Source organism: Mesorhizobium sp. B4-1-4 (genome assembly GCF_006439395.2).
Lineage (GTDB): Bacteria > Pseudomonadota > Alphaproteobacteria > Rhizobiales > Rhizobiaceae > Mesorhizobium.
The window spans coordinates 1,703,656-1,814,855 of record NZ_CP083950.1 but is presented as its reverse complement, the minus strand read 5'-3'; the positions used below and the strand labels follow the sequence as shown (position 1 = coordinate 1,814,855).

Genomic DNA, 111,200 nt, shown 5'->3' with positions numbered 1-111,200 from the left:
GGCGCCTACCGCGACACGGTGTTGATGAATGCCGGCGCCGGACTGGTGATCGCCGGCAAGGCGACGACGCTTGGCGACGGCATCGCGATGGCCGCGCAGGCCATCGACAGCGGCCGGGCGCTGCAGGTGCTCGACCATTTGGTCGAAATTTCGAACGGGTGAACCGTGTCTGACATTCTGCGCAAGATCGAGGCCTACAAGCGCGACGAGATCGCCGCCGCCAAGGCGCGCCTGCCGCTGACCGAGATCAAGGCGCGGGCGAAGGACACGGATGCGCCACGCGGCTTCCTTGCGGCTCTCGAGGCGAAGCGCGGATCGAGCGGTTTCGCGCTGATCGCCGAAATCAAGAAAGCGAGCCCCTCCAAAGGGCTGATCCGTGCCGATTTCGATCCACCGGCATTGGCAAAGGCTTATGAGAAGGGCGGTGCCGCCTGTCTTTCGGTGTTGACCGATGCGCCGTCCTTCCAGGGCGCGCCGGAATTCCTCACCAGGGCAAGAGCAGCAGTCGCCCTGCCCGCACTGCGCAAGGATTTCCTGTTCGATCCCTATCAGGTCTTTGAGGCCCGCGCCTGGGGCGCTGATGCCATCCTGATCATCATGGCCAGCGTCGACGATGCCCTGGCGAGCGAGCTTGAAGCGACGGCGTTCGAACTCGGCATGGATGCGCTGATCGAGGTGCATGACGAGGCGGAGACGGAGCGCGCGGTAAAGCTGTCTTCGCGGCTGATCGGTATCAACAACCGCAATCTCAGAACATTCGAGACCAGCCTTGAAACCTCGGAGCGGCTGGCCGCGATGGTGCCTGCCGATCGCCTGCTGGTCAGCGAAAGCGGGATCTTCACCCATGATGATTGCCTCAGGATGCAGAAGAGTGGCATCGGCACCTTCCTCGTCGGTGAGAGCCTGATGCGCCAACAGGACGTCGCCATGGCGACGCGCCTGCTGTTGACGGGCAAGGCGTCGGCCGAGGCCGTCTGACGATGGCACCTGCCCTCACCCATCTCGGCGCGCATGGCGAGGCCAACATGGTCGATGTCGGCGACAAGGACGAGACGACGCGCACGGCGATCGCCGAGGGTTTCGTCTCGATGCAGCCCGAAACGCTGAAGACCATCCTCGCTGGCGACGCCAAGAAAGGCGATGTGCTCGGCACCGCGCGCATCGCCGGCATCATGGCGGCGAAAAAGACACATGAGCTGATCCCGCTCTGCCATCCGCTGCTGTTGACCAAGGTTTCCGTGGACATTGAGCCGGACCACGCGCTGCCAGGCCTCAAAGTCACCGCATTGGCGCGCGTCACCGGCAAGACCGGCGTCGAGATGGAAGCATTGACCGCCGCATCTGTGGCCTGCCTGACCATTTATGACATGGCCAAGGCGGTGGACCGTGCAATGGTCATCTCCGGCATCCGGCTGGTCGAAAAGACCGGCGGCAAGTCGGGCGACTACAAGGTAGGTGCCTGATGGCGCTGCTTCCGGTGGTGGAGGCGCTGGAACGCCTGCTGGACGGCGCTGTGCCGCTGGCCGGTGAAAGCGTGCCTCTGATCGAAGCGGCTGATCGCGTGCTGGCGGAACCGGTCGTGGCGCTGCGCACCCAGCCGCCCTTCAACGCTTCAGCGATGGACGGCTATGCCGTCCGTGCCGAAGATGTAGCCTCCGTACCGTCGAAACTCTCGGTAATCGGGATGGCGCCGGCCGGACGTGGCTTCGACGGCACGGTCGGCAAGGCGCAGGCGGTGCGCATCTTCACAGGGGCGCCGCTGCCTGACGGCGCCGACACCATCGTCATTCAGGAGAATGTCCGCGATATTGGCGGTGGCGATATCGAAGTGATCGAACCCACCGCCGAGTGGCGCAACATCCGCCGCATCGGCCTCGACTTTTCCAGGGGCGACGTCCTGCTGGAGAAGGGACGGATGCTGGATCCGGCAGCCCTTTCCCTGGCAGCATCGGCCAATCATCCCCGAGTGAGCGTGGTGAAACGGCCGCTGGTCGCCATCATCGCCACCGGGGACGAGTTGTTGCCGCCCGGCAGCGAACCCGGGCCGGACCAGATCATCTCGTCCAACGCCTATGGCGTCGCCGCCACCGCTCAGTCTGTCGGCGCCCGCGCGCTCGATTTTGGCATTGCCGCCGACCGCCAGGACGCAATCGCCGCGCTGGTCAGGAAAGCGGTCGGGGCCGGCGCGGATGTCATCGTCACTCTCGGCGGCGCCTCGGTTGGCGACCACGACCTGATCCATGACGTGTTGACGGGCGAAGGCATGACGCTCGGCTTCTGGAAGATCGCCATGCGTCCCGGCAAGCCGCTGATGTTCGGGCGTCTCGGCGGGATAAGATGCGTCGGCCTTCCCGGCAACCCCGTGGCAAGCCTGGTCTGCTCGCAATTGTTCCTGAAGCCGCTGCTGGCAAGGCTTGGCGGCCGTGACTATCGTCAGGACATACGCCAGGCGCGGCTGGGCGCCGCAATGGCGGCCAATGATCTGCGCCAGGATTACGTTCGGGCGGTGGTCAGGGAGGACGATGGCGGGCTGGTGGCGACGCCGTTCAGCATCCAGGACTCCTCGATGCTGAGGATGCTGGCTGACGCCAATGGGCTGATCGTGCGATCCCCGTTTACCCCTGCGTCAGCTGCCGGACAATCTTGCAGCGTGCTGATGCTGCGCTGAAGAGCCGCCATATAGATATCTGATAACAAGATGGAAAATGATCTCGGTTATTGCGAGGTCAAGGCGCGCGTCAGCGGATGCGCCGGATCCGCGAGGCCGTCGACAATGTCGTAATGATGCCGGTCGGGTTCGACCGCGGCGCTTGTGGTGGCGCCGAGCCCAGTCCAGATGTTGGCTAGCAACGCGTTCTGGCGCAGGAATTCGGAACGCTCGCCGCCGCCGGCCCAACAGGTGATGCGAACACCATCCATGGGACGCAGCAGTGCCGGGCTCTCGGCCAGGGCTTCGGCCTCGTCGATTGCCAAAGCCGCGTTCATGCCGGTGCGCATCAGCGGACGCAAATCATGAAGCCCCGAGACCGAAACCACATGGCGGACGCGCTTTGCCACATCGGCGGCCAGAGGCGTGGTCGTGGTCACCATGCGGCTGGCGAGATGCCCGCCGGCCGAATGTCCGGACAGCATCAGAGGCCCCTCGACCATCGCCGCCGCTTTGCCGATTGCCGCACCGATTTCGCCGACGATGCCGGCGATGCGTATGTCCGGGCACAGCGTATAGGATGGCATCGCCACGGCGAAGCCGCTGCTGACCGCGCCCTTGGCGAGGTGCGACCAGGTGCTCTTGTCGGACTCCAGCCAGTAACCGCCATGGATGAACACGACGAGCCCCTTGGGAGCGGCCTCGGGAAGGAAAAGATCGAACCGATTGCGCGGTCGGTCGCCATAGGCGATGTCGAACCTTGCGCGGCCTTGCGCCGACATCGCGTCACGAAACGCTTGCGCGGGTTCCGCCCAGGCGGCCGGCCAGCGATCGCTGCCGGCAATGTTCGCGCCGTTGGCGTAGGCATTGTCCCAATCGGCAATGCGATGGTCGAGCATTCGTGTCCTCCCCAAGATCGGCATCTTTCAGCAGCTAAAAACCGGCAGGGTGTTCCCGACCCAGCACTGGACAGGATGTGCGGCGCGATTATTGACGTAGATCGTGGACGCCGAGTTCCCGCCACATCCATTGGAAGCTGTAGGTAGCCATGGGATCCGTTGGATCCGGCCGCTTTGCCGTCTGGTTTTCGAGGTATTTGAGCCACTCGGCCACCTTTTGGCGGCCCATCGGTGTTTTGGCGGCCTGGCGTGGGGTCTTATTGCCAAGCATACTGACCGGCTGATCGAGGGTTTCACGATATTGGCGGTCCATGAACTCGTGGACGACTTCTTCGGCCATTTCCGAAGGAATGCTCGATGAAGCCTTCTTGCGACCGTGGGTCCGTCGCTCGGCGATCATCTGGTCGACGGTGACGATGGAGGAATTGGTTGAAAGATGCAGGAAGCGTCCCTTCAACTCGACATTGCCCAGAACACGCAAACCAGTGTCCATGGTGGTACCAAGAGAAGGCGAGCCGCCTTGCTTCTTTTTCCCTCGGCCAGTCGGCTCGTCTTCTAGCCAGTTCCAGAATTTCGGGTTTTCCTGTGCCATTCCCTGAATGGCATTCAACCGCGCGGCGATGTCTTTCTGGGTTGCGCCGGGTGCCAGTGGAAACTGGACATCGTGAAACATGATGTCGTCGCCATCCGAGTTTTGAACCGAAGGCCTGTTCATGGCCCGATCGAGCGTGTCGAACAGCCACGACAAGGTGAATATGGCGGCGACCTCCTGTAGATCTTCGCTCCTGATCGCGGGGAGTTTCTTCGCGCCCTTTTCCCGAAGGTGCGCTGCAGTCCGTCGAGCAGCATTTCCGTGGCCCGCGGTGTGAAGGACAAAAGTCCACCGGCTAAGATGTTCTTGCCCATAACAGGCACGATGCGGGCGGCGATCCTGTCCCACTGTTTTAGCGCTTTGGTAGCCGTGCCTTCACTGACGACGATTGGATCGCCGCCGCGAATTAGGTCGCGCGCCACAAGCGATTTTCCCGGCACGATGTCGCTCACCTCGTAAAGACTCATGATCGAGGTCCGCAACGCCTTCATGTAGGTCTTTGTCCGAGCGCCCTCCTTCCAGCCGCGGCGCTTGAGATACTCGTCGACGATGTTGCCCCCTTCAACATCGAAGTCCTGCGTCAGAAAATCCTCAAAGGCGCAGCCCCACAGTATCATAGCCCAGTCGTCGCCGATGACTTCGGCAAGATCTTCAAACTCCGCATCGCCGACCTCCAGCACCGGGCCGAAGTGTTCGTCGAACACTTCTTCGAAGCAGCCGCGCCACTCGTCGCGGTCGAGGAATTTCATCAGCCCATTAAGGTCGTGGGGCATGGTGGCTCTCCAGGCTCTGTTCGGCGACGATATGGACCGTCGGCTCACTGACATCGCAAAGCCCAGTGATTTATGCGCCGCCCTCGCGACCCGGCAAGACACTTTTCTTGATTTTCCCATCGTTTCTTAGGCCTCACGTCAATGCGAGACAAAACATTTTAGGCTTGAAACAAATTCCGACTGGTGCGATCCTGCCGGACGAACAGCCGACAATGGGAGGTCTGCTGTGCTGTCCAAACCTACAGATGTCCACCTTCAGGTGGCGTCGCCGAACAGGTGTAGCTGGCTGCACGAAGCCCTCTCGCGAAAGACGGGAACTTCATATCCACCACCTCGCCAGGTGCCCGCGCGCACCGGCCAGGCAGCAAACAGGATAGCGGCGAGATGCTTGGGCCTTCAGCGCATATCGATACGTTCACACGTGATCATCTGCCGCCGCCGGATCAATGGCCGGACTTCCTGCTCGACGGCTTCGACTATCCCGAACATCTCAACGCCGGCGTCGAATTGACCGACAGGCTGGTCGAAAGAGGTCTCGGTGACCACACCGCGCTGATCGGCAATGGTCGCCGCCGCACCTACAAGGAATTGTCCGACTGGACGAACAGACTCGCCCATGCGCTGGTCGAGAATTACGGCGTCAAGCCAGGCAACCGGGTGCTGATCCGCTCCGCCAACAACCCCGCAATGGTCGCCTGCTGGCTGGCCGCCACCAAGGTCGGCGCCGTGGTCGTCAACACCATGCCGATGCTGCGCGCCGGCGAACTCACCAAGATCGTCGACAAGGCGGAGATCACCATCGCGCTTTGCGATACCAGGCTGATGGACGAGATGACCGCCTGCGCCAAGGACAGCACGTTCTTGAAACAGGTCATCGGCTTCGACGGCACCGCCAACCATGATGCCGAACTCGATCGCGCTGCCCTCGACAAGCCTGTCACCTTCACTGCTGTCAATACCGGCCGCGACGACGTCGCGCTGCTTGGCTTCACCTCGGGCACCACGGGCGTGCCAAAGGCGACGATGCATTTCCACCGCGACCTTCTGATCATCGCCGACGCCTATGCCCGCGAGGTCCTGCAGGTAACGCCGGACGACATCTTCGTCGGCTCGCCGCCCCTCGCTTTCACCTTTGGCCTTGGCGGGCTCGCCATCTTTCCCCTGCGCTTCGGTGCCGCGGCGACGCTGCTGGAACAGGCGACGCCGCCCAACATGATCCACATCATCGAGACCTACAAAGCGACCATTTCCTTCACCGCGCCGACCGCCTACCGCGCAATGCTGAAGGCGATGGATGAAGGCGCCGACCTGTCATCGCTGCGCGTCGCCGTTTCGGCCGGCGAGACATTGCCGGCCCCGGTCTTCGAAGAGTGGACGAAAAAAACCGGCAAGCCGATCCTCGACGGCATCGGTGCCACCGAAATGCTGCACATCTTCATCTCCAATCGCTTTGACGACATGAAGCCCGCGTCGACAGGCAAGCCGGTGGTCGGCTACGAAGCGCGCATTGTCGACGACGAGATGCGAGACGTGCCGCGTGGCGAACCCGGGCGGTTGGCGGTGCGTGGACCGACCGGCTGCCGCTACATGGCCGATGACAGGCAGAAGGACTACGTTCGCGACGGCTGGAACCTGACCGGCGACACCTTCACGCAGGACGAGGACGGCTTCTTCCACTTCGCCGCGCGCTCCGACGATATGATCGTCAGCGCCGGCTACAACATCGCCGGGCCCGAGGTCGAGGCGGCGCTGCTGGCGCATCCCGATGTCGCCGAATGTGCAGTGATCGGCGCCGAGGATCCAGAACGCGGCCAGATCGTCGAGGCGCATGTCGTGCTGGTGCAAGGCGTTGCGCCCGATGCATTGACCATCAAGCGCCTGCAGGACCACGTCAAGGCAACCATCGCCCCCTACAAATATCCGCGCTCGGTGAAATTCATCGCCGCCCTGCCCAAGACCCAGACCGGCAAGATCCAGCGCTTCCGGTTGCGCATGGAGAAAATCAATTGAGCGAGCCCTACGATCCGGCGTCCGAAGGCGCACAGATGTCGTTCAAGGAGCGCATGTCCTACAGCGACTATCTGCATCTGGAAAAAGTCCTCGACGCGCAGGCACCGCTGTCGTCAGCGCATGACGAGATGCTGTTCATCATCCAGCACCAGACCTCGGAACTCTGGATGAAGCTCGCTTTGCATGAGATCGGCGCCGCCATCCGTTCCATCCGTGCCGACCGGCTTGAGCCGAGCTTCAAGATGCTGTCGCGCGTCGCGCGCATTTTCGAGCAGTTGAACAATGCCTGGGACGTGCTGCGCACGATGACGCCCAGCGAATACACCGAGTTCCGCGATGCGCTCGGCCAATCCTCGGGCTTCCAGTCCTGGCAATACCGCGCCATCGAGTTCATGGCCGGCAACCGCAACCTCGCAATGCTCGGCCCGCACAAACACCGCCCGGACCTCAGCCAAAAGCTGGAGGCGATCCTGGCCGAGCCATCACTCTACGACGAAGCGCTGCTGCTTCTGGCGCGCAACGGGTTCGACATTGGTGCCGATGCCAGGCGCACGAATTGGCGTGAAACCCGCACCGAGAACGAAGAAGTCCTCGTCGCCTGGCAGACCGTCTACCGCGATCCGCAGCGCTACTGGATGTTCTATGAACTGGCCGAGAAACTGGTCGACTTCGAAGACTATTTCCGTCGCTGGCGCTTCAACCACGTCACCACAGTCGAACGTATCATCGGCATGAAGCGCGGCACCGGCGGCACGTCAGGCGCCTCCTATCTTAAGAAAATGCTCGAGGTCGTCCTGTTTCCGGAACTCTGGACCGTCCGCACCCGGCTCTGACGAGCGCCTTTGCTTCGTAAATGTCGTCGCCCGCTGAACGCTTTCGGGCAACAGCCACTCAAGTCACGGCTGTCTTGACGGCGAAACGCGCTTCCTGCCAGGCGCCGGTGCGCAGGATGTCTTCCAGCACCTCCACCGCCTGCCAAACGTCCCTGTAGCCGACATAGAGCGGCGTGAAGCCGAAGCGGATCGTCGACGGCGCGCGGAAATCGCCAATCACGCCGCGCTCGATCAAGGCCCGCATTACCTGATAGCCTTGCGGGTGGATGAACGACACCTGGCTGCCGCGCGCGTTGCCGTCTCGCGGGCTTTCGAGCTCAAGGCCGTAGGCGCCGCACCTGGTCTCGACGAGCTCAATGAACAGGTCGGTCAGCGCGATGCTCTTTTTGCGCACCACCGCCATGTCGACGTCGTCCCAAAGATCCAGTGCCCCCTTCAGCGCCCGCATCGAAAGCACAGGCTGCGTACCACACAAGAACCGGCGGATGCCGGTGCCGACCTCATACCCTTGTTCGAAGGCGAAAGGCCTTGCATGCCCCCACCAGCCGCTCAGCGGCTGCCGGACATCGCCGTGATGACGTTTTGCGGCGTAGATGAAGGCCGGCGCGCCCGGACCGCCATTGAGATATTTATAGGTACAGCCGATGGCGAAATCAGCGTTCGCGCTGTCGAGTTCGACCGGTAAGGCCCCGGCTGTGTGGCAGAGATCCCAGACGATCAGCGCGCCAGCCTGATGGGCCTTGCGCGTCAGCGCGGCCATGTCACGCAACTGCCCGGATTTGTAATTGACGTGGTTGACCAGGATGACGGCGACGCGTTCGTCGATCAGGTCCTCGATATCAGGCGCGTCGACCCCTTCGAGCCGCAGCACCGTACCCGGCCGTGTCGATGCGACACCTTCGGCCATATAGAGGTCGGTTGGGAAACTGTCGCCTTCGGCGACGATGACCGACCGGTCCGGCCGCATGCCAAGCGCGGCATGCAGCACCTTGTAGATGTTGATCGAGGTCGTATCGCAGACCACCGTCTGGCCGGCCGCGGCGCCGATCAGGCGTCCGAGCTGGTCGCCAAGGGCGACCGGCATTTCGAACCAGCCGGCGGTGTTCCAGGCACGGATCAGATCCTGCGCCCATTCCTGGGTCGCGGCCTTCTGCAGCTCGTTGAAGACGGCGGGGGCCGCCGCGCCGAGCGAATTGCCGTCGAGATAGATAACCCCGTCCGGCAAAATGAACCGGTCGCGCATGGCACGCAGCGGATCCGCCGCATCCATGGCTTCGACTGCTGCGAGATCGAGCATTGCACGCATGATTTCAGACATTCCCTGGTTTGTTCACGCTCTAATTTATTCACGAATGGCTTCGCGAGCCGGCGCGGATCCCCGGCTGCGCTTGAGGCTGGGCAAGGCCAGCATGGCGAGCACGAACAAGCCGGTGGCAAGCTTCAGGTCAGGCGGCGGCATGCCGGCGGCGAGGCAGAACGACACCAACTGGTAGTAGATGATCGCGCCGGCGAAAGGCGCCAGCAGCTGACGCCAGACCGTCTGCTTGCCGATAACCGCCTCGCCGATCATCAGCGCGGCAAGCCCGTTGATGAGAATCCCCAGTCCCATATTGACGTCGGCAAATCCCTGCGACTGCACCATCAGCGCGCCGCTTGACGCCGAAAACGCGCTCGCCAGCCCGACACCGCCTATGGTCGCCGCCCAGACATTGATGCCTTGAGCCTCGGCCATGTCCGGGTTGGCGCCCACCGCACGCACCGCGGTCCCCTTCTCGGTCCTGAAGAACATGTAGAGCGCCAGGAAGACGAGGAGCGCGAGAAGGCCGGCAACAACGATCTTGCTGACCGGAAAACCAGGCCGCGCGAACGGCACCCAGTCGAACACAGTGGGTGAGCCGAAGACGGAGAGATTGGACTTGCCCATGATGCGCAGGTTGATGCTGTAGAGCATCGTCATCATCAGAATACCCGCAAGAAGCGTATGGATGCGGAAGCGCAGATGGATGAAGGCGGTGCAGCAGCCTGCCGCGAGGCCCGCCACGAAGGCGACCACGATGGCCGTCAGCGGCGATGCGCCGGCAGCCAGCAGCACGCCGCAGACACAGCCGCCCAGAGGAAAGGCGCCTTCGCTGGTGAGATCGGGAAAATTCAGCATGCGAAACGGGATCATGATCCCGAGCACGACAAAGGCCAGGATCAGGCTTTGCGCCAGGGTGACCGGAATGATCGCGACGAAGCTGGTCAGAACGTCCTGAATAAAGCCCATGGTGGTCAGCTCGCCAGCAACATGCGGTCGGTCTTGACGGAAAAATGACCGATCAGATCGACAACCGTCGCCCTTGCCTTCTCCTCGCCGGTGACCTCCAGCAGGACCCGGCCCGCGTCGAGCATGATCACCCGGCTGCCATGGTCGACGGCATGTTGCATATTGTGGGTCACCATCAGCGTGGCCAGTTTTAGCGCATTGACGGCGCGCACCGTCGCCTGCATGACGATATCGGCCGTGCGCGGGTCGAGCGCTGCCGTATGCTCGTCGAGCAGCAGCAGGTCCGGCGATCCGCCAACCGCCATGATCAGCGACAGCGACTGCCTCTGCCCGCCCGAAAGCAGGTCGACTCGTGTGTCCAGGCGGTTTTCAAGGCCGAGACCCAGTATGGACAAGCGCTCCTTGTAGGACGCAAGCCGGGTGGCGTTCAGCCCTTGCCGCAAGCCGCGTTTGTGGCCGCGAAGGTCAGCCAACAACATGTTCTCCGCCACGGTCATGCTGGCGGCTGTGCCGCGCATCGGATCCTGGAAGACGCGCGCCAATTTTGCCGCGCGCTTGTGCACCGGCATGTTTGTCACATCGGTGCCGTTGATCAGGATCCTGCCGGAATCGAGGATGAGAGCTCCGGAAATGGCGTTGAGCATACTGCTCTTGCCGGCCCCATTGGAGCCGATGACGATACCGAACTCGCCCGTGGCCAACGACAGGTTGAGACCGTCCAGCGCGACCTTCTCGTCGGCCTGGCCCTTGTAGAACACTTTGCGCGCGGATCGGATCTCGAGCATCGTTCCTCCCACAACTGAAGGGTGACGGCGCCGACGCCGTCACCGCTGCAGCCCAACGTCAGTCGACGATGCACCCGCAATCGGCCATCGAAGCGGGTATCTCGATGCCGAACGCGGCCATCGCCTTGCGGGAGATCGTTGCCATGTGGTCCTTGTAAGCCGGACGCGACGGCGCGATCGTCTTCGGATCCTTGCCCTTAAGGATTTCGGCGGCGATGTTGCCGGCATTGACGCCGACCTGCGTGTAGTTGACCGCGAAGCTTGCCGGTACGGTGCCGTTGCGGACCGCGCTGTCATCGGAGTTGACGACCGGGATACCGGCCTGGCGAGCGGCTGCGGAGACAGCGGCAATCGCCGGCTGGATCAGGTTCGAAGCCGGGCCGTAGATCACGTCGGCCTTGCCGGCAAGCGAAGCGATGCGTTGCTGGATGTCATTGACGTTGTCGATGCCGACCTCCACGACCTCGAAGCCGGCCGTGGGTGCCGCCGCCTTGATCTTTTCGATCAGGGCGACGTCATTGGCCTCGCCTGGATTGTAGGGCACGCCAAAGCGCTTGGCGTTCGGCAGCAGCTTCTTGGTGAAGGCCATCACCGCGGCGACATCCTGCAGATCGCTGGCGCCGGTCATGCCTTCGTCTCCGGAGTCCCATGACGGCACCAGCTTGGCCGCGACCGGATCGGTGACCGCGGCAAAGACGATCGGAATGCCGGACCCTGCGAGCGCCTTCTTGGCGATCTGCGAGACTGGCGTGGTGATGGTGTAAATCAGCTTGGGCTGCTCCGCCTGCAGCTTGGCGATCATCTGCGGCACAAGCGATGCGTCGAAATTGGTATGGCTCTCGGTGTAGACGACGTCCTTGCCCTCGACAAAGCCATTGTCCGTCAGCGCCTTCTTGAAACCGGCTATGGCGGCATTCAACTGAGGATGCTCTCCGAAATTGGCTATGCCGATACGAATCTGATCGGCCGCGGCGCTGCCGGCGCTGACCATCAAGGCGCCTGCCAGGGCCAATCCTGACAGCCATTTCGACTTCAACATCATTTCCTCCCAGATTTGATTAGCGCCGCTTAAAGACGGCACATCAGGCGATCATGGTCAGTCCGCCGGTCCATGTCAAACATTATATATAATTCTTGCCATGCACCGCCATGATATATAATTTTCCAAGCCTGACGATGGACGGACTGCGATGCAGGATCAGAATAGTTCCACAAAGACGGAGGCGGCCTATCAGCTGCTGCGGCGCGATATTCTGACGACGCGCCTCATGCCGGGTGCGCCGCTCAAGTTGAGTGCGCTGCGCGGCACATATGGCGTCGGCTGGACGCCGCTGCGTGAAGCATTGTCTCGGCTTGAAGCCGAGCGCCTTGTCACTGCCATCAGCAATCGCGGCTTTGCCGTCGCTCCCGTGTCGCGGGCCGAACTCGAGGACCTGGCGCGCGCGCGGATGGTTGTCGAGATGCCCCTGTTCCTGGAATCGATGGAAAAAGGCGACAGGCAATGGGAAGATGCCGTTGTCACCGCTCATTACCGGCTCTCTCGCTGCAAGACCGCGGTTGACGACCCCTCGGATGCGGCCGTCGATCAGTGGGACGAAAGCCACGAGGCCTTTCACGCGGCGCTGCTGAGTGCTGCGACGTCCAACTGGCTGCTGCGATTCCGCTCGACGATCGCGGATCAGCTGCGGCGACATCATCGTTTTCTCGGCCTGGCGCCGACTTTGCGGGCAGCGGCCGGCCTCAAGCATGGCTATGGAGAGGCCATGGACGCACTGCGCGAGGCGATCGCGATCGAGCATCACACCGCGATCATGGAGGCGGCGCTCGATCGTGATGTCGAGCGGGCAAAGGCATTGATGACGGCGCATATCGGCTACACGCTGCACGTCTATTTCACAGCGAAGACAGCAGCGCCAACAACTACACCGCACGCGCCGGCAGCCTGAAAGCGGTTTCCGGATGATTTCGGCGCTTCCGCGCAGTCCGACGCTTACACACGGATCCATCCCCAAGCGAGCTGGCGAACGTTGGCGTTTTGGTTTCGTTTCGTTCCGCTGGGATGACACTGGGCGACTCCATAAATCGCCCCGTGCGCCTTTCAAACGATGAAGCCAAACCTCAACAAGGGGTGGGCCACAGGCCATTAACCAAAACGATTTCAATGCGTGTGTCCGGGGCAGAAATCGTCGGTAAGCGTCGGTTGCCGTTTGTTGCCGGCGGCAAAAATTTCGAACCCCTTAACAAATTCACTAAACTTTAAACGGTTGCGGAACACAACTGGAACAGATAGTGTTTGTTCTGGGTTTGTTTTTCGATTCCGATTCAGACCCTTCGTTCAATGCCTTGGGGGCCGCCATGCTGACGCGCAAGCAACATGAACTGCTGATGTTCATTCATGAACGGCTCAAGGAAAGCGGCATCCCGCCCTCCTTCGACGAGATGAAAGAGGCTCTTGATCTTGCCTCCAAGTCGGGGATCCACCGCCTGATCACGGCGCTGGAGGAACGTGGCTTTATTCGGAGACTGCCCAATCGGGCGCGCGCACTGGAAGTGCTCAGGTTGCCGGATTCGATCGCGCCGGGCCTCAATGCGGCAAAGAAATTTTCGCCAAGTGTCATCCAGGGCAGCCTCGGTCAGGGCAACCTTGGTCGTCAGATCAAGCCGGCGCCGTCGCGCTTGCCCGCGGCCGGCAATGACGACGATGCGATTCCCGCGGTCTCGATCCCGGTGATGGGCCGTATCGCCGCCGGTGTGCCGATCGATGCCATCCAGCACCAGACGCATTCGATCTCGGTGCCGCCTGACATGATCATGGGGGGCGAGCACTATGCGCTGGAGGTCAAGGGGGACTCGATGATCGAGGCCGGGATCTTCGATGGCGACACGGTCATCATCCGCAACGCCGATACAGCGAGCCCGGGCGAGATCGTCGTGGCGCTGGTCGACGAAGAGGAAGCGACCCTGAAACGGTTCCGCCGCAAGGGAGCTTCGATTGCCCTTGAAGCCGCCAACCCGGCCTACGAGACCCGCATTTTCGGGCCGGACAGGGTCAAGGTGCAAGGCAAACTCGTCGGGCTGATCAGGCGCTACTGAGCAGGCACTGGCGCGCTTGTATTGTCAGGCTTTTTATAGGGCGGCAGGCCCCTCGCCTCGCGCGAGAATTTGCGCTGTTCATGCCAGGGACGGTATGGCCTGTCGACGGCGAAGCTGACGATTGGTGGGCCAGTCGCCGATTGGCGGTCGAAGAAGACCGCAGCACTCCCTTTGCGAGCGAGTTGCCGTTTGGTGACGACGAGAACCAGCGGGTTATGGCAGGCGTCATAGCCGGTCGCGTCGTTGACGACGATCACGTCGGCGAAACCGCAGGCCTTCCAGGTATCCTTGCGGTCTTCGACATGCGCGACGATCGCTCCGGACGGGTGCCTGGCGAGGCAGACGCCGTCGGTGCAGTAGAACGGTGCTCCCGGCGGCAGGTTTACGGCATCGGCGATGGTGAACTGCCCGTCTGTCTTGTTGAACACCTCTGGCACGACGATGCTTTCGGATACCAATGCACGTTTCCAGTTGTCGACGGTGAATTCGTTCGGGCGTGCCCGGCTGACCGCGAGTTCGCCACCGCCGATCGGCACCGCGACCAGTCGGGCATCTTCCGAGATCAGCACATCGGGCGTGCGCGTATCCGACACAGTCAACAGGCCGGCAAGTGCGAATGGGAGTGCGGCGAGCCGCAGCCATGTCGTCGCCATCGTCGCGATGACCAGGGCGACCGTCACCAGCAGCACGGATTGCTGGGAAATCAGCCCGACCGCATCGACAGGAGAGCGTTCCGATATCCACGCCGATATGGCGATCATTGCCGTCAGGCCCTTGCCCATCAGGTAAAGGGATGGCACATCCAAGCCGAACGGCATGAGCAACGCGCTGGCGACGGCCAGGAACATCACGACCGAAACGATCGGCATGACGGCCAGATTGGCGAACAAGCTGAGCGGCGATACACGCTGGAAATGCCAAATGGCAAACGGCGCCGTAGCGCTGCCGGCGATGATGGAGGTCATAGCCAATCCACCCGTCGTCAGCAGGAATTTTTGCGTCAGAAGCCCTGGCAGGGATAGCTTCGGCGATGGCGGCCTCGTTTTTCGCGCACGATAATCCGCCCAACCGGCATAGGCGCCAACCAGGGCGGCGGTCGCGGCGAACGACATCTGGAAGCTCGGTCCGACCACCTCATGCGGCGAGACCAGTATGACGGCGATCGCCGAGATCGCCAGGTTGCGCATGGTCAGTGCCGCGCGATCGAACAGAACCGCGATCAGCATCACCGCCAGCATGATGAAGCTGCGTTCGGCGGCAACGACGATGCCCGAAATGACGAGATAGGCAGCGATCGAGAAGAGCGCTGCGGCGGCCGCGTATTTCTTCACCGGCCTTCGTGCGGAAAAATCTGGAAACAGCGCGAAGGCGCCGCGCAGCAGACCCATGACGGTGCCCGCGACCAGCGCCATATGCAGTCCGGAAATGGAGATGATGTGATAGATGCCGGTGCGCCGCATCGCCTCGTTGATTTCGTCGGGAATGCCGGCGCGCACGCCGACGATCAGTGCCGCGGCGATCTCGCCTTCGGCGCCGCCGACGATGCCCGTGATGCGGCCGGCGATGGATTGGCGGGCATTTTCCACCGCAGCGGACAGGCGAGCCAAAAGAGGCATGTCGTCCTCGGCTGTGACAATCCTGGGATTGCCGAGAAAAAACCCGCTGCCGCCGATGCCGGCGAAGTAGCTGTCGAAGGAGAAATCATAGCTGTCCGGCCGCACCGGACCGGTCGGCGGCAAGAGTTTGGCATAGCCTGATATCAACGAGCCGGCGGCCAATTCCCGCGGTATCTTGCGTGCCGAAAGCCGGACCCTTTCCGGCGCATAGCGCAGTTTCGGCCGGGCGGTGGACGTCACGTCAATGGTCAGCCGGATGCGGCCGGTCTCCATCCGGTCGAGCGAGACGACGCGGCCCGTCACCTCAGTCGAAATCTCAGAGCCCAGCATGCGTGTTCCGGCTCGCCATGTTTCGACCTTCGCCGCGAGCAGGCCCAGCGCGCACAGCAGCATCGCCGTGAAACACAGATGGGTTTTTGGCCAGGAACGCGAGGCAAGCGCACAGAGCGCCGTCAGCACGACGACCGCTACAGGCTTGGCAAAATCAGGCTCCGCCGCCAGCGAATAGTAGCCGATCACTCCGGCGGCCAGACAGACCGGCACCAGCAGAAAGGCGATGCCCCGGTCAAGTTCCAGTTCCGCCGCCTTGGCCACGCCATGGCGCAGGCGAGGCAATGATGTCAGGCCGAATTGCCGGCGTACGCGCGCAATCCTGCCTGCGGCAGGCGGTGGACTTGGCGCAGGGATATCCGCCTGCGGCTGCCGGGTGCCGGGCGCCGGCACAAGGGATGTCGGCGATGGCAACGGGATAGCCGGACGCGTTGCAAACAATGACCGTTCGCTGACGCCGGCAACAGCGTCCTCGCCCCGATCCGAGCCCCGGCCTCGTCCAGCCATCGGGTCTGCCCCTTGCACCCCTGACGCCCTATGGTACATGAACCCGCGACGCGCGAAAGTCCGCGCAACCCAACCCCGCTTCAGATGGTTTCCAAGAATTTCATGTCCGACAAGGTCGTCACCCGTTTTGCCCCCTCGCCCACCGGCTATCTGCACATCGGCGGCGCCCGCACGGCGCTGTTCAACTGGCTCTATGCCAAGCACACCGGCGGTACGATGCTGCTGCGCATCGAGGACACCGATCGCGAGCGTTCGACCGATGCGGCGACGGCCGCCATCCTGGACGGACTCTCCTGGCTCGGTCTTGGCTGGGACGGCGACGCTGTCTCCCAATTCGAGCGCGCGCCGCGGCATCGCGAGGTGGCCGAGGAACTCGTGCGCCTGGGCAAGGCCTACTACAGCTACGAGACGCCTGCCGAACTGGAGGCGATGCGCGAGGCAGCGCGTGCCAAGGGCCTGCCGCCACGCTACAACGGCCAGTGGCGTGATCGTGATCCGTCCGAGGCGCCTCCCGGGGTCAAGGGCGCAATCCGCATCAAGGCGCCAACCGAGGGCGAGACGGTGGTGCACGACCGTGTCCAGGGCGAGGTGCGATTCCCCAACAAGGATCTCGACGATTTCATCATTCTGCGTTCGGACGGCAACCCGACCTACATGCACGCCGTCGTCGTCGACGACCATGACATGGGCGTAACGCATATCATTCGGGGCGACGATCACCTGACCAATGCGGCCCGCCAGACGGTGATCTACAAGGCCATGGGCTGGGACGTGCCATCGATGTCGCACATCCCGCTGATCCACGGCGCCGACGGTGCCAAGCTGTCGAAGCGCCATGGCGCGCTCGGCGTCGAGGCCTATCGCGCCATGGGCTACCTGCCGGAAGCGCTGCTCAACTACCTGGCGCGCCTCGGCTGGAGCCACGGCGACGACGAGATCATGTCGATCAAGGATATGATCTCCTGGTTCGACATCGGCGACGTCAACAAGGGCGCCGCCCGTTTCGATTTCGCCAAGCTGGAGGCGCTGAACGGCGTCCATATGCGCCGCATGAGCGACGCGGAACTGTTCGACATCTTCATCGCCACCCTGCCCTATCTCCAGGGCGGCCCGGCGATGGCCGCGCGCCTCAACGAGCATAACAAGGCGCAATTGTTGGCGGCCCTTCCGGGTCTGAAGGAGCGCGCCAAGACGCTGGTAGAACTCGTCGATGGCGCCGCTTACCTGTTTGCGGAGCGGCCGCTGCCGGTCGACGAGAAGGCGGCGCTGCTGCTCAATGGCGATTCCCGCAAGATCCTGCGCGGCGCTCACGAAGCCTTGAATGCGCTTTCGGGCGACTGGACGGCCGCCGCCGCAGAGGCCGCGATCCGCGACTATGCGCTGGCCGGGGGCCATAAGCTGGGCGCCGTGGCGCAGCCCTTGCGCGCCGCCCTGACCGGCAAAAGCACCTCGCCAGGTGTGTTCGACGTGCTTGCCGTGCTAGGGCGCGAGGAAAGCCTGGGTCGCATATCGGATCAAATCGATTAGGAGCAAACTGGCCCAAAAAGATTGGCATTGAAAGGCGGGTTTCGCAGTGCAACATTAGGCCTTGGCCCAATCTGGCACGCACCTCCTAAAATGCGGTGGCGAATACGCGCATTGCAGTGATTTCGACGTGTCGCTTCGCAGAAATTTGCCTTTGCCGGCATGATGAAACGAGAAGGAGTTTGCAATGACCGAAGCTGCGACAAAATTGGAATTTGGCGGCAAGACCCAGGAGGCCACGGCCAAGCTGGAACTCGGCGGCAAGACTCATGAGTTCAAGGTGCGAAGTGGCTCCGTCGGCCCCGACGTCATCGACATTGCCACGCTTTACAGCACCACCGGCGCCTTCACCTACGATCCCGGCTTCACCTCGACCGCGAGTTGCGAATCGGAGATCACCTTCATCGACGGCGATGCGGGCATTCTCCTGCATCGCGGCTACCCGATCGACCAGTTGGCGGAACATGGCGACTTCCTGGAAGTCTGCTACCTGCTGCTCTACGGCGAACTGCCCACCAAGGCGCAGAAGGACGATTTCGATTACCGCGTGACGCGCCACACAATGGTGCACGAGCAGATGTCGCGCTTCTTCACCGGCTTCCGTCGCGACGCGCACCCAATGGCGGTGATGTGCGGCGTGGTCGGCGCGCTGTCGGCCTTCTACCACGACTCCACCGACATCTCCGACCCATACCAGCGCATGGTCGCTTCCATGCGGCTGATCGCCAAGATGCCGACGATCGCTGCCATGGCCTACAAGTATCACATCGGCCAGCCCTTCATTTATCCGAAGAACGATCTCGGTTTCGCGGCAAACTTCCTGCATATGTGCTTCGCAGTGCCTTGCGAGGAGTACAAGATCAACCCGGTGCTGGCGCGCGCCATGGAGCGCATCTTCATCCTGCACGCCGATCACGAGCAGAACGCCTCGACCTCGACGGTTCGCCTCGCCGGCTCTTCGGGCGCCAACCCGTTTGCATGCATCGCCGCCGGCATTGCTTGCCTGTGGGGCCCGGCGCATGGCGGCGCCAATGAGGCGGCGCTCAACATGCTGGGCGAGATCGGCCATGTCGATCACATCCCGGAATTCATCGCACGCGCCAAGGACAAGAACGACCCGTTCCGGCTGATGGGCTTCGGCCATCGCGTCTACAAGAACTACGATCCGCGCGCCAAGATCATGCAGAAGACGGCGCACGAGGTTCTGGGCGAGCTCGGTATCAAGGACGATCCGCTGCTCGATATCGCCATGGAGCTGGAAAAGATCGCGCTGACCGATCCTTATTTCATCGAGAAGAAGCTCTACCCGAATGTCGACTTCTATTCCGGCATCACGCTAAAGGCACTGGGCTTCCCCACCACCATGTTTACCGTGCTGTTCGCCGTCGCCCGCACTGTCGGCTGGATCGCGCAGTGGAAAGAGATGATCGAGGACCCGCGCCAGAAGATCGGCCGCCCGCGCCAGCTCTACACCGGCGCGCCGGAGCGCGATTACGTGCCGATCGCCAAGCGGTAAAAAGGATAGGGAGTAGTCAGTAGCCAGTAGTGAAGAGGATCATCTACTCACTACTCACTCGCTTCCTCACGCACTCCATCACCACCTGCGCCGCGATCTCACCGGACGGCCTGTCCGTCGCCATGCGCCGTGCGATCTCGGCAAACCCATCTTTCTGCCAGGCGCGGATGCCGGTGTCGGTCAACAACCCTTCCAACTGGCGCGCCAGATTGTTCGGTTTGACGTACTCGTTGTAGAACTCCGGGATCAGCGCGCGATCCGAGATCAGGTTGGGCAGCAGCGCCGACCAGACGGTAACGAGATACGGCGCGACGACGCGCGCGACAGGGTCGAGGCGGTAGCAGGAGACCATCGGCACACCGGACAACGCCAGTTCCAGGGAGACCGTGCCGGACGCGATCAACGCCGCGTCGGCCTTGCCGAAGGCCTGCCATTTACGCTCGGGCTCGAGGATGGTCTCGGGTTTCTCATCCCAGCGCGTGACAGCGGAACGGACGGTGTCCGCGACATGGGGCACCGTCGGCAATATCAGCCGAAGGCGGTGTCCGCGTGCCCGCAGCATCGACACGGTCTCGCCAAACGGCTCCAGCAGTCGCCGCACCTCGCCGCGCCGCGAGCCGGGCAAGACAAGCAGCGTCTTCACGCGGTCCGGCGAAAGGTCGCGCGGCTGCCCCTGAGCCTTCGCCGCCGAGAGCACACCCGCGTCATGGGCGAGACGGTGCCCGACATAGGTGCCGGGCGGGCCGCCAAGCCTGGCGAGTTCCTTCACTTCGAACGGCAGGATGCACAATATGTGATCGACATAGGGCTTCATCGCCACCGCCCTGCCCGGCCGCCACGCCCAGACGCTCGGGCAGACATAGTGGACGATCGGGATCGACGGGTTGGCCGCGCGTACCTTCCTGGCAACGCGCAGCGAAAAGTCCGGACTGTCGATGGTGATCAGGCAATCCGGCTTCGCGTCCGCGATCATCCCGGCCATCTGGCCGATCCGCCGCATCAGGCGCGGCAGATCGCGCAGGACGGCACTGAAACCCATCAGCGCGACCTCGCCGGCATCGAAGGGCGAAACCAGCCCTAGCCCCTGCAAATGGCGACCGCCAAGGCCGACGAGTTGCACCTCGCGGCCTGTCAATGCCTTCAGCGAACGCACGATGTCGGCGCCCAGCAGATCGCCGGATTCTTCACCGGCCACGATTGCGATCTTCAGCGCCTTGTCAGCCATGTGGCGGCTCCGTTGCTGGCAGGCCGACGATGAACAGGCCGAGCGCATTGGCGCGCCCCAGCGTCACCGGACCTTCGAGGATCAGCGAACGTCCAGCCTCGACCGCGATGCCGGCAAGCCCGGCCGCATGCGCCGCCTCGACCGTCTGTGGTCCGATCGACGGCAGGTCGGCGCGCAATTCCTGGCCAGGTTTGGCACACTTGACCAGAACCCCACGGGTCTTGCCGGCAAGCCGGCCATGGCCGCGCAGCTCTCGTGTTCTTTCGAGCAGGCCGTGCGTACCTTCGATGCCTTCGAGCGCGATCGCCCTACCACCGATGGCAATAGCCGCCTGGCCGATATCGAGTGCGCCGATGGCCTTGGCTGCCTGCCTCGCCGCTTCGATGTCACGCCAGTCCGATTGCTTCGGTGCCGTGGCGGTCAGCGTGCCTTCGGCGGCGGCGAGTTCGGGAACGACCTGATGCGCGCCGATCACCTTGATGCCCCGCCTTTCCAGACCGCGTGTCACGACCTTCAGCAGGCCGTCATCGCCACGCGCCAGCGCCATGATCACCGAGGGCAAAATCGCCAGCAGGCCAAGGCTCAGGCGAATCCTGGCCAATTGCGGCCTGCGTTTGATTTCGCCGGCCAGAACCAGATGCGTGATTCCATATCGCTTCAGCGTCGGTACCAGGGAGCCGATCTGCTCCAGGGCCAGGCTGTCATGCTCGTATAGACGCAGGTCCCGCTCGCGATCAGCTTCGCCTTCCATCAACAGGAGGAAAGGCGGATACCCTCGTGTGGCCAAGCCTTGCGCGACTTCGACCGGAAGACTGCCGCCGCCGGCGATGATGCCAACCCTGGCATCAGGCGGGAGATCAAGACCGCTTACCGCTGTCTTAGTCTTCATCATCGGCATCGTCGCCATCGCCACCCTTGAGCGATGGCACCGCATAGTGCCGCTTGCCGCGACTGGTGATGAAATCGATGATCTTCATCGCGGTTGGGGACGAAGCGAACTCTGCTTTGGCGAACTCGATGTTTTCGCCAACGGTTCGGGAACGGTCGAAGATCGTCTTGTAAGCTTTCCGCAGCAAATGGATTTCGGACCTTGGCAGGCCGGAACGCTTCAGGCCTATAATGTTGAGGCCGCGCAGGCTGGCGCGGTTGCCGACGGCGATGGCGTATGGAATGACATCGCCCACGATCGCGGAGCAACCGCCCAGAAACGCATTATCGCCAACGCGCACGAACTGATGAACGGCAGTCAGGCCGCCAATGTAGACACTGTTGCCGATCTCGCAGTGGCCGCCCAGCGTCGCCCCATTGGCGAAGGTGGCGTTGCTGCCGACCACGCAATCATGGGCGATATGGGCATAGGCGAGGAAATTGCCATTGTCGCCCACCGTCGTCTCGCCCCGGCTGGTGTCGGTGCCGACATGCATGGTGACGCCCTCGCGGATGGTGCAGTTCGCGCCGATGACCAGTGTGGTGCGTCCGCCCTTGTGCTTGGTGTTCTGCGGTGGCCCACCCAGTATCGCCATCGGGTAGACCTTGGTCGAGGAACCGATGGTGGTCGCGCCCATCACCGAGACATGGCTGACCAATTCGACACCGTCACCGATCACGGCCTCGGCGCTGACGTGGCAAAACGGCCCTATACGCACACCCTGGCCAATCTGGGCGCCTTCCTCCACGACGGAGGAAGGATGGATTGAAGTCATGATTTTCATAAGCATTCGATCGTCAGTCGCCGGTGACCATCATGGCTGAAATCTCGGCCTCGGCCGCCTTGGTGCCCTCGACCATGGCTTCACAGGCGAATTTGAGCAGGTTGCCGCGCTTCTTGATTTTCTTGACGTGGATCTTCAACTGGTCGCCGGGAACGACCGGTTTGCGGAATTTGGCGTTGTCGATGGTCAGGAAATAGACCAGCGATGGCTTCGACGCCCCAAGGCTGCGGATGCAGATGGCGCCGGCCGTCTGCGCCATTGCCTCGACAATCAGCACGCCCGGCATCACCGGCTGCTCGGGGAAATGGCCCTGAAAATGCGGCTCGTTGATGGTGACGTTCTTGATGCCGATGGCGGATTCATCGCCATCGATGTCGACAATGCGGTCGATCATCAGGAATGGATAACGATGCGGCAGAAGCTTCATCAGCCCCATTATGTCGACCGCTTCCAGCGTCGTCGCCGCCACCATGTCAGCCATTGTCCTTGCCCTGCTTGCGTGCCCTGGCCATCGTGCGCAACATGGCTATCTCTCGCATCGCTTCCGCCATCGGCTGCGCCGGATAGCCGCCCCATATCTCGCCGGCAGGAACATTGCTCATAAATCCACTTCTGGCGGCAAGCTTGGCTCCCGTGCCGATGGTCAGGTGATCCGCAAGTCCGACGCCGCCGCCCATGGTGACATTGTCACCCACGACCACGGAACCGGAAATACCTGAAAGCCCTGCGACTATGCAATTGCGACCAATGCGGACGTTATGGGCGATCTGCACGAGATTGTCGATCTTGGTGCCCTGACCGATAATCGTATCCGACATGGCGCCGCGATCGACAGTGGAATTGGAGCCGATCTCGACATCGTCCTGGATGACCACCCGACCGATCTGGGGAACACGTTCCGGCCCCTTGGCGCCGCCGACGAAGCCAAAGCCATCCTGGCCGATCCTGGCCCCGCCATGGATGATGACCCGGTTGCCGATCAGCGCATATTGGATACTCGCGCCCGGGCCAACATAGCCGTTACGTCCGATCTGGCAGGACTGCCCGATGACGGCGTTGGGCGCGATCACGGTGCCGCTGCCGATCGAGACGCCCGGCCCAACGACCGCGCCGGCCTCGATGATCACGCCGGCTTCGACATGCGCGGTTGGATCGACATGGGCATGCGGCGAAACGCCGGTTTCGCCGGTCATCGGCCCTGGCGTGGCGGCCGTGGGGAACAGCAGTCGCCCGACCAGCGCGAATGCCTGCTGCGGTCGCGGGTGGATCAGCACAGCGATGCCGACCGGCGCCTTGTTGGCGAATTCGGCTGGACATAGCACCGCCGCGGCCCGCAGCGATGGCATCAGCGCAGAATTACGCCTGCCGTCCACGAAGACGAGCGCATTCGCTCCGCCCTCGCTGGCTGGTGCCAGTGCTTCGATCGAAACGTCGGATTGGCCGGAATCGACAAGCACCGAGCCGGTCAGATTCGCGACTTCGGCCGCCGTATACCGGCGTGATGGCGCGAAGAACACCGGATCGGTCATTCCAGAAGCTATATCCAGCTAGGTCGGAACATTTCTCCCGGATTCGAAAAATCCGGGAGCATCGTTAGCCGCCGATCAGAAGCGGGTCGATATGCCGAAGTTGAATTCCTGCACATCGTCGGTCGCTTCCTTCTTGACCGGGATCGCATAGTCGATACGGATCGGGCCGAACGGCGAAGCCCACATCAGGCCGACACCCACCGAAGCGCGCAATTTCATACCAGTAGAATCTGGATTGACCAAGCCGGATGCGAGCTTGCTGCCATAAAGCGTCGCCGCGTCCGCAAACACTGCACCACGCAGGCCGAAGCTCTCGGGAATGACCGGAAGCGGGAACTGGGCCTCGGTCGACGCGTTGAAGTAGGTCGTCCCTCCTACATGGTCGCCGCTGGTTCCGGAAGCGACCGGCCCGATGCCGCCATAGGCGAAGCCCCGGATCATGCGATCGGTGCTTTGGAAGTGGTCGAAAATGCGCAGATCGCCGCCGCCGTAACTCTCGACATGACCAGCGCCGCCAGAAATGAGACCAACAAGGTCAAGCTGCTCTGACAATGTCTGGTAGATGCTGCCACGCCCCGTTACTTTCACGAACTTGGCATCGCCGCCAAGGCCCGCGACCTCCACCGTCGTGTTGGCGTAGATACCCTCATGCGGGTTCTTCATGTCGTCGATGGTGTTGTAGACCAGCCCCAGGCTGACCGACGACTTGATCCAGGGGCTTTGCTCAATGCCATCCAGAACGGCCTGGGAAATGTTACAGGTGCCGCTGGGATCTCCTGGACTGGTGGGACCGCAACTGTCATCCACCGAATATTTCTCTTGCGAGATGTTGTAGGCCAGCTGGGTCGTAATGCTGTTGGTGATCGGCAGGCCGAAGCGCACGGTCGCACCCGTGGTGTCGCTGTCGTAATTGCCGTTGTATTGCCGCGTCGACTTGTAGATGTCGAAGCCGGCGGCGATGCGCCGCCCGAGGAAATACGGCTCGGTGAACGAGAGGCTGTAGTCGCGCGAATGCCTGCCGCCACCCGCCGATAGCTTGATGTACTGGCCACGGCCGAGGAAGTTGCGCTCGGTGATCGATCCTTCGACCGACGGGCCGGCCGTGTCACCGCCGGTGGAATAACCGGCGCCAACCGAGAATTCGCCCGTCGATTTCTCGACCACGTCGACCACCAGCACGACCTGGTCGGGCTGCGAGCCGGGCACCGTCGAGATCTCGACTTTGTCAAAATAATTCAGGTCTTCCAGGCGCTTCTTCGCCCGCTGGATGAGTACCTGGTTGAACGCATCGCCTTCGCTGACGTCAAACTCGCGGCGAATGACATAGTCGCGCGTGCGATCGTTGCCGCGGATTTCGATGCGCTCGATATAGGCCTTGGTCCCTTGGTCGATCGTATAAACGACCGAAATCGTATGGTTCTCGAAGTTGCGATCGCCGCGTGGCGTCACCTGCGCGAAGGCATAGCCCGAACCGGCCACCTTCTCGGTAAGCGCTACGATGGTGTCTTCGACGTCCTTGGCGTTGTAGACATCGCCCTTGTGGGTCTCGACCACCGATTCAAGCGCCTTCGAGTCCACTTCCGGGATGGTGCTTTCGACGCTGATATCGCCGAACGTGTAACGCTCGCCTTCCTGGACGGTGATAGTAACCGTGTACTTGTTCGTCGCGCTGTCGAGTTCGCCGACAGCGGACACGACCTGAAAATCGGCATAGCCGTGATTGTAATAGAAGCGGCGCAGCAGTTCCTGGTCGGCGCGCAGCTTGTCCTCGTCATAAACGTCGTCACGCAGGATGAACGAAACCCAGGACGAGCGCTTGGTGTTGATTACGTCCGACAGGCGGCGGCTCGAATAAGCGCTATTGCCGACAAAATTGATCGCCGCGATCTGCGTGCGGTCGCCTTCGGTGATGTGGAACACCACGTTCACGCGGTTGTCGCCGAGCTCCATGACCTGCGTGGTCACGCCGGCATCGTCACGGCCGATGCGCCTGTAGGCGGCCTTGACCGCCTCGACGTCCGAATCCAGCGTCGCCTGCGAGAAGGTGCCGCGCGGCTTCAGTTGGACCGCGGCCTGGAGTGCATTGTCCTTGAGCTTCTTGTTGCCCTGGAACAGCACCTGGTTGACGACCTTGTATTCGGAAACCTTGACCACCAGTGTCGAGCCGACTTGGTTGATCCGCACGTCCGAGAATAGCCCGGTGCCGAACAGCGCCTTGACCGCGGCGTCGATGTCGGAACTCGAGAAGGCCTTGCCCGGCTTGATGGTGATGTAATTGCGAATCGTATCGGCGTCGACACGCTGGTTGCCGCTGACCTCCACCCTGCTGACGACAGCGGCTTCAGCCGCCGATGTGGCAACGAATTGCACTGCGAGCGCGCCTGGCACAACCAAAGCGGCGGACAGTGCCGCCGCTGACGCGGCGTTCAAAAACTTGGATGCTGCCTTCATCGGGCTTAATAACCTTTTCTCGTAGTCCCCACGGCGAGAAAACCGGACGTGCGGTAATTTCCCCTACCGTATTAACCGGATTTTCCCTACACGCAAGGCTTCTGGTTAATTTGTATTTACTTAACCCTGCTGCGTGGCTTTCGCGTCACTCATATCCCCGTGCATGGTAAACGGCGTCTCAACATCGACCATGCCAAAGCCAAATTTCTTCATGATTTCAGCACCCAAACAGATCGTTCCAGAATACGAAACCCATGAAGCACAAGACCAGAAGCAGACCGGCCCGATAGGCCATTTCCATCATCCGTTCCGACACCGGCCGGCGGATGACGGCCTCCACCCCGTAGAACAAGAGATGGCCTCCGTCGAGGGGGGGAATCGGCAAAAGGTTTAGAATGCCTATCCCGACGGACAGCAGCGCGACAAGCTGCACCAGCCACTCGAAACCCAGCTTGGCCGCCCTGCCGGCCATGTCGGCGATCTTGACGGGACCACCCAATTGACACTTGTCCTCGCGTCCGACGGCGAAGCGCTGCAAAAACTGGCCCGTGCGCTCGATGACATGGCCTGTTTCCTCGACTGCCGCCGCAACCGCTCCCACCGGGGTGTAGGTGATGAGACGGGGCTGGCCGAGTTCCTTGTTGTTGACGACGCCGATCACCGCAACCTTGATCTTGTTGCCGAGCGCGTCTTCCTGCTCCATCAACTTCGGGGTCGCGGTCACCGTGACTTCCTTGCCGTCGCGCAGCATGACGAAGGTGATGGTGTCGCCGGCACGGCCCGAGACCAGCCGCTGCACGTCGCCGAAGGTCTCGACCTTGCTGCCATCAACGCTGACGAATCGGTCGCCGGGCATGATGCCGGCCTTCGCCGCCGGACTGTCGGCGGTAACTTCAGCCACCATGGGCTCCGCGACATAACGGCCATAAGCGGCAAACAGCACGGCAAAGACGACGATCGTCAGCAGGAAATTGAACAGAGGCCCGGCCGCCACCGTCGCCGCGCGCTTCCAGATCGCCTGGGTGTGGAAGGCAACCTTGCGCTCCTCGTCGGTCAGTGTTTCGAGTTCTTGCGATGTCGGCTGGCTGGAGGTGGCGCTCATGTCGCCGACAAATTTGACATAGCCGCCAAACGGTATGGCGCAAAGCTTCCAGCGCGTGCCGTGCCTGTCGTTGAAGCCTATGAGTTCGGGACCGAAGCCGATCGAAAAGGCCCTGACGCCAATGCCGCACCAGCGGCCGACAAGGTAGTGGCCCATTTCGTGGACGAACACCACCACGGTGAGCACGAAGAGAAACGGCACGAGCGTGCCGAGGAAGAAACCTTCCGTACTGAAAATCGCGTGAAGAATCCCGTTCAAGTCATGCCCTCAAAATTCTTCCGCCGTTGAGGCGTGACTGTGACATCAATCCAGGCGAATCCAAGGCGTATCCGCACCAGATCGTGAAACGACAAGGTCAAATGGGAAACAGCCCCTGCGCCGGATGATCGGCGCCCGCCGCCATCCAGCCGATGACGTATAGGGCGAGAGCCGCCGCGACAAGCCCGTCGACGCGGTCCATGACGCCGCCATGGCCTGGAATGAGCACGCCCGAATCCTTGCTGCCGTGACGCCGTTTGACCCAGGATTCGAATAGGTCGCCGGCCTGGGCGACAATCGAAAGCACGAGCGCCACCACGCCGAGCAAGGCCAGATTGCCGCCACCGGCAATAGCGGCCAGAATGAGCCCGGCGACAACACCGCCAACCGCGCCGCCAAGCGCGCCGCTGCGCGTCTTGCCGGGTGATATCGACGGCGCCAATTTCGGACCGCCGACGGCGCGCCCGACGAAATAGGCAAAAATGTCGGTCGCCCAGACGACCGCGAACAGGAACAGGATGGCGACAAGACCTGAATGATCGCCATCGCGCAACAAGGCAAGCGACAGGCCGGACACGCTGGCATAGGCAAGGCCGCTCGCCTCCCACTGCCCGGTCTCGCGAACCAGAGCGGCAATGGCTGTCACCGCAATCAGAAACAAGACGAGGGACAGCAGCCAGAATGCGGGAAGGCCGGCAATCAAGGCACCGATGAAAACGACGGTCAGCATCTCGGGCAGGAAGCCGAGCCGCTTGGCCCCAGCGGGCCGCGACATGCGCGTCCACTCGTAAAAGATCATCGCCGACATGACGGCACACAGCAGCCGGAAAGGCAGGCCACCCAGCCAGGTCAGGCCAAGGGCAACGATGGCAAGCACGACCGCTGAAATGACGCGGAGCTGAAGATTGCTCATCCCGCGGCCGGTCGCGATGCGACGTCTTGCGGGTCCAGTCCGCCGAAACGGCGTTCGCGGCCGGCAAATTCGCGCAGGGCTTCTGCCAGGTGTTCGCGGCTGAAGTCCGGCCAGTAGCACGGCAGGAAGACGAGCTCGCTATAGGCAGCCTGCCATAGGAGGAAGTTGGAAAGGCGAAGCTCGCCGCTGGTGCGGATGACCAGTTCGGGATCGGGGATGCCCTGTGTGTCGAGAGAGGCGGCAAAGCTGTCGGCGGTGATCGCCTCGCTGTCCAACTCACCCCGCCCGACGGCTTCGGCGAGCTTGCGCGCCGTGCGCACGATCTCATCGCGACCGCCATAGTTGAAGGCGATGACCAGCGTCAGCGACGTGTTCCGGATTGTCAGCGATTCGGCCTCTTCGAGCAGGCCTCTTATGTCCGGCTGCAGCCCTGCCCTGTCGCCGATGATCCTGACCCGCACGCCGCTCTGGTGCAGTTCGGCCAGATCCCGGCGGATGAACAGTTTCAACAACCCCATCAGGTCACTGACTTCGGACTTGGGCCGCGACCAGTTCTCCGACGAGAAGGCATAGACGGTCAGGAATGAGATGCCGAGAGCCGGTGCCGCGCGCACCGTCTTGCGTAGCGCCTCGACGCCGGCGCGATGACCCGCGAGCCTCGGCATGCCGCGCGCCTTGGCCCAGCGTCCATTTCCATCCATGATGATCGCGACATGCGCGGGCGTTGTCATGATCTCGCTTTCGGGTCAGCCGAAGCCCAACCCTAAACCTGCATGATTTCAGCTTCCTTGTCGGAAAGCAGATGATCGATGGTGCTGATCGTTTCGTCGGTAAGCTTCTGGACCTGATCCGAACGCTTGCGATGATCGTCCTCGCTGATCGCGCCGTCCTTCTCGGCCTTCTTCAGGAAGTCCATGCCGTCGCGGCGCACATGGCGTGCAGCGACGCGGGCGTTCTCGGCATAGCCATGCGAGATCTTGACCAGTTCCTTGCGGCGCTGTTCGTTGAGCTCCGGCAGCGGAATCCTGAGATTGGTGCCGTCGACGATCGGGTTGAAGCCCAGATTGGATTCACGGATGGCGCGGTCGACCGCGCCGACCATCGATTTGTCCCAGATGGACACCGAGATCATACGTGGTTCCGGCACGGTGACGTTGGCCACCTGATTGATCGGCATGGTGGTGCCGTAGGCCTGAACCTGGATAGCATCGAGCAGATTGCTGGAGGCGCGACCGGTCCGCAGCGAAGCCAGATCATGCTTAAACGCGGCGATCGCCCCATCCATGCGCCTCTTGAGGTCGTCGTACTCACCACTCATCTTAGTCTCCTCGACCCGTCTGCCGCGGGTTCACTGCTTCGGGGCAACGCCCCATGTGCGAGCCTGATTCTCGAAAAGCCGGTTTCCCTTTTTAGGGATCAGGCCCGGATCAATCATCCGCGACGACCGTGCAGCGGCCGCCGCCCCTCAGAATATCGCCGAAACCACCTTTTTCGTGGATCGAATAGACGATTATCGGAATGTTGTTTTCGCGCGCAAGTGCAATCGCAGCCGTATCCATGATGGAAAGGCCGCGCTTTATGACTTCAGCGTGACTGATGCGCTCGAAACGCGTCGCATTCGGGTCCTTTTTCGGATCTGCCGAATAGACACCATCGACCTGCGTGCCCTTGAACAGTGCATCGGCACCGATTTCGGCGGCGCGAAGTGCCGCGGCCGAATCAGTGGTGAAGAACGGATTGCCGGTGCCACCGGCGAAGATCACCACCTTGCCCTGATTCATGTAGGCGGTCGCCTGGCGCTGCGAAAAGCTCTCGCACAGCTCGGGCATGGCGATCGCGGACAGCACGACGGCGTCGACACCGATCTTGTTCAGCGACGTGCGCAGCGCCAGCGAGTTGATGACCGTGGCCAGCATGCCCATGTGATCGCCGGTGACGCGATCTCCGCCCTTGGAGGCGACGGCCACACCTCGAAAGATATTGCCGCCGCCGATGACGACACCGACTTCGATGCCCAGCGCGCGGGCCTCCGCGATGTCGGCGGCAATGCGATCCACGACCGAAACGTCGATGCCGAAATGCTGCTCGCCCATCAACGCTTCACCCGAGGCTTTCAGCAAGACACGTCGGTAGAGGGGCTTCACCGTCATCTGGTTCCTCGAAAATCTCGGCGCGGCAGGTTCTGGAGGCGAAAGGCCCTTGCTTCACCCGGCGGTTCTGTCATGGCGGGTTGACCGGATACACGAAGGGCGCAGCGATGTCACGCCGCGCCCTTGTGCAAAATTTCAGGCTTTCCGGATCAGGTGCTGCTGAGGCTGGCGGCCCGGCCCTCGACCACCACGGGCGGCGAATGGCAGAGAGGCTTGTCGCCGGTCACGACGCCTCCGGCGACCCTGACCTGGACTGTGAACCGAAGCAGAAAATGATCGCGCAGGACATGGTCACGGTCCGGCTGGCGCCACCCTTTCACGCCGTGATCGTCTGTCTCCCCGCCTATATCGGGCACCGAAACTGCGGGCCTTTATCGACATCGCGCAAGAAATCGGCCTGACATCCCTGCGGACGCCAGGCCGGAAAACCGCTTTCGGGATATGGCGGTAAGCGGCTTACTTCTTGACCGCCGCCGCGACTTCCGCCGCGAAATCCGTCTCTTCCTTTTCGATGCCTTCGCCGAGCGCGAAGCGCAGATAGGCCGTGATCTTGGCCGGGGCGCCGATTTCCTTCTCGGCATCCTTCAGCGCCTTCTCGACGGTGATGTCGGGATTGAGCACGAAGGCCTGCTTCAGGAGCACGACTTCCTCGTAGAACTTACGCAGGCGGCCTTCGACCATCTTCTCGATGATCGCCTCCGGCTTGCCCGACTGGCGCGCCTGGTCGGAGAAGATCGCCTTTTCACGTTCCACCGCGGCCGGATCGATCTGCTCTGCCGTCAGCGCCATCGGGTTGGTGGCAGCGACATGCATGGCGACCTGACGGCCAAAGGCGTTGGCGGCGTGCTCATTGCCGGTGGTCTCGATCGCGACCAGCACGCCGAGCTTGCCGAGGCCGTCGGCAACCGCGTTGTGCACATAGGTCGCCACCGCGCCATGCGGCACGGTGAGCTTGGCCGAGCGGCGGAAGCCCATGTTCTCACCGATGGTGCCGACCGCGTCCTTGATCGTGTCGGTGACCGACTTGTCCGAACCCGGATATTGGGCGGCCGCGACCGCCTCGGTCGTGCCGTAGGCAAGCGCCACCTTGGCGACGTTGGCGACGATTTCCTGGAAGGCGGCATTGCGGGCAACGAAGTCGGTCTCGGAATTGACCTCGACGACCGCAGCCTCGCGCACCCCATTGTCGACGCCGATCAGGCCTTCGGCAGCGGTACGGCCGGCCTTCTTGTCGGCCTTGGAGATACCCTTCTTGCGCAGCCAGTCGACGGCCTCTTCCATGTTGCCGTTGGTCTCGTTCAACGCCGCCTTGCAGTCCATCATGCCCGCGCCGGTCAAGTCGCGGAGTTCTTTGACCTGTGCAGCCGAAATGCTCATTGTCGCCTCTTTGTTTTAAATGCACCGACGCACCATCGGCATTCGATGGTGCGTCTGTTTAGCGTGCCAAAATATGAGAAAGATGAAGGCCGCAACCGGCCTTCGACTATCAAGCTTTGGGAGCTTCCGACGCCGGAGCCGGATCGAGCGCCGGTTCGACCGGGGCTTCAACCGAAGCGCCGATGTCGACGCCGAGCGCGCCCTGCTGACGGGCGATGCCGTCGATCGCAGCCTTGGCGATCAGATCGCAATAAAGCTGGATGGCGCGGGCCGCGTCGTCATTGCCGGGGATCGGGAAGTCGATCTTGTCCGGGTCGCAGTTCGAATCGATGATCGCGACGACCGGAATGCCGAGGCGCTTGGCCTCGAGAATGGCGATCGCTTCCTTGTTGGTGTCGATCACGAACATCAGGTCGGGCGTCGAGCCCATGTCCTTGATGCCGCCCAGCGCCTTGTCGAGCTTCTCGCGCTCGCGATCGAGGTTCAGGCGTTCCTTCTTGGTCAACCCTTGCGCCTCGCCGGCAAGCATCTCGTCGAGCTTGCGCAGGCGCTGGATCGAGTTCGAGATCGTCTTCCAGTTGGTCAGCATGCCGCCGAGCCAACGCGAATTGACATAGTACTGTGCCGAACGCTGCGCCGCATCGGCGACGATATCAGACGCCTGGCGCTTGGTGCCGACGAACAGCACGCGGCCGCCCTTGGCGACGGTGTCCGAAACCTGCTTAAGCGCCTGGTGCAGCAACGGCACCGTCTGCGACAGGTCGATGATGTGGATGTTGTTGCGGGCGCCATAAATGTAGGGCGCCATCTTCGGGTTCCAGCGATGGGTCTGGTGGCCGAAGTGAATGCCAGCTTCCAAAAGCTGGCGCATGCTGAAATCAGGCAGTGCCATTCTCATTTTCCTTTCCGGTTAGCCTCCACGGACACAGGCATTTTTGGACCTCAGTCCTCGAACGCCACCGGAGGTTTCAGCCGGATTTCTCCCGGGCAGACACCAAAGTCCGTGTGTGGAATGAGCGGGCATATAGAGGGGAAGCGCGACAAACGCAAGCGTTGTGGCGCCTCAGCGCTCAGCGTGCGGCAATCAGCGCTCCGGTACCGATCATGGCGCTGCCGGCGAACCTGTTCATCAGCCGCATGCGCCTGGGCGTCGTGAACCAGCCCGATGCTCGGCCCGCCAGGGCGGCATAGATCCCCATGGTAACGACATTGACGCTGATGACGACGGCCACCACGAGCAGGCCATCGAAAAAGGTCATCGTATCGAGGTTGAGGATCAGCGGCATGATCGAGGCGTGAAAGAGGATCGCCTTTGGATTGCCGAGCGCAATGGACGCGCCGAGCAGGAACGATCGCGACAACCTTGCTTCAGCCACCTGCGGTTTATCCGGCTGCGCGGCTGCGGCACGCCACATCCGGATCCCGAGATAGATCAGATAGGCGGCGCCTGCATATTTCAGCAGAAGAAAGACCCATTCGAAGGTCTGGGCCAGCGCCACCAGCCCGAGCAGTGCGAGGGTGACCAGCACGGCATCGCCGGCGGCGACGCCGACGCCGGCCATGAAGGCGCGACGGAAACCGCGCGACACACCATTGGTGATGACCGCGAACATCGCCGGACCTGGCGTCGCGGCGGCCAGCGTAATCGCGGCGCAATAAGCCAGGAATGCCGTTGGGGTCATGACTTGGCCTTTCCGTTGGCCACACGCACGCGCCGGAAGATTGCGACGATCTGCTCGCGGCTGCATTCGACGGCGCCGAGCCGCACCGCCCGGTCGCGCTCGAAGCCGGTTATGTCATAATGCGGTGCCGATGTCTTGGGCGGGCCCTGGTAGGACGAGCGCTTGATGCCGAGCTCGGCGGCAAAGCGATGCAACTCGTCGGTATCATCAGCCAGGAGGTGGCACCAGAGATGACCGGCCCACTTCCAGATCGCCGCATCGACATAGACCGCCATCAAGCCCGCCGCGGCCAGCTCAATTGCGCTGCTACTTCGACACCGGGCAGGGCTTTGTCTGGTCGAACAGCGACAGGTTGACCAGTTTGCCGGTCATCGAGAAATCGCCATAATCCATGACGAGATCGCGGGTGATGCCGTTTTCGTGCAGCTTGAAGCTGATCCGGTATTCCGGCACCTCTTCGCCGTTCTGGGCGCTGTCGTCGAAATAGGCGATGTCGACCGGCCAGTATTTGTCGGTGGCGAGCTTCGCCAGCGCCGGCGCCTCGGGATCGGCCTTGTCGGCGTCGGTCTTCTTGCCGACGACGACGGTGGTCGTCATCACCTTGTTGGCATCTTCCGAACCGTCGAACAGGTTTGTCTGGTAGAAGTTTTCGCCCTTCTCGGCCTTGCCGATCAGTTCGACCAGATGCTGGGTCGGAAACTGGGTGGTGGCTAGCTCCAGGCTGTTCTTCTCGGGCTTGTCGATAACGACTTTCAACCCCTTGGCATTTTTCGTGGCCATACCCTTGACCTCCTTGTCGAGATTCTGGTCGACAAAGGATTTGGTCACGAACGAAAAAGTCTTGCCTTCGGCGTCCTCGAACGTCGTCGTCTGCTGGTCGGTCAGTCTGGTGTTGTCGTTGGTGACGATCTGGGTGACGAAACGGAATTTAACCGTATAGCCTTCGCAAGCCGAACCGTTGAATTCATAGACCATGCGCCCGGATATGCCTGTAATGCCGGAGCGGTCTGAGGCCTTGTTGAGGGTAAGGTCGTACACGGCGCGGTGCGCCTGCAACGCCGGCACGGCAAAGGCGGGGCCCATCGAGAAGACCGCCGACAAAAAAACGGCGTTGAATGCGAGGCGCGTTGCGCGCATGGGGTACTCCGATCGTCGCGGCTGGTGGCAGGCCGCAGGGAAAGATGGTCCAGCTTAAAAAAAGTCGTGGCGGAAGCGAGGCAAAAATAGCAATTTCGGCCCGGCCAGCGCGGCGCCTTCCAGCAATAGGGAAAAGCAATGAGTGAAACAATCGAAAAGCGGCTAAGCGATCTCGGCGTGACGCTTCCTGTCGCGGCCGCGCCCGCGGCCAACTACGTGCCCTATTGCAGGACCGGCCACCTGCTGTTCACCGCCGGACAGTTGCCGCTCAAGGACGGCAAGCTGCAGGCGACCGGGCTGCTCGGCCGCGACGTCGACACCGCTACCGGCAAGGACGCGGCAAAATACTGCGCGATCAACATTCTGGCCCAGGCCAAGGCCGCCCTCGGTGATCTTGAGAAGATCCGCAGGCTGGTGAAGATCACCGTCTTCGTCGCCTCCGCCGCTGACTTTGTCGAGCAGCATCTGGTTGCCAACGGCGCCTCCGATTTCCTGGTCGCCGCCCTTGGCGAGCGCGGCAAGCATGCCCGCTCCGCTGTCGGCACCGCCTCGCTGCCGCTTAACGCCGCGGTGGAAATCGAAGCAATCTTCGAAGTCGAGTGAGCGAAGGCCTGACATGACCGACCTCTCCTGGCTGATCGCCCGGCCCGTTGCCCATCGCGGCTTTCACGACATGAACAAGACGCGCTGGGAAAACACGCTTTCCGCCTTCGCAGCCGCGGCCGAACGTGGCTATGCCATCGAATGCGACGTGCATCTGTCGTCGGACGGCGTTCCCATCATCATCCATGATGACGACCTGAAAAGGCTGACCGGACAGGATGGCTTCGTCTGGCAACGCAGCGCGGCTGAACTGACCGCGCTCAAGGTTGGGGGCACGGCCGATCACGTGCCGACGCTGCAGGAAGCGCTCGACCTCGTCGATGGTCGCGTGCCCATTGTCGTCGAACTGAAAGGGATTCCCGGTCGGGACGAAGGCCTGGTGGCGCGAGTCGGCAAGATGCTCAAGCGCTACACGGGCAAGGCGGCGATCATGTCGTTCGATCATTGGCTGATCCGCGATTTCCCAAAGCACGCGCCTGGCCTTCCCGCTGGATTGACGGCCTACGGCAGGGACCTCAAGCTGATCGAAGCGCATTTCGCCATGCTGGCGCATGAGCTCTCCTTCACGTCGTATGCCGCCGGCGACCTGCCGAACCCGTTTGTCAGTTTCGTGCGTGAAAAACTCAAAATGCCAGTTATCACCTGGACAGTGCATGATCAGCCCGCGGTCGACCTGACCTTCAAATATGCGGATCAGATGACATTCGAAGGGTTCGAACCCGACCTCGTCGAGATCGCCTGAACGAGGTGACTCAAACGTGACTTGTAGCGGCCCGGATGGAGCTTAAATAAGCCGCATGGATCAGGGCGATGACGGCGACGGGCAAACAGCGAACGCGGAGTTTTCAATCCGCATCGCCGCTGGTATCGGTGCCTTCACTTGCGATGAATGGGATGGCTTTGTCGGCACGTCGCGCAATAATGCAGAAAGCGGCTACAATCCCCTCGTTTCATTTGCTTTTTTGAGCGCGCTTGAGGATTCCGGTTGCGCTGTCAGGCGCACCGGCTGGCAAGGACATCACCTGCGGCTCGAAAATGCACAAGGCAGGCTGCTGGGCGCAGTCCCCTGCTATTTGAAATCGCACAGCCAGGGCGAATATGTGTTCGACCACGGCTGGTCGGATGCCTTCGAGCGGGCCGGCGGCCGCTATTACCCGAAACTGCAGTGCGCCGTGCCATTCACGCCCGTCACCGGCCCTCGCCTGCTGGTCAGCAAGGGCGAGGATCAGGATGCGGTGAAGGCTGGTCTTGCGGCCGGTCTCAAAATGGTGACCGACAAGCTCGGCGTGTCCTCGGCGCATGTCACCTTCGCGCAGGAGAACGACGTCGCGACGCTCGAGGCCGCGGGCTTCCTGCATCGCACCGACCAGCAGTTCCACTTCTTCAACGAAGGCTTTTCGACATATGACGACTTCCTCGCCACGCTGGCTTCGCGCAAGCGCAAGGCAATGAAGAAGGAACGGCGCGAGGCGCTTGCCGACGGTATCTCAATCGACTGGCTGACCGGCAAGGATCTGACCGAAAAGGCCTGGGACGACTTCTTTACCTTCTACATGGACACCGGCAGCCGCAAATGGGGCCGCCCCTATCTGAACCGCCAGTTCTTTTCGCTGATCGGCGAACGCATGGCGGACGACATCCTGCTGGTGATGGCCAGGCGCAACGGGCGCTACATTGCCGGAGCCATCAATTTCATCGGCTCCGACGCGCTCTACGGCCGCAACTGGGGCTGCATCGAGGATCACCCTTTCCTGCATTTCGAAGTCTGTTACCACCAGGCCATCGACTTCGCCATCGAACGCAAGCTGAAGGTGGTCGAGGCGGGCGCGCAAGGGGAGCACAAGCTGGCACGCGGCTACCGGCCGGTGACCATGCATTCGGCCCATTACATTTCGCACCCTGGCTTACGCAACGCGGTCGCCGACTACCTCAGGCGCGAAAGGCGCGAGGTGGAGCGGATGGGCGAATATCTGGAAGAGCATACCCCATTCCGCAAGGATCTCGAGGAATAGCAGGCGTTTCCATCACGCACCTGTCCAATCCGGATGGTCGATCTCGCCTGATCGCCCGTCATCGTCTTGCCGCTCCCGAAGAGCTTCGCTACACGGGACGGCGAGGCACAATCTGGAGCATTCGCCATGGCTGAAACCGCCTATGACACCGACAACATCTTCGCAAAGATCCTGCGTGGCGAAATTCCCTCGTATCGCGTTTACGAAGACGATGCGGTCATGGTCTTCATGGATGTGATGCCGCAAGGACCGGGGCATACGCTGGTGGTGCCAAAGGCACCGTCGCGCAACATCCTCGACGCCGACCCGGCGACCTTCGGCCCATTGTTTGCCGTCGTGCAGAAAGTGGCGGTGGCCGTGAAAAAGGCCTTCAACGCCGACGGCGTCACCCTCATGCAGTTCAACGAGCCGGCCTCCGGACAAACCGTCTACCACCTGCATGTCCATGTGGTTCCGCGCTTCGAGGGCGTGCCGCTCAAACCGCATTCCGGACAGATCGAGAAGCCGGAAGTGCTGGCCGAGAATGCCGGCAAGATCCGTGCCGCACTCGCAAGCTGAGGCGTCTGTTCGCCGGCTTCGCATGATGACTGTGGCGCAAAAAAGCCCCGTCTCCGGGGCTTTTTTCATACTGGAGCAAGAGCTGTCAGCCCTTGCGGGGCAGTTGCGGTACCAGGCTGCGCTTGCCGCCATCCTTGCCCTTGGGCTCCGGCTTCTGCGCCACTACCTTTTTTGCGGCAGGCTTCTTGGCCACCGCCTTGCGCGGCTTCGGCGCGTCTTCCGGCTCTTCCTTCTTAGGCTTCACCGGCGCTTCGTCGGCCAGCGATTCGAGCTTCAGGCCGGTCTCGCCGGTTTCCTTCTTCTCGACGGTGACACGCACCGTGCCGCCCTTCTTCAGCTTGCCGAACAGCACCTCGTCGGCCAACGGCTTCTTGATGTGCTCCTGGATCACGCGGCCGAGCGGCCGTGCCCCCATGCGCTCGTCATAGCCCTTGTCGGCGAGCCAGGCGATCGCATCCGGCGACAGGTCGAAGGTGACGCCACGCTCGGAGAGCTGGGCTTCGAGCTGCATGACGAACTTCTGCACCACCTGATGGATGACCGGCACCGGCAGCGAGCCGAACGGGATGATCGCATCGAGGCGGTTGCGGAACTCCGGCGTGAACAACCGGTTGATCGCCTCGACATCGTCGCCTTCGCGCTTGGTCGAACCGAAGCCGATCGCCGCGCGCTGCGCATCCGACGCACCCGCATTGGTAGTCATGATCAGGATCACGTTGCGGAAGTCGATCTGCTTGCCGTTGTGGTCCGTCAGCTTGCCGTGGTCCATGACCTGCAACAGGATGTTGAACAGGTCCGGATGTGCCTTTTCCACTTCGTCCAGCAGCAGCACGCAATGCGGATGCTGGTCGACACCATCGGTCAACAGACCGCCCTGGTCGAAGCCGACATAGCCGGGAGGCGCGCCGATCAGCCGGGAAACGGTGTGGCGTTCCATGTATTCCGACATGTCAAAGCGGATCAGCTCCACGCCAAGCGAAGCAGCCAACTGCTTGGCGACCTCGGTCTTGCCGACGCCGGTCGGGCCCGAGAACAGGTAGGAGCCGATGGGCTTTTCCGGTTCCCGCAGGCCGGCCCGCGCCAGCTTGATCGCCGAGGTGAGCGCGGTGATAGCGGTATCCTGGCCGTAGACGACGCGCTTCAGCTCGATATCGAGGCCCTGCAGCACCTTCTCGTCGTCGGCCGAAACCGTTTTCGGCGGGATGCGCGCCATGGTCGCGATGGTGGCTTCGATCTCCTTGATGCCGATGGTCTTCTTGCGCTTGGCTTCCGGCACCAGCATCTGCGAGGCCCCGGTCTCGTCGATCACGTCGATCGCCTTGTCCGGCAGCTTGCGGTCGTTGATGTAGCGCGCCGACAGTTCCACCGAGGCCTTGATTGCTTCGCTGGTGTAGCGAACCTTATGGAATTCCTCGAAATAGGGCTTGAGGCCCTTCATGATCTCGATGGCGTCCTCGACGGTCGGCTCGTTGACGTCGATCTTCTGGAAGCGCCGCACCAAAGCGCGGTCCTTCTCGAAGAACTGGCGGAACTCCTTGTAGGTGGTCGAGCCGATGCAACGGATCGCACCCGACGACAGGGCCGGCTTCAACAGGTTCGAAGCGTCCATGGCGCCGCCCGACGTTGCGCCCGCACCGATCACGGTGTGGATTTCGTCGATGAACAGCACCGCGCCCGGATAATCCTCGAGTTCCTTGACGACCTGCTTCAGCCGTTCCTCGAAATCGCCGCGATAGCGCGTGCCGGCCAGCAGCGTGCCCATGTCGAGCGCGAAGATGGTGGCGTTGTGCAGCACTTCGGGGACGTCGCCCTCGACGATGCGCTTGGCCAGCCCCTCGGCGATCGCCGTCTTGCCGACGCCGGGATCGCCGACGTAGAGCGGGTTGTTCTTCGAGCGGCGGCACAGCACCTGGATGGTGCGGTTGATCTCCGACTCGCGCCCGATCAGCGGATCGATCTTGCCGGCCTTGGCCTTGTTGTTGAGATTGACGCAATAAGCCGTCAGCGCATCCTGCTGCTGTTTCTTCTTGCCGCCTTCCTCCTGCGGCTCGGCGCCATTCTGGCCGCCCTGCTCGTCATCGGCGCCACGCGGCGAGCGCGTCTCCGATGCGCCCGGACGCTTGGCGATGCCGTGCGAGATATAGTTGACCGCGTCGTAGCGGGTCATCTGCTGTTCCTGCAGGAAATAGGCGGCATGGCTCTCGCGCTCGGCGAAGATGGCGACGAGCACGTTGGCGCCCGACACCTCCTCGCGGCCCGACGACTGCACATGGATCACAGCGCGCTGGATGACACGCTGGAAGCCGGCCGTCGGCTTGGAATCCTCGTCGTAACCGGTGACGAGGTTGTCGAGCTCGGTGTCGATATAGGTGAGAACGGTATGCTTCAGCTCGTCGAGATCGACGTTGCAGGCGCGCATGACGGCGGCGGCCTCCGTGTCGTCGATCAACGCGAGCAGCAGATGTTCAAGGGTTGCATATTCATGGTGCCGCTCATTGGCGAGCGTCAGCGCCTGGTGAAGCGCCTTTTCCAGGCCTTGGGAGAAAGCCGGCATGTTACCTCACTTCTTCTCCATCACGCATTGCAGCGGATGCTGATTCTGTCGGGCGAAATCCATGACCTGAGACACTTTGGTCTCGGCCACCTCGAATGTATAGACCCCGCACTCGCCCACTCCATGATTGTGAACATGAAGCATGATGCGTGTGGCGGCTTCGCGGTCCTTCTGGAAAAAACGCTCCAGCACGTGAACCACGAACTCCATCGGAGTGTAGTCATCGTTGAGGATGAGGACCCGGTAGAGGCTGGGCTTCTTGGTCTTGGTTTTGGTGCGCGTGATGACCGCCGTCCCGCGGCCGGCCTCATTGCCGTCACCGCCGCCGTTTTGCATCCGCGCCACTTGTTTCGTGGCAGTCAAACCGATCGTCACGTAATCCTGCCTCTTCGAATCCTCATGCGAGTTCAACATGTAGGTGTTCGATGGACGATTTTAAGCCCTTCTGGTTAGCTGACAATATGGCTAGGTGACCAAACTTGGCGGATTTTCGCAATCGTGAAGCGTGACGCGGCCATGAACCGGAAATTGACATGAAAAAACCCGGCCGCGTTTCCGCGACCGGGTTTGTCCCAGGCCCAAAAGGGCCGGAGTTAGACTGTCAGGCGAAAATTACTTCGCCTTGGCAACGATCGATTCGAACGGCTTGTAGGCTTCCTTGGCGAGTTCGGCATAGAGGTCGCCAATCTTGGTGGCCTCGGCAACGAATGCCTCGTAGGACTGCTTGGCGTAGTCGGACTGGATCTCGATCGCCTTGTCCAGCGACTTGGCCGAGAACAGCTTCTCGAAGGCGGCGCTGCCGGCTTCGAAGCTCTTCTTGGTGTATTCACCGGCCTCGGTGGCGATCGCCTGAGCGCCCTTCGACAGCGAAGCGAAGCTCTTCAATCCGGTGTCGGCAAACTCTTTGCCGTATTTGCTGAAATCTTCGTAGGTCTGGGTCATTTCGTGATTCCCTTGACGGTTGCCTGTTCATAGGACGCGCCCTGTCCGGGCGGCGTTTTGTGCAATGCACGTAACATATTGTGCGCTGCACAAAAAGTCAACATTTCGCCCACTGGAGGCACCGCCCGAACGTCAATGGCTAAGATTCGAATAAAGAGAGCTTCAAGCCCGAAGAAAATGGTGAACGCGGCGGTTACCATAAACGGATTGGTAACGCTGCCCCGGTAGCTTGGCCGGAAGTGAGGCAGGATCCCTTTGCCGCCTCCAAAGCAACGAGAATTCAAAGGAACTACCAGTGCGTCAGGCGTTGTCGGGCATCGTTTCCAAATCCACCTCTCCCCTCAAAACGATCATGATCATCGCCATGGCGATGACGTTTGTCGTTGCCGGCCCCGCCTCGTCCTTGGCGGCGAGGTCGTCCGCCATCGTGGTCGACGCCAAGACCGGCAAGGTGCTCTATTCAGCCGATGCCAACGGCCGCCGCTACCCGGCCTCGCTCACCAAGATGATGACGCTTTATCTGACCTTCGAAGCGATGGCGGCGGGCAAGATCGGCAAGAACTCGCCAGTCGTGTTTTCCGCCAAGGCGTCCGCGGAGGCGCCGACGAAGCTCGGAGTGAAGCCTGGCGGTTCGGTGACGGTCGAGACCGCCATCCTGTCGATAGTCACCAAGTCGGCCAACGACTCGGCGACAGCACTCGGCGAAATGTTGGGCGGCAACGAAACCAATTTCGCCCGAATGATGACCGCCAAGGCGCGTCAGCTCGGCATGAACGGCACCGTCTTCCGCAACGCCAACGGCCTGCCCGACCCGGGTCAGTTCACCACGGCGCGCGACATGGCCACGCTCGGCATCGCGCTCCGGGAGCATTTCCCGCAATATTACGGCTATTTCTCGCAGCGATCTTTTCTCTACGGCCGCCAGCGCATCAACGGTCACAACCGTCTGCTTGGACGCATCAAGGGCGTCGACGGCATCAAGACCGGCTATACCCGCGCCTCCGGCTTCAATCTCGTCTCGTCAGTGTCCGACGGCAACCGCCGCCTTGTCGCCGTTGTGATGGGCGGCACCTCGGGCGGCAGCCGTGACAACCAGATGGCGAGCCTGATCCACACCTATATGCCGCGGGCCTCGACCCGCGGCGATGGTGATCTGGTTGCCAAGGCCGACAGCAACCCGGTCAAGGCAATTGCCAAAGTCCTCCTGCCCAAGCACGACGCGCCGACCCCGGACGACAAGCCGGTGGCGGTGGCCAGTGCCGATGACGCCGTTGCCGAGGATGCGATGGTCGCCCAGGATGAAGACAATGCCGACAGCACTGCCGAGGCCGAGACTCCCAAACTCGTCGCCCCGGCAAAGAAGGTGAAGACGGTCATCGTCTCCAGCCCGAAAGTCGCCACGGCACAGGTCGTGGCCGCCTATGCCGAGCCGGCCCCCGCCGTCGATCCGGTCAGCACCGCGTCGGTACCGTCGGGCTGGGCGATCCAGGTCGCCTCTTCGCCGAAACAGTCCGAAGCCCAGGCATTTCTCGACAAGACCACCAAGCAAGCGCCCAAGGTGCTGGCCGATGCTTCCGGCTTCACCGTCGCCTTCGACAAGGATGGCGAGACCTACTACCGCGCCCGTTTCGGCGGTTTCGACTCGAAGGATGCCGCCTGGAAGGCCTGCACCGCTTTGAAGAAGAAGAAGATCGCCTGCTACGCCGTCCAGCAGTAAGGCGGCGAAATATCTCCCGGAAAATTTCTGCGTCGAAGGAGAACTAGTTGTGATTGGAGAGCAAGACGTCCTTGGCTTCGTTAATCCGCGCCGCCAGGAAAGACGTGCCGCCGACATCGGGGTGCAGGCGCTGCATCAGGCGGCGGTGCGCCTTGCGGACATCCGCCGCGGCGGCCCCCGCTTCAAGACCAAGGACCTTGTAGGCCTCCTCCTTAGTCATGGCGCCCGGACCTGGCGCAACACCCAGCCCTTCGCCACCGTTCGTCTCAGTGTTTTTGCGCCAGACGGGAAATCTGCCGTCAAGATACGTCTCTAGCAGCTGGCGGCTCTCCGCATCGCCGGAGAGTTCGCGGTAGAGATGCTGCAATTCCGAAAGACCCATCGCGCCAAGCATCTTGCCGTCGTGGCGGCCGGCCAGAACCAGTCCTTCTAGGCCACCCGTATTGTGGTCGAGCTCCATCTCGAGGGCTGCCGTCCGCACCATCGAGCGTTTCCCAGGCGCCAGATTGGCATTTGGCCGGCTCGCGCGCGTGGCGCCGTACCAGGCGATCGACGCGAACAGGATGATACCGCCGATCCCTTGACGTCCGACCAGGAGCACCGCGCCACCAACCAGTGCCAGCAGGATCGGCCCAACTGTTTTCATCCCGGTTGCGAGCCGGGCCGGATTGGCCTGGAGGAAAGCCGAGGCTATGCCCAGCAGCACCAGCAGCAATGCGACCAGAACGATAATTGCGCCTAACATTTCCCACTGCCCCGCAGGTGCCCTGTCCGCCTGGACAACCGCGTGATGTCCTTCAACACTTTTTCTGCGCCGGAATCATGGCCTTCCCGCAGACAAGAATAGGGCCGCGATACGAACCGGGTCCGCCAACGCCGCAGCCTTCGTCGACTTCGACAGTTTCATCGCGCATGAATTTCAAGATGTGGCGTTGTCGCGCCGCTTGCAAGTCCAGTGCGAAGCAAGATAGAGGGCCAGAAACCAGCCCGCGACAGCAACGGGCAACGCTTCGGCTCGATGAGCTATAGCAAGCCCAGCTCGGCAAGCTCGCGCCGGAGTTTCGGCGGCATCTCGACCAAACCCGCCTTGCCTTTGCCGAGATCGGCCGGTGCGTCCGATGGCTTCAGATAGCGCCACCCCTGGAATGCCCGGCGCGGCTGCCAGTCGGTGCGCACGACTTGCTGGTCGAGAACCAGGTGACAGCGGCCGATGCCCTCATCGTCGGTAAAAGGTCGGATCTCCGTGATCAACTGACGGCATTGGACGCTGCCCTTGATTACCCAATAGAGCGAGCCGCCGTCGGTGATCTCGGCGCCGCGCGTCGGCATCATGCGGGTCGTGTGCCAGTGTTCGGCCGCTTCGCCGGCCCGGCGCCGTTCGTCGAGGCGGAATGCAATCCATTCCTCGAGATCCTCGACGCTGTCGCAGCCGACGCATAGTTTCAGGAGATTGAGAGCCATTCCCGAAGATTTAATCCGGTGCACCAACGCGTCAACGGCCTGAACAAGTTCTCCACAGTGCCAGACGCCTGCTCAGCACTCCACGACATTGACAGCCAGGCCGCCAAGGCTGGTTTCCTTGTACTTCTCGTTCATGTCGAGGCCGGTCTGGCGCATGGTCTCGATCGCTGCGTCGAGTGGCACGAAATGGACGCCGTCGCCCTTGATCGCCAGGGATGCCGCCGTCACCGCCTTGACGGCGCCAAGCGCGTTGCGCTCGATGCACGGCACCTGCACCAGCCCGCCGACCGGATCGCAGGTCATGCCGAGATGGTGTTCAAGAGCGATCTCGGCGGCGTTCTCGACCTGCTCGGGCGTGCCGCCCATGACGGCGCACAGGCCTGCCGCGGCCATTGCCGAGGCGGAGCCCACCTCGCCCTGGCAGCCGACCTCGGCGCCGGAGATCGACGCATTGGATTTGATGATGCCGCCGACAGCGGCAGCCGTCAGCAGGAAGTCGCGGATGCTTGGCTGGTCGGCCTCGGGATGGAAATGCAGCCAATAGCGCAGCACCGCAGGCAGTGTGCCCGCGGCTCCATTGGTGGGGGCGGTGACGACGCGGCCGCCAGCCGCATTCTCTTCGTTCACGGCCATCGCGTAGATCGACAGCCAGTCATTGGCGAGCAAGGGATTCGGCCGATTCTGTTGCCACTGCTCCTGCAGCTTGTCGTGGAGCTGTCTGGCGCGGCGCCGCACCTTCAGCCCGCCCGGCATGACGCCGTCCTGCGACAGCCCGCGGTCAATGCAGCCCTTCATGGCACTCCAGATGGCGTCGAGACCGGCGTCGAGCTCTTCGCGCGACATCTGCGTTTCCTCGTTGACGCGCTTCATGTCGGCAATCGAGAGGCCGCTGTTGGCGGCCATCTTCAGCATCTCGACCGCATTTTTGAAGGGATACGGCACTTTCCTGCCTTCTGCCGGCACCGACCCCTTGGCCCTCATCCGCTGCAACTCTTCTTCCGAGACCACGAAGCCGCCGCCGATCGAATAGTAAATGCGCTTGAGCAGCAGGCGGCCGCCGGCATCGTAGGCATAGAACGCCATGCCGTTGGCGTGCCCGGTAAGCGGCGTCTTGCGGTCGAGCACCAGATCGGTGGCCGGGTCGAAACGGTAGGAGGGATGGCCGGGCGGTGAGATCAGCTTGTCGGCGGTGATCCGGCTGACGATTTCATCGGCCTGGTCGGGGTCGACCGTTTGCGGGGTCTGGCCGGCGAGGCCAAGGATGACAGCGCGGTCGCTGCCATGGCCGATGCCGGTATAGGCGAGCGAGCCATGCAGGCTGGCGCCGATGCGGGCAATTTTGGCGCCGGCGGGCCGCGGCCAGTCATCTCCCGCGACCTCGTCGAGAAACCGCCGCGCGGCCGTCATCGGCCCCATCGTATGCGAACTGGAGGGGCCGATGCCGATCTTGAACAGGTCGAAAACCGAAAGGAACACGCTGTCTCCTGAGTCACGTCGAGGACTACATATAGGAATTGTGTCGGGATGTTTCCGCTCTTTTGGCAATCGCGGCGCAGCATCTGCCGACCTTGTTTGCTCCGGCAGCGACATTGATTGCGGGAGAATCAGGGCGCGGCTATTCTGCACGTCGCGCATCGATGCGATTTTTGCGGTTGCCCAGGGGGATATGATGCTTGTGTTGGATGCCAGGCCGAAACCGGTGCATATCGATCCCACCCGGACAGCGGTCGTCGTCGTGGACATGCAGAACGCCTTTGCCTCGGAGGGCGGCATGTTCGACCTGGCTGGCATCGACATATCGGGCGCGGCCCCGGCCATCGACGCCAACAGGCGCCTGCTCGCGGCCGCCCGCAAATGCGGCGTGACGGTGGTCTACCTCCAGATGTCTTACAAACCCGACCTCAGCGACGCGGGAGACCCTTCCTCGCCGAACTACCAGAAGGAATTGGGCATGGTGCTGATGCGCGAGCGCCCAGAGCTTCGCGGCAGACTGTTGATCGACGGCAGCTGGGATTGGCGGATCGTCGACGCCCTGAAGCCCGAGCCAGGCGACGAGGTCATCCGCAAATCGCGCTACAGCGGTTTTTGCAACACGGGCCTGGAAGCATACCTGCGTGCCCGGAAAATCCGCTATCTCTTGTTCACCGGGGTCGCCACCAACATCTGCGTCGATGCAACCGCGCGCGACGCTTACATGCTGGAGTTCTGGCCTATCCTGGTCGAGGACGCGATCAACCATTCGGGCCCGGATTTCAATCGCCAATCGACATTGTGGAATTTCGAGAACGCCTTGGGATGGGTCACCAGCACCGACAAAGTCATTAAGGCCTTGGAGATGGAAGTCACCGAACCCTTGCTGACCTGAGCCAACCAAAGCAGGTACAAGAAAGCATGGACGATTCCTCCTACCTGTCGACGGCCGACCTCGCGGCGCTCGGCTTTTTCCTCCTGGCCTGGGTGCTCCATACGCTTGCTTCCGACGGCAGGTTGGTCAGCCGCATGTCACTGACGACGGCGATGAATGCGCAGCGCGAAGCCTGGATGCGCACCATGGCCGAGCGCGAGATCCGCATCGTCGACACCGCTATCATGAGCGGCCTGCAGCATGGAACCGCCTTCTTCGCCTCCAGTTCGCTGATCGCGCTCGGCGGCTGCTTTGCCTTGCTCGGCGCCTCCGACCGGGTTCTTGAAGTGCTAAGCAACCTGCCGCTCGGCAGCGCGCCGTCACGCTCGGCCTTTCAGATCAAGGTGCTCGGGCTGGTACTGATCCTGGCTTTTTCCTTCTTCAAATTCGGCTGGGCCTACCGGCTGTTCAACTATTGCTCGATCCTGATAGGCGCCGTGCCGATCCCGCATGGCGAAGCCTCGCGCAACCCGGTCACCGAAACGGCTGTCTGGCGCGCGACGCAGATGAACATGCTGGCCGGCAAGCATTTCAACTCGGGCCTGCGCGGCGTGTTCTTCTCGATCGGCTATCTCGGCTGGTTCGTCGATCCCGTGGTGTTCGTGCTGTCGACGCTTCTGCTGCTGGCCGTGCTCGTGCGGCGCCAGTTCTTCTCGGCGGCGCGGCGCGCCGTCATTGGTCAGCCGCCCGGCGCCGGAAAGGGCTGATCGATACGGCCGGAATGCCAATAGGCGAAAAGCCCGATCCATTCGCGGATCGCCATGGTCGTGTTCTGCAAGGAATCGGCGGCGTTGTCGCGAAACAGGCCGACGCCCTCCTTGCCAGAGGTGCGATAGTCGACCGGCCATGGGATGGTTGGAAAACCGGCTTTGTCGAACAACGCCTTGGCCCGGGGCATGTGGAAGGCGGAGGTCACCAGCAGCCAGGTCTCGCCCGGCTTCGGATCGACCAGTTTGCGGCTGAAGACCGCATTTTCATAAGTGTTGCGGGACTTGTCCTCGAGGACGAGGCGATCGGCCGAGACACCCAGCGGGCCGAGCAGGCGGGGCGCGGTGTCGGCGTCGCCCTCGCCATCAAGGAAAAGCGAACCGTTTCCGCCTGATATAACCACTTTGGCCTGCGGGAAGCGCCGGGCCAGGATCGCGGTCTCGACCATGCGATCGCCGCTGGTGCTCAATTCGTAGCCACCGCGCACGAGGTTGATGGCGCCCTCGAAGCCGCCGCCGAGCACGACGATGCCGTCCACCTTCTCCGGTAGCGGCGGCCGTGGAAAGCGTTCCTCCAGCGGATTGAGCATCATGGCGCCAAGCGAGGTCCAGGCCGACAGGGCGAGGATCAGGAAGGCGAGCACGCTGCTGGTGCCGGTAAGCCGCCGGTGGCCGAAAAGCGCTGCCAGCAAGCCTGCCAGCAGTAGCAAGATGGCAAGGTTGAGCGGCTGAATGAAGAACCAGAATATCTTGGAAAGATAGAAGAACATCGCTCACCCCATCACAGCGCCGCGCGTGCTTGGACGCGCAAAGGACGCTGTAAAACTTTGATTCTGCGCATGATCCTTTCCGAAATCGATTCCGGTATTCGGGGCCATGCGCTAGTCGAGCGATACCCTTACCACCACTTCTCCGGCTGGAATGTGCCGGCCGCCTGTTCGATGACAGCCGCCGTCTGGAACAGCGTTTCTTCCTCGAACGGCCTGCCGATCAGCTGCAGGCCGAGCGGCAGCCCCTTGGGGTCGAGACCGGCGGGCACGGCGATGCCCGGCAGGCCGGCCATGTTCACGGTGACCGTGAAAATGTCGTTGAGATACATCTTGACCGGATCGGATGCCATGTCCTCGTCGGCGATGCCGAAGGCGGCGGACGGTGTCGCAGGCGTCAGGATGACATCGACACCGGCGGCGAAGACGTTTTCGAAGTCGCGCTTGATCAGGTTGCGCACCTTCTGCGCCTGCAGATAGTAAGCGTCGTAATAGCCGGCCGAGAGCACATAAGTGCCGATCATGATGCGGCGCTTGACCTCGCGGCCGAAGCCCGCGGCGCGGGTCTTCTCATACATTTCGACGATGTCCTTGCCCGGCACGCGCAGCCCATAGCGGACGCCGTCATAGCGCGCCAGGTTGGACGACGCCTCGGCGGGCGCCACGATATAGTAAGCCGGCAGCGCGTATTTGGTATGGGGCAGGGAGATATCCACGATCTCGGCGCCGGCCTCTTTAAGCCAGGCAATGCCCTTCTGCCACAGCGCCTCGATCTCTTCGGGCATGCCGTCGACGCGATACTCCTTGGGAATGCCGACCTTCATGCCCCTGATCGGCTTGCCGATCGCCGCCTCGTAGTCCGGCACCGGCCGGTCGACGGAAGTGGTGTCCTTTGGATCGACGGAGGCCATCGACTTGAGCAGGATCGCGGCGTCGCGCACGTCACGGGCGATCGGGCCGGCCTGGTCGAGCGAAGAAGCGAAGGCGACGATGCCCCAGCGCGAGCAGCGGCCATAGGTCGGCTTGATGCCGACCGTACCGGTGAAGGCGGCCGGCTGGCGGATCGAGCCGCCGGTGTCCGTCGCCGTGGCGCCTGCACACAGGAAGGCAGAGACGGCGGTCGCCGAACCGCCGGAAGAACCGCCCGGCACCAGCTGCGCATTGTCCAGGCTGCGCTGGGTTTTCGTGCCACCGGCCGATACGAAACCGCCATCGCCCTGATGCGTCGTCGGCATCACCACCGTGTCGAGGCGCGAACGCCGCCACGGATTGATGACCGGGCCATAATAGGAGGTCTCGTTGGACGAGCCCATGGCGAACTCATCCATGTTGAGCTTGCCGAGCATCACCGCGCCGTCGGCCCAAAGATTTGCTGTGACGGTCGATTCGTAGCGCGGCTTGAAGCCGTCGAGCACGTGGCTGCAGGCCTGGGTGTGGACACCCTCGGTGCCGAACAGGTCCTTGATCCCCAACGGAATGCCTTCCAGCGCACCGCCCTCGCCCTTGACCAGCCTTGCGTCGGACGACTTGGCCATGTCGCGCGCCTTGTCGCCGGTGACCGCGACATAGGCATTGAGCGCCGGATTGGCGCGGTCGATCGCGGAGAGATAAGCCTCGGTGATCTCGGTCGCGGTGATTTCCTTGTCGCGCAGCTTGGCGCGGGCCTGCGAAATCGTCAGTCGGGTCAGGTCGTCGCTCATCAAAGGCTCTTTTCGTAAAACACCGACCACTCGGAATCGGGATAATCCAGCACCGGGCCGCAGCGCGAAAACCCGGCACGCTCGTACACGGTCCATGCGGCGGGATGACGGTCGCCCGTCTCCAGCACCAGCCGCTTCAGCCCTTCATCGCGGGCCAGCGCCTCGACCCGCTCGACGATCCTGGCGCCGATCTTCTGGCCGCGATGCGAAGGCCGCGTGTACATGCGCTTGACCTCGCCGATGGCATCGCCATGGCGTTTCAGCGCACCGCAACCAATGGCGACGCCCCTATCGCGGGCGATGAAAACGGTCGTGTCCTGGCCTGCCATCTGCTCGACTGTCAGGTGGTAGCAATGCTCCGGCGGCGTCAATTCGAGCAAGGTCTCGTTGAGTTCCCTGACCAGGCCGCGCACGTCGTCCTGCAACGGCGTCTCGATGGCGATCTCGATTGCCATCGGCGCGTTACTCCACGACCTTCGGCACGAGGAAGAAGTTTTCTTCGGCCGCCGGTGCGTTGGCGACGATGTCGGCCGCCTTGTTGCCGTCGGTGACGACATCCCTGCGCTTCTTCATCTCCATCGGGGTCACCGAGGTCATCGGTTCGACACCGGAAACATCGACCTCGTTCAGCTGCTCGACGAAGCCCAGTATGGCGTTCAATTCGCCGGTCATGCGTTCGGCATCTTCCTCGCTCACCGCGATGCGGGCGAGATGCGCGACGCGCTTCACTGTCTTGAGATCAACGGACATGTATTTTGCCTCGGGGAAAACCAGTCCGGGCTATAGCGGCGCGGCACGCGGTGCGCAACATGCATCATGAGAAGCGTGGGCCGGCGTACTCCGAAGCCGTTTAGCTCTGCCGGTACCCGGTATCGTGATGGACCGAGATGGTCAGCCGCGCATCAGGGAGCGGCTGCAAGGATAGCCGGCAGCGGAGGATGGCAATACAGAAAAAGCCTCCGCTGACGATCTCCAACTGCCATTATGCACCGACTGTTTCTAAATCGTAATCGTCTCGCCGATCTTCGGCAAAGCGACCTTGACGCCGGATCCTTCCAGGCCGGTCTCGAATTTCTCGGCGGTCGGATCGATCATCGGAAAGGTGCCGAAGTGGCAAGGGACGACCGTCTCGAACTTGAAGAAGCGGCGGCAGGCAAGCGCCGCCACCGCGCCGCCCATGGTGAAACGGTCGCCGACCGGCACGATGCCGATCTTCGGCTCATGCAACTCGTTAATCAGCGCCATGTCGGAAAAGATGTCGGTATCGCCCATATGATACAGCGTGCCGTCTTCCGGGAAATGCAGAACCAGCCCGCCGGGATTGCCGAGATAGACATTCTTGCCGCCCTCTTCGCCAAACGAGGACGAGTGCAGCGCCTGGACGAAAGTGGTGGTGAAGCCGCCGCAATCGACCGTGCCGCCGATGTTGCCGGGATTGATCTTCTTGTCGCTGACGCCCTTCCCGACGAGATACATGCAGATCTCGAAATTGGCGACCAACTGGGCGCCGCTCTTGCCGAGAACTTCCAGCGCGCCGCTGATGTGGTCGCTGTGCCCGTGCGTCAAAAGGACATGCGTGATCCCCTCCGCCGGCCCTTCCCAGCCGCCGGTCCAGGACGGATTGCCGATCAGATAGGGGTCGATGAGGATCTTGGCGTCGCCGGTTTCGATGCAAAAGGCCGAGTGGCCGTACCAGGTCAGTTTCATGGATGCATTCCTCGATTTTTGCCGGCCCACAGGATAGAACGCCAATAGCCCCGAGATCAAAGGGTATAGTGTGCCTTGCATCCGCAAGAGCGCGCGCGGCTGAAAAAGACAAGGGAAACCGTTGGCTATCATCACGATTGAGCAATTGCCGGCATGGCTCGCCGATGGCAGGACGCTGGCAGGGCTCGATCTCGGCGACAAGACGATCGGCGTCGCGGTTTCCGACCGGGGTTTCTCCTTCGCTCACCCACGTCCGGTCATTAACCGGAGGAAATTCTCGCTCGATGCCGCGGCCTTGCTGGCTTTGCTGAAGAAGGAGAACGTCGGCGCGGTGGCGATCGGACTGCCGATCAACATGGATGGGTCCGAAGGCCCGCGCGCACAGAAATCGCGCGCCTTCGTGCGCAACATGGCGCAATTGAGCGACCTGCCATTCGTGTTCTGGGATGAGCGACTGTCGACGGTCGCGGCCGAAAGGACGCTGATCGAAATGGATTTCTCGCGCGCCAAACGCGCCGGCAAGATCGATTCGGCCGCGGCGGCCTTTATTCTGCAGGGAGTTCTGGACCGGCTCCAGTCACTCGATGCAGCCGCTCGAACGGAGCCTGACCCGCCGTCCGCCCCTTGATCCAGCCCCAGATTTCGCGGCGGCGGCGGAACGCCCACAGCGCCATCAGCAGAAGCCCGTCGAAGATGCACGTCTTCGCCACCATTCCGGGGATGATCGACGGGTCGATGCCCAGCATCTGGCCGTAGAGCTGGAAGAAGAAGTCGTGCGTCTGCCGGGTGAACATGACGTAGCCGAAATTGATGTCGTTGGCCGACAGATAGAACCAACCCCAGAAAATCGCCATCGGGCCCGCCCACATCGCGAAGATGTAGCGCATCAGCGGCCTCCCTTCGGCCCGGCCCGGCCCGATATCAGGGACAGCAGCGAATTGTGGGCCGCCGCCTTCGCCATGCCATGCGCCGTGGCACGGAAATCGGCATCATCCGACGCCGCTGCCGAGCGCCGTTCGGCGAGCATGGCGACGTAGGACGCCAGGAGTGCGGCCAGTTGCACGGCCACCATCATGAAAAGACCGTTGATGCCTTGTGCTGCGCCGCCGATCAGGATCATCGACAACACGCCGGAAGCCGAGATGAAGGCTATGCGAACAACGCTGTCCGCGCCCGGGCTGGCCGTGTCGTTGATCAGCGTATCGACAAAGGCCCAGAAGAACAGCACCGACACGACTAGCAATGCGATCGCCAGCGGCGCGACCACGACGACGTTCTCCAGATCGACGAAACGAGCGCTCCCAATGGTCACGCCGAGCACGCCTAGAGCCGCCGCCACACCACGGTTTCCGTCGATGCAGATCAGTGCCAACAGGGCGAAAACGATCGCCCAGTGCACGGACAAGAAAGAGGTCAATACATGTCGCATCGTGATTCCTGCTTCGACAGGAATGACAGTGGGCTTTGCGCTTCGCCGCCGCAATGGAAACCATTTGTTAAGGTTAACGGCAGCGGCCTCGGATCAGGATGCCGACGGCACCATCGAAAGATGGATGGCACCGTCCTTGGACGGCGTCCGGTTCAGGTCAACGGCGGATAGAGCGTATCTATGATCATGCGGGCGTCGTGGCGCGAATCGAGCATGCCATAGGTGTTGCGCCATTGGCCGGCCAGGCGGGTCTCGACGAAGGCATCGGCAATCCGCCCTGCCCCCAGCCGGCGCAACTCCGCCGCCGCGGCCGACAGCGCCAGTTGTTCCGTCAGCAGTCGGGCCGAGCCCTCGTCGGTTGCGGCGACCTGCATCGCCGCCTTCAGCACACCGATCGTGCCACGCCCACCGGCGCCGAGGTCACGGTCGATGCCGGCCAGCACCTCCTCGAACAGGCCAGGCGCGCGGCCGAGCACGCGCAGCACGTCGAGCGCCATGACATTGCCCGAGCCTTCCCAGATCGCGTTCACCGGAGCCTCGCGGTAGTAGCGGGCGAGCGGCGCTTCCTCGACATAGCCATTGCCGCCGAGGCACTCCATCGCCTCGTAGAGCAACGGTGGCGCGATCTTGCACACCCAGTATTTGACGACCGGCGTCATGGCGCGGGCAAACGCCGCCTCGCCGCGATCGCTCGCCGCCTCGTCGAAGGAACGCGCCAGCCTGAACGACAGTGCCGTGGCGGCAGCGACATCCAACGCCATGTCAGCCAGCACGCGCTGCATCAACGGCTGTTCGATCAGATTGGCGCCGAACACCTGGCGATGGCGGACATGATGAACCGCCTCGGCCAGCCCCGCCCGCATGATCGCCGAAGACGCCACCGCGCAGTCGAGCCGCGTCAGCGTCACCATGTCCATGATCGTCTTCACGCCGGCGCCGGGTTCGCCGACCATCTCGCCGATGGCGTTGACGAACTCGATCTCGGAAGACGCGTTGGAGCGGTTGCCGAGCTTGTCCTTCAGACGCTGGAAGCGGAAGCCATTGCCCGATCCGTCGCCGAGGACGCGCGGCGCGAGGAAGCATGACAGCCCCTCCGGCGCCTGCGCCAGCACCAGGAAGGCGTCCGACATAGGCGCCGACATGAACCATTTGTGCCCGGTGAGGCGGTAGAAGCCGCTGCCGACGCGCTCGGCCCTGGTCACATTGGCGCGCACATCCGTGCCGCCCTGCTTCTCGGTCATGCCCATGCCAAGCGTCAGCCCGGTCTTCTCGACCGGCGGCTTCTGGCTTTGGTCGTATTTGCGCGTGGTCACGCGCGGCGCCCATTCCCGAAACAATTTTGGGCTGGCCATCAACGCCGCCAGCGAGGCGCTGGTCATGGTGATGGGGCAGAGGTGCCCGGTCTCGAGTTCCGCGGTCAGGTAGAAACGGGCGGCCCTCACCTGATGGCGGCGGCCGATCTCGGCGTCGCCATTTTCCCAGACCGAAGAATGCAACCCGTTCGCCACCGAGCGGCGCATCAAGGCGTGGTAGGCCGGATGGAATTCGACCAGGTCGATGCGCCGTCCCTGGCGATCATGCGTCCTGAGTTTCGGCGTCTCGACATTGGCCAGGCGCGCCAGTTCCTGCGCTTCCTGCGTCAAGACGAAACGGCCGAGCCCATCGAGGTCCTTGCGTACCGGATCGGAAAAGCGCTCGGCAAGCTGGATCAGCAACGGATCGCCTCGCCAGGCGTTGCCGCCCGTCAGCGGCGGCGGCTGGTTCGTTACGTCGTCGGTCACGCTCTGTCCTTGTTGCCAAAGGCCACGAATCCGAGGCCGTCGGCTAGATATAACCCAAGCATCGCTGGGCGCGCGACGAAAATACCGGGGAGAATGGCGGCAATCCAAAGCGGACGCTTGCGGGCGCGAAATCCGCACCCTATAGCAGCCCCTTGAGATGACCGACGCTTCGTCCCTGCCACTCTATCCCCACCGCCATCTTCTGGGCATCAGCGATCTTTCGCCTGGAGATATCGAACTGTTGCTCGACAGGGCGGATCGGGCGGTCGCGATCTCGCGGCAATCCGAGAAAAAGAGCTCGACGCTGCGCGGCCGCACCCAGATTAATCTCTTTTACGAAGCCTCGACCCGCACGCAGTCCTCGTTCGAGCTGGCCGGGAAACGGCTCGGCGCCGATGTCATGAACATGTCGGTGGCGAGTTCCTCGGTGAAGAAGGGCGAGACGCTCATCGACACCGCAATGACGCTGAATGCCATGCGGCCCGATATCTTGATCATCCGCCACCAGTCGGCGGGTGCCGCGGCCCTGCTGGCGCAGAAGGTCGGCTGTTCCGTAGTCAATGCCGGCGACGGCGCGCATGAGCATCCGACGCAGGCGTTGCTCGACGCGTTGACCATCCGCCGCGCCAAGGGCCCGCTGTCGAAGCTGATCGTGGCGATCTGCGGCGACATCCTGCATTCGCGCGTAGCGCGTTCCAACATCATGCTGCTCAACGCGCTCGGCGCGCAGGTGCGGGTCGTCGCGCCTTCGACGCTTTTGCCCTCCGGTATCGACAGAATGGGCGTGATCGTGTCGCGTTCGATGGCCGAAGGCCTCAGGGATGCCGACGTGGTGATGATGCTGCGCCTGCAGCGTGAGCGGATGGAAGGCGCCTTCGTACCGTCGACCCGCGAATATTTCCGCTATTTCGGCCTCGACGCCGAGAAGCTGAAGGCCGCCAAGGACGATGCGCTGGTGATGCATCCCGGCCCGATGAACCGTGGCGTCGAGATCGCCTCGGAAATCGCCGACGGCCCGCAAAGCGTCATCCAGGAACAGGTGGAAATGGGTGTCGCCGTGCGCATGGCGGTGATGGAAGCGCTGCTCGATCCCCGTCGTAATCAAGAGGGCCGCAACCAAGAGGGCTGCGGCGCATGAGCACGACGGTCTTTGAGCGTGCCCGCATCGTCGACCCTTCGCGCGGTATGGACGAAGTGGGCTCCGTCATTGTCGACGGCAGGAAAATCGTTGCCGCCGGCAAGGCGGCGCTGAACCAGGGCGCGCCCGATGGGGCTGCGCTGATCGACTGTGCCGGCAAGGCGATCATCCCAGGCCTGGTCGATGGCCGCGTCTTCATCGGCGAACCCGGCGGCGAGCATCGCGAAACCATTGCGTCGGCAAGTGTCGCCGCGGCGGCCGGTGGCATCACCTCCATCGTCATGATGCCCGATACCGATCCCGTGATCGACAATGTGGCACTGGTCGAGTTCGTGCTGCGCACCGCCAAGGACACGGCGGTGGTCAACATCTTCCCGGCGGCGGCCATCACCAGGGGCCTTGATGGCCGCGAGATGACCGAGTTCGGCCTGCTGCGCGAAGCAGGCGCCGTCGCCTTCACCGATGGCCGCCACACCGTATCGAGCGCGCTGATGATGCGCCGCGCGCTGACCTATGCGCGCGACTTCGGCGCCACGATTGTGCATGAGACGCAGGATGCAGATCTTGCCTCGTCCGGGGTGATGAATGAGGGCCTTTACGCGAGCTGGCTTGGTCTCTCCGGCATTCCTCGTGAAGCCGAATCCATTCCGCTCGAGCGCGATCTGGCGCTGGCTCGGCTGACGCGCGGCTCCTACCACGCGGCCAAGATCTCGACGGCTATGGCGGTTGGATCGGTGGCGCGAGCGAAGGCCGACGGCGCGACGGTTACATCGGGCGTGTCGATCCACAATTTGTCGCTCAATGAAAACGATGTCGGCGAATATCGTACCTTCTTCCGGCTGACGCCGCCGCTGCGCGCCGAGGAAGATCGACTGGCAATGATAGAGGCGGTAAAGGACGGTACGATCGACATCATCGTCTCCTCGCACGATCCGCAGGATGTCGACACCAAGCGCCTGCCCTTCGCCGACGCGGCAGCCGGCGCCATCGGGCTGGAGACGTTGCTTGGCGCCGCCTTGCGGCTCTACCACAATGGCGACGTGCCATTGCCGCGGCTGATCGAGACACTCTCCACCGCGCCGGCAAGGCTGTTCGGATTGCCCGGCGGCACGCTGAAGCCCGGCGCCATCGCGGACCTTGCGCTTGTCGACCTCGATGAACCCTGGATCGTCAGTGAGAGCGGGATCCGCTCGCGCTCGAAAAACACCTGCTTCGAAGGCGCGCGCCTGCAAGGCAAGGTCTTGCAAACGCTGGTCGCGGGCCGCACAGTGTTCTCGGCATAGACCGGACACGCCAGTCGCGTCTGATCAAGTTCGCCAGGGGGAAATGCGGGGGAAACAATGACTTACGGCCTGATCCTGGCATTGGTATTCGGTTACCTTCTGGGATCGATTCCCTTCGGGCTGTTGCTGACGCGAGCCGCTGGTCTTGGTGACGTACGCAATATCGGCTCCGGCAATATTGGCGCCACCAACGTGCTGCGCACCGGCAACAAGGGGCTGGCAGCCGCGACCTTGCTGCTCGATGCGCTGAAAGGCACGACCGCAGTGCTGATAGCGGGCCATTTCGCGCCTGAAACCGCGGTCTGGGCCGGCCTTGGCGCCTTTCTCGGCCATCTCTTCCCGGCCTGGCTAGGCTTCAAGGGCGGCAAAGGCGTCGCGACCTATCTCGGCGTGCTGATCGGCCTGGCCTGGCAAGTGGCGCTGGTCTTCGCCGTCGCCTGGCTGGCGATGGCATACCTCTTCCGCTACTCCTCGCTGGCAGCACTGACGGCAGCTGTGATCGTGCCGATCGCTCTCTACGTCCTGAGCACACCGCGGATCGCCGCTGTTTTCGTGGTGATGAGCATCATCGTCTTCGTCAAGCATCGCGCCAACATTTCACGCCTGCTTGCCGGCACAGAGGGCAAGATCGGAGCCAAGGGGTGAGCGATCCAGCCGCCGGGCCGCGCCTCAGCGACCGGCAGCGGCTGAGCTGGCTGCGGCTGATCCGCACCCAGAATGTCGGCCCTGCTTCCTTCCGGGACCTGATCAACCGCTTCGGGTCGGCCGAAGTCGCGCTTCAAATGCTGCCGGAACTGATGATTTCCGGGGGCGCCAACCGGATGGTCCGCATCCCTTCCGTTGCCGAGGCAGAAGCCGAACTGGAAGCAGCCCGGCGCAATGGTGCACGCTTTGTCGGCATCGGTGAGGCCGATTACCCCCCGCTGTTGCGCAGCATGGACCATCCGCCACCGCTGCTGGCGGTCAAGGGCAATGCCGCCGTGTTCCGGTTGCCGGGCGTAGCCATCGTCGGCGCGCGCAACGCATCGCTGGCTGGCATCAAGATGGCGCGCATGCTGGCGGCCGATCTTGGGCGCGATGGATATGGGATCATCTCCGGCCTGGCACGCGGCATCGACACAGCGGCACATCAGGGCAGTCTGTCGACCGGCACGATCGGCGTGCTGGCCGGAGGCCTTGACCTGCCCTACCCGCCCGAAAATGCCGGCTTGTGCGAGGAAATCGCCGAACATGGGGCGGTCATCTCCGAGATGCCATTCGGCTGGCAGCCGCGTGCGCAGGATTTTCCGCGCCGCAATCGTCTCGTCGCGGGTGCCGCCCTTGGGCTGGTGGTGATCGAGGCGGCGCAGCGGTCGGGATCCCTGATCAGCGCTAGGCTTGCCGGCGAAATGGGCCGCCTGGTCTTCGCCGTGCCGGGCTCCCCGCTCGATCCGCGTGCTGCCGGCACCAACGGCCTGCTCAAGGACGGCGCCACGCTGGTCACCGAAGCATCGGATGTTTCCAGGGCAATCGCGCCGTTGACCGGCATGCAGGCACCTGGCGTGTCGCCGTTTGAGGACCCGCCCGATTTCTCGGCCACACCGCCGCCCGGCGACAGCGATCGCGCAGAGGTAATCGAGGCGCTCGGCCCGACGCCGGTGTCGATCGACGAAATCATCCGCCACACCGGCCTGCACCCGGCCCAGGTTTTCATGGTGCTGCTGGAACTCGATCTCGCCGGCCGGCTCGAACGTCATGCGGGCGGCCATGTTTCGCTGGTTTTTGGGAACGACTGAAGCCGTCCTTCAGTGACGTTTGGTCCCTTCATCCTGAGTTTCCGCATAGTCCTGTGTATTGGCGCCAAAGAGATCCTTTTCGACAATCTTGCGCCAGACCATATCTGCATTCGCCGGGCGAGACGGATCGAGCCCTAACTCGGTCTGCTGCGCGTTCTGGCGTGGGCGCCGGCGCAGCCAAGTGGGCATGATCTCCCGAATGAGGCTTGCGAGTTGGGTCATTGCCGGCTCCTTCGGTTCATGAGATGGTCAGGCGGTAAGTCTCTTCGCATTACTCCGGCTCACGGCGTCCAGCCAGGCCAGTGCCTCGTCGACATTGGCAAGCGTATGGTGCGCGGCTGTCGGTGCGCGCGGTCTGATACGTACCGAGACCCCATCCATTTCGTTGATGACATCGAACCCGTTCTCATCGGACGTATCGTCGCCAAGAAACACCGGGCATCGTTCCCTGAAAGCCGGTTCCGCCATGAAGCGCCTGATCGCCGCTCCTTTGGCAGCCTCAAGCGGCATCAGCTCGACCCCTGCATTGCCAGCCAGCACCCGATATCCCGGGGGCAACCTGTCCAACGCCCGTTCGACCAACTGTGTCGCACGCTGAAGCAAGTGCGGCGCCGCACGCGTATGAATGGCAAGGATCGGTCCCTTGCGTTCGATATAGACATCAGCGCTGGCCAGTTCCGCCTCGATTTCCCCGGCAAGTGCTGCAATGTCGGCCGGCTCGCCCGCCGCCTCGACCGGACCATCCCGCGCCAGCCTGTGCTCGAGACCATAAAGCCCGGCGGCGCGCAGTCGAAGGGGCTGGAAGAGATGGTCGACAGCGGCAATCGACCGTCCCGTGATAAACGCCAACGCTCCGTCCAATTGCGCTTCAAGTCTTGCCAACAGCATGCGTAACGCGTCATTGACAACCACTGCGTCAGGATGCGCGGCATGTTCAAGAAGCGTGCCGTCGATGTCCAGGAACAAGGCCCATGGCCCTTGGGGAACGTCAGGCGCGGGCAGGTTCGGAAGTATCGACATCACAGAGCCGCCACCCGCTTGCGGTCGAGCAACGATATCACGTTACGTGGAGCCACCGGAGCGGCACCGACGGCGCGATCGATTTCAATACGTTTGCGCAAGCGCGCGGCGTCGAGCAGCATGCTGCCTGCCCATCGATAGACATTGTTGTCGCGAACGACCTCACGCATGCGCTGCATGCGCTGGCGCTGCTCCTCTTGCGACATGGTCAAAGCCTGAAGCAAGACGTCGCCCATCATTGCCGCGTCATAGGGATTGACGATCAGCGCCTCAAGCAACTCCTTGGAAGCTCCAGCGAACATACTGAGCAGCAGGACACCCTGTTCGTCGTCACGCGCCGCGACAAATTCCTTGGCGACCAGGTTCATGCCGTCATGCAGGCTTGTGACCATGCAAACATCAGCGGCGCGATAGAGCTCGTAGACCTGTTCTTGTGAGTGGTGTTCCGTCACCATCACGACGGGCGTATAACCCTCGCGACCATAGCGTTGGTTGAGATCCTCTGCCTGACGCAGGCACTCTTCATGCAACTGCTGATAAGCAGGCAAGCTTCCGCGGCTGGGCGCGGCGATCTGCAGGAACGCCACCTTGCCGATCCATTCGGGATGGAGTTTCAACAGTTCATCGAGCGCGTTGAAGCGATCAAGGATGCCCTTGGTGTAGTCGAGACGTTCAACGCCCACGCACAGTCTGATATTTTCAGCCAGTCCGAATCTCTCACGAACACGCTGGCGGCATTGCGCCACGTCAGGCAATTTGCCGAGTTGCACCGGTGGCCATTCGATCGAAATCGGATAGGCGTGAACCAGGCTGATCTGGCCACCATAGGAGATGGCCGAATCCTCCCGCTCGATCCTGCTCTCGAGAAAGCGGTCGACGCTGTCGATGAAGTTGTTGCAATGGAACTGGGTGTGAAAGCCGACAATTGAACTGCCGAGCAGGCCTTCGAGAATCTTCTCGCGCCATGGGCAGATGCTGAACACCTCCGAATTCGGCCATGGAATGTGCCAGAAGGTGATGATGATCGCCTCCGGCAGGCGCTCCCGGATCATCCGCGGCAACAACGCGAAATGGTAGTCCTGGACCAGCACTATGGGCCGTTCGTTGCGGGCTTCCGCGACAACGGTGTCGGCGAATTTGCGGTTGACCGCCTCGTAGGACTCCCAATCGGAGGCGCGGAATATTGGCCGGGTGAAGGCGATATGGCACAGCGGCCAGAGGCCCTCATTGGCAAAGCCGAGATAATAGCCTTGCTGCTCTTCTTCGCTCAGCCAGACACGACGCAATGTGTAGGAAGGGTTTTCGGGCGGTACCTCGACCCTGTCATTTTTGTCGACCACGAGCGTGTCGGCCGACCCACCGCCATAGGCGATCCACGTGCCTGCACAGGCACGGGTGATCGGCTCCAGGGCAGAGACAAGGCCGCTGGCGGGTACGACCAACTGTATGTCCTCTCCCTTGCGGTTGTGGATATACGGCTCGCGATTTGACACGACGATCACCTGGGCATCGGGAAGCTCCGTCGCCAATATGTGACGCAGCGTTTCGGGCGACCACTGCACCAGCGCAGCGGCGGCGGACTGCCCATTCTTCGCGAATTCCGGCAATGGACCGCGAGCCGGCTCAACCGTCACGGCGGCAAGCTTCCTGCTCCTCTTCGCCCGCAACATCATGGTCGCCCGCGCGATGATCAGGATGCCGACAGCTACAAGGACAAGAAGCCACAAGGCGGACGAGGGAGCGACCAGGTACGAAGTGTTGTCGGGCATTTGAAGTCGATTACCTTTCAATGGGATGCCGCGGCGGGCCTCGTCGACTGAGTTCCGGCACCCATCGTGCGGGGGTCCAACGTTCGCGGCGCGCGATGGTTCCGATGTTTTCAGCTTCTGACCACGAGAGGCACCAGCCCCTCATGGCGATCGGCCAGGAAAGCGCCGACGCGGTCCCCTACCCGCTGGAATGTCAGATCGACAGCAACACCCGCGACCGCGAGATGGCGGACCACCAGATTGTCGATGCCGATTGGCAAGCGCGGCCGTGTCACCTGGATTTCACCGGTCCAGCCGTCGATCTGAAGGCCGAGACACGCCTGCATGAGCATGAAGGCCGAGCCTGCCGACCAGGCCTGCGGCAAGCACGCGACCGGATAAGCGATCGGCGCCTCGCCAGGTGCGCGGGTGAAACCGCAGAACAGCTCAGGCAGCCGCATGTTGAAATGGACGGCGGATTCGAATGTACCGCTCATCAGCCGCACCACGCTGTCGCGGATGCCGTATCGCGCAAGGCCTGCCGCACAGATCGCGGTGTCGTGTGGCCAGATGGAGCCGTTGTGGTACGACATCGGATTGAAGAAGATCGCGTCATCCGCCAGCGTGCGCAGTCCCCAGCCGGTGTGGAATGAAGCCGACAGCAATTGGTCAGCGACGATCCGCGCGCGATCCGGGTCGGGCAGGCCGACATAAAGCAGGTGTCCGGCATTGGACGTGCGCACCTTGCAAGGCTGGCCGTCGCCGTCCAGGGCCAGCGCATAATAGCCAAGCTCCTCCACCCAGAAATGGCTTTCGACCCGCTGACGGATTTCCTGAGCACGCCTCTCCCAACCTTCGGCCTTCTCGTCTTCGCCGCGCAGCCGAGCCAGCTTCGCCAACCCCTGGAACGCCGCGAAGACGTAACCCTGGACCTCGACCAGCGCGATCGGCCCCTTCGGGATGCGACCATCGGCGTGGAAAACGGAATCGAAACTGTCCTTCCAACCCTGGTTGGCAAGGCCTGATTCCGCCGCACGGAGGTAGGTGACAAATCCTGTCGGCCGGCTCGCGGCTTCGATCCATTCGGCGGCGGCGCATAGCGACGGCCACAGGCCATCGATAAGGTCCGTGTCGCCAGTGCGGTCAGCATAGGCACAGGCAAGATGGACATAGAGCGGCGTGGTGTCGACGCCGCCATAGTAGCGGCCGAACGGCAGTTCGCTGAGCGCCGTCATCTCGCCCTTGCGCGTTTCGTGCATGATCTTGCCGGGCTGGGAGTCGCTGAAGGGCGAGGTTTCGGTTGCCTGGTGTTGCGCCAGAAAGGCGAGCACGCCGCGCGCCAGGCCGGGGTTGAGCCACAGCATTTGCAGCGCGGAGATCACCCCGTCCCTGCCAAAGGCCGTCGAGAACCATGGAATGCCGGCATAGGGATAGGGACCTGTCGCCAGCTCCGTTGTGAGCAGCGCCACGTCGGCACGCGCCCGTTCGATCCAGTCGTTGAACACCCTGCCGGAGCTGTGCAGCGTTGCGCCGTGGCGACGCTTGGCGCGCATGCCGAAACGCGCGCGGGCGGCCGCAGCGCGAAACCGCTCGCGTTCGGGCGTATCCCTGGCATCGGTGCCAACCTCGACATACAGCGTCTTGCGGCTGCGCTTGGTGACGGCGATGAGGAAGTCCGCTCGTTCCGAGGTCAGTTCGTCGGGCACTTGCGAAAACGATATCGCCGATTTGCGCTCGACCTTGTCCAGCCCCTCGTAGCGAAGCATCACGGAGCTCCGGCCAACCTCGGCCGTATGTGAGGTGCCCCGCTTCGGCCGCGTCGATCCACGAACTTCGAACATGTCGCGGAAATCGGCGGCAAAGCGCAGCGAAAGCAGGATGGTGGAATGCTCCCGGCCGTAGTTCGACAGCGTCAGCCGCTCATAGAGGCGGTCCTGCCACAGCAGCCTGACGCGCTCGATGTGAATGGCGCCTTGCGCAATGGGCCGGCCACCAACGGTTTCGATCGGCAGATTGGTGAGATTGGCGGTGAACAGGACATTGTCCTGGCTGAGCGACGCACCAAGAAGGGATGTCGAACGGCCGCCGATCGCGAGGCGATATTCAGAAAGCACGCGCGTGTCATCGCGGAAGAACCCGTCGCCGACACCACGGATGTCGCCATAGGCATCGGCGACGGCAAAGCAATCGCCATGCTTGAGCGCGAAGAGCCTGTGCGGCTCCCTGGGCGCGGTTTCATCGAGTGAAGCCAGCGCTATCGCCGGATCAAGCTTGCGTTCGTCGAGTTGGATGATGGTCAAGAAGACTGTCCCCGTGTTGGGTTTCCGAACGGGTGAAGGGGCCTAGGAGGCTCTGCTTTGCTGATGGCCGTCGCTCAGCCGGGAATAGGCCGCGACATAATCCCTGGCCATTCTGTCGGCTGAAAACCGCCTCTCGAAAACCGCTCTTATTCGCCGCCTGTCGAGTTGGAGGAGAGCCGGCATCGTCGCCACAGCATCTTCAATGGTTTCGACGACGAAGCCGCTGACCCCATGATCGATGATCTCGGGCATGGCGCCGCAACTCCAGGCCATCACAGGGGTACCACAGGCCATGGCCTCGATCACGGCAAGGCCGAAAGGCTCGGGCCAATCGATGGGAAACAGCAAGGCTGCCGCATTGCCAAGAAACCTGCTCTTCTGGTCCTCGCCGATCTCGCCGACATATTCGACCCGGTCGTCATCGATCATCGGTTGGACGACTTCCTCGAAATAAGCGCGATCGCCATCACCTATCTTGGCCGCGAGCTTGAGTTTCAGGCCCGTGCGGCGGGCGATCTCGATCGCCCGATCCGGCCGCTTGTCACGCGACATCCGGCCGAGAAAGGCAAGATAGGAACCATCCGATCCTGCCTCGAAATCGGGCTCATAGAGCTCGATCGGCAGCCCGTGATGGATCGTGGCCAGCCAGTTCGCGGATGCGAATCGCGCTCGCTGGCTGCGGGATATGGAAATCATCGGGAACCGCGGGAACCGATCGTAGGCTTGTGGGAGGTCGGCGTAATCCAGCCTGCCATGGGGCGTCGTCACGGTGCGCTGCGGCATGTCGCGGAAAAACGGGAAATGCAGGAAATGGCTGAGATGAAAATGAATGACGTCAAAATCGTCGGCCCGTTTGCGCACCTCGTCGAGCATCGACAAATGCGCCGCTATCTCGGATTTCAGCGGACGGGGATCGAGACGAAGCGCCCGTTCACGGCATGGCACCAGATTGGCTGAGGTCTTCGTATCGCCGCTGGCGAACAGGGTCACGCTATGGCCGAGATCGACGAGAGCCTCGGTAAGGTAGGAGATGATACGCTCGGTGCCCCCATAGAGCCTTGGCGGCACGGATTCGTAAAGCGGTGCGACATGGGCAATCTTCATGGCCCGGCGTTCCCTCAATGAGCTGGTCATAGGGCGAAATGCTTCAGGCGCGGGATCGTTCCTGTCTTACGAGAAGATGGAGCGAATGATGGCCAATTCCCCTGTTTGATGTTCGATCAAGCTGCCCTATTTCCTGTTTGTGCTGCCGGTATCGCATGCATGGCAGCCAAGGAGGCCCAGGTGCAGGAACCGAAGGATGTTGCAGCCCGACGTCTGAGCATGATCATCGAACAATATGTCGAGGCCAGAAAGCGGCGTTTTGGTTTTGTGTCGACGGACCAGGCTGCCCGAGTGATCCGTAGAATCCTGAAACCCGCTCCTTCGGACCCGGCACTCTCCGACCGCAAGCTCGACGATATGGTCGCCGCGCTCGCCGTCAAGAACGGCCTGCCCGTCTTCTTCGACCGCGGCCTCAGAGGACCGGCCGGCACCGAGGCCGACCTGAACAGAAAGGAGCCGATCATGCGAGCACCAACGGAGACCCCGGATGTTGCCGGCGCGGTGGATGCCATCCTGAGCGGTCAGACGGCCCAGCTTTCTATGAAAGCGGTGATCTCGCTGCTGCGGGAACGGACCGGCACCAAACGGTCGGACGCGGATTTGGAAGGACTGATTGCAAAGAAAGCCGCCGTTCTGCACGTTCATTTGTCGCAGAGCGGCTGAGCGGTCAATCACCTCGCGCCGCGGTGGACTAGCTCGCCCAGCCCGTGCGGGATCTCCGCACGGAAATCGAAGGATGATTGCGAAGCTGATCGGCGCTGTCACCGGTAGTGAAGACGCGCCTTCGAACGAAACGGATCCTCTGCCTTGCCTTTGCACATGTCGCTCACTCTTGTTGTGAGACGGAGACTAAGGCCGTCGTCGGCGGGTCAACTGCGGCGGCTGGCCCGCGCCAGGGAGTACATCGCTGCCAGCAACAGCTCAAAGGCAGGCGTAAGCACGATAATCTCTTCGAAGCTCCATGCCAGGAGCGCGACCATACCGACAAATACTCCAGTCCAGAGGCTGGACGAGACGGCCGCTTTGGCAATCTCTCGCACAGCAATCCATACGTAGGCACCGTAGCCGGCAACCCCGATAAGACCAAAGTTCACGGCCAGCCACAGAATCGAATTGTGCGGGTTCCATGTGATGCTGTAGCCCATCTCGATCAGATAGACAGATCGAGGCGCGCCGACGATCGGATGCAGCCTCAGTGCATCGACGCCGGAGCGCCAATATTCGAACCTAGCCATCAAGGACGCCAAGTGAGGCATATGTGGCACGGCGTCCCTTAGGACATATAGAACAACCAGGCCGACTGCGCAGAGGATCGCTGCCGACGTCGCAGCTTTCACCGGGTTCACTTTCGAGCGCAAGACATAGACGCCAGTGACAACCACCAGCATGGCTATCCCAAAGCGGGACAGGGTCAGAAACACAAGGATACCAAAGACCGCGGCGACGAGAGGAAGCCCGGAAAAAAGCGTTACCGCGAATAGAAACACCAAAAAAACGGCGATATAATTCGACAATCCAAGGAAGCTTCTGGCTCTGTTTTTCAGGTCGTAGAACCCTTGATCTCCGACCTTAGGCGAGAAAGCTTCCCTGCCAGCGGGCGCAGCTACTGATGGCGTTTGAGGGGAAGGATTTTCGGCATCGATTGATGCGGGATCTTGCGCCAACGGCTGCACGATGATGGGGCGGGACGTGGTCCTTTCCACGTCCGCTGCATATGCAGCCTCGACATTGGCCGCGTCCTGGCCCGGCAGAAGAAACGCGCCGTTTGGAACAAACACGATCATCGTAATCATAATTGCGGCGGTCACCGCGCCGCCGGCGATCATGGACCGAAGCGCCATCCGATCAGAAATAGAGGCGCGCCTCAGCGCCACGATCGTCAAGCCTGCAAAGGCAACCGGTAGCCAGACCGCCAGATCGGATTTCCATCTGAAGGCGGGGTTACCGAGATACATGCCGAACTGGATCAGGATGACGACGACTATCACCAAGAGCGGAACGCAGGCCGGAGGGAGCCGCAAGTTGAACTGGGCGCGGCTCATGAAGAATACCGGCAATATCAACGTGCTTATCGGTAGCGTAATCTTGCCGAGCCATACGCCACCCAGGAAAATGGCGCCAACAAAGAAAGCCGCCAGCCAAACGTGAAACGTCTTGACGTTACTGTTTGTAAGACTCAATGTCGCCCCTTGGTCAAAATTGGAATAATAACGTATACGACGGGTGCTCGATATAAGACTTAAGGACCTTGACGCCGGTCGTGTGATCAGCTGGATGCCGCAGCCCTGGCAGGTGATGTTGCAATCCCAGACGGTGAACTCGCGTGCCAGGCGCTTGCGCGAGTTCGGTCCCCATATAGTTGCCCTGGGTATTCATAGTCGTGCTGGCGATGAGCATGTTTGGTGAGCGCGATGGGATTCGAACCCATGACCTACTGATTAAAAGTCAGTTGCTCTACCGGCTGAGCTACGCGCTCCCGCGGGCTCGAAAAGGCCGCCCCCGAAATTGCGCGGAACATAGGGAGAGTGCCGCGAGCGGTCAACCGGAAAAGACGGCTCGGCAGCCGCTTCTTCGCCCTAAATCGCGGCACCTTTGCCTGCTGGTACCGGTCGGGCGGGCAGTCCGTCAGGAGTGGGCCACGATCTTCACCCGATAGCCGCCGCCCGCCTCCCGCGGAACAAATCGCGTGCGACGTTCGTTTTTCCGTCGACAGGGACGTTCGCAAAACCCTCGAGGAGAATACCATGAGCAGAGTCAAATCGGGCCTTCTTGCTGCGGCCCTCTCAGCCACACTCATTGCTGCGGAGACCGTGCCGGTCAACGCCCAGCCGGCCTATGTGCCCATGCCGGAGATCGCAACGCCGGATGTGCAGACGGTGCAATATCAGGAATGGAGGCGAAACCGTCCGTTCAATCGCAGTTTCTCGCGCAATCGCAGCTTTGCTCGCAACGGCGACATGTATTGGAACGGCCATCGCGGCTATCGTGAGTATCATCGCGGCTATCGCCGCCATGGCGACTACTGGTTCCCGCTTGCGGCCTTCGCTACCGGCGCGTTAATCACTGGCGCTATTGTCAACAGCGAGAACCACCGCGTTTACGAAGGCAATGCCCACGTGCAGTGGTGTTATGACCATTACCGGAGTTACCGCGCTTCGGACAATACCTTCCAGCCGAACAATGGTCCTCGTCGGGAGTGCCGTTCCCCCTACTGATTGGAGCTATCAAGGACGAGTCTCTTTAACCCCGCGCCGGACGGGCGCGGGGTTTCCCATGGTCTTGAGATCGTAAAAAAGGATCGAATCAGTTGGCCCAGCCGATCCTTTTGATGATTAAATAAAGTCCACCACCTTCGCCGCTTGGAGAGCGATAGGCGCCAAGGGCATTGCAAATCCGCACCATTGCTCCGGTCAGTTCCCAACCGAGCGGTTCAAGGTCGTTGTTCCCATCCGTCACATAGGCCCGGGCCAGTTCGTCTATGCCATTCTTCTCCCCGAAGGACCGAACCAGCTTTGCGTCGCCGAGGAGTTCGCCAGGCAAATTTGCGTTTGCCCAGGCCCAGAGCCAGTTGTTTGCCTTGGCGCTCGTGGTGCCCGCGATCTGGATCTCGGCAATGACCTTCACCGTTCCTTCCTCCGAGAACAGGAGCTTCCCAGTTTTCAGGTCATAGTCATAGCGCGGCCAGGTGCCGAGGCGGAAATCTTTGTGCAGGCGCTCGTTCTTGACCTTCAGCTGTTCGAAGGCCTCATCGCGCCAATCAGAATACCAATCTGGCGTCATTTCCCCCACATTCATCCGCGCAGTCCCCTTATTGCGAGCTCAGGGTCCTGCGCACGGCATCGCGCCAGCCTGCCAGTTTGGCGGATCGTATGGCGACGTCCATGTCCGGTTTGAATCGCCGGTCGAGCGCCCAGGTCTTGGCGAATTCCTTCGCCTTGGGCCACACGCCTGCCTTCGAGCCGGCCAGCCAGGCCGCACCCAGCGCTGTCGTCTCCAGGATGGTCGGGCGGTCGACCGGCGCATCGAGTATGTCGGCCAGCCGCTGCATCGTCCAGTCGGACGCCACCATGCCGCCATCGACCCGAAGCACGGTCCGGGCCGAGGCGCCTTTCCAGTCCTTGCGCATGGCGTCCAGCAGGTCGCCGGTCTGGAAGGCGACGGATTCGAGTGCGGCGCGGGCAAATTCCGCCGGGCCCGAATTGCGCGTCAGCCCGAAGATGGCGCCGCGCGCGTCCGCGTCCCAATGCGGCGCGCCCAATCCGACGAAGGCCGGCACCAAATAAACGTTCTGTGTCGGATCGGCTTCGGCAGCCAGTTTGCCGCTCTGCTCGGCCTTGCCGATCACCTTGATGCCGTCGCGCAGCCACTGCACGGCGGCGCCGGCAATGAAGATCGAGCCTTCCAGCGCATAGGTGGTGTTGCCGTTCAGCCGGTAGGCAATCGTGGTCAGCAGCCGGTTCTTCGAGCGCACCAGATCGGCGCCGGTATTGAGCAGCGCGAAGCAGCCTGTGCCATAGGTGGACTTCATCATGCCTGGCTCGAAGCAGGCCTGGCCGATGGTCGCGGCATGCTGGTCGCCGGCGACACCGAGGATTCGTATCTCCGCGCCAAACAGGCTCTTTTCCGTCACCCCATAATCGTCGGCGCAGTTCTTCACCTCAGGCAGCAAAGCGGCGGGGATACGCAGGATGGAAAGCAGTTCGTCGTCCCAAATATTCTCAGCGATGTTGTAGACCAGCGTGCGCGAGGCGTTGGTGGCATCGGTGGCGTGGACCTTGCCGCCGGTCAGCCGCCAGATCAGGAAACTATCGATGGTACCTGCCAGCAATTCGCCCCTCTCCGCGCGTTTCCTGGCGCCTTTCACCTTGTCCAGCATCCAGGCGATCTTTGTGCCGGAAAAATAGGGATCAAGCAGCAGCCCTGTCTTGCGGGTGAATTTCTTCTCCAGGTCCTGCTTCTTCAATTTTTGGCAGAGCGGCGCGGTGCGGCGGTCCTGCCAGACGATGGCATTGTGGATCGGCTTGCCGGTCGCCTTGTCCCAGATGACGACGGTCTCGCGTTGGTTGGTAATGCCGATGGCGGCCACATCCGAAGCCTCACAATCGGGGGCCCTCAGCGCGGCTTTCACGGTAGCCACGACACTTGCCCAGATTTCTTCCGGATCGTGCTCGACCCAACCGGACGCGGGATAGTGCTGGGTGAATTCCTGCTGCCCGCTGCCGACGACTTTCATGTCGCCGTCGAACAGAATTGCCCGGGTCGATGTCGTTCCCTGGTCGATTGCCAGCACAAAACCGCTCATTCCCGCGTCCTCCGCCTTGACACAAAGAAGGGAGACGGCAATGCGCCGCCTCCCCCAATTTCACACGGGCACGGCGCCCGCATGGATCGTCTTACTTCTGCCAGCTCTTGACCAATTCGTCATAGTTGATGGTGATCGGCTTTTCCTTCTCGTTATCGAGCTTTAGCTGCGGCGCGAGGTTGCCCTTCTTCACCGCGTCGGCGTTCCAGTAAGCAAGGTCATGCTCTTCGGCCATCTTCGGACCGATATCGCCCTGGACACCCGACTTCCCGATACGCTCCAGAACCTTCTCCTGATCGGCGCAGAGGCCATTCATTGCCTCCTGCGGCGACTTGGCTCCCGACGAGGCGTCACCGATGTTCTGCCACCAGAGCTGCGCCAGCTTCGGATAATCGGGAACGTTGGTGCCAGTCGGCGTCCACTGTACGCGCGCCGGCGAACGGTAGAACTCGATCAGCCCGCCGAGCTTGGGAGCGCGTTCGGTGAAGCTCTTGTCGTGGATCGTGGAGTCGCGGATGAAGGTGAGGCCGACATGGCTCTTCTTCACATCCACGGTCTTGGAGATGACGAACTGAGCATAGAGCCAGGCGGCCTTGGCGCGGTCGGTCGGCGTCGACTTCATCAGCGTCCACGAGCCGACGTCTTGGTAGCCGAGCTTCATGCCGTCCTTCCAGTAGGAGCCGTGCGGCGACGGCGCCATGCGCCACTTCGGCGTGCCGTCGTCGTTCATGACAGGCAGGCCGGGCTTGACCATGTCGGCGGTGAAGGCGGTGTACCAGAAGATCTGCTGCGCCACGTTGCCTTGCGACGGAACCGGGCCCGATTCAGAGAAGGTCATGCCTTGCGCCTCCGGCGGCGCATAGGCCTTCAACCAGTCGAGGTATTTCTGGATCGCATAGACCGACGCCGGGCCGTTGGTATCGCCGCCCCGCGCCACGCATGAGCCGACCGGGCGAGAGTTCTCGTCCACCTTGATGCCCCATTCGTCAACCGGCAGGCCGTTCGGCAGGCCTTTGTCGCCATTGCCGGCCATCGACAGCCAGGCGTCCGTAAACCGCCAGCCGAGCGACGGATCCTTCTTGCCGTAGTCCATGTGGCCGTAGACCTTCTTGCCGCCGACGTCGCGGCCGGTGAAGAATTCAGCGATGTCCTCGTAAGCCGACCAGTTGACAGGCACGCCGAGGTCATAGCCGTACTTCGCCTTGAAGTCGGCCTTGTTCTTCTCGTCGTTGAACCAGTCGTAGCGGAACCAGTAGAGGTTTGCGAACTGCTGGTCGGGAAGCTGGTAGAGCTTCTTGTCCGGCGCTGTGGTGAACTTGGTGCCGATGAAGTCGTTGACATCGAGCATCGGATCGGTGACGTCCTTGCCTTCGCCCGCCATCCAGTCAGTCAGGTTTCGCACCTGCTGGTAGCGCCAGTGGGTACCGATAAGATCCGAATCGTTGACCCAGCCGTCATAGATGTTCTGGCCGGTCTGCATCTGGGTCTGGATCTTCTCAACGACGTCACCTTCCTGGATAACGTCGTGCGTGACCTTGATGCCGGTAATTGCGGTGAAAGCAGGCGCCAGCACCTGCGATTCGTACTGGTGTGTGGTCAAGGTTTCCGAGACGACCTTGATGTCCATGCCGGCAAACGGTTTGGCCGCATCGATGAACCACTGCATTTCCTTTTCCTGGTCGGCGCGCGAAAGCGTCGACAGATCGCCTATCTCCTTGTCGAGAAAGGTCTTTGCTTCATCCATTCCGGCATAGGCATTGCCCGCACCGAGCAACAGGACAAGGGCAGTCGTTGACGTTAAAAATTGCCGTCGCATTGTGTCTCCTCCGAGTTTTTAAAAGGTTTCAAGTGCGATCTGGACCGTCCGCCGACACGCGGCCGCTCCATCAGTATCTCCCTCTATACGTAGCGGAACACGCCAACGGCGTAGAGCACGGAGAGAGCGAGAGCCCACCACAGATTGGATCCAACGAGACCCAACCAAGCGAGATGGATAAAGGCGCTGCCAAGCAGCGAAACGAAAAGGCGATCGCCGCGCGTCGTCTCGAAGCGCAGCACGCCGACGCGCGGGTTGCCACCCGGCGAAGCGTATTCCCAAACACCCATGCCAAACAGAAGCAGCGCGATGACGACAAAGAACGCGGCCGTCGGCCAGGTCCACGCCATCCAGGAGAAATTGAGGTTCATGGATTAGACCCTCCCCAGGGCGAAGCCCTTGGCGATATAGTTGCGCACAAACCAGATCACCAGCGCGCCGGGGATCAGCGTCAGCACGCCGGCGGCCGCCAGCAGCCCCCAGTCCATGCCCGATGCGGACACGGTGCGGGTCATGGTCGCCGCGATCGGCTTGGCGTCAGTCGTCGTCAGCGTGCGGGCGATCAGCAGTTCGACCCACGAGAACATGAAGCAGAAGAAGCATGCGACTCCGATGCCGCTGGCTATCAGCGGCATGAATATCTTGATGAAGAAGCGCGGGAACGAATAGCCGTCGACATAGGCTGTCTCGTCGATTTCCTTCGGCACGCCCGACATGAAGCCTTCGAGGATCCACACAGCCAGCGGCACGTTGAACAGGCAGTGGGCGAGAGCCACCGCAATATGGGTATCGATGAGGCCGAAGGCGGAATAGAGCTGGAAGAACGGCAGTGCGAACACCGCTGGGGGCGCCATGCGGTTGGTCAGCAGCCAGAAGAACAGATGCTTGTCGCCGAGGAAGCGGTAGCGCGAGAAGGCATAGGCCGCCGGCAGTGCCACGGTGACAGAGATCACCATGTTCATCACGACATAGGTGATCGAGTTGATGTAGCCGGAATACCAGGCCGACTGCGTGAAGATGGTGTAGTAATTATGCAGGGTCGGTGCGTGCGGATACAGCGTCAGCGAGTTGACGATCTCCGCATTGGTCTTGAAGCTCATATTAATGAGCCAGTAGATCGGCAGCAGCAGCACAAAGATGTACAGCGTCGGCACCATCCACCACCAGCGCGATTCCTCGCCGCGCCGGCGCATCCGCCTGTCCAGTTCGCTCTGCGACAGCGAACTGGCGAGCCCTTCGGAGGCGGCGGTCCCGTTCATCGCACTACGTTCGGTGCGTTCGTTGACGCCGGTCATCTCAGCGCTCCGCGTCGTAATTGGTCATCACGGTGTAGAAGATCCACGACAACAACAGGATGATGAGGAAGTAGACCAGCGACATGGCCGCTGCCGGACCGAGGTCGAACTGGCCGAGCGCCGTCTTGACCAGGTCGATCGACAGGAACGTCGTCGAATTGCCCGGGCCGCCGCCGGTAACGACGAAGGGTTCGGTGTAGATCATGAAACTGTCCATGAAGCGCAGCAGCACGGCGATCAACAGCACGCGCTGCATCTTCGGCAATTGGATATAGCGGAACACCGCCCAGCGCGACGCGCCGTCGATCTTGGCCGCCTGGTAAAAGGCGTCCGGAATCGAGACCAGACCGGCATAACAGAGCAGCACGACCAGACTGGTCCAGTGCCAAACGTCCATGATGATGATCGTCACCCAGGCATCGAACGGATCCTGTACGTAATTGTAGTCGATGCCGAGGGCGTTGAGGTAATAGCCCATCAGACCGATGTCGCCGCGCCCGAATACCTGCCAGATGGTACCGACCACGTTCCACGGGATCAGCAGCGGCAGCGCCATCAAGACCAGACAAACCGGCACCCCCCAGCCCTTCTTCGGCATGTTGAGCGCTATGAAGACGCCAAGCGGAACCTCGATGGCCAGGATGATGAAGGAAAAAATCAGGTTGCGGGCCATCGCCTCCCAGAAGCGGTCGGAATGCAACAATTCCTCGAACCACTCCGTTCCGGCCCAGAAGAAGACGTTGTTGCCGAACGTGTCCTGCACCGAATAATTGACGACGGTCATCAGCGGGATGACGGCCGAGAACGCTACCAGCACCAGCACCGGCAGCACCAGGAACCAGGCCTTGTTGTTCCAGGTCTTTTCCATCTAAGCCCCCATCTCGACACGCCAGGAATCGGCATAGATGTTGATGCCGGCAGGATCGAACCGCACTTTGGGCTCGGCTGGAACGATCTCGTCCTCGCCGATGACCGCCGCGATGTCGCGACCCTCCAGCTTGGCGCGCACCACCTTGTGGCGGCCAAGATCCTCGACCTTGCTGATCGAAACGGCCATGCCATCGCGGCCGAGCCTGATATATTCGGGGCGAATGCCGAGTTCGACGGCGCCGCTGCCGGCCTTCGGCACACCAGGCAGTTCGATGCGCTGCGAGCCGAGCGTCGCCGTCCTGCCGTCGATCGCCACCGGCATGACATTCATGCCGGGCGAGCCGATAAAGTAGCCCACGAAGGTATGGCGCGGCCGTTCGAACAGTTCCGCCGGCGAGCCGATCTGCACGATGCCGCCATCATACATGACCACGACCTGGTCGGCGAAGGTCAGGGCCTCGGTCTGGTCGTGGGTGACATAGACCATAGTGTAGCCGAAACGGCGGTGAAGTTGCTTCAACTGCGAGCGCAGCACCCATTTCATGTGCGGATCGATGACCGTCAGCGGCTCGTCGAACAGGATGGCGTTGACGTCCGAGCGGACCAACCCGCGCCCGAGCGATATTTTCTGCTTCTGGTCGGCGGTCAGCCCTCTCGCCTTCTTCTTGGCCCAGGAGGCCAGGTCGATCATTTCCAGCGTCTCGCGCACCTTGCGGTCGACGTCGGCCTCCGTCACGCCGCGATTGCGCAGCGGGAACGCCAGATTGTCGTAGACGGTCATTGTGTCGTAGATGACCGGGAACTGGAACACCTGTGCGATATTGCGCTCCTGCGTCGACAGGTTGGTCACGTCCCTGCCGTTGAACAGCAACTGGCCGTGCGAGGGATGAAGCAGGCCTGAAATGATGTTGAGCAGTGTGGTCTTGCCGCAGCCGGATGGCCCAAGCAGCGCATAGGCGCCGCCATCCTCGAACGTATGATGCACTTCCCGCAGCGCGAAATCGGCGTCCGTTCGCGGGTTAGGCAGATAGGAATGCCTGACATGGTTGACGTCGATGCGCGCCATATCGCCCTCCTATGCCGCCAGCTTCGGCGCGGTCACGGCGCGGCCGTGCTGGTCGAAGACCATGATGTGACGCGGATCGATGAACACTTCGACCACCGCGTCGGTCTCGAAATCCCTGATGCCATGGGTCAGCATCACCCAGCGGGCATCGGCGAAGTCGAGATGGACGAAACTCTCGGAGCCGGTGATCTCGGTGATGATGACTTTCGCCCGCACCGGTACCGCCAAGGCATCAGGCCGTTCGAGCGACAGGTGATGCGGCTGGAAGCCGATCGTGTAATTGCCGTCGGCGATGCCCACGAGTTCCGTCGGCACCGGCAGTTTGACGCCGCCCTCCAGCAGGAAGTCGGGCCCCTTCTTGGCCAGCACGATGGTGTTGAGCGGCGGATCGGCGAATGTCCTGGCCGTCACCAGATCGATCGGCTTGCGGAAAACATCGATCGTCGGTCCGAACTGCGTGATCCGGCCTTCCGACAGCGTCGCCGTGTTGCCGCCCAGCAGCAGCGCTTCGTGCGGCTCGGTGGTGGCATAGACGAAGATGGTGCCGGCGGCGGCGAAGATCCTCGGCAGTTCAGCCCGCAATTCCTCGCGCAGCTTGTAGTCGAGATTGGCCAGCGGTTCGTCGAGCAGCACCAGGCTGGCATTCTTGACGATGGCGCGCGCCAGCGCGGTGCGCTGCTGCTGGCCGCCTGAAAGGTTGAGCGGTGTGCGGTCGAGATAGGGCGTCAGCTTGAGCAGCGCCGCGGCCTCGCGCACCTGGCTGTCGATCTTGCCCTGCTCTACGCCGGCCACCCGCAGCGGCGAGGCGATGTTCTCGTAGACGGTCATCGCCGGATAGTTGATGAACTGCTGGTAGACCATGGCGATCTTGCGCTTCTGCACCGGCGTGCCGGTGACGTCGCGGCCGTCGAACCAGACCGAACCCGTGGTCGGCACATCGAGGCCGGCCATCAGCCGCATCAGGCTGGTCTTGCCGGAAAGCGTTGGCCCGAGCAGAACGTTGAGCGAGCCGTGCTGAAGCGTCAGCGACACGTCGCGAATATGCTCGACCGCACCGACCGTCTTGGTAACGTTCCTCAATTCAAGCATGACGCCTCCTCCCAGGCTTTCTGCATCAGCTCAAAACCTCTTCATTCGGCAGCAGCGACATGTCGGCGGCTTATGCCGCGCATGAATTCATCGAGCGCTGCGACCTGCTCGCGGTTAAGGTGCAGACCGCGCTTGGTCCGGCGCCACAGCACATCCTCCGCCGTAACTGCCCATTCGTTTTCAACGAGATAGCGCACCTCGGCCTCGTAAAGGTCACCACCGAAGTTGCGGCCGAGTTCGGCATTCGACTTGGCAAGGCCGAGCAGAACCTGAGCGCGCGTTCCGTAAAGCCGGGTCAGCCGGCGGGCGAGGCGCGCATCGAGGAACGGATAGGCCGCCTTCAGCTTCGTCACCTGCGCATCGAAACCGGTGGCCGGGAAATCGCCGCCCGGCAGCGGTGCGTTGGCGGTCCATGGCTTGCCGCGTGTGCCGAGGAACCCTTCGATCTTCTCCAGCATCGATTCCGACAGCCGGCGGTAGGTGGTGATCTTGCCGCCGAAGGCATTGACGATCGGGGCGGACCCCTCGCCGGCATCGGCCTTCAGCACATAGTCGCGCGTTGCTTCCTGCGCCTTGGAGGCGCCGTCATCATAGAGCGGACGCACGGCTGAATAGGTCCAGACGATGTCGGACCGCATGACGGGTTGAGCGAAATATTCGCTGGCCGCGGCGCAGAGATAATCGATCTCGGCGTCGCTGATCTTCACGTCATGCGGATCGCCGGGATAGTCCCGGTCGGTGGTGCCGATCAGCGTGAACTCTTCCTCGTAGGGAATGGCGAAAATGATGCGGCCATCCTTGTTCTGGAAGAAATAGGCGCGCGGATCGTCGAATTTCTTGGCGATGACGATGTGGCTGCCCTGCACGAGGCGGACATTGTGCACGTCATTGAGGCCGACGACGTCGGAGAGTACGTGATCGACCCATGGTCCGGCGGCGTTGACCAGCAGCCTGGCCCTGACCTCCTCGGTATCACCGGTCCTGAGGTTCTCGATCTTGATCACCCACATGCCGGCTTCACGACGGGCTCCGACCACCTTCGTGCGGGTCCGGATCGTCGCGCCGCGATCGGCGGCATCGCGGGCGTTGAGCGCCACCAGGCGCGCATCATTGACCCAGCCGTCCGAATATTCAAAAGCCTTTTTGAACAATGGTTTCAGAGGTTTGGCCGCCGGATCGCTCGCCATGTCGAGTGTCCTGGTCGCCGGCAGCAATTTGCGCCCGCCAATGTGGTCGTAGAGGAACAGGCCAAGCCTGATCAGCCAGGCGGGACGCAGGCCCTTGGCATAGGGCAGCACGAAGCGCATCGGCCAGATGATATGCGGTGCGTTCTTCCACAGAACCTCGCGCTCCATCAGCGCCTCGCGCACCAGGCGGAATTCGTAGAATTCGAGATAGCGCAGGCCGCCATGGATCAGCTTGGTCGAGCCCGAGGACGTTCCGCTGGCGAGGTCGTTCATCTCGGCGAGGAAAACCGAGAACCCGCGGCCAACGGCGTCCCGAGCGATGCCGCAGCCGTTGATGCCCCCGCCAACGACAAAGATGTCACGGATCTGAGATGCGTCCACAAATTCCTCCAACGATTTCGCATTGCACCATTTCGGGTCTTTTGCGAAACCGTGGTGGAATTATTTCGAACTGATAACGAATGTCAAACGAAATATCACACGCCTGTGAAATGGTCGTGAATGGGTCCGCCAGGCGAAGTTTCGATCAGATGAACCTCGGCCTCCTGGCAGATCCTGCGCACCGACGGGATATCGCAGCGGTCGGTGATGAAAGTGTTGACCTGCGACAGATGGCCGATGCGCACCGGCGCGGTGCGTTCGAACTTGGTCTGGTCTGATACCAGGATGACGTGCCTGGCATTGGCGATGATCGCCTGCGCCACCTTCACTTCGCGAAAATCGAAGTCGAGCAAGGCGCCGTCATGGTCGATGGCCGAGGCGCCGATGACGGCGTAGTCGACCTTGAACTGCCTGATGAAGTCAACCGCGGCTTCGCCGACGACCCCACCGTCCGAGCCGCGGACCACGCCACCGGCAATCACAACCTCGATCGACGGATAGATACGCATCCTGTTGGCAACATTGATATTATTGGTTATGACCATCAGGCCGTTGTGATCGAGCAGCGCCTTGCTGACGGCCTCGGTCGTTGTCCCGATGTTGATGAACAAGGAAGCGTTGTCGGGGATCAGCCTGGCCGCCGCGCGGCCGATCGCCTCCTTCTCGTCCGCCGCGATCTTGCGCCTGGCCTCATACTCCATGTTCTCGATGCCGGACGGGAACAACGCGCCGCCATGAATGCGCGAAAGCAGCCTCTGGTCGCACAGATCGTTGAGGTCCTTGCGAATGGTCTGCGGCGTCACGTTGAAATGGGTAGCCAGATCGTCAACCAGCACGCGGCCATGGTCCTTGGCCATCTGGATGATCTCGGCATGACGCGGCGACAGATACATTAGACAGCTCCCATTTTCGTTTTTCTTGCTTATAGCGGAAAACGAAACCAATGAAAAGGCACAAGCCGGCTAACGAAAATTCCTGATTATGCCAGCACCCGTGTCCGATTCGAATCCGGGTTGATCAAGCCATGCCGCGCGCGATTTCCGTGATGACAGCGAAAGCCGCATCGACATCATCGCCGGTCGCTTCGAACTGACCAACCTGGAAGCGGATCGCCACCCGTCCATCGACCCGCGTCTGCGTTAGGTAGATGCGACCATCATCGTTGATCGCATTGACCAGCCGCAGATTGTGCTCGTCGGCATCGCCGTTCACGGCAGCCTTGTGCCGGAACGAAAACAGCGACAGCATCGTTTGGCTGACAATCTCGAAGTCAGGCACCTTTGCCAGCCGGGCGGCAAGGCCCTCGCTCCAGGCGACATGGTTGCGGATCATGGTGCGCAGGTTTTCCAGCCCGTGGGCGCGCAGCAGGAACCACAATTTCAGGGCGCGGAAGCGCCGGCCCAGCGGCACTGACCATTCGGAATAGTTGATGATGCCGTCATGGCCGTGCGTCTTGAGATAGTCGGGCTTGATGGCCAGCGTCCTGACATGGCTTTCAGGATCGCGCAGGAACTGGATCGAACAGTCGAACTGTGCGCCGAGCCATTTGTGCGGATTGAAGACGATCGAATCCGCACCTTCGATACCTGTCCAGAAGTGCCGGTACTCCGGACAAATCATCGCCGACCCGGCCCAGGCCGCATCGACATGGAGGTAGAGCCCATGCCGCTTGGCGACCTCGGCGACCGCGGCAACGTCGTCAGTGCCACCCGTGCTGGTACCACCTACGCAAGCAATGATGCCCGCCGGCAGCAGGCCGGCTTTCCTGTCGGCGACGATCGCCGCTTCAAGCTCTGCGGTGTCCATTGCGCGAAAGCGACCTGCCACCGGGATGCGGACAAGATTGTCCTCGCCGATACCGGCAACCCATATCGCGCGGTCGATCGACGTGTGCACCTGGTCGGAGGAATAGATGCGCAACCGCGCTTGCCCGGCCAGTCCCTTCTTGTTGCCTTGCCAGTCCAGCGCCCGCTCGCGCATGGTCAGCACGGCGTTGAGCGTCGCCGACGAGGCCGAATCCTGGATCACGCCGGAGAACCCTTCCGGTAGGCCGAGCGCCTGGCGCATCCAGTCGACGGTCCGCGTTTCAAGCTCGGTTGCCGCCGGAGAGGTCTGCCATAGCATGCATTGCGCGGCCATCGCCGAAACCAGATACTCGGCCACCACCGAGACCGGTGCCGCGTTGGCCGGAAAGTAGGCGAAGAAGCGCGGATGCTGCCAATGCGTCATGCCGGGCACGATCTTCGCTTCGAAATCGGCGAAGATCGTGTCCATCGGCTCCGGGGCTTCGGGTGGAGAGGCCTCGATGCTCCTGAATATCTCGCCCGGCGCAATCGCTGGCCGCACCGGCCGGTCGCGCAGGCTGGCGCGATAGTCGGCGCCCCAGTCGGCGGCCCGCCTCGACCAGTCGCGGAACTCTTCATTGTCCATGCTTTTCTCCCAATAGCCGGCGAGCGGGCCGGTTGCCCCAGCCGTCTCTTTAATTAACATGTTAAATACATTGGAGCAACCGGCGAGAGGCCTGGCGGCAGCACTACCCCGGAAAGTCCGGCAGGCTGGCAAAGGCTGACTTCAACGCATTCGACCAGCCTTCGGAAATGGCGCGATAATATTGGTCGTCCTGGCTGATCCGTTTCTTCAGCCCGATCTGGAAAGCATCCTTCTCCAGGAACAGAAGGTCGAGCGGCAAACCAACCGACAGGTTCGACTTCAGCGTCGAATCAAACGAGACCAGAAGCAGCTTCACGGTCTCGGCAAGGCTCATCGTCCGCTCATAGGCGCGGATGATGATCGGCTTGCCGTATTTGGTCTCGCCGATCTGGAAGAATGGAGTGTCGTCGGTCGATTCGATGAAATTGCCTTCGGGATAGATCATGAACAGCCGTGGCGGGCTGCCCTTGATCTGCCCACCCAGGATGAAAGAGGCATTGAAATAGGAATCGGCCTTCTCGCCGACAGGCGACGAATGGGCGATCACTTCCTTGACCGTGTCGCCGACCAGCCGCACCGTCTGATACATCGACGGTGTTTCGAGCAGCGTGGCATGGCGGTCCGCCACGGCCTTGGTGCGCTCCTCGAGCAGGCTGACCACGGCCTGTGTCGTCGCCAGATTGCCGGCGGACATCAGCACGATGACGCGCTCGCCCGGCTGTTCCCAGACATGCATCTTCTTGAAAGTCGAGATCGAATCCATACCGGCATTGGTGCGCGTGTCCGACATGAACACGAGCCCGCGATCGATCTTCAGGCCGACGCAATAGGTCATGGAATCTCTTCTAGAGTGGCTCGACGCAATTCCGGACGGAAAACCGCTTCACACTTTTCCTGGAATTGCTTCTGGCGGCAATCCTGAGGGATTACTGCTCCACCGTGACGGTGACCGCAAGCTGTTCTTCCGCCTGTCCCAGCCGAATTCCCGAGACCGGCGAGGCGTCACGATAATCGCGGCCGGTGGCCACCTTCACATAGCGCTCGTCGGGAGAAATACCATTGGCGGGATCGAAGGCAACCCAGCCGAGGCCCGGAACATGTGCTTCGGCCCAGGCATGGCTTGCCGCCTGCTCGACAGACGCCTCCATCATCAGATAGCCACTGACATAGCGGGACGGAAAACCCATGGCGCGCGCGGCGGCGGCAAAGATGTGGCTATGGTCTTGACAAACCCCGGTTTTCAGCGACAGGGCCTCCTCAGCCGGGGTCGCCGCATTGGTGATGCCAGGTGTATAGGCGACGCGCTCGCCGATGATGGCCATCAGCCGGTGCAGCCTTTCGATATCGGTGCCCGAGCCGACCGCTTCGGCAATACCACGGATGCCGCTGCCTATGGTGGTCAAAGGCGTCTCCTGCGCGAACAACCAGAGTGGCGCGAAGCCCTGATGCGGACCGCTGACGCCTGATGTGTCGCGCGTCACCACCTCGCCCGACGCCTCGACCGTGATGAAGTCGTGGTCACCCTCGACGCTCAACAGCCTGTTATCGTTGCCATACTGGTCGGTAAAGCGAACCTCCTCGCGCGCGCCTTCAACCTTTAATGCCCAGGACAGCACCGTCTGTGTCGGCCCGCTTACCGGCAGCAGCCTCAGCCGCTGTAACAGGTAATGCACCGGCGCATCGTAGCGGTATTCGGTCCGGTGAGAGATTTTCAGCCGCATGGCTATCGTCCGTTTGTGTGCATAATCTCATCCGAAAACCGGCAACCATTTTTCACCGTCATGGTCATTCGGTTCGGGACCATGCTCAATTAAACCTGTAGTCCTGTGCGATCTCGTCGCCGAGCCTGGTGTTGTCGCGAATGAAATTGGCCAGGAATTCGTGCAGGCCGGTATCGAAAATGTCCTTGATCGACCCTGCCCTCAACATCGCCTGCGTTTTCTCCGCCGTTGCGTGGCAGGCATGGCGTTCGCCATAGTCCTCGCCGAGGAACTTCAGATGCTCCGCCAGGAAGCGGTAGCAAAAGGTCAGCGATCGCGGCATGCGGACGTTGAGGATCAGGTAATCGGCAATATTGGTCGGCTTGTAGTCGGCGTCATAGACCCAGCGGTAGGAGCGATGCGCCGACACCGAGCGCAGGATCGATTCCCATTGGTAGTTGTCGAGCGTCGAACCGACCCAGGAGATCGACGGCAGAAGCACGTAGTATTTCACGTCGAGGATGCGCGCCGTATTGTCGGCACGCTCGACATAGGTGCCGAGCTGCGAGAAGTCGAAGATCTCGTTGCGCAGCATGGTGCCGTAGAACGAGCCGCGGATCAGCGCCGTCTCGCGCTTGATGGCGTCGAGCACGCTGGGCAGATCACGCTCGTCAATCGGTCTCGCCAGCATCCGCTTCAACGCCATCCAGGCTTCATTGATGCTTTCCCATGTCTCGCGCGTCAGCGCTGTGCGCACCATGCGCGCATTGTTGCGGGCCGTCTCGATCGACGCCATGGTGCTCGACGGGTTCGACGTGTCGCGCAAAAGGAAGTCGGCGACATTGGCCGCCGTGTAGTCCTGGTATTTCTGTGTGAAGGCGGCATCCGAACCGGCGCTGAGCAGCACTGAGTTCCATTCTTCGGATGCGTCCTGCGTCCGGGTCAGCGCCATGCGCAAGCCGGCATCGACCAACCTTGCCATGTTTTCCGCTCGCTCGATGTAGCGGTTCATCCAGTAGAGCCCGTTTGCGGTGCGGCCGAGAAGCATGTGAAGCGGCCCCTTCGAGCTAGTGAGTAGGGAATAGTGAGTAGTCAGTAGTAAACAGTTGAATCTCCACTGGATATGGCATGCGCTGTCCCCCTCTACTACTGCCTACTGCCTACTGCCTACTGCCTACTGCCTGCTCATCTCAATCATCCAGCACCCAGGTATCCTTGGTGCCGCCGCCTTGTGAGGAGTTCACGACCAGCGAACCTTCCTTCAGCGCAACCCGCGTCAGCCCGCCCGGCACGATCTGGATGCGGTCGGAGACCAGCACGTAGGGCCGGAGATCGACATGGCGCGGCGCCAACCCCTTCCCGGTCAGGATCGGACAGGTCGACAGCGCCAGTGTCGGCTGGGCGATATAGTTGGAAGGCTTCGCGGCCAGCTTCTTGGCAAAATCCTCGCATTCCTGCTTGGTCGCGGCCGGTCCCACCAGCATGCCGTAGCCGCCGGAGCCATGGACTTCCTTGATTACCAGTTCGTGGATGTGCTCGAGCACATATTTGAGGCTGTCCGGCTCGGAACAGCGCCAGGTGGGAATGTTGCCAAGGATCGCCTTGCGGCCGGTGTAGAATTCGACGATCTCGGGCATGTAGGAGTAGATCGCCTTGTCGTCGGCGATACCGGTGCCCGGCGCATTGGCGATGGTGATGTTGCCGGCGCGGTAGACATCCATGATGCCGGGTATGCCCAGAGCCGAATCCGGCCGGAAGGTCAGCGGATCGAGGAAGGAATCGTCCACACGGCGGTAGAGCACGTCGATCTGCTTATAGCCTTCGGTCGTGCGCATCGCGACGTGGCCGTCGATAACGCGCAGGTCCTGGCCCTCGACCAGTTGAACCCCCATCTGGTCGGCGAGGAAGGCGTGCTCGAAATAGGCGGAATTGTAGCTACCGGGCGTCAGCACCGCGATGGTCGGCGCGCCCTTGGTGCTCTGGGGGCGAACCGCCGCCAGCGACTGGCGCAGCAGCTGGGGGTAATTCTCCACCGGCCGCACCTTGATCTTCTGGAACAGCTCGGGGAACAGCTGCATCATCGTCTCGCGGTTCTCCAGCATGTAGGAGACACCGGACGGCGTGCGCGCATTGTCCTCCAGAACGTAGAACTCGTCCTCGCTGATGCGTACGATATCGACGCCGATGATGTGGGTGTAGACGCCGGCCGGCGGCCGCACACCGATCATCTCCGGCAGGAAAGCCTCGTTCCTGGCGATCAGGTCCTTGGGGACACGGCCGGCGCGCAGGATCTCCTGGCGATGGTAGATATCGTCTAGGAAGGCGTTCAGCGCCTGCACGCGCTGTTCGATGCCTTGTGTCAGGCGCCGCCATTCCTGGCCGGAAATAATGCGCGGAACGATGTCGAAAGGAATGAGCCGCTCGGAGGCTTCCTGCTCGCCATAGACGGCGAAGGTGATGCCGGTTTTGCGGAAGACGCGTTCGGCGTCCTGCATCTTCTCGGTAAGCCTGGCTGGATCCTGCTCCTTCAGCCAACGGTCATAAGCCGAATACGGTCTTCTAAGTCCGGAGACCTCCGGAAGCATTTCATCGAACGCTGCCAATCGCATACTCCCCTGTGACGCCATTTCACTGGCGTCGCCGGAGAAAATCAAGCGCAATCGGTGATTTGAGGGGTGCAGCCGATCAGTATCTTGCGCTTGCCTAAAATTAAGGCAGCTGAAATATCACCTTGCTCAGGCTGTGCCTGATGCCCGGGCAAATCCGCTCGGCAGCTAGAAGGCGCGAAACGTGACGACGGTGAAGGTGTCCTTGATGCCCGGCAGAACCTGCACCTTTTCATTGACGAAATGTCCGACGTCTTCCTCGTCGTCGACATAGAATTTGGCGAGCAGATCGTAATTGCCGGCGGTGGAATAGATTTCCGACGCGATCTCGGCATCGGCAAGCGCGCTGGCAACCTCATAGGATTTGCCCAGCTCGCATTTGATCTGCACGAAAAACGCCTTCATGGCTTCGTCCCGCTAAACTTCCAGGTCCAAGCGGCCCTTCTGGCAGACTGGAGGCGGCCTTTCAAGCGTTGGAATGCGCACTTAGCCGGCGCGGACACTGGCGATGTCGACCCTACGGAGCCGAAAATATCGTTAGTGCAGTGTTCGGAAAGCCCAGCTCATTGGCCATCAGCATAAGCAATCTGCTGCAGCGAACGAATATTGGCAGCCGCTGCAACCGTGAAGCGCCGTCATGCGTATGTTAGAATACCCGCCGACGGCTTTTTCAATGGCGGCTTTCGAGGACAAGGGAGACCGGTCATGCGCCGCACACTTTTCGCATTTGCCTTGGGTCCGCTGATACTCGCTTCCTCGGCGTCTGCCGGCGATGCCGATATCAAGGCGGCCCAGGCAGCCATAGATGGTCAGCTGAAAGCCTTCATCGCCAATGACGGCGCCACCGCCTACAGCTTCGCGGCGCCGAATGTGAAACAGATCTTCCCGACCGTCGACACCTTCATGAACATGGTCACCAATGGCTATGCACCGGTACGCAAGCCACAAACCTACTCCTTCGGCAAGGTCGAGGAGACGAGCCCAGGTTCGATCATCCAGCAGGTGCTGATCGTCGGCCCCGACGGCAAGGACTACGAGGCGGTCTACACGTTGCAGCAGCAGCCCGACGGCACGTTCCGGATCACCGGCTGCAGCCTGCGGGCGTCGAACTCGCTCAGCACCTGAACGGCTATAGCGTGGGGATATCGCCCCTCGCCCAGCCCTCGGTGATCTCGGCCCCGCGCGTCTCGAAGCTGCCGGCTTCGACCGCCGCCCGGATGTCCTGCATCAGCTTCTGGTAGTAGGACAGGTTGTTCCAGGTCAGCAGCATCGCGCCGAGCGCCTCCTGCGAGCGCACCAGATGATGCAGATAGGCACGCGAATAATCGCGCGTCGCCGGGCAGTCGCTTTCCTCGTCGAGCGGGCGCGGATCATCGGCATGGCGGGCGTTGCGCAGGTTGACCTTGCCGCGCCTGGTGTAGGCAAGGCCATGGCGGCCCGCCCGCGTCGGCATCACGCAATCGAACATGTCGATGCCGCGCGCCACCGATTTCAGGATATCATCCGGCGTGCCGACGCCCATGAGGTAGCGAGGCTTGTCCTGAGGCAGCTCCGGACAGGTGATGTCAAGCATCTCAAGCATCACCGCTTGGGACTCGCCGACGGCCAGCCCCCCGACCGCGTAACCCTTCAGGTTCATCGCGCTCAGCGCCTGCGCGGACCGCATCCTGAGCGCCGCGTTGTCGCCGCCCTGTACGATGCCGAACATCGCCTTGCCGGGCTGGTCGCCGAACGCCATTTTGCAGCGCTCGGCCCAGCGCAGCGACAACTCCATGGCGCGCTCGATCTCCTTCAGCTCGGCCGGCAGCGCCGTGCATTCGTCGAGCTGCATCTGGATATCGGAATCGAGCAAACCTTGAATCTCGATCGAACGCTCCGGCGACATCTCGTAAGGGGCGCCGTCGATATGCGAGCGGAAGGTAACGCCTTTCTCGCTCAGCTTTCTCAGCTTCGACAGGGACATCACCTGGAAACCGCCGCTGTCGGTCAGGATCGGATGCGGCCAGCGGGCGAACTCATGCAAACCGCCAAGCCGCGCCACGCGCTCGGCGCCGGGCCGCAGCATCAGATGATAGGTATTGCCCAGGATGATGTCGGCGCCGACGCCGCGCACCTGATCCATGTACATGGTCTTGACCGTACCGCCGGTGCCGACCGGCATGAAGGCGGGCGTGCGGATTTCGCCGCGCGGCATGTCGATCAAACCGCGCCGCGCCTTGCCGTCGGTCGCCAGAACCTTGAAGCTGAACGGCTTAGTCATTGAAGTCCTTGTCGTGGATTGGCGCACACGGCGCCTGCGTGTTGAGCGACGGGCATTGGATCATGCAGGGCTCATCCGCGCGCGGTAAAGCAGGCTCGCGTCTCCGTAGGAATAGAACCTGTAGTGGTTAGCGATGGCATGCGCATAGGCCGCACGCATCGTGTCGAGGCCGCTGAAGGCCGAAACCAGCATGAACAGCGTCGAGCGAGGCAGATGGAAATTGGTCATCAGCATGTCGGCGGTGCGAAAGCGATAGCCAGGCGTGATGAAGATGTCTGTCGGGCCCGACCATTCAGCCAGTGCGCCATCCTCACGCGCGGCGCTCTCCAGCAGGCGCAGCGAAGTCGTGCCAACGGCAATGATACGCCCGCCCCTCGCCTTCGCAGCATTCAAGGCGTCGGCGGTCGCCTGACTGACGGAGCCGATCTCGGCATGCATCTTGTGATCGGCGGTGTCGGCTGCCTTCACCGGCAGGAACGTGCCGGCACCGACATGCAAGGTGACGAAGTGGCGCTCGACCCCTTTGGCATCGAGTGTCGCGAAAAGCTCCGGCGTGAAATGCAGGCCGGCCGTAGGCGCCGCAACCGCCCCTTCCTCGCGGGCATAGATGGTCTGGTAGTCGGCGCGGTCGCGCTCGTCGTCGTCGCGCTTCGAGGCGATGTAAGGCGGCAACGGGATATGGCCGACGGCGTGCAACGCTTCGTCGAGGAAAGGCCCCGACAGGTCAAAGCCGAGCAGCGCCTCGCCGCCCTCGCCTTTCTCGATCACCGTGGCATCGAGCTGGCCAAGGAAACAGGAATTGCCGTCACGGCCAAAATGGATGCGGTCGCCGGCGACGATGCGCTTGCCTGGCCGCATGAAGGCGAGCCACCGATCCGGCGCCACGCGCATATGCAGTGTGGCCTCGACCTGCGCCTGCGCTTCGCCGCGCCGTCTGATGCCTTTGAGCTGCGCCGGAATGACCTTGGTGTCGTTGAACACCAGAACGTCGCCGGCCTTGAGCAAGGAAGGCAGATCGCCAACCGTCCGGTCATCGAGCGCCTCGCCCGGTTTGACCACCAGCATCCTGGCGCTGTCGCGCGGCTCTGCCGGGCGAAGCGCGATGCGCTGCTCCGGAAGGTCAAAATCAAAGAGGTCGACACGCATTGGAAATCAAAACAGCCGGACGAGCAGTGCCCCGACCAAGAGCAGCACCGCGCCGGCGACGCGGCCGAGCGAGATTTCACGCACCGCGACACCAAGGAAGCCGACGCGGTCGATGAGCATGCCGGCCAGCAGCTGGCCGGCCACCAGGAACGCCATCAGCGCGGCAGCGCCGATGCGCGGCGTGAGAATCGTCGAGAGCGTGACATAGAAGCCGCCGAGCATGCCGCCGGCGACGAACAGCCACGGCGCCGGTGCCTTCCAGTCGAGCGAAATGCCTTGCAGCTTCACCACCGTGACGGAGATGATGCCAAGCACGATAGCGCCCGACAGGAACGAAAACGCGGCCGCCGCGACCGGGAGCCCCAGGCCGCGCGCCAACTGCGAATTGATCGGCGCCTGAATGGCAATGAAGGCGCCGGACAGGATGCCGAGAAGCGACCAGACGACGCCCATCATTGTTATCTGCCTTACTTGACGTCGGCCGCGACCTTCAGCGACACGATCTTGTCGGGGTCCTGCACCGGCTCGCCGCGCTTGATCTTGTCGACATTGTCCATGCCTTCGATCACCTGGCCCCAGACTGTGTACTGGCGGTTGAGGAACGCGGCATCGTCGAAGCAGATGAAAAACTGCGAATTGGCCGAGTTCGGGTTCTGGGCGCGGGCCATCGAGCAAGTGCCGCGGCCGTGATTGGCGTTGGAGAATTCAGCCTTCAGGTCCGGCTTGTCGGAGCCGCCCATGCCCGCGCGGGACGGCGCGAAAGTCGGCTTGGACGAATTGCCGAACTTGACGTCGCCGGTCTGCGCCATGAAGCCCTCGATGACGCGGTGGAACACCACGCCGTCATAAGCGCCCTCACGCGCCAGTTCCTTGATGCGGGCGACATGGCCGGGCGCCAGGTCGGGAAACATTTCGATGACGACCTCGCCCTTGGTCGTTTCCATGATGAGCGCGTTCTCGCGGTCCTTGATTTCGGCCATGTCAGATATCCTTTTTCAAAACAGAATTATTTGTCGGCGGCGATGCGCACCTTGATCATCCGGTCGGGATCGGCGACCGTGCCATTGTCCGCCTCATCGCCCTTCTTGATCTTGTCGACCAGTTCCATGCCGCTGACGACATTGCCGACGATGGTGTACTGGCCATCGAGCGGCGGCGCCGGCGCGAACATGATGAAGAACTGCGAATTGGCGGAGTTCGGATCCTGCGAGCGGGCCATGCCGACCACGCCGCGCTTGTAGTGCTCGGTCTGCGAGAATTCGGCCGGCAGGTCGGGAAGATCGGAACCTCCGGTGCCGACGGCCTGGGCATTGAAACCCTTCTTCATGTTGCCGAACTTGACGTCGCCGGTCTGGGCCATGAAGCCGTCGATGACGCGGTGGAACGCGACATTGTCGTAGGCATGCTCACGCACGAGCTTCTTGATCTGCGCGACATGCTTGGGCGCCAGATCGGGCCGAAGCGCGATGGTCACGTCGCCGTCCTTCAGCGTGATGATCATGGTGTTTTCGGGATCGGCGGCATAGGCCGAGACCGATGCGGTCACGAGACCGGCGAGCACGACGAGGAACGAGGCAAGCTTCTTCAGCTGCATGGTCTTCTCCGGGAAACTTATTTTGCGAATTTGGCGGTGAGCGCGCCGGCAACCGCCGCCGGCACGAAGGGGTGGATGTCGCCTCCCATCGAGGCAATCTGGCGCACAAGTGTGGCGGTAATGGTGCGCACCGAAGGGCTGGCGGGCAGAAAAACCGTCTGCAATTCCGGCGCCATGGTCTCGTTCATGCCGGCCATCTGCATCTCGTAGTCGAGATCGGTACCGTCGCGCAGGCCGCGGATCATGATCGAGGCTCCCTGTTTCCTGGCGGCATCGATGACCAGCCCGTCAAAGGCGACCACCTTGATGCGGGTCCCGTCGCGGCCGAATTCAGCCTTCGTCGCCGCTTCGATGAGGTGCACCCTCTCCTCGAAGGAGAACAGCGGCTTCTTGCCCGGATGAATGCCAATCGCGGCGTAGACAATGTCTGCAACCGCCAGAGACGCTTTCAGCACATCGAGATGGCCGTTGGTCAGCGGGTCGAAGGAGCCGGCATAGAGGGCTGTGCGTTCGGTCATGCCGGAGCTTCTAGCGAGCCTCTCTCACAAAGGCAAATCCGATCGGGATCATGTCCGTGAACCCTTTCCGGCACATGAACGACAGATGAACACGCTGATCACGAAGCCTTCACGCAGCGTTCACTAGGTTGCACCTTAATAGGATGAAACCAAAACCCCATCTATCCGTTGGTAAGGCGCAGGAGAACACGCACATGCTGATCTACATGCTCGCCACCGCAATGACCGTCGCCATGCTGATCGCCACAGTATTCGGGTTGCATCAGGAGGCGCAACGTGCCCGCGTCAAGGCCGCCACGAAACGTTTTGAAGGCTTCGGCCTCCGCAAGCCGTATCGCCACTACTAAGTCAGCCTGAACCAAGTCAGTCTGAGCTTGCTACCGCGCCGGCCGATTGGCCGGCGTTGCCGTGTTTAAAGACCCGTGGCCGGACTTACTCGGCAGTCTCCGGCCCGGGGTCCGCCGCAGGAGTGGTGTCGGCGACGCCCTCGACGGTCTCTTCGCTTTCCTCGTCCGATTGCGGCTCGGAAATGCGCTCGACCGAAACCACCTTTTCACCTTCGGCGGTATTGAAGATGGTCACGCCCTTGGTGGCCCGGCTTGCGAAACGGATGCCGTTCACCGGCACCCGGATGACGGTGCCGCCATCCGACACCAGCATGATCTGATCGTCATTGCCGACCGGGAAGGTCGCCACCAGCCTGCCGATTTCGGCCGTCTTCGAGACGTCAGTAGCGCGGATGCCCTTGCCGCCGCGGCCGGTCAGACGGAAATCATAGGACGAGGAGCGCTTGCCGTAACCATATTCCGTGACCGTCAGCACGAACTGCTCATGCGCCTTGAGGAATTCGTAGCGTTCGTCGGACAGCTCCGCTTCCTCGTCGACCTCTTCATTGGTCAGCGCGATCTCTTCTTCTTCGCCCGGTATACCGGCAGCCAACCGCCGTTCGACCGCCGCCCGCTTGAGATAGGCGGCGCGTTCGGCCGGCGGCGCATCGACATGCTCGATGACAGCCATGGAAATGACGCGGTCGGTATCGGCCATGGCTATGCCGCGCACGCCGACAGAGTTGCGGCTCTGGAATACGCGCACGTCGCCAACCGAGAAGCGGATGCACTGGCCGGAGCTGGCGGTCAGGAGTACGTCGTCATTATCGGTACACGTCTCGACGCCGAGGATCTCGTCGCCCTCCTCCTCCAGCTTCATGGCGATCTTGCCATTGCGGTTGACCTGGATGAAGTCGGAAAGCTTGTTGCGGCGCACTGTGCCGCGCGTGGTGGCGAACATCACGTCGAGCTCGCCCCAGCTGGTCTCGTCTTCCGGCAGCGGCATGATGGTGGTGATGCGCTCGCCCTGCTCGAGCGGCAGCATGTTGATCAGCGCCTTGCCGCGTGACTGCGGATTGCCGATCGGCAGCCGCCAGACCTTTTCCTTGTAGACGATGCCGCGCGAGGAGAAGAACAGCACCGGCGTGTGGGTGTTGGCCACGAACAGCCTGGTGACGAAATCCTCTTCCTTGGTCGACATGCCGGAGCGGCCCTTGCCGCCGCGGCGCTGCGCCCGGTAGAGCGACAACGGCACGCGCTTGATGTAGCCGGAATGGCTCACCGTCACGACCATATCCTCGCGCTGGATCAGGTCCTCGTCTTCCATGTCGGCGCCGCCGTCGGTGAGTTCGGTGCGGCGTGGCGTGCCGAACTCGTCGCGCACGGCGGCGAGCTCGTCCTTGACGATCTGCTGGACGCGCGCGCGCGACGACAGAATGTCGAGATAATCGACGATTTCGGTGCCGATGGTGTTCAATTCGTCGGCGATTTCGTCGCGGCCAAGCGCGGTCAGGCGCTGCAGGCGCAGTTCGAGGATGGCGCGCGCCTGCTCCTCGGACAGATTGTAGGTGCCGTCCTCGTTGATGCGGTGGCGGGGATCGTCGATCAGAAGGATCAGCGATTCGACGTCGCCGGCCGGCCAGCGGCGCTCCATCAACTGTTCGCGCGCCGTCTGCGGATCCGGCGCGGTACGGATCAGCTTGATGACCTCGTCGATATTGGCGACGGCGATGGCCAGGCCAACCAGCACATGGGCGCGGTCGCGCGCTTTGCGCAGCAGGAATTTCGTCCGCCGTGTAATCACCTCCTCGCGGAAGGTGACGAACGCCTTCAGCATATCGGTCAGCGTCAGCAGTTCCGGCTTGCCGCCGTTCAGCGCCACCATGTTGGCGCCGAACGAGGTCTGCAGCGGCGTGAAACGGTAAAGCTGGTTGAGGATGACATCGGCAACGGCATCGCGCTTCAGCTCGACGACAACCCGGTAGCCCTGGCGGTCGCTCTCGTCGCGGATGTCGGAAATGCCCTCGATGCGCTTGTCGCGCACGAGCTCGGCCATCTTCTCGATCATCGAGGCCTTGTTCACCTGATAGGGAACCTCGGTGATGATGATCGATTCACGGTCATTGCCGCGCTGTTCGATGTTGACCTTGCCGCGCATGACAATGGACCCACGGCCGGTGGAATAGGCGCTGTAGATACCGGAACGGCCAAGCACGATGCCGCCGGTCGGGAAATCGGGACCTGGAATGATCTCCATCAGCGCCGGCAGGTCGATCGACGGGTTGTCGATGACGGCAATGGCGGCGTTGCAGACCTCACCGAGATTATGCGGGGGGATGTTGGTGGCCATGCCGACGGCGATGCCGCCGGAGCCGTTGACCAGCAGATTGGGAAAGCGCGCGGGCAGGACCTTCGGCTCGGTGTCCGAGGCATCATAAGTGTCCTGGAAGTCGACGGTGTCCTTGTCGATATCCTCCAGCAACTCATGCGCGACCTTGGTCAGCCGAGATTCGGTATAACGCATGGCCGCCGGCGGATCGCCGTCGATCGAACCGAAGTTGCCTTGGCCGTCGATCAGAGGCACGCGCAGCGACCAGTCCTGCGCCATGCGCACCAAGGCGTCATAGATCGAGGCATCGCCGTGCGGATGGTATTTACCCATCACGTCGGCGACGGGACGCGCGGACTTCACATATTTGCGGTTCCAGTGGTAGCCGCTCTCATGGGCGGCATAGAGGATACGACGATGCACCGGCTTCAGGCCGTCGCGCACATCGGGAAGCGCACGGCTGACGATCACGCTCATCGCGTAAGAGAGATAGGAGCTCTGCATCTCCTCGATTATGGAGATCGGCTCGATGCCGGTGGGGCCGCCGTCGGCGCCGCGCGGTGTCTTTTGGTCGGTCAAATCGGATCACAATCTATTCAGGAATCACCTGCTGCTTATATAGGAAGCCAGGCCGAAACTCCAACGTTCGCGGCACTTTTCCAGTGTCATTTTTGGTGGTAATTTCAAAAGGATACCGCTGATTGCGACGATATGGCCACGGTGCTTTTCGCCGCCAGCAAGGCAAAAGCCGGCAATGGACCAATTTCCCCGAACGAAGGCCGTGAGCGCAATGAAATGGACCCGGTGGCTGCCTCTGCGAGCGATGAGCGGTTGGACGCGCCGGGATCTCAATGGTGATCTGATCGCCGGCGTGACATTGGCCGCGATCGGCATTCCCGAGCAGATGGCAACGGCCCGGCTCGGCGGCTTCGCGGCCGAGAGCCGCAACAACAGGACGAAGCAATATGATGAGCCAACGGGAACCCTTGCTGAACCCCGTTGCCGTCAGTGATCTGCGGCCGACGCAGATCACGGTCGGCATGCGCGAGGTCGCCTTGAAGCGCCAGATGATCCGCTCGCAGAGCGCCAGAAAGACCGGGACCTTTCTCGGCAGCCACATGATTCCCGTCGTGCTGGGGCCGAAGAAGCGCAATTATGTCACGGACCATCATCACCTCGCCCGCGCCTTGCTCGAGGAAGGTGTCAGGGATGTGCTGGTCACGGTGATCAGCGACCTGTCGGGGCTCGACAAGGACGCCTTCTTCGTCGTGCTCGATAACAGGGGCTGGATGCATCCGTTCGACGAGAACGGCAAGCGTCAACCCTACGACGCCATTCCCAAGACCATGGCCGAACTCGTCGACGACCCATACCGGAGCATGGCGGGCGAACTGCGCCGGCAAGGTGGCTTTGCCAAGGACACGACCCCGTTCAGCGAATTCCTGTGGGCGGACTTCCTGCGCCGGCGCATCACGCCGGGCGCCGTGGCGAAGAACTTCGACAAGGCGATGAAAGAAGCGCTGCGCGTGTCCAAGGGCAAGGACGCGGACTATCTGCCAGGCTGGTGCGGGCCGACTTCGGACTGACCCCGCCTCAACGGCTTGGCCGGCGGGCACGATAGTTGCCTGGCGTCTCACCCATGACGCGTCGAAACCGGCGGTTGAAGGTCGACAGGTCGTTGAAGCCGGCGTCGAAGGCGATCGCCGAGATCGCTTCATTTGACAGGCGCAACCGCACCGCCGCCCTGTGCAGCCGGGTTTTGAGCAGGAACTGGTAGGGCGTCATGCCGGCGACCTGCCGAAAGGTGCGCAGGAAATGGTAGGGACTGGTCGCCGTTTCATCCGCCAGAGCCGACAGCGAGACCTGTCCGTCGGCATCCAGTTCGATCCGCCGCACGGCTTCGGCCACCCGTTTCTGATCGCGGCGGCTCGGCGCGCGCCGGACAGGCGTGGCGCCGGAAACCGTGGCCACGGCGGCGGCGGCAATGCGCAGGGAGAGTTCCTCGAAAGCGTCCGTGTCGGCCATTTCACGCGCGGCTTCCGCCTCGGCCAACAACGGCGCCAGGGCCGGCAAAGGCGGCAGGCGCGGAGCCTCGAAGGTCAGCCCCCTGGCACCAGGCACGCCAGCCACAATCCGTTCCATGTAAGCCGGCCTGAAATGGAACGAGAGGCAGCGGTCGCCACTGCCATGCTCGTGCCCGCATTCATAGCATGTGCCGGAATTGCCGAGCAGGAGGCTCCCCGGCGCCAGCATCGCGGTGCCCTGTTGCGCGCGGTAACGGAACGCGCCGCCGGTGACCGCCGCGATGCAGAAATCCTGATGTGCCTCCTCGAACGGCCGATCGCCGGCGCCGGCTGTGCAGATCACATCCGCCACGTGCCAGCCGGATCCGGATGCGATAGTGCGGGTGGTCGCTGTCATGGCCGAAATATAGCAATTTTTCCCAAGCCCAGAACCCCGTCAGCGCCTACTCCTCCCGGTCTCCTGACAAGAAGAGACCGCAGCCATGTTCACCCCGTCCTCCTTTGCCGAAGCCCTGCACAGTGCCGGACCGATCGACGGACTTGCCGAGAAACTGAACCTCTACGGTCGCTTCGTCGGCGCCTGGACTTTCGACGCCTCGCGTCGCCTCGAGGATGGCACCGTGCTGACTGGCCGCGGCGAGGTGCATTTCGGCTGGGTGCTGGAAGGCCGCGCCATCCAGGATGTCTGGATCCTGCCGGCGCGCGATGCCGGCCCGTCGCCCTCGCTCGGCAAGTGGACCTTCTATGGCACAACGCTGCGCGTCTATGATCCCGGCGCCGATGCCTGGCATATCTTCTGGAGCGATCCGCGCAACCAGTATTTCAGCCGCCAGCTCGGCCGCGCCGAGGGCGACACGATCGTGCAGGTCGGCGCCACCGGCACCGGCGCCTGGGTGCGCTGGAGCTTTTCACGCATCACGAAAGAGAGCTTCCGCTGGCTCGGCGAGCGCTCGCACGACAATGGCGCGACATGGCGGACGGACGTCGAGTTCCTGGCGCGCCGAGCAACAACACCCTGACGCAGCAACCCGTTGCAACGATGGAGAAAACCATGTTCGACCATATCTCGATCGGTGTCCGCGACGCCAACGCCTCGAAGCGCTTCTACGACGCTGCGTTGAAGCCGCTCGGCTATACCTGCCTCAACCAGTCACCCGGTTCGCTCGGCTACGGCGCCCAGAGCGTCGCGCTGTGGGTGAACGAGGCGGCACATCCGGTGCCGGCGGACGAAAAATCCGGGCTGCACTTCTGCTTCGCCGCACCGACGCGGGACAGCGTCGATGCCTTCCATTCCGGCGCCTTGCGTGAGGGCGGCAGCGACAACGGCGCGCCGGGCCTGCGCCCCGATTATGGCGAAAACTACTACGCCGCCTTTGTCGTGGACCCGGACGGCTATCGGCTCGAGGCCCATTGCGGCATTCCCGGCTAATCCGTCGAGAACCATAGTTTCGCGGTCCTGACTGTTCCCACCGAGCGGGCTTTGCTCTACCAATATTGGAGTGCGGGCCCGGCCCGGCGGGAGGGGTCAGCGATGCCGAGTTTCGACAGCCTGTTCAATGCCTTCGTCACCATTCTCGTGACCATCGATCCGCCCGGGCTGGCGCCGCTGTTCCTCGCCGTGACACGCGGCATGAACCGCGATGAGCGCCAGCAGGTGTCCGTGCGCGCTTCGGTCATCGGCTTCCTAGTGATGGCGCTGTTCGCCATCGCCGGCGCCTCGATCCTTTCGGTGTTCGGCATCACGCTTCCAGCATTCCGCGTCGCCGGCGGTTTTCTCCTGTTCTTCATCGCCTTCGAAATGGTGTTCGAGCGTCGGCAGGACCGCAAGGAGAAGATCGGCGACGTCGCCATCACCAAGGACATGATCCACAACATCGCCGCCTTCCCGCTGGCGATCCCGCTGATCGCCGGCCCCGGCGCGATTTCGGCGACGGTGCTGCTTTCAGGCTCGTTTCAAGGCTTTGCGGCGCAGGCGGCGTTGGTCGGCATCATCTTCGCGTGCCTCGTCATCACCTATCTGGTGTTCGTCTTGTCGGAGCGCATCGACCGCATTCTTGGCCAGACCGGCCGCTCGATCCTGACCCGCCTGCTCGGCGTCATCCTGGCTGCACTCGCCGTGCAGTTCGTCGCCGACGGCATCAAGGCGCTGATGGTGGGATAATCCGCGACAGGCGCGCCTGTCGGTCTATTTCGCCGCGGTATCGATGACCTCGAAATCGTGGGTGATCGTGGCGGTCTTGGCCATCATCGCGGAAGCCGAGCAGTACTTCTCGATCGACAGGTCGATCGCCCGCTTGACCTTGTCGGTCGAGAGCGCCCTGCCCTTGACGATGAAGTGCATATGGATGCGCGTGAACACTTTTGGGTCAGTCTCGGCCCGATCTGCATCGAGCTCGACGACGCAGTCCTCAACCGCTTCGCGGCCTTTTTCCAGGATATGGACGACATCATAGGCAGAGCAGCCGCCGGTGCCGATCAGCACCAGCTCCATCGGGCTTGGCCCCGGCGTCTTGCCATCAGGGCTGGAGGCTGTGCCCAGCACAACCTTGTGGCCGCTGCCGGACTCACCGACGAAGGTGCGCTCCTCGACCCATTTTACCCGTGCCTTCACCGCTCTGTCCTTTCAGTCCTTGATCGCGCCTGCCCAGGCCAAATCAACAACGCAAAACCCCGAAAGTCCATGCAGGACCTTCGGAGCATATCGATCACGTGACGTCAGCCGTCTGGTATTGCTTTCGATCAGAACGGGATTTCGTCGTCCAGCTCGCGTGACGAGCCGCCACCACCGCCCCTCGGCGCACCGCCGCCACGGTTGAAGCTCTCGTTCGGGCCGGACTGGCCGAAATCGGAACCACGGCTGCTGCCACCACCGGAATAGCCGCCGACCTGGCCGCCCTCACCCTGGCCGCGCGCATCGAGCATCTGCAACTCGCCGCGGAACTTCTGCAGCACGACTTCCGTCGTATACTTGTCGTTGCCGGTCTGGTCCTGCCATTTGCGGGTCTGCAGCTGGCCCTCGACATAGACCTTCATGCCCTTCTTCAGATACTGCTCCGCCACCTTGGCGAGCTGGTCGTTAAAGATGACGACATTGTGCCACTCGGTCTTTTCCTTGCGCTCGCCGGAATTCTTGTCGCGCCAGCTTTCCGACGTCGCGATGCGGATGTTGACGACCGGCTCGCCCGAGTTCAGGCGCCGGACTTCAGGGTCCGCGCCGAGATTGCCGACCAGAATGACCTTGTTGACGCTACCCGCCATGATACTTCTCCGCGCTCATCCGAAACAATTTTTTGTCGCAGCACCTTACAGGCTACGAACGCCAGCCGCCTGCCAAGGCTGGCTTTTCCCACAAGGTTTTTGTTCCCTTTTCGTTCCTATATGCACTGCTGCTGATTGTCAAGGAATGGCAGCAATGGTTGAGGCCATCATATGGGGGTCAAAACAGCGCTTGCCAAATTGATAAGTATCGACTTATGCTTTTGCCATGATCGAAGCAGAGATTTTCCGCGCACTGGCCGACCCGACGCGACGCGCCGTCTTCGAGCGTCTGGCGACAAGCGAGATGAGCGTGTCGGAACTGCGCAGCGGCCTGACGGTGTCGCAGCCGGCCGTCTCGCAGCATCTGGCGGTGCTGCGCGGCGCCGGGCTGGTGGTAGAGCGGCGGGCGGGCCGCAACGCCTATTATCGAGCCGATCCGCAGGGGCTTGCCCCCCTGCTCTCCTGGATCGAACGCTACCGCACCTTCTGGCCGGAGCGCATCGAAAGGCTGAAGACGGTTTTGAAGGACATGGATCAGTGAAAGATCCGGATCAGTGAAGGACATAGGATCGATGAACGCCAAAAACCAAAGCGAAGTCGTCCCGGATGCGATCGAGTTCGAATACGATCTTGCCGAACCGCCGGAAAAAGTGTGGCGGGCTCTGACCGTGCCGGAACTGCTCGCAGCCTGGATGATGCCAAACGACATCAGGCCGCAGGCCGGTAGCCGTTTTGCCTTCGCCGGAACTGAGGCGGCGATCGAATGCGAAATCCTCGAAGCCGAACCCGAACGCCTCTTGCGCTTTTCCTGGCGGGAGCAGCCGGGGGACGCCGCGCGCCAGGATCCGCTTGACAGTGTCGTCACCTTCACGCTCGCCCGCACGATTTCCGGCGGCACGCATCTGCGCATTTTCCATGACGGCTTTGCCCGCAAGGCAATGCCCGCTGTTGCCGTGGCGGGCGCCGGCTGCCGGCTTTCGCTCGGGTTGCGTGGGGCCGGAAAGCCCATCGCCGCGAACACGCCATGCCTGCTGCTGCGCGCGGCCTGAACACGGAAATCGGAGAAGAAAAATGAGCGGCCTTGCCAGTCTGGTGCCGATGGTGATCGAGCAATCGAGCCGCGGCGAACGCGCCTTCGACATTTTCTCGCGGCTGCTGCGCGAGCGCATCATTTTCATCAACGGCGAGATCAATGACGACGTCTCGGCGCTGGTCTGCGCACAGCTCCTGTCGCTGGAATCCGACAATCCCGACAAGGAGATCTCGCTCTACATCAACTCGCCGGGTGGTGTGGTGACCAGCGGCTTCGCGATCTACGACACGATGCAATATATCAGCTGTCCGGTATCGACCGTGTGCATGGGTTTTGCCGCTTCGATGGGCTCATTCCTGCTGATGGCAGGCACGGCGGGACGCCGCATCGCACTGCCGAACGCCACCATCCTGCTGCATCAGCCGCTGGGCGGCTTCCAGGGTCAGGCTTCCGACATCCAGCGCCATGCCGAGCGCATCGGCCAGACCAAGCGCCACATGACCGAACTCTACGCCCAGCATTGCGGCCGCACCTATGAAGAGGTCGAACGCACGCTGGACCGCGACCATTTCATGACCGCCCGCGAGGCCCAGGCCTGGGGCATCGTCGACCATGTCTTCGGCACTCGCAAAAAAGCGGCTTGATCAGACCAAAAAGCCTGCCGCCGGTCGAGGATTCGACGATACCGGTCTGGTTCCGATGGCGGTACGTCCCTATAGTCCCGGGATGACTGACACGCATCCGCCCAAAGTATCGCATCGCGCCACCATCGCTACGGTGCTCGCCATCACAGGTTTTGTATCCAGTACGGCGCTTGCCGAGAATGCCTCGCCATCGGCGCAGAAAAGCGCCCTGCCCGGCGTCAGCGGCGACTATCGCATCGCCAAGCCAGCCCTACAGCCGGAGCCCGATGACGCGTTCCCCAGCGGCAATGGCCAGTTCAAGATCGGCGATACGGATGTCAGGATTTCCGGCAGCATCACCGTCGATATCGGCGCCGGCGCGATCAAGCCTCCCAGATAGGTGGTGGGATGAGGCCTCCAAAAGGCCCGGAGCGTTGCCAACTCCCGTTCAAAAAAAGAACAGCCCCGCCGTGCTCTAGGCAAACGGCCGGGGCTTTCCTGGATCCATAGTCCAATCTTTTGCCGGGAGTGTACTGCCGGCGTTAGATTTCGGATGCTTCGCGGCTTGCAGCCGACGATCCGACTAGCAGTCTCTGATTTTTGGTGGGTTACGGCAGGTCACGGTTTGTCGGGTGGCGCAAACGCTAAACCCTTGACACTTATGCCTGCCGCGGCTCCAGCGACACGTGGAGCCTCAAGGGACTGTCCGGTGGCGTCATGCTCCGCTCCTCTGTCCGTTGCGACATCTCGTCCCGAAGCGCAAATCGCAAATGCCTGCGGCGTCTCGCAGGCCACCTCTGCGTGGCGAGGCCATCGAAAGACAGCCGGCTTCGTTGACGTCCCGAGACTGCCCCCATGAGCCGGCCGCGTCAACCATCAATAGCCGGTTACGGAAAAATGTGATCGCGCGGAGGTTACGTGCAGGTCAGTTTCCGCACAGCTTTGTCAGGAGCGTGTTCGGTCTTTGTTCTTTCCGCTTGCCCGCTCGCGCGAAAGGCGGTTAAACGACTTCTGTCGGGAGTTGTGGCGTCTCTCGACGTGGCGGCAAAAAAACCTACATAGGGGATGGCCGGGAAAAACCCGCCAATCCCACGAATTCCAGATCTGAGGCGGCGACCGGCGATGGCCGACCATAAATTCCTTTCCATTCGCGGGGCGCGCGAACACAATCTGAAGAATGTCGATCTCGACCTGCCGCGTGACAGCCTGATCGTCATGACCGGCCTGTCGGGCTCCGGCAAATCGTCGCTCGCCTTCGACACCATTTATGCCGAAGGCCAGCGCCGCTATGTCGAAAGCCTTTCGGCCTATGCGCGGCAATTCCTCGAAATGATGCAGAAGCCTGATGTCGACCAGATCGACGGCCTGTCGCCGGCCATCTCCATCGAGCAGAAGACCACGTCGAAGAACCCGCGTTCGACGGTCGGCACCGTCACCGAGATCTATGATTACATGCGGCTTTTGTTCGCCCGTGTCGGCGTGCCCTATTCGCCGGCCACCGGCCTGCCTATCGAGAGCCAGACGGTCAGCCAGATGGTCGACCGGGTGCTGGCGGTCGAGGAAGGCACACGGCTGTTCCTGCTGGCGCCGATCGTGCGCGGTCGCAAGGGCGAGTACCGCAAGGAACTGCTGGAACTGCAGAAGAAGGGGTTTCAGCGCGTCAAGGTCGACGGCGTCTTCTACGAAATCGCCGATGTTCCGGCCCTGGACAAAAAGTACAAGCACGACATCGATGTCGTCGTCGATCGCATCGTCGTGCGCGGCGATCTCGCCACAAGGCTTGCCGACTCCATCGAGACGGCACTGAAGCTCGCCGAGGGATTGGCGGTGGCCGAGTTCGCCGACAAGCCGCTCGACGCCAGCCAGACCGGCGAGGATTCGGTCAACAAATCGAAGAATGAGACGCATGAACGCATCCTGTTCTCCGAAAAATTCGCCTGCCCGGTATCCGGCTTCACCATTCCCGAGATCGAGCCGAGATTGTTCTCGTTCAACAACCCGTTCGGCGCCTGCCCAACCTGCGACGGTCTCGGCAGCCAGCGCGCCATCGATCCCAATCTCGTCGTGCCGGATGAGAGTGTGTCGTTGCGCGACGGCGCGGTCAGCCCATGGGCGAAGTCGACTTCGCCCTATTACGTGCAGACCCTCGAGGCATTGGGCAAGGCTTACAATTTCAAGCTCGGCGACAAGTTCAAGGATTTGAGCGCGGAGGCCCGGGAGGCGATCCTGCGCGGCACCGGCGAACGGGAAATCACCTTCCAGTACGATGACGGCCTGCGCTCCTACAAGACCACCAAGACGTTCGAAGGCGTCATCCCCAACCTCGAGCGGCGCTGGAAGGAAACCGAGTCCGCCTGGATGCGCGAGGAGATCGAGCGCTTCATGTCGGCAACGCCCTGCCCGGTCTGCAAGGGCTATAGGCTGAAGCCGGAAGCGCTGGCGGTTAAGATTGCCGGCGAGCACATTGGCGAAGTCACCGAGCAATCGATCCGCAACGCCGATCGCTGGTTCACCGACCTGCCCGCAAAGCTCAACGACAAGCAGAACGAGATCGCGGTGCGCGTGCTGAAGGAAATCCGCGAGCGCCTGCGGTTCCTCAACGACGTCGGGCTGGATTATCTGACGCTGTCGCGCAATTCCGGCACGCTGTCGGGCGGAGAAAGCCAGCGCATCCGGCTGGCATCGCAGATCGGCTCCGGCCTCACCGGCGTGCTTTACGTGCTGGACGAACCGTCGATCGGCCTGCATCAGCGCGACAACACGCGCCTGCTCGATACGCTGAAGCATTTGCGCGACATCGGCAACACGGTGATCGTCGTCGAGCATGACGAGGATGCCATCCTGCACGCTGACTATGTCGTCGACATGGGGCCGGCCGCCGGGATCCACGGCGGCGAGATCATCGCCCAGGGCACGCCCCAGCAAGTGATGGCGAACCCCAATTCGATCACCGGCAAATATCTGTCGGGCGCACTCGAAGTGGCAACGCCGGCCGTGCGCCGCGAGGCGAAGAAGAACCGGCGCCTGAAGATCGTCGGCGCGCGCGGCAACAATCTGAAGAACGTCACCGCCGAAATACCGCTCGGCACCTTCACCGCCGTCACCGGCGTATCGGGCGGCGGCAAGTCGACCTTCCTGATCGAGACGCTGTTCAAGGCGGCCTCGCGCCGCATCATGGGATCGCGCGAGCATCCGGCCGAACATGACCGCATCGAAGGCCTCGAATTCCTCGACAAGGTCATCGACATCGACCAGTCGCCGATCGGCCGCACGCCGCGGTCGAACCCCGCTACCTATACCGGCGCCTTCACGCCGATCCGTGACTGGTTCGCAGGCCTGCCTGAAGCCAAGGCGCGCGGCTACCAGCCGGGCCGTTTTTCGTTCAACGTCAAGGGCGGCCGCTGCGAGGCCTGCCAGGGCGACGGGGTCATCAAGATCGAGATGCACTTCCTGCCCGACGTCTATGTCACCTGCGATGTCTGCCACGGCAAGCGCTACAACAGAGAGACGCTCGACGTGCTGTTCAAGGGCAAGTCGATCGCCGACGTGCTCGACATGACCGTCGAGGAAGGCGTCGATTTCTTCGCCGCGGTGCCCGGCGTGCGCGACAAGCTCGACACGCTGAAACAGGTCGGCCTCGGCTACATCCATATCGGCCAGCAGGCGACGACGCTCTCCGGCGGCGAGGCGCAACGCATCAAGCTCGCCAAGGAACTGTCGCGCAAGGCGACCGGCAAGACGCTCTACATTCTCGACGAGCCGACCACCGGCCTGCACTTCCACGACGTCGCCAAACTCCTGGAAGTCCTGCATGAACTGGTCGACCAGGGCAACACCGTGGTGGTCATCGAGCACAATCTCGAAGTGATCAAGACCGCCGACTGGGTGCTCGACCTCGGTCCCGAAGGCGGCGACGGCGGTGGCGAACTGGTCGCCTCCGGCACGCCGGAAGCGATCGTGCGCGAAAAGCGCAGCTACACCGGCCAGTTCTTGAAGGAACTTCTGGAGCGGCGCCCCGGAGGCAAACGCGAAGCGGCGGAGTGATGACTGGGGATGGTCTCATCACGGTCCAGAGCCAGTTTGGCGTGACCGAAACCATCAACCGCCTGGCGGAAGCGATAAAGCGTGCGGGACTGCTTGAGTTCGCGCGCATCGATCACGCAGCCGGCGCGCGCGATGTCGACGCCGCGCTTCGCCCCACCGAACTGTTGATTTTCGGCAATCCCAAGGGTGGCACACCACTGATGCAGGACAGGCAGCTCGCCGGCATCGATCTGCCGGTCAAGGCGCTGGCCTGGGAGGATGAGCAAGGCAAGGTGTGGCTCTCCTACAATGATGCGAATTGGATCGCCGGGCGCCATAGCCTGGGCGAGGCCAGCCGCGCCGCAGTCGCGGCGATTGCCGCCGGCATGGAAAAGGTGATCGCCTCTGCTGCTGGAATGGATCAATCATGAGGCTCGCCCGCCGTGATGATCTTGCCGCGATCGTCGCGTTGACGAAAGCAGCCTATGCCCCCTATGACGCCATACTCGATGCGCCGCCGATCCCGGTTACCGAAGACTACGCGCCGCGCATCGCCCGGGGCGAGGTCTGGCTGCTGGAGCGCGCCGGCGAGCTCGCCGGGGTAATCACGCTGGAACGCCACGCCGACCACGCGATGATCTTCTCCGTCGCGGTGTCACCTGCCTTCCAAGGCAAGGGCTTCGGCATCACGCTGCTCAAGCACGCGGATGAACAGGCCCGCCTTTGGGGCTTGCCGGAGGTGCGGCTCTATACCAATGCGAAAATGGAGCGAAACATCGCGCTCTATCTCGCTTACGGTTATCGCGAAACGGGTCGCCGGCCCAATCCTTACCGACCAGGATGGGTGCTCGTCGACATGGCCAAGCCGGTCGGTGAGACAGCCTGATCTTTCGGAACCGACTTCTGCACCTGGGAGGACGACAATGAGCAAATCGGGAACAATCCGCGCCGGCATGGGCGGCTGGACCTTCGAGCCCTGGGACACGTCCTTCTATCCGGACAAGTTGTCGAAGGCGAAACAGTTGCAATATGCCAGCCGTCAGGTGCCCAGCATCGAGGTCAACGGCACCTATTATTCCAGTTTCAAGGAGCCGACCTTCATCAAATGGGCCAGCGAAGCGCCGGACGGTTTCGTCTATTCGCTGAAAGGCAATCGCTTCGTCACCAACCGGCGCGTACTCGGCGAAGCCGGCGAATCGATGATGCGCTTCCTTGGCTCGGGCGTCGCCGCGCTCGGCGAAAAACTGGGACCGATCCTGTGGCAGTTCGCGCCGACGAAAAAGTTCGACCCGGACGATTTCGAAGCCTTTCTGAAACTGCTGCCGGAGAAGCAGGACGGTGTCGCGCTGCGCCATGCGCTTGAAGTGCGCAACGACAGTTTCATTGTCCCGGAATTTCCCGCGCTGGCGCGCAAATACAAGGCGGCGATCGTCTACGCCGATCATGCCAAATACCCCGATATCGCCGACATCACCGGCGATTTCGTCTATGCGAGGCTGCAGACCGGCAGCGACGACAATCCCGATTGCTACACGCCAAAGGGTCTCGACGAATGGGCGGCGCGGGCAAAGACTTGGGCGGAAGGCAAGCAGCCGGCCGATCTGCGGCGCGCCGATCCCGCAACCGACGCGCCGGTGCAGCCACGCGACGTGTTTGTCTACTTCATCACCGAGGGCAAGGTGCGCGCACCGTTCGGGGCCATGGCGCTGATGAAGCGTGTGACCGGCTGACGAGCGTCAGCCGGTATCCGGCTGCACGCCATAAGCGCGCCGCCTATGCGTTTTGCGCGCAGGCGGGCGCCCACTTCGTGGCATCTTCGCCACGATCGTAACCTTCTCGACACTTCCTTGCTGCATGAATGCGCGGACGCCAAGCCGCAGAACTGGAACCGCCGCCGGCAGGAAAAGAGGGGCATGTCGCTCGACTACACTTCACTTCTGCTGGCTGTCGGGTTCTCCGCCGCCTGCCTGAGCCTGACATTGTTCGGCATGTGGTTGACCGCGCGCACGGAGCGGTTCCTGCTGACATGGGCGATCAGCCTGGTGTTCGTGGTCGGCGATATTTTTGCCTATGACGCTTATATCGACATGCCTGGGCGCCTGCTCGGGATCGCCGCGCTGGCGTTCCTGTTGATTGGTTTCTCAGTCATGCTGGGTGCTGCCTACCAGTTCAGGACAGGCGGCTCGCCGCTGCGGCGAATGATGTTTGGCTGCCTTTCGCTGGCGGTGGCGCTGCCTCCCATGGCTCTGGGCTATGATGGCCTCGGCTTCATGTTCGAGAACATGTTCGCCGCCCTGCTCCTGTTCGCGACGGCCTTCGAATACTGGAGGGGCCGCGACGAGGCCCCTGCCCTGACGATCGGCATCACCGCGCTCTATTCGGCCACCGCCGCCTCCTTCGCGCTGTGCGCCATGGTGCTTGGCTGGGATGGAAAACTGGTCCTGGGCCATGCGCCGAGCAACTGGGCCGAGGAATTGAGCCTCGTCGTGGTTATCGCCAGCATGACGGGTATTGGCGCGCTCTCGCTTGCTCTCAACCAGGGTCGTCTGGCCAGGCACCACCGCCGCAATGCCCTGACCGATCCGCTGACAGGCCTGCTCAACCGGCGCGCTCTGTTCGACATACATGGCAATGCCCCGGTCGGCGCCTTTACCGCGGTGGTCGTCTTCGACCTCGACAACTTCAAGGCCATCAACGACGAGTTCGGCCACGCGGCGGGCGACGAGGTGCTGAAAGTGTTCGCCAGCGAACTCGCCGGCAATCTTCGCCAGACCGACGTCGCCGCGCGCATGGGCGGCGAGGAATTCGCACTGGTGTTGAAGCGCACGCTGCCGGAAACGGTGCAGGAAGTGGCGGAGCGCATCCGGACCGCTTTCGCGACGCGCCTGATAGAAACCGAAACCGGCTTGCTTACATGCACCGTTAGCGCTGGTTTTGCGTTTGGCAGCAAGGAAGGCCTCAGCCTCGACAAGGTGCTCAGCGCCGCCGACAAGGCGCTCTATGATGCCAAGCGTGGCGGCCGCAACCGCGTGACCGCCTCTCCATTCCGACGCGCGAGTTGACCGCGCGGATCGATATTGAGCCTGTGATTGTTGGGCGGGCGAAAGCGGCCCTTATGCCGCCATCACGATTTCATTGAAGGCGTCGAGGTCGACATAGAAGACCTTGGTGATCTCCTCGATCAGATCGTCGTAGTCGCAGCCCTGTGACCTCAGGATGTTAATGGCGGCGATGATGTCGACACGCTCTGTAAGCCGCCTCTTCTGGTAATCTTCGACGAAACGTTGCATGGCCGTCCCTTAGCCTGTGTGCCCAAACGCGTTGAACGACAATCAGATCACAGGAGGCTAGGAAGCCTTGCTTGCGTGGAACTTGCGCGGCCTTCGCCGCCCCTCGATCTGCGATAACCAGACTGATACGGAAGCGGCCGACTCACAAAAGCCAAGAAAAGACTAGCATGCAGCCCATGCCGCGCCAGAGATGCGGACGGCTCGAAGGTAGAAATATCGAACTTGCCAGGGACTTTGGACCGTCACCTGAAGAACAATGCTGATTCTAGACCGTCAGGAATTTGCGAACATCAGCCCGGTCCAGATCCTCCGCCGGGCCGGTGTGGACGATCCGGCCACGATCCATGATGTTGACCTCGTCGGCGAGTTCGCGGCAGAAGTCGAGATACTGTTCAACCAGCAGCACCGCGATGCCGGCCTGGTCGCGCAGGTAGCGGATGGCCCGGCCGATGTCCTTGATGATTGACGGCTGGATGCCCTCCGTCGGCTCATCCAGCACCAAAAGCTTCGGCCGCATCACCAGCGCGCGGCCGATCGCCAATTGCTGCTGCTGGCCACCGGAAAGATCGCCGCCGCGGCGGCCGAGCATCTGCTTCAGCACCGGAAAGAGTTCGAAGACATGGGCCGGCACGTTGCGGTCGGCGCGCTTGAGCGGCGCAAACCCGGATTCGAGATTCTCCCGTACGCTGAGCAGCGGAAAAATCTCCCTGCCCTGCGGTACGAATGCGATGCCCGACCGGGCGCGGTCATACGCCGCGCTCCGGTCGAGCGCCTTCCCCTCGAAGGCAACGCTTCCGCTCGTCAGCCGGTGATGGCCGACGATCGATCTCATCAAACTGGTCTTGCCGACGCCGTTGCGGCCGAGCACGCAAGTGATCTTGCCGGCGCCTGCCTTCAGCGACACGCCGCGCAGCGCCTGGGCGGCGCCGTAGTGAAGCGTGGCATCGGAAACTTCGAGCATGTCAGCGCCGTTTCCAGAATCGGCGAAACGACAGATCGAAGTGATGGAATGGAACCCGCCAGTGCATGTTCATCTCCCCAGATACACTTCGACGACGCGCTCGTCGGCCGACACGAAATCGAGTGTGCCTTCGGAGAGCACCGAACCCTCGTGCAGGCAGGTAACCTTGACGCCGAGTTCGCGCACGAAATGCATGTCGTGCTCGACGACGATGACCGAATGGTCGCGCGCGATATCCTTGAGCAGCCGCGCGGTCTCCTCGGTCTCGGCGTCGGTCATCCCGGCCACCGGCTCGTCGACCAGAAGCAGCTTTGGGTCCTGCGCCAGCAGCATCCCGATCTCCAGCCACTGCTTTTGCCCGTGGCTGAGATTGGCGGCGAGCACGTCGCGTTTATCACCGAGCCGGATGACGCCGAGGATGTCGTCGATCCGCCGCGTCTCGGCCGCTGAGCGGCGATGAAACAGCGCCGGGAAGATCGAGCGCGGCCCTTTCAGGGCCAGCATCAGGTTTTCCTCGATCGTGTGGCTTTCGAAGACGGTCGGCTTCTGGAATTTGCGGCCGATGCCCATCATGGCGATTTCAGCCTCGTCATGTCTGGTCAGGTCCACCCGGCCGTCGAAGAAGACTTCACCTTCATCGGGCCGTGTCTTGCCGGTGACGATGTCCATCATTGTCGTCTTGCCGGCTCCGTTGGGGCCGATGATGGCGCGCATCTCGCCCTTGTCGAGCACCAGCGACAGGCTGTTGATGGCGCGAAAACCGTCGAAGGAGACCGAGACGCCGTCCAGGTAGAGAATTGTGTTTGATTTGCTCATGGTTACTCCGCCGCCTGCGGCTCGGGGTCGGACCAGGACCATTCGCCTGGATTCCTGGCCGGCGAGCGGGCGAGCTTCGAGGTCGCCAGCGCGACTCCAGCCTCGACTCCGGCTTCCTTGGCGATGGATGCCGCGCGCAACGCTTTCGCATCGCCGCGCCAGGAGTCCCACATGCCGATGATGCCCTTGGGCAACAGCAGCGTAACCGCGACGAACAGACCGCCGAGCGCGAACAGCCACAGTTCGGGCAGGACGCCGGTGAAACAGGATTTGCCGGCATTGACCAGCAGCGCGCCGATGATCGGTCCGACGATGGTGCCGCGCCCGCCGACGGCGGCCCAAATCACCACCTCGATCGAATTGGACGGTTCGAACTCGCCGGGATTGATGATGCCGACCTGCGGCACGTAGAGCGCGCCGGCAATGCCGGCCATGACAGCCGATACGGTGAAGGCGAACAGTTTCACATTCTCCGCCCGCCAGCCGAGGAAACGCGTGCGGCTCTCGGCGTCGCGCACGGCCATCAGGAGCTTGCCGTATTTGGAGCCGACGATCGCCCAGGTAACGAAGATGGCGAGCGCCAGGATTATGGCGCTGACCGCGAACAACGCCGAGCGCGTGGTGTCGGCTTGCACGTTGAAGCCCAGGATGTCCTTGAAGTCGGTCAGGCCGTTGTTACCGCCAAACCCCATGTCGTTTCGGAAGAAGGCGAGCAGCAACGCGTAGGTCATCGCCTGGGTGATGATGGAGAGATAGACGCCGGTGACGCGGCTGCGGAAAGCGAACCAGCCGAAGATGAAGGCGAGCAGGCCAGGCACCGCCAGCACCATGAGCGCGGCGAACCAGAAATGATCGAAACCGGTCCAGAACCACGGCAATTCCTTGTAGTTCAGGAACACCATGAAATCGGGCAGGATCGGATTGCCATAGACGCCGCGCGGGCCGATCTGGCGCATCAGATACATGCCCATCGCATAGCCGCCGAGCGCGAAGAAGGCGCCCTGGCCGAGCGAAAGAATGCCGCAATACCCCCAGACCAGGTCTAGCGAGAGCGCCAGCAGCGCGTAGCAAAGATACTTGCCTGTCAGCGCGACGATGTAGGACGGAATATAGAAGGCGCTCGCCGGAAAAACGGCAAGGTTGAGCAGCGGCACGATGGCGGCCACCGCCAGCAGGATGAAAATGGTGATGGCGATGCGTCGCTCGGCGCCCGCGGCGAAGAAGCGTCCTGACATCATGCTTCCACCGCCCTGCCCTTGAGGGCGAACAGCCCGCGCGGGCGCTTCTGGATGAACAGGATGATCAGCACCAGCACGACGATCTTGCCGAGCACGGCGCCGGCATAGGGTTCGAGCACCTTGTTGACGATGCCCAGCGAAAAAGCGCCGACCAGGGTGCCCCACAGATTGCCGACGCCGCCGAAGACAACGACCATGAAACTGTCGATGATGTAGCCGCGGCCGAGATTGGGCGAGACGTTGTCGATCTGGCTGAGGGCCACGCCTGCGATGCCGGCGATGCCTGAGCCGAGCGCAAAGGTCAGCGCGTCGACCCATGGCGTCCTGATGCCCATGGAAGCGGCCATGCGCCGGTTGGCGGTGACGGCGCGCATCTGCAGGC

Annotated in this window: 114 protein-coding genes, 1 tRNA gene and 1 pseudogene (2 of these 116 only partly in view); 41 read left to right on the top strand and 75 right to left on the bottom strand. The window is 62.1% G+C overall.

Annotated elements, in window-relative coordinates; translation table 11 throughout:
* The 4 genes in view from trpD to glp are tightly spaced (at most 3 nt apart) and all read left to right on the top strand, a layout consistent with a single transcriptional unit that may run on beyond the window.
* On the top strand, positions 1-162 hold the final stretch of the coding sequence (trpD, locus tag FJW03_RS08725) for an anthranilate phosphoribosyltransferase (RefSeq protein WP_140760187.1). The gene continues 849 nt to the left of window position 1, outside the view; the window shows 162 of its 1,011 coding nt (coding positions 850-1,011); its start codon lies beyond the left edge, outside the window; its stop codon occupies positions 160-162.
* Between the two features lie 3 nt (positions 163-165).
* Entirely contained in the window at positions 166-978 is an 813-nt protein-coding gene (trpC, locus tag FJW03_RS08720; protein ID WP_140760185.1) for an indole-3-glycerol phosphate synthase TrpC, read from the top strand.
* A 2-nt stretch (positions 979-980) separates the two neighbouring features.
* Positions 981-1,463, top strand: coding sequence for a cyclic pyranopterin monophosphate synthase MoaC (gene moaC, locus FJW03_RS08715; RefSeq protein ID WP_140760183.1), 483 nt, complete (start codon positions 981-983; stop codon positions 1,461-1,463).
* Complete coding sequence (gene glp, locus FJW03_RS08710) at positions 1,463-2,668, top strand: gephyrin-like molybdotransferase Glp (protein ID WP_140760181.1); 1,206 nt, start codon at positions 1,463-1,465, stop codon at positions 2,666-2,668. Before moaC ends, glp begins: the two co-directional genes overlap by 1 nt.
* Positions 2,669-2,715: 47 nt before the next feature.
* On the opposite strand, the gene FJW03_RS08705 is transcribed toward glp, so the two are convergent.
* Positions 2,716-3,546 (bottom strand): alpha/beta hydrolase, encoded by an 831-nt coding sequence (locus tag FJW03_RS08705; protein ID WP_140760178.1) that lies wholly within the window; start codon positions 3,544-3,546, stop codon positions 2,716-2,718.
* Between the two features lie 88 nt (positions 3,547-3,634).
* Positions 3,635-4,911: pseudogene (locus FJW03_RS30325) on the bottom strand (hypothetical protein).
* A gap of 384 nt (positions 4,912-5,295) precedes the next feature.
* Here FJW03_RS30325 and FJW03_RS08695 point away from each other — a divergent pair.
* Entirely contained in the window at positions 5,296-6,921 is a 1,626-nt protein-coding gene (locus FJW03_RS08695) for an AMP-binding protein (protein ID WP_140760175.1), read from the top strand.
* Positions 6,918-7,754, top strand: coding sequence for a tryptophan 2,3-dioxygenase (gene kynA / locus FJW03_RS08690; protein ID WP_140606969.1), 837 nt, complete (start codon positions 6,918-6,920; stop codon positions 7,752-7,754). The genes FJW03_RS08695 and kynA overlap by 4 nt, the downstream gene beginning before the upstream one ends.
* A 58-nt stretch (positions 7,755-7,812) precedes the next feature.
* Here the strand turns inward: kynA and kynU are convergent, their stop codons facing one another.
* From kynU to FJW03_RS08670, 4 genes are read right to left on the bottom strand one after another with little or no spacing between them, the layout of a single operon-like run.
* Entirely contained in the window at positions 7,813-9,060 is a 1,248-nt protein-coding gene (gene kynU / locus FJW03_RS08685) for a kynureninase (RefSeq protein ID WP_140760173.1), read from the bottom strand.
* Positions 9,061-9,096: 36 nt separating this feature from the next.
* Entirely contained in the window at positions 9,097-10,020 is a 924-nt protein-coding gene (locus FJW03_RS08680) for an ABC transporter permease (RefSeq protein ID WP_140760171.1), read from the bottom strand.
* 5 nt (positions 10,021-10,025) lie between these two features.
* Positions 10,026-10,805, bottom strand: a complete 780-nt coding sequence (locus FJW03_RS08675) for an ABC transporter ATP-binding protein (protein ID WP_140760168.1) — start codon at positions 10,803-10,805, stop codon at positions 10,026-10,028.
* 58 nt (positions 10,806-10,863) lie between these two features.
* A complete protein-coding gene (locus FJW03_RS08670) occupies positions 10,864-11,844 on the bottom strand; it encodes an ABC transporter substrate-binding protein (protein WP_140760166.1) in 981 nt (326 codons plus the stop codon).
* A 151-nt stretch (positions 11,845-11,995) separates the two neighbouring features.
* On the opposite strand from FJW03_RS08670, the gene FJW03_RS08665 reads away from it, so the two are divergent.
* Positions 11,996-12,751, top strand: coding sequence for a GntR family transcriptional regulator (locus tag FJW03_RS08665; RefSeq protein WP_140760163.1), 756 nt, complete (start codon positions 11,996-11,998; stop codon positions 12,749-12,751).
* A 409-nt stretch (positions 12,752-13,160) separates the two neighbouring features.
* Positions 13,161-13,898: a transcriptional repressor LexA gene (lexA, locus tag FJW03_RS08660; protein WP_140760160.1), complete on the top strand. Its 738-nt coding sequence runs from the start codon at positions 13,161-13,163 to the stop codon at positions 13,896-13,898.
* Here the strand turns inward: lexA and FJW03_RS08655 are convergent.
* The gene (locus FJW03_RS08655; protein ID WP_140760157.1) at positions 13,892-16,351 is read right to left on the bottom strand and encodes a ComEC/Rec2 family competence protein; all 2,460 of its coding nucleotides are present in this window, start codon (positions 16,349-16,351) and stop codon (positions 13,892-13,894) included. The two genes, lexA and FJW03_RS08655, sit on opposite strands and share 7 nt — an antisense overlap.
* Positions 16,352-16,453: 102 nt before the next feature.
* On the opposite strand from FJW03_RS08655, the gene gltX reads away from it, so the two are divergent.
* Both gltX and gltA read left to right on the top strand, forming a co-directional pair.
* On the top strand, positions 16,454-17,878 hold the full coding sequence (gene gltX, locus FJW03_RS08650) for a glutamate--tRNA ligase (RefSeq protein ID WP_140760154.1): 1,425 nt from the start codon (positions 16,454-16,456) through the stop codon (positions 17,876-17,878).
* Positions 17,879-18,062: 184 nt separating this feature from the next.
* On the top strand, positions 18,063-19,391 hold the full coding sequence (gene gltA, locus FJW03_RS08645) for a citrate synthase (RefSeq protein WP_140606978.1): 1,329 nt from the start codon (positions 18,063-18,065) through the stop codon (positions 19,389-19,391).
* Between the two features lie 43 nt (positions 19,392-19,434).
* Here gltA and lpxB read toward each other — a convergent pair whose 3' ends face one another.
* The 11 genes from lpxB to pyrH form a co-directional block, all read right to left on the bottom strand.
* On the bottom strand, positions 19,435-20,616 hold the full coding sequence (gene lpxB, locus FJW03_RS08640; protein ID WP_140760151.1) for a lipid-A-disaccharide synthase: 1,182 nt from the start codon (positions 20,614-20,616) through the stop codon (positions 19,435-19,437).
* A complete protein-coding gene (locus FJW03_RS08635; RefSeq protein ID WP_140760148.1) occupies positions 20,609-21,523 on the bottom strand; it encodes an LpxI family protein in 915 nt (304 codons plus the stop codon). The genes lpxB and FJW03_RS08635 overlap by 8 nt, the downstream gene beginning before the upstream one ends.
* Positions 21,495-22,328 (bottom strand): acyl-ACP--UDP-N-acetylglucosamine O-acyltransferase, encoded by an 834-nt coding sequence (gene lpxA, locus FJW03_RS08630; RefSeq protein WP_140760376.1) that lies wholly within the window; start codon positions 22,326-22,328, stop codon positions 21,495-21,497. Before lpxA ends, FJW03_RS08635 begins: the two co-directional genes overlap by 29 nt.
* Positions 22,329-22,341: 13 nt before the next feature.
* Positions 22,342-22,809: a 3-hydroxyacyl-ACP dehydratase FabZ gene (gene fabZ, locus FJW03_RS08625; RefSeq protein WP_140606981.1), complete on the bottom strand. Its 468-nt coding sequence runs from the start codon at positions 22,807-22,809 to the stop codon at positions 22,342-22,344.
* On the bottom strand, positions 22,802-23,857 hold the full coding sequence (gene lpxD / locus FJW03_RS08620; RefSeq protein WP_140606982.1) for a UDP-3-O-(3-hydroxymyristoyl)glucosamine N-acyltransferase: 1,056 nt from the start codon (positions 23,855-23,857) through the stop codon (positions 22,802-22,804). The genes fabZ and lpxD overlap by 8 nt, the downstream gene beginning before the upstream one ends.
* A gap of 75 nt (positions 23,858-23,932) precedes the next feature.
* Complete coding sequence (gene bamA, locus FJW03_RS08615) at positions 23,933-26,308, bottom strand: outer membrane protein assembly factor BamA (RefSeq protein ID WP_140760146.1); 2,376 nt, start codon at positions 26,306-26,308, stop codon at positions 23,933-23,935.
* 217 nt (positions 26,309-26,525) lie between these two features.
* Positions 26,526-27,668 (bottom strand): RIP metalloprotease RseP, encoded by a 1,143-nt coding sequence (gene rseP / locus FJW03_RS08610; protein ID WP_140760144.1) that lies wholly within the window; start codon positions 27,666-27,668, stop codon positions 26,526-26,528.
* Between the two features lie 97 nt (positions 27,669-27,765).
* Positions 27,766-28,581, bottom strand: a complete 816-nt coding sequence (locus FJW03_RS08605) for a phosphatidate cytidylyltransferase (protein WP_140760142.1) — start codon at positions 28,579-28,581, stop codon at positions 27,766-27,768.
* Complete coding sequence (locus FJW03_RS08600) at positions 28,578-29,312, bottom strand: isoprenyl transferase (protein WP_140606986.1); 735 nt, start codon at positions 29,310-29,312, stop codon at positions 28,578-28,580. Before FJW03_RS08600 ends, FJW03_RS08605 begins: the two co-directional genes overlap by 4 nt.
* Positions 29,313-29,344: 32 nt before the next feature.
* Positions 29,345-29,899 (bottom strand): ribosome recycling factor, encoded by a 555-nt coding sequence (gene frr, locus FJW03_RS08595; RefSeq protein ID WP_140606987.1) that lies wholly within the window; start codon positions 29,897-29,899, stop codon positions 29,345-29,347.
* Between the two features lie 109 nt (positions 29,900-30,008).
* The gene (pyrH, locus tag FJW03_RS08590; protein WP_140606988.1) at positions 30,009-30,731 is read right to left on the bottom strand and encodes a UMP kinase; all 723 of its coding nucleotides are present in this window, start codon (positions 30,729-30,731) and stop codon (positions 30,009-30,011) included.
* A gap of 107 nt (positions 30,732-30,838) precedes the next feature.
* Here pyrH and FJW03_RS08585 point away from each other — a divergent pair, with 107 nt between their 5' ends.
* On the top strand, positions 30,839-31,132 hold the full coding sequence (locus tag FJW03_RS08585; RefSeq protein WP_140760140.1) for a hypothetical protein: 294 nt from the start codon (positions 30,839-30,841) through the stop codon (positions 31,130-31,132).
* A 55-nt stretch (positions 31,133-31,187) separates the two neighbouring features.
* Here FJW03_RS08585 and tsf read toward each other — a convergent pair whose 3' ends face one another.
* The 5 genes from tsf to FJW03_RS08560 form a co-directional block, all read right to left on the bottom strand.
* Positions 31,188-32,108, bottom strand: a complete 921-nt coding sequence (gene tsf, locus FJW03_RS08580; protein WP_140606990.1) for a translation elongation factor Ts — start codon at positions 32,106-32,108, stop codon at positions 31,188-31,190.
* A 109-nt stretch (positions 32,109-32,217) separates the two neighbouring features.
* Positions 32,218-33,000, bottom strand: a complete 783-nt coding sequence (rpsB, locus tag FJW03_RS08575; protein WP_140606991.1) for a 30S ribosomal protein S2 — start codon at positions 32,998-33,000, stop codon at positions 32,218-32,220.
* Positions 33,001-33,178: 178 nt separating this feature from the next.
* Entirely contained in the window at positions 33,179-33,790 is a 612-nt protein-coding gene (locus FJW03_RS08570) for a LysE family translocator (RefSeq protein ID WP_140760138.1), read from the bottom strand.
* Complete coding sequence (locus tag FJW03_RS08565) at positions 33,787-34,065, bottom strand: DUF4031 domain-containing protein (protein ID WP_140606993.1); 279 nt, start codon at positions 34,063-34,065, stop codon at positions 33,787-33,789. The genes FJW03_RS08570 and FJW03_RS08565 overlap by 4 nt, the downstream gene beginning before the upstream one ends.
* Positions 34,066-34,096: 31 nt before the next feature.
* On the bottom strand, positions 34,097-34,927 hold the full coding sequence (locus tag FJW03_RS08560) for a cell envelope integrity EipB family protein (RefSeq protein WP_140692878.1): 831 nt from the start codon (positions 34,925-34,927) through the stop codon (positions 34,097-34,099).
* Positions 34,928-35,065: 138 nt separating this feature from the next.
* On the opposite strand from FJW03_RS08560, the gene FJW03_RS08555 reads away from it, so the two are divergent.
* From FJW03_RS08555 to FJW03_RS08540, 4 genes are all read left to right on the top strand, one after another.
* The gene (locus tag FJW03_RS08555; protein WP_140606995.1) at positions 35,066-35,530 is read left to right on the top strand and encodes a RidA family protein; all 465 of its coding nucleotides are present in this window, start codon (positions 35,066-35,068) and stop codon (positions 35,528-35,530) included.
* A 13-nt stretch (positions 35,531-35,543) separates the two neighbouring features.
* Positions 35,544-36,272: a glycerophosphodiester phosphodiesterase gene (locus FJW03_RS08550; RefSeq protein WP_140692881.1), complete on the top strand. Its 729-nt coding sequence runs from the start codon at positions 35,544-35,546 to the stop codon at positions 36,270-36,272.
* A gap of 55 nt (positions 36,273-36,327) precedes the next feature.
* Positions 36,328-37,542, top strand: a complete 1,215-nt coding sequence (locus FJW03_RS08545; RefSeq protein WP_140692883.1) for a GNAT family N-acetyltransferase — start codon at positions 36,328-36,330, stop codon at positions 37,540-37,542.
* Between the two features lie 126 nt (positions 37,543-37,668).
* Entirely contained in the window at positions 37,669-38,100 is a 432-nt protein-coding gene (locus FJW03_RS08540; protein WP_140760135.1) for an HIT family protein, read from the top strand.
* An 85-nt stretch (positions 38,101-38,185) separates the two neighbouring features.
* On the opposite strand, the gene clpA is transcribed toward FJW03_RS08540, so the two are convergent.
* The 3 genes from clpA to FJW03_RS08525 form a co-directional block, all read right to left on the bottom strand.
* The gene (clpA, locus tag FJW03_RS08535; RefSeq protein ID WP_140760133.1) at positions 38,186-40,654 is read right to left on the bottom strand and encodes an ATP-dependent Clp protease ATP-binding subunit ClpA; all 2,469 of its coding nucleotides are present in this window, start codon (positions 40,652-40,654) and stop codon (positions 38,186-38,188) included.
* A 6-nt stretch (positions 40,655-40,660) separates the two neighbouring features.
* A complete protein-coding gene (clpS, locus tag FJW03_RS08530; protein WP_010909565.1) occupies positions 40,661-40,990 on the bottom strand; it encodes an ATP-dependent Clp protease adapter ClpS in 330 nt (109 codons plus the stop codon).
* A 276-nt stretch (positions 40,991-41,266) separates the two neighbouring features.
* Entirely contained in the window at positions 41,267-41,596 is a 330-nt protein-coding gene (locus tag FJW03_RS08525; protein ID WP_095774324.1) for a phasin family protein, read from the bottom strand.
* A gap of 295 nt (positions 41,597-41,891) precedes the next feature.
* On the opposite strand from FJW03_RS08525, the gene FJW03_RS08520 reads away from it, so the two are divergent.
* Positions 41,892-43,313 carry a D-alanyl-D-alanine carboxypeptidase gene (locus FJW03_RS08520; protein WP_140760131.1) on the top strand — a complete coding sequence of 474 codons (1,422 nt, stop codon included), beginning with the start codon at positions 41,892-41,894 and terminating at the stop codon, positions 43,311-43,313.
* 43 nt (positions 43,314-43,356) lie between these two features.
* On the opposite strand, the gene FJW03_RS08515 is transcribed toward FJW03_RS08520, so the two are convergent.
* The 3 genes from FJW03_RS08515 to FJW03_RS08505 all read right to left on the bottom strand — a co-directional run bounded on the left by FJW03_RS08515 (position 43,357) and on the right by FJW03_RS08505 (position 46,250).
* Positions 43,357-44,058 (bottom strand): DnaJ domain-containing protein, encoded by a 702-nt coding sequence (locus tag FJW03_RS08515; protein ID WP_140692888.1) that lies wholly within the window; start codon positions 44,056-44,058, stop codon positions 43,357-43,359.
* Between the two features lie 278 nt (positions 44,059-44,336).
* Positions 44,337-44,774, bottom strand: coding sequence for a DUF1489 family protein (locus FJW03_RS08510; protein WP_140760129.1), 438 nt, complete (start codon positions 44,772-44,774; stop codon positions 44,337-44,339).
* A 72-nt stretch (positions 44,775-44,846) separates the two neighbouring features.
* Positions 44,847-46,250 (bottom strand): L-serine ammonia-lyase, encoded by a 1,404-nt coding sequence (locus FJW03_RS08505; RefSeq protein WP_140760127.1) that lies wholly within the window; start codon positions 46,248-46,250, stop codon positions 44,847-44,849.
* 193 nt (positions 46,251-46,443) lie between these two features.
* Between FJW03_RS08505 and FJW03_RS08500 the strand changes: the two genes are divergently transcribed.
* Together FJW03_RS08500 and FJW03_RS08495 are read left to right on the top strand one after the other, a co-directional pair.
* Entirely contained in the window at positions 46,444-47,139 is a 696-nt protein-coding gene (locus FJW03_RS08500) for a cysteine hydrolase family protein (RefSeq protein WP_140760374.1), read from the top strand.
* 26 nt (positions 47,140-47,165) lie between these two features.
* A complete protein-coding gene (locus FJW03_RS08495) occupies positions 47,166-47,885 on the top strand; it encodes a DUF599 domain-containing protein (RefSeq protein ID WP_140760125.1) in 720 nt (239 codons plus the stop codon).
* Here the strand turns inward: FJW03_RS08495 and FJW03_RS08490 are convergent.
* The 5 genes from FJW03_RS08490 to FJW03_RS08470 all read right to left on the bottom strand — a co-directional run bounded on the left by FJW03_RS08490 (position 47,858) and on the right by FJW03_RS08470 (position 52,059).
* On the bottom strand, positions 47,858-48,655 hold the full coding sequence (locus FJW03_RS08490) for a YdcF family protein (protein ID WP_140760122.1): 798 nt from the start codon (positions 48,653-48,655) through the stop codon (positions 47,858-47,860). The genes FJW03_RS08495 and FJW03_RS08490 overlap by 28 nt on opposite strands.
* A gap of 128 nt (positions 48,656-48,783) precedes the next feature.
* Entirely contained in the window at positions 48,784-50,352 is a 1,569-nt protein-coding gene (locus FJW03_RS08485) for an amidase (protein ID WP_140760120.1), read from the bottom strand.
* On the bottom strand, positions 50,352-50,807 hold the full coding sequence (locus FJW03_RS08480) for a GNAT family N-acetyltransferase (protein ID WP_140760118.1): 456 nt from the start codon (positions 50,805-50,807) through the stop codon (positions 50,352-50,354). Before FJW03_RS08480 ends, FJW03_RS08485 begins: the two co-directional genes overlap by 1 nt.
* 7 nt (positions 50,808-50,814) lie before the next feature.
* On the bottom strand, positions 50,815-51,102 hold the full coding sequence (gene gatC, locus FJW03_RS08475) for an Asp-tRNA(Asn)/Glu-tRNA(Gln) amidotransferase subunit GatC (protein WP_140607009.1): 288 nt from the start codon (positions 51,100-51,102) through the stop codon (positions 50,815-50,817).
* Positions 51,103-51,351: 249 nt separating this feature from the next.
* Positions 51,352-52,059, bottom strand: a complete 708-nt coding sequence (locus FJW03_RS08470) for a metal-dependent hydrolase (protein ID WP_140760116.1) — start codon at positions 52,057-52,059, stop codon at positions 51,352-51,354.
* A gap of 121 nt (positions 52,060-52,180) precedes the next feature.
* Between FJW03_RS08470 and ruvX the strand changes: the two genes are divergently transcribed.
* Entirely contained in the window at positions 52,181-52,687 is a 507-nt protein-coding gene (gene ruvX / locus FJW03_RS08465) for a Holliday junction resolvase RuvX (RefSeq protein ID WP_140692905.1), read from the top strand.
* On the opposite strand, the gene FJW03_RS08460 is transcribed toward ruvX, so the two are convergent.
* The 3 genes from FJW03_RS08460 to FJW03_RS08450 form a co-directional block, all read right to left on the bottom strand.
* Complete coding sequence (locus FJW03_RS08460) at positions 52,605-52,946, bottom strand: DUF6105 family protein (RefSeq protein WP_140607012.1); 342 nt, start codon at positions 52,944-52,946, stop codon at positions 52,605-52,607. The genes ruvX and FJW03_RS08460 overlap by 83 nt on opposite strands.
* The gene (locus FJW03_RS08455) at positions 52,946-53,488 is read right to left on the bottom strand and encodes a hypothetical protein (protein ID WP_140760114.1); all 543 of its coding nucleotides are present in this window, start codon (positions 53,486-53,488) and stop codon (positions 52,946-52,948) included. The genes FJW03_RS08460 and FJW03_RS08455 overlap by 1 nt, the downstream gene beginning before the upstream one ends.
* Before the next feature lie 152 nt (positions 53,489-53,640).
* Complete coding sequence (locus FJW03_RS08450; protein WP_140607013.1) at positions 53,641-55,269, bottom strand: DNA alkylation response protein; 1,629 nt, start codon at positions 55,267-55,269, stop codon at positions 53,641-53,643.
* Between the two features lie 157 nt (positions 55,270-55,426).
* Between FJW03_RS08450 and FJW03_RS08445 the strand changes: the two genes are divergently transcribed.
* Genes FJW03_RS08445 through dprA form a run of 4 tightly spaced genes read left to right on the top strand, consistent with a single transcriptional unit; the run spans position 55,427 to position 59,465 of the window.
* On the top strand, positions 55,427-56,407 hold the full coding sequence (locus tag FJW03_RS08445; protein WP_140607014.1) for an aspartate carbamoyltransferase catalytic subunit: 981 nt from the start codon (positions 55,427-55,429) through the stop codon (positions 56,405-56,407).
* Positions 56,404-57,690 (top strand): dihydroorotase, encoded by a 1,287-nt coding sequence (locus FJW03_RS08440; RefSeq protein WP_140760112.1) that lies wholly within the window; start codon positions 56,404-56,406, stop codon positions 57,688-57,690. Before FJW03_RS08445 ends, FJW03_RS08440 begins: the two co-directional genes overlap by 4 nt.
* Before the next feature lie 57 nt (positions 57,691-57,747).
* Complete coding sequence (gene plsY / locus FJW03_RS08435; protein WP_140607016.1) at positions 57,748-58,335, top strand: glycerol-3-phosphate 1-O-acyltransferase PlsY; 588 nt, start codon at positions 57,748-57,750, stop codon at positions 58,333-58,335.
* Complete coding sequence (gene dprA / locus FJW03_RS08430) at positions 58,332-59,465, top strand: DNA-processing protein DprA (RefSeq protein WP_140760110.1); 1,134 nt, start codon at positions 58,332-58,334, stop codon at positions 59,463-59,465. The genes plsY and dprA overlap by 4 nt, the downstream gene beginning before the upstream one ends.
* A gap of 9 nt (positions 59,466-59,474) precedes the next feature.
* Here the strand turns inward: dprA and FJW03_RS08425 are convergent, their stop codons facing one another.
* From FJW03_RS08425 to FJW03_RS08405, 5 genes are all read right to left on the bottom strand, one after another.
* Positions 59,475-59,687 (bottom strand): hypothetical protein, encoded by a 213-nt coding sequence (locus tag FJW03_RS08425; RefSeq protein WP_140760107.1) that lies wholly within the window; start codon positions 59,685-59,687, stop codon positions 59,475-59,477.
* Positions 59,688-59,714: 27 nt separating this feature from the next.
* Complete coding sequence (otsB, locus tag FJW03_RS08420; RefSeq protein ID WP_140607019.1) at positions 59,715-60,485, bottom strand: trehalose-phosphatase; 771 nt, start codon at positions 60,483-60,485, stop codon at positions 59,715-59,717.
* Positions 60,485-62,254: an alpha,alpha-trehalose-phosphate synthase (UDP-forming) gene (locus tag FJW03_RS08415; protein WP_140760105.1), complete on the bottom strand. Its 1,770-nt coding sequence runs from the start codon at positions 62,252-62,254 to the stop codon at positions 60,485-60,487. The genes otsB and FJW03_RS08415 overlap by 1 nt, the downstream gene beginning before the upstream one ends.
* A 110-nt stretch (positions 62,255-62,364) precedes the next feature.
* A complete protein-coding gene (locus FJW03_RS08410) occupies positions 62,365-64,527 on the bottom strand; it encodes an amylo-alpha-1,6-glucosidase (RefSeq protein ID WP_140693052.1) in 2,163 nt (720 codons plus the stop codon).
* Between the two features lie 48 nt (positions 64,528-64,575).
* Positions 64,576-65,637, bottom strand: a complete 1,062-nt coding sequence (locus tag FJW03_RS08405) for a glycosyltransferase family 4 protein (protein WP_140692931.1) — start codon at positions 65,635-65,637, stop codon at positions 64,576-64,578.
* 159 nt (positions 65,638-65,796) lie between these two features.
* On the opposite strand from FJW03_RS08405, the gene FJW03_RS08400 reads away from it, so the two are divergent.
* On the top strand, positions 65,797-66,300 hold the full coding sequence (locus tag FJW03_RS08400; protein ID WP_226890617.1) for a hypothetical protein: 504 nt from the start codon (positions 65,797-65,799) through the stop codon (positions 66,298-66,300).
* A gap of 206 nt (positions 66,301-66,506) precedes the next feature.
* Here FJW03_RS08400 and FJW03_RS08395 read toward each other — a convergent pair whose 3' ends face one another.
* Together FJW03_RS08395 and FJW03_RS08390 are read right to left on the bottom strand one after the other, a co-directional pair.
* Entirely contained in the window at positions 66,507-67,817 is a 1,311-nt protein-coding gene (locus tag FJW03_RS08395; RefSeq protein WP_140760104.1) for an O-antigen ligase family protein, read from the bottom strand.
* A 220-nt stretch (positions 67,818-68,037) separates the two neighbouring features.
* Positions 68,038-68,113: transfer RNA gene (locus FJW03_RS08390), tRNA-Lys, on the bottom strand.
* Positions 68,114-68,381: 268 nt separating this feature from the next.
* Here FJW03_RS08390 and FJW03_RS08385 point away from each other — a divergent pair.
* Complete coding sequence (locus FJW03_RS08385) at positions 68,382-68,852, top strand: BA14K family protein (protein WP_140607023.1); 471 nt, start codon at positions 68,382-68,384, stop codon at positions 68,850-68,852.
* 88 nt (positions 68,853-68,940) lie between these two features.
* Here FJW03_RS08385 and FJW03_RS08380 read toward each other — a convergent pair whose 3' ends face one another.
* From FJW03_RS08380 to FJW03_RS08305, 16 genes are all read right to left on the bottom strand, one after another.
* Positions 68,941-69,432 carry a DUF6882 domain-containing protein gene (locus FJW03_RS08380; RefSeq protein WP_226890616.1) on the bottom strand — a complete coding sequence of 164 codons (492 nt, stop codon included), beginning with the start codon at positions 69,430-69,432 and terminating at the stop codon, positions 68,941-68,943.
* Between the two features lie 13 nt (positions 69,433-69,445).
* The gene (glpK, locus tag FJW03_RS08375) at positions 69,446-70,939 is read right to left on the bottom strand and encodes a glycerol kinase GlpK (RefSeq protein WP_140760102.1); all 1,494 of its coding nucleotides are present in this window, start codon (positions 70,937-70,939) and stop codon (positions 69,446-69,448) included.
* Positions 70,940-71,030: 91 nt separating this feature from the next.
* A complete protein-coding gene (locus FJW03_RS08370) occupies positions 71,031-72,755 on the bottom strand; it encodes an ABC transporter substrate-binding protein (RefSeq protein ID WP_140607025.1) in 1,725 nt (574 codons plus the stop codon).
* A gap of 83 nt (positions 72,756-72,838) precedes the next feature.
* Positions 72,839-73,126, bottom strand: a complete 288-nt coding sequence (locus tag FJW03_RS08365) for a DUF2160 domain-containing protein (RefSeq protein WP_140607026.1) — start codon at positions 73,124-73,126, stop codon at positions 72,839-72,841.
* Positions 73,127-73,129: 3 nt separating this feature from the next.
* A complete protein-coding gene (locus tag FJW03_RS08360; protein WP_140607027.1) occupies positions 73,130-74,050 on the bottom strand; it encodes a carbohydrate ABC transporter permease in 921 nt (306 codons plus the stop codon).
* A gap of 1 nt (position 74,051) precedes the next feature.
* Entirely contained in the window at positions 74,052-74,918 is an 867-nt protein-coding gene (locus tag FJW03_RS08355) for a carbohydrate ABC transporter permease (protein ID WP_140760100.1), read from the bottom strand.
* Entirely contained in the window at positions 74,919-75,986 is a 1,068-nt protein-coding gene (locus FJW03_RS08350) for an ABC transporter ATP-binding protein (RefSeq protein WP_140607029.1), read from the bottom strand.
* A gap of 9 nt (positions 75,987-75,995) precedes the next feature.
* Positions 75,996-77,075 carry an ABC transporter ATP-binding protein gene (locus FJW03_RS08345; RefSeq protein ID WP_140692947.1) on the bottom strand — a complete coding sequence of 360 codons (1,080 nt, stop codon included), beginning with the start codon at positions 77,073-77,075 and terminating at the stop codon, positions 75,996-75,998.
* A 41-nt stretch (positions 77,076-77,116) separates the two neighbouring features.
* Positions 77,117-78,643, bottom strand: coding sequence for a glycerol-3-phosphate dehydrogenase (glpD, locus tag FJW03_RS08340; protein WP_140760098.1), 1,527 nt, complete (start codon positions 78,641-78,643; stop codon positions 77,117-77,119).
* Between the two features lie 95 nt (positions 78,644-78,738).
* Positions 78,739-79,536 (bottom strand): DeoR/GlpR family DNA-binding transcription regulator, encoded by a 798-nt coding sequence (locus FJW03_RS08335; protein ID WP_140760096.1) that lies wholly within the window; start codon positions 79,534-79,536, stop codon positions 78,739-78,741.
* A gap of 124 nt (positions 79,537-79,660) precedes the next feature.
* A complete protein-coding gene (locus FJW03_RS08330; RefSeq protein WP_140760094.1) occupies positions 79,661-81,073 on the bottom strand; it encodes a pyridoxal phosphate-dependent decarboxylase family protein in 1,413 nt (470 codons plus the stop codon).
* Between the two features lie 103 nt (positions 81,074-81,176).
* A complete protein-coding gene (locus FJW03_RS08325; protein ID WP_140692955.1) occupies positions 81,177-81,908 on the bottom strand; it encodes a peptidase in 732 nt (243 codons plus the stop codon).
* A 91-nt stretch (positions 81,909-81,999) separates the two neighbouring features.
* A complete protein-coding gene (locus tag FJW03_RS08320; RefSeq protein ID WP_140760091.1) occupies positions 82,000-82,794 on the bottom strand; it encodes a transglutaminase family protein in 795 nt (264 codons plus the stop codon).
* A gap of 85 nt (positions 82,795-82,879) precedes the next feature.
* The gene (locus FJW03_RS08315; RefSeq protein ID WP_140760089.1) at positions 82,880-83,821 is read right to left on the bottom strand and encodes an alpha-E domain-containing protein; all 942 of its coding nucleotides are present in this window, start codon (positions 83,819-83,821) and stop codon (positions 82,880-82,882) included.
* A gap of 142 nt (positions 83,822-83,963) precedes the next feature.
* The gene (locus tag FJW03_RS08310) at positions 83,964-85,376 is read right to left on the bottom strand and encodes a circularly permuted type 2 ATP-grasp protein (protein ID WP_181173111.1); all 1,413 of its coding nucleotides are present in this window, start codon (positions 85,374-85,376) and stop codon (positions 83,964-83,966) included.
* A 171-nt stretch (positions 85,377-85,547) separates the two neighbouring features.
* A complete protein-coding gene (locus FJW03_RS08305; protein WP_091574954.1) occupies positions 85,548-85,784 on the bottom strand; it encodes an Lrp/AsnC ligand binding domain-containing protein in 237 nt (78 codons plus the stop codon).
* A 300-nt stretch (positions 85,785-86,084) separates the two neighbouring features.
* Between FJW03_RS08305 and FJW03_RS08300 the strand changes: the two genes are divergently transcribed.
* Entirely contained in the window at positions 86,085-86,504 is a 420-nt protein-coding gene (locus tag FJW03_RS08300; protein WP_140760085.1) for a DUF4864 domain-containing protein, read from the top strand.
* 4 nt (positions 86,505-86,508) lie between these two features.
* Here the strand turns inward: FJW03_RS08300 and tgt are convergent, their stop codons facing one another.
* The 6 genes from tgt to coaD form a co-directional block, all read right to left on the bottom strand.
* On the bottom strand, positions 86,509-87,639 hold the full coding sequence (tgt, locus tag FJW03_RS08295) for a tRNA guanosine(34) transglycosylase Tgt (RefSeq protein ID WP_140760082.1): 1,131 nt from the start codon (positions 87,637-87,639) through the stop codon (positions 86,509-86,511).
* A gap of 60 nt (positions 87,640-87,699) precedes the next feature.
* Positions 87,700-88,785, bottom strand: coding sequence for a tRNA preQ1(34) S-adenosylmethionine ribosyltransferase-isomerase QueA (gene queA, locus FJW03_RS08290; RefSeq protein WP_140760080.1), 1,086 nt, complete (start codon positions 88,783-88,785; stop codon positions 87,700-87,702).
* A gap of 6 nt (positions 88,786-88,791) precedes the next feature.
* Positions 88,792-89,241, bottom strand: coding sequence for a DMT family transporter (locus FJW03_RS08285; protein ID WP_140607041.1), 450 nt, complete (start codon positions 89,239-89,241; stop codon positions 88,792-88,794).
* Positions 89,242-89,252: 11 nt separating this feature from the next.
* Entirely contained in the window at positions 89,253-89,765 is a 513-nt protein-coding gene (locus FJW03_RS08280; RefSeq protein ID WP_140607042.1) for a peptidylprolyl isomerase, read from the bottom strand.
* Positions 89,766-89,791: 26 nt separating this feature from the next.
* On the bottom strand, positions 89,792-90,286 hold the full coding sequence (locus FJW03_RS08275) for a peptidylprolyl isomerase (RefSeq protein WP_226890686.1): 495 nt from the start codon (positions 90,284-90,286) through the stop codon (positions 89,792-89,794).
* A gap of 110 nt (positions 90,287-90,396) precedes the next feature.
* A complete protein-coding gene (coaD, locus tag FJW03_RS08270) occupies positions 90,397-90,897 on the bottom strand; it encodes a pantetheine-phosphate adenylyltransferase (protein WP_140760077.1) in 501 nt (166 codons plus the stop codon).
* 194 nt (positions 90,898-91,091) lie between these two features.
* Here coaD and FJW03_RS08265 point away from each other — a divergent pair, with 194 nt between their 5' ends.
* Positions 91,092-91,244, top strand: a complete 153-nt coding sequence (locus FJW03_RS08265; protein WP_140760074.1) for a hypothetical protein — start codon at positions 91,092-91,094, stop codon at positions 91,242-91,244.
* Between the two features lie 85 nt (positions 91,245-91,329).
* Here FJW03_RS08265 and gyrA read toward each other — a convergent pair whose 3' ends face one another.
* Positions 91,330-94,131 carry a DNA gyrase subunit A gene (gene gyrA, locus FJW03_RS08260; RefSeq protein ID WP_140760072.1) on the bottom strand — a complete coding sequence of 934 codons (2,802 nt, stop codon included), beginning with the start codon at positions 94,129-94,131 and terminating at the stop codon, positions 91,330-91,332.
* Positions 94,132-94,306: 175 nt separating this feature from the next.
* On the opposite strand from gyrA, the gene FJW03_RS08255 reads away from it, so the two are divergent.
* Together FJW03_RS08255 and FJW03_RS08250 are read left to right on the top strand one after the other, a co-directional pair.
* Positions 94,307-94,564: a hypothetical protein gene (locus FJW03_RS08255; protein ID WP_140760069.1), complete on the top strand. Its 258-nt coding sequence runs from the start codon at positions 94,307-94,309 to the stop codon at positions 94,562-94,564.
* Entirely contained in the window at positions 94,518-95,138 is a 621-nt protein-coding gene (locus FJW03_RS08250; RefSeq protein ID WP_140760067.1) for a ParB-like protein, read from the top strand. The genes FJW03_RS08255 and FJW03_RS08250 overlap by 47 nt, the downstream gene beginning before the upstream one ends.
* A gap of 7 nt (positions 95,139-95,145) precedes the next feature.
* On the opposite strand, the gene FJW03_RS08245 is transcribed toward FJW03_RS08250, so the two are convergent.
* Positions 95,146-95,973 carry a helix-turn-helix transcriptional regulator gene (locus FJW03_RS08245; RefSeq protein WP_140760065.1) on the bottom strand — a complete coding sequence of 276 codons (828 nt, stop codon included), beginning with the start codon at positions 95,971-95,973 and terminating at the stop codon, positions 95,146-95,148.
* A gap of 85 nt (positions 95,974-96,058) precedes the next feature.
* On the opposite strand from FJW03_RS08245, the gene FJW03_RS08240 reads away from it, so the two are divergent.
* From FJW03_RS08240 to FJW03_RS08230, 3 genes are all read left to right on the top strand, one after another.
* Positions 96,059-96,595 carry a hypothetical protein gene (locus tag FJW03_RS08240; RefSeq protein ID WP_140760063.1) on the top strand — a complete coding sequence of 179 codons (537 nt, stop codon included), beginning with the start codon at positions 96,059-96,061 and terminating at the stop codon, positions 96,593-96,595.
* 32 nt (positions 96,596-96,627) lie between these two features.
* On the top strand, positions 96,628-97,005 hold the full coding sequence (locus tag FJW03_RS08235; protein WP_140760061.1) for a VOC family protein: 378 nt from the start codon (positions 96,628-96,630) through the stop codon (positions 97,003-97,005).
* Between the two features lie 102 nt (positions 97,006-97,107).
* Positions 97,108-97,737: a MarC family protein gene (locus FJW03_RS08230; protein ID WP_137931086.1), complete on the top strand. Its 630-nt coding sequence runs from the start codon at positions 97,108-97,110 to the stop codon at positions 97,735-97,737.
* A gap of 24 nt (positions 97,738-97,761) precedes the next feature.
* On the opposite strand, the gene FJW03_RS08225 is transcribed toward FJW03_RS08230, so the two are convergent.
* Both FJW03_RS08225 and ssb read right to left on the bottom strand, forming a co-directional pair.
* Positions 97,762-98,187: an OsmC family protein gene (locus tag FJW03_RS08225; RefSeq protein ID WP_140760058.1), complete on the bottom strand. Its 426-nt coding sequence runs from the start codon at positions 98,185-98,187 to the stop codon at positions 97,762-97,764.
* 128 nt (positions 98,188-98,315) lie between these two features.
* Positions 98,316-98,834, bottom strand: a complete 519-nt coding sequence (gene ssb, locus FJW03_RS08220) for a single-stranded DNA-binding protein (RefSeq protein WP_140760056.1) — start codon at positions 98,832-98,834, stop codon at positions 98,316-98,318.
* A 226-nt stretch (positions 98,835-99,060) separates the two neighbouring features.
* On the opposite strand from ssb, the gene FJW03_RS08215 reads away from it, so the two are divergent.
* The 9 genes from FJW03_RS08215 to FJW03_RS08175 all read left to right on the top strand — a co-directional run bounded on the left by FJW03_RS08215 (position 99,061) and on the right by FJW03_RS08175 (position 107,575).
* Positions 99,061-99,375, top strand: coding sequence for an ArsR/SmtB family transcription factor (locus FJW03_RS08215; protein ID WP_015317709.1), 315 nt, complete (start codon positions 99,061-99,063; stop codon positions 99,373-99,375).
* Between the two features lie 31 nt (positions 99,376-99,406).
* Positions 99,407-99,883, top strand: a complete 477-nt coding sequence (locus tag FJW03_RS08210) for an SRPBCC family protein (RefSeq protein ID WP_140760054.1) — start codon at positions 99,407-99,409, stop codon at positions 99,881-99,883.
* A 22-nt stretch (positions 99,884-99,905) separates the two neighbouring features.
* Entirely contained in the window at positions 99,906-100,511 is a 606-nt protein-coding gene (locus FJW03_RS08205) for an ATP-dependent Clp protease proteolytic subunit (RefSeq protein WP_140692975.1), read from the top strand.
* Positions 100,512-100,593: 82 nt separating this feature from the next.
* The gene (locus tag FJW03_RS08200) at positions 100,594-100,890 is read left to right on the top strand and encodes a hypothetical protein (protein ID WP_140692977.1); all 297 of its coding nucleotides are present in this window, start codon (positions 100,594-100,596) and stop codon (positions 100,888-100,890) included.
* A 722-nt stretch (positions 100,891-101,612) separates the two neighbouring features.
* Entirely contained in the window at positions 101,613-104,534 is a 2,922-nt protein-coding gene (gene uvrA / locus FJW03_RS08195; RefSeq protein ID WP_140760052.1) for an excinuclease ABC subunit UvrA, read from the top strand.
* Complete coding sequence (locus tag FJW03_RS08190; protein ID WP_181168878.1) at positions 104,534-104,944, top strand: DUF302 domain-containing protein; 411 nt, start codon at positions 104,534-104,536, stop codon at positions 104,942-104,944. Before uvrA ends, FJW03_RS08190 begins: the two co-directional genes overlap by 1 nt.
* Positions 104,941-105,399 (top strand): GNAT family N-acetyltransferase, encoded by a 459-nt coding sequence (locus FJW03_RS08185; RefSeq protein ID WP_140760048.1) that lies wholly within the window; start codon positions 104,941-104,943, stop codon positions 105,397-105,399. Before FJW03_RS08190 ends, FJW03_RS08185 begins: the two co-directional genes overlap by 4 nt.
* 37 nt (positions 105,400-105,436) lie before the next feature.
* On the top strand, positions 105,437-106,243 hold the full coding sequence (locus tag FJW03_RS08180) for a DUF72 domain-containing protein (protein ID WP_140607060.1): 807 nt from the start codon (positions 105,437-105,439) through the stop codon (positions 106,241-106,243).
* 183 nt (positions 106,244-106,426) lie between these two features.
* Positions 106,427-107,575, top strand: coding sequence for a sensor domain-containing diguanylate cyclase (locus tag FJW03_RS08175; protein WP_140607061.1), 1,149 nt, complete (start codon positions 106,427-106,429; stop codon positions 107,573-107,575).
* Positions 107,576-107,626: 51 nt separating this feature from the next.
* Here the strand turns inward: FJW03_RS08175 and FJW03_RS08170 are convergent, their stop codons facing one another.
* The 5 genes from FJW03_RS08170 to urtB all read right to left on the bottom strand — a co-directional run.
* On the bottom strand, positions 107,627-107,803 hold the full coding sequence (locus tag FJW03_RS08170; RefSeq protein ID WP_140607062.1) for a hypothetical protein: 177 nt from the start codon (positions 107,801-107,803) through the stop codon (positions 107,627-107,629).
* A gap of 265 nt (positions 107,804-108,068) precedes the next feature.
* The gene (gene urtE, locus FJW03_RS08165) at positions 108,069-108,764 is read right to left on the bottom strand and encodes an urea ABC transporter ATP-binding subunit UrtE (RefSeq protein WP_140760046.1); all 696 of its coding nucleotides are present in this window, start codon (positions 108,762-108,764) and stop codon (positions 108,069-108,071) included.
* Between the two features lie 69 nt (positions 108,765-108,833).
* Entirely contained in the window at positions 108,834-109,580 is a 747-nt protein-coding gene (urtD, locus tag FJW03_RS08160) for an urea ABC transporter ATP-binding protein UrtD (protein WP_140607064.1), read from the bottom strand.
* Positions 109,581-109,582: 2 nt separating this feature from the next.
* Positions 109,583-110,818 carry an urea ABC transporter permease subunit UrtC gene (gene urtC, locus FJW03_RS08155; RefSeq protein ID WP_140760043.1) on the bottom strand — a complete coding sequence of 412 codons (1,236 nt, stop codon included), beginning with the start codon at positions 110,816-110,818 and terminating at the stop codon, positions 109,583-109,585.
* Positions 110,815-111,200, bottom strand: the 3' end of a protein-coding gene (gene urtB / locus FJW03_RS08150; protein ID WP_140760041.1) for an urea ABC transporter permease subunit UrtB. The gene runs 1,231 nt beyond the window's last position; 386 of the gene's 1,617 nt are visible here — the last part of the coding sequence; the start codon falls outside the window, past its right edge — the gene reads right to left on this strand; its stop codon occupies positions 110,815-110,817. The genes urtC and urtB overlap by 4 nt, the downstream gene beginning before the upstream one ends.

Excerpts from the sequence above, each read along its gene's own strand:
- moaC (WP_140760183.1), top strand. The coding sequence starts at position 981 with ATGGCACCTGCCCTCACCCATCTCGGCGCGCATGGCGAGGCCAACATG.
- glp (WP_140760181.1), top strand. The coding sequence starts at position 1,463 with ATGGCGCTGCTTCCGGTGGTGGAGGCGCTGGAACGCCTGCTGGACGGC.
- FJW03_RS08705 (WP_140760178.1), bottom strand. The coding sequence starts at position 3,546 with ATGCTCGACCATCGCATTGCCGATTGGGACAATGCCTACGCCAACGGC.
- FJW03_RS08695 (WP_140760175.1), top strand. The coding sequence starts at position 5,296 with ATGCTTGGGCCTTCAGCGCATATCGATACGTTCACACGTGATCATCTG.
- kynU (WP_140760173.1), bottom strand. The coding sequence starts at position 9,060 with ATGCGTGCAATGCTCGATCTCGCAGCAGTCGAAGCCATGGATGCGGCG.
- FJW03_RS08680 (WP_140760171.1), bottom strand. The coding sequence starts at position 10,020 with ATGGGCTTTATTCAGGACGTTCTGACCAGCTTCGTCGCGATCATTCCG.
- FJW03_RS08675 (WP_140760168.1), bottom strand. The coding sequence starts at position 10,805 with ATGCTCGAGATCCGATCCGCGCGCAAAGTGTTCTACAAGGGCCAGGCC.
- FJW03_RS08670 (WP_140760166.1), bottom strand. The coding sequence starts at position 11,844 with ATGTTGAAGTCGAAATGGCTGTCAGGATTGGCCCTGGCAGGCGCCTTG.
- FJW03_RS08665 (WP_140760163.1), top strand. The coding sequence starts at position 11,996 with ATGCAGGATCAGAATAGTTCCACAAAGACGGAGGCGGCCTATCAGCTG.
- lexA (WP_140760160.1), top strand. The coding sequence starts at position 13,161 with ATGCTGACGCGCAAGCAACATGAACTGCTGATGTTCATTCATGAACGG.
- FJW03_RS08655 (WP_140760157.1), bottom strand. The coding sequence starts at position 16,351 with ATGGCTGGACGAGGCCGGGGCTCGGATCGGGGCGAGGACGCTGTTGCC.
- gltX (WP_140760154.1), top strand. The coding sequence starts at position 16,454 with ATGTCCGACAAGGTCGTCACCCGTTTTGCCCCCTCGCCCACCGGCTAT.
- gltA (WP_140606978.1), top strand. The coding sequence starts at position 18,063 with ATGACCGAAGCTGCGACAAAATTGGAATTTGGCGGCAAGACCCAGGAG.
- lpxB (WP_140760151.1), bottom strand. The coding sequence starts at position 20,616 with ATGGCTGACAAGGCGCTGAAGATCGCAATCGTGGCCGGTGAAGAATCC.
- FJW03_RS08635 (WP_140760148.1), bottom strand. The coding sequence starts at position 21,523 with ATGGCGACGATGCCGATGATGAAGACTAAGACAGCGGTAAGCGGTCTT.
- lpxA (WP_140760376.1), bottom strand. The coding sequence starts at position 22,328 with ATGAAAATCATGACTTCAATCCATCCTTCCTCCGTCGTGGAGGAAGGC.
- fabZ (WP_140606981.1), bottom strand. The coding sequence starts at position 22,809 with ATGGCTGACATGGTGGCGGCGACGACGCTGGAAGCGGTCGACATAATG.
- lpxD (WP_140606982.1), bottom strand. The coding sequence starts at position 23,857 with ATGACCGATCCGGTGTTCTTCGCGCCATCACGCCGGTATACGGCGGCC.
- bamA (WP_140760146.1), bottom strand. The coding sequence starts at position 26,308 with ATGAAGGCAGCATCCAAGTTTTTGAACGCCGCGTCAGCGGCGGCACTG.
- FJW03_RS08605 (WP_140760142.1), bottom strand. The coding sequence starts at position 28,581 with ATGAGCAATCTTCAGCTCCGCGTCATTTCAGCGGTCGTGCTTGCCATC.
- FJW03_RS08600 (WP_140606986.1), bottom strand. The coding sequence starts at position 29,312 with ATGACAACGCCCGCGCATGTCGCGATCATCATGGATGGAAATGGACGC.
- frr (WP_140606987.1), bottom strand. The coding sequence starts at position 29,899 with ATGAGTGGTGAGTACGACGACCTCAAGAGGCGCATGGATGGGGCGATC.
- pyrH (WP_140606988.1), bottom strand. The coding sequence starts at position 30,731 with ATGACGGTGAAGCCCCTCTACCGACGTGTCTTGCTGAAAGCCTCGGGT.
- FJW03_RS08585 (WP_140760140.1), top strand. The coding sequence starts at position 30,839 with ATGTCACGCCGCGCCCTTGTGCAAAATTTCAGGCTTTCCGGATCAGGT.
- tsf (WP_140606990.1), bottom strand. The coding sequence starts at position 32,108 with ATGAGCATTTCGGCTGCACAGGTCAAAGAACTCCGCGACTTGACCGGC.
- rpsB (WP_140606991.1), bottom strand. The coding sequence starts at position 33,000 with ATGGCACTGCCTGATTTCAGCATGCGCCAGCTTTTGGAAGCTGGCATT.
- FJW03_RS08570 (WP_140760138.1), bottom strand. The coding sequence starts at position 33,790 with ATGACCCCAACGGCATTCCTGGCTTATTGCGCCGCGATTACGCTGGCC.
- FJW03_RS08565 (WP_140606993.1), bottom strand. The coding sequence starts at position 34,065 with ATGGCGGTCTATGTCGATGCGGCGATCTGGAAGTGGGCCGGTCATCTC.
- FJW03_RS08560 (WP_140692878.1), bottom strand. The coding sequence starts at position 34,927 with ATGCGCGCAACGCGCCTCGCATTCAACGCCGTTTTTTTGTCGGCGGTC.
- FJW03_RS08555 (WP_140606995.1), top strand. The coding sequence starts at position 35,066 with ATGAGTGAAACAATCGAAAAGCGGCTAAGCGATCTCGGCGTGACGCTT.
- FJW03_RS08550 (WP_140692881.1), top strand. The coding sequence starts at position 35,544 with ATGACCGACCTCTCCTGGCTGATCGCCCGGCCCGTTGCCCATCGCGGC.
- FJW03_RS08545 (WP_140692883.1), top strand. The coding sequence starts at position 36,328 with ATGGATCAGGGCGATGACGGCGACGGGCAAACAGCGAACGCGGAGTTT.
- FJW03_RS08540 (WP_140760135.1), top strand. The coding sequence starts at position 37,669 with ATGGCTGAAACCGCCTATGACACCGACAACATCTTCGCAAAGATCCTG.
- clpA (WP_140760133.1), bottom strand. The coding sequence starts at position 40,654 with ATGCCGGCTTTCTCCCAAGGCCTGGAAAAGGCGCTTCACCAGGCGCTG.
- clpS (WP_010909565.1), bottom strand. The coding sequence starts at position 40,990 with ATGCAAAACGGCGGCGGTGACGGCAATGAGGCCGGCCGCGGGACGGCG.
- FJW03_RS08525 (WP_095774324.1), bottom strand. The coding sequence starts at position 41,596 with ATGACCCAGACCTACGAAGATTTCAGCAAATACGGCAAAGAGTTTGCC.
- FJW03_RS08515 (WP_140692888.1), bottom strand. The coding sequence starts at position 44,058 with ATGTTAGGCGCAATTATCGTTCTGGTCGCATTGCTGCTGGTGCTGCTG.
- FJW03_RS08510 (WP_140760129.1), bottom strand. The coding sequence starts at position 44,774 with ATGGCTCTCAATCTCCTGAAACTATGCGTCGGCTGCGACAGCGTCGAG.
- FJW03_RS08500 (WP_140760374.1), top strand. The coding sequence starts at position 46,444 with ATGCTTGTGTTGGATGCCAGGCCGAAACCGGTGCATATCGATCCCACC.
- FJW03_RS08495 (WP_140760125.1), top strand. The coding sequence starts at position 47,166 with ATGGACGATTCCTCCTACCTGTCGACGGCCGACCTCGCGGCGCTCGGC.
- FJW03_RS08490 (WP_140760122.1), bottom strand. The coding sequence starts at position 48,655 with ATGTTCTTCTATCTTTCCAAGATATTCTGGTTCTTCATTCAGCCGCTC.
- FJW03_RS08485 (WP_140760120.1), bottom strand. The coding sequence starts at position 50,352 with ATGAGCGACGACCTGACCCGACTGACGATTTCGCAGGCCCGCGCCAAG.
- FJW03_RS08480 (WP_140760118.1), bottom strand. The coding sequence starts at position 50,807 with ATGGCAATCGAGATCGCCATCGAGACGCCGTTGCAGGACGACGTGCGC.
- gatC (WP_140607009.1), bottom strand. The coding sequence starts at position 51,102 with ATGTCCGTTGATCTCAAGACAGTGAAGCGCGTCGCGCATCTCGCCCGC.
- FJW03_RS08470 (WP_140760116.1), bottom strand. The coding sequence starts at position 52,059 with ATGAAACTGACCTGGTACGGCCACTCGGCCTTTTGCATCGAAACCGGC.
- FJW03_RS08460 (WP_140607012.1), bottom strand. The coding sequence starts at position 52,946 with ATGCGCTACATCTTCGCGATGTGGGCGGGCCCGATGGCGATTTTCTGG.
- FJW03_RS08455 (WP_140760114.1), bottom strand. The coding sequence starts at position 53,488 with ATGCGACATGTATTGACCTCTTTCTTGTCCGTGCACTGGGCGATCGTT.
- FJW03_RS08445 (WP_140607014.1), top strand. The coding sequence starts at position 55,427 with ATGACCGACGCTTCGTCCCTGCCACTCTATCCCCACCGCCATCTTCTG.
- FJW03_RS08440 (WP_140760112.1), top strand. The coding sequence starts at position 56,404 with ATGAGCACGACGGTCTTTGAGCGTGCCCGCATCGTCGACCCTTCGCGC.
- plsY (WP_140607016.1), top strand. The coding sequence starts at position 57,748 with ATGACTTACGGCCTGATCCTGGCATTGGTATTCGGTTACCTTCTGGGA.
- FJW03_RS08425 (WP_140760107.1), bottom strand. The coding sequence starts at position 59,687 with ATGACCCAACTCGCAAGCCTCATTCGGGAGATCATGCCCACTTGGCTG.
- otsB (WP_140607019.1), bottom strand. The coding sequence starts at position 60,485 with ATGTCGATACTTCCGAACCTGCCCGCGCCTGACGTTCCCCAAGGGCCA.
- FJW03_RS08415 (WP_140760105.1), bottom strand. The coding sequence starts at position 62,254 with ATGCCCGACAACACTTCGTACCTGGTCGCTCCCTCGTCCGCCTTGTGG.
- FJW03_RS08405 (WP_140692931.1), bottom strand. The coding sequence starts at position 65,637 with ATGAAGATTGCCCATGTCGCACCGCTTTACGAATCCGTGCCGCCAAGG.
- FJW03_RS08400 (WP_226890617.1), top strand. The coding sequence starts at position 65,797 with ATGGCAGCCAAGGAGGCCCAGGTGCAGGAACCGAAGGATGTTGCAGCC.
- FJW03_RS08385 (WP_140607023.1), top strand. The coding sequence starts at position 68,382 with ATGAGCAGAGTCAAATCGGGCCTTCTTGCTGCGGCCCTCTCAGCCACA.
- FJW03_RS08380 (WP_226890616.1), bottom strand. The coding sequence starts at position 69,432 with ATGAATGTGGGGGAAATGACGCCAGATTGGTATTCTGATTGGCGCGAT.
- glpK (WP_140760102.1), bottom strand. The coding sequence starts at position 70,939 with ATGAGCGGTTTTGTGCTGGCAATCGACCAGGGAACGACATCGACCCGG.
- FJW03_RS08370 (WP_140607025.1), bottom strand. The coding sequence starts at position 72,755 with ATGCGACGGCAATTTTTAACGTCAACGACTGCCCTTGTCCTGTTGCTC.
- FJW03_RS08365 (WP_140607026.1), bottom strand. The coding sequence starts at position 73,126 with ATGAACCTCAATTTCTCCTGGATGGCGTGGACCTGGCCGACGGCCGCG.
- FJW03_RS08360 (WP_140607027.1), bottom strand. The coding sequence starts at position 74,050 with ATGACCGGCGTCAACGAACGCACCGAACGTAGTGCGATGAACGGGACC.
- FJW03_RS08355 (WP_140760100.1), bottom strand. The coding sequence starts at position 74,918 with ATGGAAAAGACCTGGAACAACAAGGCCTGGTTCCTGGTGCTGCCGGTG.
- FJW03_RS08350 (WP_140607029.1), bottom strand. The coding sequence starts at position 75,986 with ATGGCGCGCATCGACGTCAACCATGTCAGGCATTCCTATCTGCCTAAC.
- FJW03_RS08345 (WP_140692947.1), bottom strand. The coding sequence starts at position 77,075 with ATGCTTGAATTGAGGAACGTTACCAAGACGGTCGGTGCGGTCGAGCAT.
- FJW03_RS08335 (WP_140760096.1), bottom strand. The coding sequence starts at position 79,536 with ATGTATCTGTCGCCGCGTCATGCCGAGATCATCCAGATGGCCAAGGAC.
- FJW03_RS08330 (WP_140760094.1), bottom strand. The coding sequence starts at position 81,073 with ATGGACAATGAAGAGTTCCGCGACTGGTCGAGGCGGGCCGCCGACTGG.
- FJW03_RS08325 (WP_140692955.1), bottom strand. The coding sequence starts at position 81,908 with ATGACCTATTGCGTCGGCCTGAAGATCGATCGCGGGCTCGTGTTCATG.
- FJW03_RS08320 (WP_140760091.1), bottom strand. The coding sequence starts at position 82,794 with ATGCGGCTGAAAATCTCTCACCGGACCGAATACCGCTACGATGCGCCG.
- FJW03_RS08315 (WP_140760089.1), bottom strand. The coding sequence starts at position 83,821 with ATGCTTCTCGGCCGCACCGCAAACGGGCTCTACTGGATGAACCGCTAC.
- FJW03_RS08305 (WP_091574954.1), bottom strand. The coding sequence starts at position 85,784 with ATGAAGGCGTTTTTCGTGCAGATCAAATGCGAGCTGGGCAAATCCTAT.
- FJW03_RS08300 (WP_140760085.1), top strand. The coding sequence starts at position 86,085 with ATGCGCCGCACACTTTTCGCATTTGCCTTGGGTCCGCTGATACTCGCT.
- tgt (WP_140760082.1), bottom strand. The coding sequence starts at position 87,639 with ATGACTAAGCCGTTCAGCTTCAAGGTTCTGGCGACCGACGGCAAGGCG.
- queA (WP_140760080.1), bottom strand. The coding sequence starts at position 88,785 with ATGCGTGTCGACCTCTTTGATTTTGACCTTCCGGAGCAGCGCATCGCG.
- FJW03_RS08285 (WP_140607041.1), bottom strand. The coding sequence starts at position 89,241 with ATGATGGGCGTCGTCTGGTCGCTTCTCGGCATCCTGTCCGGCGCCTTC.
- FJW03_RS08280 (WP_140607042.1), bottom strand. The coding sequence starts at position 89,765 with ATGGCCGAAATCAAGGACCGCGAGAACGCGCTCATCATGGAAACGACC.
- FJW03_RS08275 (WP_226890686.1), bottom strand. The coding sequence starts at position 90,286 with ATGATCATCACGCTGAAGGACGGCGACGTGACCATCGCGCTTCGGCCC.
- coaD (WP_140760077.1), bottom strand. The coding sequence starts at position 90,897 with ATGACCGAACGCACAGCCCTCTATGCCGGCTCCTTCGACCCGCTGACC.
- FJW03_RS08265 (WP_140760074.1), top strand. The coding sequence starts at position 91,092 with ATGCTGATCTACATGCTCGCCACCGCAATGACCGTCGCCATGCTGATC.
- FJW03_RS08255 (WP_140760069.1), top strand. The coding sequence starts at position 94,307 with ATGGACCAATTTCCCCGAACGAAGGCCGTGAGCGCAATGAAATGGACC.
- FJW03_RS08250 (WP_140760067.1), top strand. The coding sequence starts at position 94,518 with ATGATGAGCCAACGGGAACCCTTGCTGAACCCCGTTGCCGTCAGTGAT.
- FJW03_RS08245 (WP_140760065.1), bottom strand. The coding sequence starts at position 95,973 with ATGACAGCGACCACCCGCACTATCGCATCCGGATCCGGCTGGCACGTG.
- FJW03_RS08240 (WP_140760063.1), top strand. The coding sequence starts at position 96,059 with ATGTTCACCCCGTCCTCCTTTGCCGAAGCCCTGCACAGTGCCGGACCG.
- FJW03_RS08235 (WP_140760061.1), top strand. The coding sequence starts at position 96,628 with ATGTTCGACCATATCTCGATCGGTGTCCGCGACGCCAACGCCTCGAAG.
- FJW03_RS08230 (WP_137931086.1), top strand. The coding sequence starts at position 97,108 with ATGCCGAGTTTCGACAGCCTGTTCAATGCCTTCGTCACCATTCTCGTG.
- ssb (WP_140760056.1), bottom strand. The coding sequence starts at position 98,834 with ATGGCGGGTAGCGTCAACAAGGTCATTCTGGTCGGCAATCTCGGCGCG.
- FJW03_RS08215 (WP_015317709.1), top strand. The coding sequence starts at position 99,061 with ATGATCGAAGCAGAGATTTTCCGCGCACTGGCCGACCCGACGCGACGC.
- FJW03_RS08210 (WP_140760054.1), top strand. The coding sequence starts at position 99,407 with ATGAACGCCAAAAACCAAAGCGAAGTCGTCCCGGATGCGATCGAGTTC.
- FJW03_RS08205 (WP_140692975.1), top strand. The coding sequence starts at position 99,906 with ATGAGCGGCCTTGCCAGTCTGGTGCCGATGGTGATCGAGCAATCGAGC.
- FJW03_RS08200 (WP_140692977.1), top strand. The coding sequence starts at position 100,594 with ATGACTGACACGCATCCGCCCAAAGTATCGCATCGCGCCACCATCGCT.
- uvrA (WP_140760052.1), top strand. The coding sequence starts at position 101,613 with ATGGCCGACCATAAATTCCTTTCCATTCGCGGGGCGCGCGAACACAAT.
- FJW03_RS08190 (WP_181168878.1), top strand. The coding sequence starts at position 104,534 with ATGACTGGGGATGGTCTCATCACGGTCCAGAGCCAGTTTGGCGTGACC.
- FJW03_RS08185 (WP_140760048.1), top strand. The coding sequence starts at position 104,941 with ATGAGGCTCGCCCGCCGTGATGATCTTGCCGCGATCGTCGCGTTGACG.
- FJW03_RS08180 (WP_140607060.1), top strand. The coding sequence starts at position 105,437 with ATGAGCAAATCGGGAACAATCCGCGCCGGCATGGGCGGCTGGACCTTC.
- FJW03_RS08175 (WP_140607061.1), top strand. The coding sequence starts at position 106,427 with ATGTCGCTCGACTACACTTCACTTCTGCTGGCTGTCGGGTTCTCCGCC.
- FJW03_RS08170 (WP_140607062.1), bottom strand. The coding sequence starts at position 107,803 with ATGCAACGTTTCGTCGAAGATTACCAGAAGAGGCGGCTTACAGAGCGT.
- urtE (WP_140760046.1), bottom strand. The coding sequence starts at position 108,764 with ATGCTCGAAGTTTCCGATGCCACGCTTCACTACGGCGCCGCCCAGGCG.
- urtD (WP_140607064.1), bottom strand. The coding sequence starts at position 109,580 with ATGAGCAAATCAAACACAATTCTCTACCTGGACGGCGTCTCGGTCTCC.
- urtC (WP_140760043.1), bottom strand. The coding sequence starts at position 110,818 with ATGATGTCAGGACGCTTCTTCGCCGCGGGCGCCGAGCGACGCATCGCC.